General features: G+C 51.0%; 93 protein-coding genes, 1 tRNA gene, 1 other RNA gene and 1 pseudogene (1 of these 96 only partly in view). 41 read left to right on the top strand and 55 right to left on the bottom strand.

Annotation, left to right across the window (positions count from 1 at the left end; genetic code table 11):
• Positions 1-31 precede the first annotated feature (31 nt).
• The 6 genes from O0S10_RS00720 to O0S10_RS00695 all read right to left on the bottom strand — a co-directional run bounded on the left by O0S10_RS00720 (position 32) and on the right by O0S10_RS00695 (position 8,055).
• Positions 32-466: a hypothetical protein gene (locus O0S10_RS00720; RefSeq protein ID WP_268923966.1), complete on the bottom strand. Its 435-nt coding sequence runs from the start codon at positions 464-466 to the stop codon at positions 32-34.
• A gap of 396 nt (positions 467-862) precedes the next feature.
• Complete coding sequence (locus tag O0S10_RS00715; RefSeq protein ID WP_268923965.1) at positions 863-1,075, bottom strand: hypothetical protein; 213 nt, start codon at positions 1,073-1,075, stop codon at positions 863-865.
• 699 nt (positions 1,076-1,774) lie between these two features.
• Positions 1,775-4,723 carry a type III restriction-modification system endonuclease gene (locus tag O0S10_RS00710; protein WP_268923964.1) on the bottom strand — a complete coding sequence of 983 codons (2,949 nt, stop codon included), beginning with the start codon at positions 4,721-4,723 and terminating at the stop codon, positions 1,775-1,777.
• The gene (locus O0S10_RS00705; RefSeq protein WP_268923963.1) at positions 4,720-5,568 is read right to left on the bottom strand and encodes a KilA-N domain-containing protein; all 849 of its coding nucleotides are present in this window, start codon (positions 5,566-5,568) and stop codon (positions 4,720-4,722) included. The genes O0S10_RS00710 and O0S10_RS00705 overlap by 4 nt, the downstream gene beginning before the upstream one ends.
• Positions 5,565-6,470, bottom strand: a complete 906-nt coding sequence (locus tag O0S10_RS00700; RefSeq protein ID WP_268923962.1) for a hypothetical protein — start codon at positions 6,468-6,470, stop codon at positions 5,565-5,567. The genes O0S10_RS00705 and O0S10_RS00700 overlap by 4 nt, the downstream gene beginning before the upstream one ends.
• A 13-nt stretch (positions 6,471-6,483) precedes the next feature.
• Positions 6,484-8,055, bottom strand: coding sequence for a site-specific DNA-methyltransferase (locus O0S10_RS00695; protein ID WP_268923967.1), 1,572 nt, complete (start codon positions 8,053-8,055; stop codon positions 6,484-6,486).
• Positions 8,056-8,067: 12 nt separating this feature from the next.
• Here O0S10_RS00695 and O0S10_RS00690 point away from each other — a divergent pair, with 12 nt between their 5' ends.
• Positions 8,068-8,418 (top strand): hypothetical protein, encoded by a 351-nt coding sequence (locus O0S10_RS00690; protein ID WP_268923968.1) that lies wholly within the window; start codon positions 8,068-8,070, stop codon positions 8,416-8,418.
• Between the two features lie 48 nt (positions 8,419-8,466).
• Here the strand turns inward: O0S10_RS00690 and O0S10_RS00685 are convergent, their stop codons facing one another.
• Both O0S10_RS00685 and O0S10_RS00680 read right to left on the bottom strand, forming a co-directional pair.
• Complete coding sequence (locus O0S10_RS00685) at positions 8,467-9,858, bottom strand: KAP family P-loop NTPase fold protein (RefSeq protein WP_268923961.1); 1,392 nt, start codon at positions 9,856-9,858, stop codon at positions 8,467-8,469.
• A gap of 99 nt (positions 9,859-9,957) precedes the next feature.
• Positions 9,958-10,713 carry a hypothetical protein gene (locus tag O0S10_RS00680; RefSeq protein ID WP_268923960.1) on the bottom strand — a complete coding sequence of 252 codons (756 nt, stop codon included), beginning with the start codon at positions 10,711-10,713 and terminating at the stop codon, positions 9,958-9,960.
• 34 nt (positions 10,714-10,747) lie between these two features.
• On the opposite strand from O0S10_RS00680, the gene O0S10_RS00675 reads away from it, so the two are divergent.
• Complete coding sequence (locus O0S10_RS00675) at positions 10,748-10,933, top strand: hypothetical protein (RefSeq protein ID WP_268923959.1); 186 nt, start codon at positions 10,748-10,750, stop codon at positions 10,931-10,933.
• Between the two features lie 4 nt (positions 10,934-10,937).
• Here the strand turns inward: O0S10_RS00675 and O0S10_RS00670 are convergent, their stop codons facing one another.
• The 3 genes from O0S10_RS00670 to O0S10_RS00660 are packed head-to-tail and all read right to left on the bottom strand — an operon-like array spanning position 10,938 to position 15,890.
• Positions 10,938-12,200 (bottom strand): hypothetical protein, encoded by a 1,263-nt coding sequence (locus tag O0S10_RS00670; protein WP_268923958.1) that lies wholly within the window; start codon positions 12,198-12,200, stop codon positions 10,938-10,940.
• On the bottom strand, positions 12,193-12,921 hold the full coding sequence (locus O0S10_RS00665; RefSeq protein ID WP_268923957.1) for a DUF4391 domain-containing protein: 729 nt from the start codon (positions 12,919-12,921) through the stop codon (positions 12,193-12,195). The genes O0S10_RS00670 and O0S10_RS00665 overlap by 8 nt, the downstream gene beginning before the upstream one ends.
• Entirely contained in the window at positions 12,918-15,890 is a 2,973-nt protein-coding gene (locus O0S10_RS00660) for a helicase-related protein (RefSeq protein ID WP_268923956.1), read from the bottom strand. Before O0S10_RS00660 ends, O0S10_RS00665 begins: the two co-directional genes overlap by 4 nt.
• A gap of 546 nt (positions 15,891-16,436) precedes the next feature.
• Here O0S10_RS00660 and O0S10_RS00655 point away from each other — a divergent pair.
• The 3 genes from O0S10_RS00655 to O0S10_RS00645 all read left to right on the top strand — a co-directional run bounded on the left by O0S10_RS00655 (position 16,437) and on the right by O0S10_RS00645 (position 18,506).
• The gene (locus O0S10_RS00655) at positions 16,437-17,330 is read left to right on the top strand and encodes a DUF5655 domain-containing protein (protein WP_268923955.1); all 894 of its coding nucleotides are present in this window, start codon (positions 16,437-16,439) and stop codon (positions 17,328-17,330) included.
• Between the two features lie 294 nt (positions 17,331-17,624).
• Positions 17,625-18,140: a hypothetical protein gene (locus tag O0S10_RS00650; RefSeq protein WP_268923954.1), complete on the top strand. Its 516-nt coding sequence runs from the start codon at positions 17,625-17,627 to the stop codon at positions 18,138-18,140.
• Positions 18,141-18,356: 216 nt separating this feature from the next.
• Positions 18,357-18,506, top strand: a complete 150-nt coding sequence (locus O0S10_RS00645; protein WP_268923953.1) for a hypothetical protein — start codon at positions 18,357-18,359, stop codon at positions 18,504-18,506.
• A 104-nt stretch (positions 18,507-18,610) separates the two neighbouring features.
• Here O0S10_RS00645 and O0S10_RS00640 read toward each other — a convergent pair whose 3' ends face one another.
• The gene (locus O0S10_RS00640; RefSeq protein WP_268923952.1) at positions 18,611-19,627 is read right to left on the bottom strand and encodes a DUF3089 domain-containing protein; all 1,017 of its coding nucleotides are present in this window, start codon (positions 19,625-19,627) and stop codon (positions 18,611-18,613) included.
• A gap of 406 nt (positions 19,628-20,033) precedes the next feature.
• Between O0S10_RS00640 and O0S10_RS00635 the strand changes: the two genes are divergently transcribed.
• Entirely contained in the window at positions 20,034-21,074 is a 1,041-nt protein-coding gene (locus tag O0S10_RS00635) for a virulence RhuM family protein (RefSeq protein WP_268923951.1), read from the top strand.
• Positions 21,075-21,234: 160 nt separating this feature from the next.
• Here O0S10_RS00635 and msrA read toward each other — a convergent pair whose 3' ends face one another.
• Positions 21,235-22,215, bottom strand: a complete 981-nt coding sequence (gene msrA / locus O0S10_RS00630; RefSeq protein WP_268923950.1) for a peptide-methionine (S)-S-oxide reductase MsrA — start codon at positions 22,213-22,215, stop codon at positions 21,235-21,237.
• A gap of 160 nt (positions 22,216-22,375) precedes the next feature.
• On the opposite strand from msrA, the gene O0S10_RS00625 reads away from it, so the two are divergent.
• Genes O0S10_RS00625 through O0S10_RS00610 form a run of 4 tightly spaced genes read left to right on the top strand, consistent with a single transcriptional unit; the run spans position 22,376 to position 26,822 of the window.
• Entirely contained in the window at positions 22,376-22,711 is a 336-nt protein-coding gene (locus tag O0S10_RS00625) for an ABC transporter permease (protein ID WP_268923949.1), read from the top strand.
• The gene (hisS, locus tag O0S10_RS00620; RefSeq protein ID WP_268923948.1) at positions 22,711-23,943 is read left to right on the top strand and encodes a histidine--tRNA ligase; all 1,233 of its coding nucleotides are present in this window, start codon (positions 22,711-22,713) and stop codon (positions 23,941-23,943) included. Before O0S10_RS00625 ends, hisS begins: the two co-directional genes overlap by 1 nt.
• Complete coding sequence (locus O0S10_RS00615; RefSeq protein ID WP_268923947.1) at positions 23,930-25,732, top strand: DNA topoisomerase VI subunit B; 1,803 nt, start codon at positions 23,930-23,932, stop codon at positions 25,730-25,732. The genes hisS and O0S10_RS00615 overlap by 14 nt, the downstream gene beginning before the upstream one ends.
• Positions 25,725-26,822, top strand: a complete 1,098-nt coding sequence (locus O0S10_RS00610; RefSeq protein WP_268923946.1) for a DNA topoisomerase IV subunit A — start codon at positions 25,725-25,727, stop codon at positions 26,820-26,822. Before O0S10_RS00615 ends, O0S10_RS00610 begins: the two co-directional genes overlap by 8 nt.
• Before the next feature lie 32 nt (positions 26,823-26,854).
• On the opposite strand, the gene O0S10_RS00605 is transcribed toward O0S10_RS00610, so the two are convergent.
• A complete protein-coding gene (locus O0S10_RS00605; RefSeq protein ID WP_268923945.1) occupies positions 26,855-27,472 on the bottom strand; it encodes a hypothetical protein in 618 nt (205 codons plus the stop codon).
• A gap of 124 nt (positions 27,473-27,596) precedes the next feature.
• On the opposite strand from O0S10_RS00605, the gene O0S10_RS00600 reads away from it, so the two are divergent.
• Both O0S10_RS00600 and O0S10_RS00595 read left to right on the top strand, forming a co-directional pair.
• Entirely contained in the window at positions 27,597-28,496 is a 900-nt protein-coding gene (locus O0S10_RS00600; RefSeq protein ID WP_268923944.1) for a beta/alpha barrel domain-containing protein, read from the top strand.
• A 20-nt stretch (positions 28,497-28,516) separates the two neighbouring features.
• A complete protein-coding gene (locus O0S10_RS00595) occupies positions 28,517-28,639 on the top strand; it encodes a hypothetical protein (RefSeq protein ID WP_268923943.1) in 123 nt (40 codons plus the stop codon).
• Positions 28,640-28,748: 109 nt separating this feature from the next.
• On the opposite strand, the gene O0S10_RS00590 is transcribed toward O0S10_RS00595, so the two are convergent.
• The 7 genes from O0S10_RS00590 to rnpB all read right to left on the bottom strand — a co-directional run bounded on the left by O0S10_RS00590 (position 28,749) and on the right by rnpB (position 33,914).
• Positions 28,749-29,006, bottom strand: coding sequence for a hypothetical protein (locus O0S10_RS00590; RefSeq protein ID WP_268923942.1), 258 nt, complete (start codon positions 29,004-29,006; stop codon positions 28,749-28,751).
• Positions 28,993-29,475, bottom strand: a complete 483-nt coding sequence (locus tag O0S10_RS00585) for a YkgJ family cysteine cluster protein (RefSeq protein ID WP_268923941.1) — start codon at positions 29,473-29,475, stop codon at positions 28,993-28,995. The genes O0S10_RS00590 and O0S10_RS00585 overlap by 14 nt, the downstream gene beginning before the upstream one ends.
• Before the next feature lie 371 nt (positions 29,476-29,846).
• On the bottom strand, positions 29,847-31,025 hold the full coding sequence (locus tag O0S10_RS00580) for a hypothetical protein (RefSeq protein ID WP_268923940.1): 1,179 nt from the start codon (positions 31,023-31,025) through the stop codon (positions 29,847-29,849).
• Between the two features lie 263 nt (positions 31,026-31,288).
• Entirely contained in the window at positions 31,289-31,945 is a 657-nt protein-coding gene (locus O0S10_RS00575) for a hypothetical protein (RefSeq protein WP_268923939.1), read from the bottom strand.
• A 141-nt stretch (positions 31,946-32,086) separates the two neighbouring features.
• Complete coding sequence (locus O0S10_RS00570) at positions 32,087-32,659, bottom strand: hypothetical protein (protein WP_268923938.1); 573 nt, start codon at positions 32,657-32,659, stop codon at positions 32,087-32,089.
• 203 nt (positions 32,660-32,862) lie between these two features.
• Positions 32,863-33,555 (bottom strand): hypothetical protein, encoded by a 693-nt coding sequence (locus tag O0S10_RS00565; RefSeq protein ID WP_268923937.1) that lies wholly within the window; start codon positions 33,553-33,555, stop codon positions 32,863-32,865.
• 45 nt (positions 33,556-33,600) lie between these two features.
• An RNA gene (gene rnpB / locus O0S10_RS00560) (RNase P RNA component) lies at positions 33,601-33,914 on the bottom strand.
• 92 nt (positions 33,915-34,006) lie between these two features.
• On the opposite strand from rnpB, the gene O0S10_RS00555 reads away from it, so the two are divergent.
• From O0S10_RS00555 to O0S10_RS10535, 4 genes are all read left to right on the top strand, one after another.
• On the top strand, positions 34,007-35,566 hold the full coding sequence (locus O0S10_RS00555) for a bifunctional metallophosphatase/5'-nucleotidase (protein WP_268923936.1): 1,560 nt from the start codon (positions 34,007-34,009) through the stop codon (positions 35,564-35,566).
• A 25-nt stretch (positions 35,567-35,591) separates the two neighbouring features.
• Positions 35,592-36,158 (top strand): TIGR00296 family protein, encoded by a 567-nt coding sequence (locus O0S10_RS00550; protein ID WP_268923935.1) that lies wholly within the window; start codon positions 35,592-35,594, stop codon positions 36,156-36,158.
• 163 nt (positions 36,159-36,321) lie between these two features.
• Entirely contained in the window at positions 36,322-36,648 is a 327-nt protein-coding gene (locus O0S10_RS00545) for a nucleotidyltransferase family protein (RefSeq protein ID WP_268923934.1), read from the top strand.
• A gap of 6 nt (positions 36,649-36,654) precedes the next feature.
• Positions 36,655-36,759: a HepT-like ribonuclease domain-containing protein gene (locus O0S10_RS10535; protein ID WP_425438298.1), complete on the top strand. Its 105-nt coding sequence runs from the start codon at positions 36,655-36,657 to the stop codon at positions 36,757-36,759.
• Between the two features lie 68 nt (positions 36,760-36,827).
• Here O0S10_RS10535 and O0S10_RS00540 read toward each other — a convergent pair whose 3' ends face one another.
• A complete protein-coding gene (locus O0S10_RS00540) occupies positions 36,828-41,564 on the bottom strand; it encodes a DEAD/DEAH box helicase (RefSeq protein ID WP_268923933.1) in 4,737 nt (1,578 codons plus the stop codon).
• 230 nt (positions 41,565-41,794) lie between these two features.
• Between O0S10_RS00540 and O0S10_RS00535 the strand changes: the two genes are divergently transcribed.
• The 4 genes from O0S10_RS00535 to O0S10_RS00520 all read left to right on the top strand — a co-directional run bounded on the left by O0S10_RS00535 (position 41,795) and on the right by O0S10_RS00520 (position 47,168).
• Entirely contained in the window at positions 41,795-42,094 is a 300-nt protein-coding gene (locus O0S10_RS00535) for a YlcI/YnfO family protein (protein ID WP_268923932.1), read from the top strand.
• Between the two features lie 125 nt (positions 42,095-42,219).
• Positions 42,220-43,665 (top strand): tRNA guanosine(15) transglycosylase TgtA, encoded by a 1,446-nt coding sequence (tgtA, locus tag O0S10_RS00530; RefSeq protein WP_268923931.1) that lies wholly within the window; start codon positions 42,220-42,222, stop codon positions 43,663-43,665.
• Positions 43,662-45,290 (top strand): archaeosine synthase subunit alpha, encoded by a 1,629-nt coding sequence (gene arcS / locus O0S10_RS00525; RefSeq protein WP_268923930.1) that lies wholly within the window; start codon positions 43,662-43,664, stop codon positions 45,288-45,290. Before tgtA ends, arcS begins: the two co-directional genes overlap by 4 nt.
• Before the next feature lie 828 nt (positions 45,291-46,118).
• Positions 46,119-47,168 (top strand): permease, encoded by a 1,050-nt coding sequence (locus O0S10_RS00520; protein WP_268923929.1) that lies wholly within the window; start codon positions 46,119-46,121, stop codon positions 47,166-47,168.
• Positions 47,169-47,211: 43 nt separating this feature from the next.
• Here the strand turns inward: O0S10_RS00520 and O0S10_RS00515 are convergent, their stop codons facing one another.
• On the bottom strand, positions 47,212-49,227 hold the full coding sequence (locus tag O0S10_RS00515) for a GLUG motif-containing protein (RefSeq protein WP_268923928.1): 2,016 nt from the start codon (positions 49,225-49,227) through the stop codon (positions 47,212-47,214).
• 427 nt (positions 49,228-49,654) lie between these two features.
• On the opposite strand from O0S10_RS00515, the gene O0S10_RS00510 reads away from it, so the two are divergent.
• From O0S10_RS00510 to O0S10_RS10530, 3 genes are all read left to right on the top strand, one after another.
• A complete protein-coding gene (locus tag O0S10_RS00510; RefSeq protein WP_268923927.1) occupies positions 49,655-51,664 on the top strand; it encodes an ATP-dependent DNA helicase in 2,010 nt (669 codons plus the stop codon).
• Between the two features lie 5 nt (positions 51,665-51,669).
• A complete protein-coding gene (locus tag O0S10_RS00505) occupies positions 51,670-52,119 on the top strand; it encodes a methylated-DNA--[protein]-cysteine S-methyltransferase (RefSeq protein ID WP_268923926.1) in 450 nt (149 codons plus the stop codon).
• Between the two features lie 239 nt (positions 52,120-52,358).
• Positions 52,359-52,412, top strand: a complete 54-nt coding sequence (locus O0S10_RS10530) for a hypothetical protein (RefSeq protein ID WP_425438297.1) — start codon at positions 52,359-52,361, stop codon at positions 52,410-52,412.
• Between the two features lie 134 nt (positions 52,413-52,546).
• Here the strand turns inward: O0S10_RS10530 and O0S10_RS10525 are convergent.
• Positions 52,547-52,939 (bottom strand): annotated as a pseudogene (locus O0S10_RS10525) (InlB B-repeat-containing protein); the annotation flags it as partial.
• 1,683 nt (positions 52,940-54,622) lie between these two features.
• Between O0S10_RS10525 and O0S10_RS00495 the strand changes: the two are divergent.
• From O0S10_RS00495 to O0S10_RS00485, 3 genes are all read left to right on the top strand, one after another.
• Positions 54,623-56,038 (top strand): coiled-coil domain-containing protein, encoded by a 1,416-nt coding sequence (locus O0S10_RS00495; protein WP_268923924.1) that lies wholly within the window; start codon positions 54,623-54,625, stop codon positions 56,036-56,038.
• A gap of 82 nt (positions 56,039-56,120) precedes the next feature.
• Positions 56,121-57,614 carry a coiled-coil domain-containing protein gene (locus O0S10_RS00490; RefSeq protein ID WP_268923923.1) on the top strand — a complete coding sequence of 498 codons (1,494 nt, stop codon included), beginning with the start codon at positions 56,121-56,123 and terminating at the stop codon, positions 57,612-57,614.
• A 168-nt stretch (positions 57,615-57,782) separates the two neighbouring features.
• On the top strand, positions 57,783-58,244 hold the full coding sequence (locus O0S10_RS00485) for a hypothetical protein (protein WP_268923922.1): 462 nt from the start codon (positions 57,783-57,785) through the stop codon (positions 58,242-58,244).
• Between the two features lie 187 nt (positions 58,245-58,431).
• Here the strand turns inward: O0S10_RS00485 and O0S10_RS00480 are convergent, their stop codons facing one another.
• The 8 genes from O0S10_RS00480 to O0S10_RS00445 form a co-directional block, all read right to left on the bottom strand.
• Positions 58,432-59,073 carry a hypothetical protein gene (locus O0S10_RS00480; protein WP_268923921.1) on the bottom strand — a complete coding sequence of 214 codons (642 nt, stop codon included), beginning with the start codon at positions 59,071-59,073 and terminating at the stop codon, positions 58,432-58,434.
• Positions 59,074-59,115: 42 nt separating this feature from the next.
• On the bottom strand, positions 59,116-59,700 hold the full coding sequence (locus O0S10_RS00475) for a hypothetical protein (RefSeq protein ID WP_268923920.1): 585 nt from the start codon (positions 59,698-59,700) through the stop codon (positions 59,116-59,118).
• A gap of 208 nt (positions 59,701-59,908) precedes the next feature.
• On the bottom strand, positions 59,909-60,445 hold the full coding sequence (locus O0S10_RS00470; protein ID WP_268923919.1) for a hypothetical protein: 537 nt from the start codon (positions 60,443-60,445) through the stop codon (positions 59,909-59,911).
• A gap of 163 nt (positions 60,446-60,608) precedes the next feature.
• Entirely contained in the window at positions 60,609-61,061 is a 453-nt protein-coding gene (locus O0S10_RS00465) for a hypothetical protein (protein WP_268923918.1), read from the bottom strand.
• Positions 61,062-61,526: 465 nt separating this feature from the next.
• A complete protein-coding gene (locus O0S10_RS00460; protein WP_268923917.1) occupies positions 61,527-62,093 on the bottom strand; it encodes a hypothetical protein in 567 nt (188 codons plus the stop codon).
• A gap of 163 nt (positions 62,094-62,256) precedes the next feature.
• Positions 62,257-62,781 (bottom strand): hypothetical protein, encoded by a 525-nt coding sequence (locus tag O0S10_RS00455; RefSeq protein ID WP_268923916.1) that lies wholly within the window; start codon positions 62,779-62,781, stop codon positions 62,257-62,259.
• 281 nt (positions 62,782-63,062) lie between these two features.
• The gene (locus tag O0S10_RS00450) at positions 63,063-63,596 is read right to left on the bottom strand and encodes a hypothetical protein (protein WP_268923915.1); all 534 of its coding nucleotides are present in this window, start codon (positions 63,594-63,596) and stop codon (positions 63,063-63,065) included.
• Positions 63,597-63,931: 335 nt separating this feature from the next.
• Positions 63,932-64,525 carry a hypothetical protein gene (locus O0S10_RS00445; RefSeq protein WP_268923914.1) on the bottom strand — a complete coding sequence of 198 codons (594 nt, stop codon included), beginning with the start codon at positions 64,523-64,525 and terminating at the stop codon, positions 63,932-63,934.
• 219 nt (positions 64,526-64,744) lie between these two features.
• On the opposite strand from O0S10_RS00445, the gene O0S10_RS00440 reads away from it, so the two are divergent.
• Positions 64,745-66,283, top strand: coding sequence for a DUF4097 family beta strand repeat-containing protein (locus O0S10_RS00440; protein WP_268923913.1), 1,539 nt, complete (start codon positions 64,745-64,747; stop codon positions 66,281-66,283).
• 258 nt (positions 66,284-66,541) lie between these two features.
• Here O0S10_RS00440 and O0S10_RS00435 read toward each other — a convergent pair whose 3' ends face one another.
• Together O0S10_RS00435 and O0S10_RS00430 are read right to left on the bottom strand one after the other, a co-directional pair.
• The gene (locus O0S10_RS00435; RefSeq protein ID WP_268923912.1) at positions 66,542-67,126 is read right to left on the bottom strand and encodes a hypothetical protein; all 585 of its coding nucleotides are present in this window, start codon (positions 67,124-67,126) and stop codon (positions 66,542-66,544) included.
• Between the two features lie 77 nt (positions 67,127-67,203).
• Positions 67,204-68,493: a hypothetical protein gene (locus tag O0S10_RS00430; RefSeq protein ID WP_268923911.1), complete on the bottom strand. Its 1,290-nt coding sequence runs from the start codon at positions 68,491-68,493 to the stop codon at positions 67,204-67,206.
• 258 nt (positions 68,494-68,751) lie between these two features.
• Between O0S10_RS00430 and O0S10_RS00425 the strand changes: the two genes are divergently transcribed.
• Both O0S10_RS00425 and O0S10_RS00420 read left to right on the top strand, forming a co-directional pair.
• Positions 68,752-69,201, top strand: coding sequence for a hypothetical protein (locus tag O0S10_RS00425; RefSeq protein ID WP_268923910.1), 450 nt, complete (start codon positions 68,752-68,754; stop codon positions 69,199-69,201).
• A gap of 2 nt (positions 69,202-69,203) precedes the next feature.
• Positions 69,204-69,929 carry a winged helix-turn-helix transcriptional regulator gene (locus O0S10_RS00420; RefSeq protein ID WP_268923909.1) on the top strand — a complete coding sequence of 242 codons (726 nt, stop codon included), beginning with the start codon at positions 69,204-69,206 and terminating at the stop codon, positions 69,927-69,929.
• A gap of 201 nt (positions 69,930-70,130) precedes the next feature.
• On the opposite strand, the gene O0S10_RS00415 is transcribed toward O0S10_RS00420, so the two are convergent.
• Positions 70,131-70,331, bottom strand: a complete 201-nt coding sequence (locus O0S10_RS00415; protein WP_268923908.1) for a hypothetical protein — start codon at positions 70,329-70,331, stop codon at positions 70,131-70,133.
• A gap of 83 nt (positions 70,332-70,414) precedes the next feature.
• On the opposite strand from O0S10_RS00415, the gene O0S10_RS00410 reads away from it, so the two are divergent.
• Entirely contained in the window at positions 70,415-72,757 is a 2,343-nt protein-coding gene (locus O0S10_RS00410) for a pentapeptide repeat-containing protein (RefSeq protein WP_268923907.1), read from the top strand.
• A gap of 67 nt (positions 72,758-72,824) precedes the next feature.
• Positions 72,825-73,883: a hypothetical protein gene (locus O0S10_RS00405; RefSeq protein ID WP_268923906.1), complete on the top strand. Its 1,059-nt coding sequence runs from the start codon at positions 72,825-72,827 to the stop codon at positions 73,881-73,883.
• Positions 73,884-73,909: 26 nt separating this feature from the next.
• Here the strand turns inward: O0S10_RS00405 and O0S10_RS00400 are convergent, their stop codons facing one another.
• Positions 73,910-74,254, bottom strand: a complete 345-nt coding sequence (locus tag O0S10_RS00400) for a TIGR04076 family protein (protein ID WP_268923905.1) — start codon at positions 74,252-74,254, stop codon at positions 73,910-73,912.
• Between the two features lie 8 nt (positions 74,255-74,262).
• Complete coding sequence (locus O0S10_RS00395) at positions 74,263-74,553, bottom strand: hypothetical protein (RefSeq protein WP_268923904.1); 291 nt, start codon at positions 74,551-74,553, stop codon at positions 74,263-74,265.
• 209 nt (positions 74,554-74,762) lie between these two features.
• Between O0S10_RS00395 and O0S10_RS00390 the strand changes: the two genes are divergently transcribed.
• The 3 genes from O0S10_RS00390 (at position 74,763) to O0S10_RS00380 (ending at position 77,277) form a co-directional block, all read left to right on the top strand.
• On the top strand, positions 74,763-75,962 hold the full coding sequence (locus O0S10_RS00390) for an ammonium transporter (RefSeq protein WP_268923903.1): 1,200 nt from the start codon (positions 74,763-74,765) through the stop codon (positions 75,960-75,962).
• A gap of 382 nt (positions 75,963-76,344) precedes the next feature.
• Positions 76,345-76,587: a hypothetical protein gene (locus tag O0S10_RS00385; RefSeq protein WP_268923902.1), complete on the top strand. Its 243-nt coding sequence runs from the start codon at positions 76,345-76,347 to the stop codon at positions 76,585-76,587.
• 66 nt (positions 76,588-76,653) lie between these two features.
• On the top strand, positions 76,654-77,277 hold the full coding sequence (locus O0S10_RS00380) for a hypothetical protein (protein WP_268923901.1): 624 nt from the start codon (positions 76,654-76,656) through the stop codon (positions 77,275-77,277).
• A gap of 213 nt (positions 77,278-77,490) precedes the next feature.
• On the opposite strand, the gene O0S10_RS00375 is transcribed toward O0S10_RS00380, so the two are convergent.
• Entirely contained in the window at positions 77,491-78,663 is a 1,173-nt protein-coding gene (locus tag O0S10_RS00375) for a cofactor-independent phosphoglycerate mutase (RefSeq protein WP_268923900.1), read from the bottom strand.
• Positions 78,664-78,838: 175 nt separating this feature from the next.
• On the opposite strand from O0S10_RS00375, the gene O0S10_RS00370 reads away from it, so the two are divergent.
• Positions 78,839-79,699 carry a DUF368 domain-containing protein gene (locus tag O0S10_RS00370; protein ID WP_268923899.1) on the top strand — a complete coding sequence of 287 codons (861 nt, stop codon included), beginning with the start codon at positions 78,839-78,841 and terminating at the stop codon, positions 79,697-79,699.
• Positions 79,700-79,723: 24 nt separating this feature from the next.
• Here O0S10_RS00370 and O0S10_RS00365 read toward each other — a convergent pair whose 3' ends face one another.
• The 6 genes from O0S10_RS00365 to xerA all read right to left on the bottom strand — a co-directional run bounded on the left by O0S10_RS00365 (position 79,724) and on the right by xerA (position 87,267).
• Positions 79,724-80,653 carry an NAD-dependent epimerase/dehydratase family protein gene (locus tag O0S10_RS00365; protein ID WP_268923898.1) on the bottom strand — a complete coding sequence of 310 codons (930 nt, stop codon included), beginning with the start codon at positions 80,651-80,653 and terminating at the stop codon, positions 79,724-79,726.
• Positions 80,654-80,679: 26 nt separating this feature from the next.
• On the bottom strand, positions 80,680-81,009 hold the full coding sequence (locus O0S10_RS00360; protein WP_268923897.1) for a hypothetical protein: 330 nt from the start codon (positions 81,007-81,009) through the stop codon (positions 80,680-80,682).
• Positions 81,010-81,014: 5 nt separating this feature from the next.
• On the bottom strand, positions 81,015-82,097 hold the full coding sequence (locus O0S10_RS00355) for a GHMP family kinase ATP-binding protein (protein ID WP_268923896.1): 1,083 nt from the start codon (positions 82,095-82,097) through the stop codon (positions 81,015-81,017).
• A 185-nt stretch (positions 82,098-82,282) separates the two neighbouring features.
• Positions 82,283-85,108, bottom strand: coding sequence for an InlB B-repeat-containing protein (locus O0S10_RS00350; protein WP_268923895.1), 2,826 nt, complete (start codon positions 85,106-85,108; stop codon positions 82,283-82,285).
• Between the two features lie 584 nt (positions 85,109-85,692).
• The gene (locus tag O0S10_RS00345; RefSeq protein ID WP_268923894.1) at positions 85,693-86,232 is read right to left on the bottom strand and encodes a ferredoxin domain-containing protein; all 540 of its coding nucleotides are present in this window, start codon (positions 86,230-86,232) and stop codon (positions 85,693-85,695) included.
• Between the two features lie 117 nt (positions 86,233-86,349).
• A complete protein-coding gene (gene xerA, locus O0S10_RS00340) occupies positions 86,350-87,267 on the bottom strand; it encodes a site-specific tyrosine recombinase/integron integrase (RefSeq protein WP_268923893.1) in 918 nt (305 codons plus the stop codon).
• Positions 87,268-87,655: 388 nt separating this feature from the next.
• On the opposite strand from xerA, the gene O0S10_RS00335 reads away from it, so the two are divergent.
• The 4 genes from O0S10_RS00335 (at position 87,656) to O0S10_RS00320 (ending at position 91,725) form a co-directional block, all read left to right on the top strand.
• Positions 87,656-88,411: a GNAT family N-acetyltransferase gene (locus O0S10_RS00335; RefSeq protein WP_268923892.1), complete on the top strand. Its 756-nt coding sequence runs from the start codon at positions 87,656-87,658 to the stop codon at positions 88,409-88,411.
• 434 nt (positions 88,412-88,845) lie between these two features.
• Positions 88,846-89,424, top strand: coding sequence for a DUF5806 family protein (locus O0S10_RS00330; RefSeq protein ID WP_268923891.1), 579 nt, complete (start codon positions 88,846-88,848; stop codon positions 89,422-89,424).
• Between the two features lie 69 nt (positions 89,425-89,493).
• Positions 89,494-90,870: a phosphoglucosamine mutase gene (glmM, locus tag O0S10_RS00325; protein WP_268923890.1), complete on the top strand. Its 1,377-nt coding sequence runs from the start codon at positions 89,494-89,496 to the stop codon at positions 90,868-90,870.
• Between the two features lie 51 nt (positions 90,871-90,921).
• Positions 90,922-91,725 (top strand): FkbM family methyltransferase, encoded by an 804-nt coding sequence (locus O0S10_RS00320; protein WP_268923889.1) that lies wholly within the window; start codon positions 90,922-90,924, stop codon positions 91,723-91,725.
• A gap of 88 nt (positions 91,726-91,813) precedes the next feature.
• On the opposite strand, the gene O0S10_RS00315 is transcribed toward O0S10_RS00320, so the two are convergent.
• Positions 91,814-91,993, bottom strand: a tRNA-Trp gene (locus tag O0S10_RS00315).
• 223 nt (positions 91,994-92,216) lie between these two features.
• Here O0S10_RS00315 and O0S10_RS00310 point away from each other — a divergent pair.
• Together O0S10_RS00310 and O0S10_RS00305 are read left to right on the top strand one after the other, a co-directional pair.
• Positions 92,217-92,939, top strand: coding sequence for a sugar phosphate isomerase/epimerase family protein (locus tag O0S10_RS00310; protein ID WP_268923888.1), 723 nt, complete (start codon positions 92,217-92,219; stop codon positions 92,937-92,939).
• Positions 92,940-92,941: 2 nt separating this feature from the next.
• Positions 92,942-93,691: a hypothetical protein gene (locus O0S10_RS00305; RefSeq protein ID WP_268923887.1), complete on the top strand. Its 750-nt coding sequence runs from the start codon at positions 92,942-92,944 to the stop codon at positions 93,689-93,691.
• Between the two features lie 8 nt (positions 93,692-93,699).
• Here O0S10_RS00305 and O0S10_RS00300 read toward each other — a convergent pair whose 3' ends face one another.
• From O0S10_RS00300 to O0S10_RS00255, 10 genes are all read right to left on the bottom strand, one after another.
• Positions 93,700-94,692 carry a replication factor C small subunit gene (locus O0S10_RS00300; RefSeq protein ID WP_268923886.1) on the bottom strand — a complete coding sequence of 331 codons (993 nt, stop codon included), beginning with the start codon at positions 94,690-94,692 and terminating at the stop codon, positions 93,700-93,702.
• Positions 94,679-95,419, bottom strand: coding sequence for a 4-phosphopantoate--beta-alanine ligase (locus tag O0S10_RS00295; protein WP_268923885.1), 741 nt, complete (start codon positions 95,417-95,419; stop codon positions 94,679-94,681). Before O0S10_RS00295 ends, O0S10_RS00300 begins: the two co-directional genes overlap by 14 nt.
• A gap of 1 nt (position 95,420) precedes the next feature.
• Entirely contained in the window at positions 95,421-96,272 is an 852-nt protein-coding gene (locus tag O0S10_RS00290; protein ID WP_268923884.1) for a GHMP family kinase ATP-binding protein, read from the bottom strand.
• Entirely contained in the window at positions 96,254-97,399 is a 1,146-nt protein-coding gene (gene coaBC, locus O0S10_RS00285) for a bifunctional phosphopantothenoylcysteine decarboxylase/phosphopantothenate--cysteine ligase CoaBC (RefSeq protein ID WP_268923883.1), read from the bottom strand. The genes O0S10_RS00290 and coaBC overlap by 19 nt, the downstream gene beginning before the upstream one ends.
• Positions 97,396-98,265 carry a class I SAM-dependent methyltransferase gene (locus O0S10_RS00280; RefSeq protein WP_268923882.1) on the bottom strand — a complete coding sequence of 290 codons (870 nt, stop codon included), beginning with the start codon at positions 98,263-98,265 and terminating at the stop codon, positions 97,396-97,398. Before O0S10_RS00280 ends, coaBC begins: the two co-directional genes overlap by 4 nt.
• A complete protein-coding gene (locus tag O0S10_RS00275) occupies positions 98,216-99,310 on the bottom strand; it encodes a 60S ribosomal export protein NMD3 (RefSeq protein WP_268923881.1) in 1,095 nt (364 codons plus the stop codon). Before O0S10_RS00275 ends, O0S10_RS00280 begins: the two co-directional genes overlap by 50 nt.
• A 2-nt stretch (positions 99,311-99,312) precedes the next feature.
• Entirely contained in the window at positions 99,313-99,606 is a 294-nt protein-coding gene (locus O0S10_RS00270; RefSeq protein ID WP_268923880.1) for a DUF424 domain-containing protein, read from the bottom strand.
• 379 nt (positions 99,607-99,985) lie between these two features.
• Positions 99,986-100,510: a hypothetical protein gene (locus O0S10_RS00265; RefSeq protein WP_268923879.1), complete on the bottom strand. Its 525-nt coding sequence runs from the start codon at positions 100,508-100,510 to the stop codon at positions 99,986-99,988.
• A gap of 278 nt (positions 100,511-100,788) precedes the next feature.
• A complete protein-coding gene (gene ilvA, locus O0S10_RS00260) occupies positions 100,789-101,982 on the bottom strand; it encodes a threonine ammonia-lyase (protein ID WP_268923878.1) in 1,194 nt (397 codons plus the stop codon).
• A 109-nt stretch (positions 101,983-102,091) separates the two neighbouring features.
• Positions 102,092-103,265: the 3' portion of a DUF373 family protein gene (locus O0S10_RS00255; protein ID WP_268923877.1), read on the bottom strand. The gene runs 8 nt beyond the window's last position; the window shows 1,174 of its 1,182 coding nt (coding positions 9-1,182); its start codon lies off the right edge, out of view; its stop codon occupies positions 102,092-102,094.

Genomic DNA, 103,265 nt, shown 5'->3' with positions numbered 1-103,265 from the left:
GGTTTAGGGGTGGGGAGGGGGGCGGTGAGGGTCATTCTTTTTCCTCGAGGTAGCGGCGGGTTTCGGTCTGCTGGCGGTATGCGGTGAGTTCGGGGAGGAAGAGGGTTTCGTAGAGGCGGGCGAGGTGCTGCATTTCGGCGGGGGTGGGGACGGTGCCGGTCCGGGCGTACATTTCGTCGCGGAGTTCGTCACGGAGGATGTTGATGGCGGTTGCGGCGTTTTTCATGGCGATGACGGGGAAGGCGAGTTCGGTGAGGAGGGCGAAGAAGGTTTCTTCCCGGCGGGTTTTTGCGGTGCTGAGCTGCCGGATTTTTTGGATGCGGCTGCTGATGTCGATGCCGTAGATGGTGGTTTTTGCGAGGGCGGTGAAGTAGTCGGTGCGGCTGGGGTAGCCTGCGCTGCGGATGAGTTGTTCGAGTGTTTGGTTTTCGGGTTCGGTGAGGTTGATATAGATGTGTTTTCTCATGATTTTTCCTCGTTTTTGGGTGGGAGGGGTTTCTCACTTCTCTGGTTCATCCCTGATGACAGGAAAAGGGATGAGCGGGTATTTTTTCCGGACAGTCCATTCCTTTATATACTATCAATGACAGATAAGTACATGAGAGTACTTTACGGAGCACTGTTGTTCTGTTTTGAGAGTGTGCGGGATTTTTTCCGGGGTGGTGGTGTTTTTTTCGGATTCTCTGGTGAGAAGTGAGAGGTGAGAACCGGACTTTTTCGGTTTCTGGGGGTTGTTTCAAAAAAGAGGGGATAATTTTTTGCCGGGTTGTTCCGATAATTGATTATCCGGTGATGACGTATATAGTAGTGTCTGTTCTGTTTCCTGAGTTGAGCCGGGGAATGGTTCAGACATTTTTCTGCGTCATGGTTCTTTTTTGATCTGGTCGAGTCCTTTTTTGAGGATGTGGCGGATTGCGTCGCTGCGTGCCATGCCGGTTGTGCGGATGGTGTTGACGATGTCGGTTGCCATTTCTTCGGTTGCGAGGACGTGGATGCCTACGGTGTAGTTCTGGCGGGAGGTTTCCTGCATGAGCTGTCCGAGGTTTTTTCGGATTCTTGGGCGTTGTTGTGTCATGGGTGGTCTATGTTTTTGCGGGTTTGGTGTGGGGTTTTCCGCTTCCCCATTTCTTTGTTGGCGGTGCAGGGGTTTAATGGGTTGTTTTTCTGACACGTTTTGTGTGTTTTTGTGTTCTTTTGTGTGTTTTTTGGTGGTTTTGTGGGGGAGTGTGTGGTGGTGTGCGGCATTTCCGCAGGGTGTGCGGGGGTATGCGGTACTGTGGGGTGTTCTGATGTCTGTGCGGGCTTGCGGGAGAGCGTTCGCTCTCTGCGGTGGCCTGTTTTTTTGTGTTGTTGATGTTCGGGCGTGGGTGTGCCCGTGTCCCTGAATGCGCCGGGCACTGGTTTGTGGTGCGGCCGGCTGTCTTCTGCGGGAGTCCATTGACATCCGGGCTCAGAGGTTCGGGGGGTGTGAACGTGAGGCTTGTTCGTGACTATCGGTAGGTTGCACGACCGGAGCGTGATGGGATCTCTGTTTCGCAGAGGCGGTTCTTGGCAGGGTGTCTGGTCCTGCGGGGAACCGGTTGGTACTGGATAGTTGGTTGCGGGAGTATTTGAAGGGGTGACCATGCGGTGTGAAAGTGCCCTTGGGGAGGAGGGGGTTTCGGTTGCAGTTTTTTGATGCGGGAAGGATTGCGGATGGTTCGGTGTTGTCGATAGGTTTTCCGAATTTTGAGGGGGAGGTAAGGAGGGTCTAAAGTGGTCGAATTCGACCACTTTAGATATTTTCGATAAAATCTTCGAAACTGCTTACCGGTTCAAAGGTTATTCCTGTGTTCAGTGCTTCGAAATGCTTTCTGCCGCAGGTGATTTTACCGGATTCTGACGGCCGGAGCTGTGATGTTTCAAGGCTTGCTTTCGTTTCCAGTACGAAGTACAGTTTCTCAATCCCGTTCTTTTCGATGAGTACTGCCCAGTCAGGGTTGTAGGATCCTAACGGTGTGGGGATTTTGAACTCATCCGGAAGTTTTGCATAGAGCTTTATATCCGCGTTTTGTTCAAACTTTTCTGCAAATCCGCATTCATTTTGGCTGTCACAGAGGACATAATCATAGGGTGATTTTTTACTATCCACAATGTTGTCTTTGAGGTAACCGGTGAGTACCTGATCCGGGAAGATCAGTTCCATGGTGTAGTAATCTTCGCTGCCAAGGCGCGTGTATTTGATTCCGTCAATCAAGAGCTGTCGCATTTCAGAAAGGATGATCTTTCCGACTTCATCCATGTATTTTTGCGGATTTCTCAGGAACTTATCGAGAGTGTTGCTTTGGGTGAGGAGTAGTGTGAGTGTTTTGCGGGTCAGACCGGTTCTGTTCTGGAGGTACATGATGAGATCCGGAAGGGGGCCTGAGGCAGTTTCAAGAGAGTCGGTTTGACGGACGTTTTCTGTTGCGTCAACTCCTCCTTCGGCAATGTTGAGTTCTGCTTTGGTGTAGATGAGTTTTGGTCTGCTGATGATGAGATTCTGCATCCGGTCAATGCAGTTTTGTATGAGTTTGGTGCTGTCAAATTCAACTGCATAGGTGGTTTTGTATTTGATTTTATCCCAGAGTGTTTTGAAGTCTTCACTGAGAAGTATCTGTTTGTTGCGTTTGATGAGTTTTTTGGCGTCCGCAGAGCGGATATTGAGGCTGCCTGCGGCTTTTTTGCAGATCGCAGCAATGGAATCTTTGAGAGGAGTGAACGCTTCTGGTACCTGAAGGGAGTCCTCTTTGAGTGCCTGTCTGAGTGTATCCAAAATGTTTCCTTTTTGATCGATGTAGCCGGTTTCAAGGAATTTTTGGTAGAGTTCTGCAGATTTGTCTGCGCCCAGGGGAGTCGTTTCTGTTCCGGTCTGGGTCTGGATGTTGGCGAAGCTGTGTGTTTCGAGTATGCCAAAGCGGATGCCTCCATCTCGTTCGTATTCTGTCTGAAGTTCTGCGGCAAATTCTTCGTAGCTTTCGTTTGCCATGACGGTCAGTATGTTGATTGTACGGTCATGCTGGCGTTCTCCAGTCTGGTCGACACAAAGACGGAGGCCCCGCCCGATTTCCTGACGTTTTTTGGTTTCACTGGTGGTTTCATTGAGGGTGCATATCTGGAAAACGTTGGGGTTGTCCCATCCTTCTCTGAGGGCGGAGTGGGAGAAGATGAACCGTATGGGGCAGTCGAAGGAGAGGAGTTTTTCTTTTTCTTTCATGATGAGGTTGTATGCGTCGTTGTCCGCGTCGGATTCTCCTTTGGTGTCTTTGGCTTTTTTCTGTTTGTCGCGGGAGAAGTAGCCGTCGTGAACTGTGTCGACTGGAACTTCTGCGTGCCGGAGGTGTTTGTATTTTTCCTGGGAGATGATTTTTTTGTACTCGCGTTCAAAGATTTTGGCATATGGGCCGGTTCCTTTTTTGTTGTCGTCTCCGTAGTAGTTTGCAACTTTGTCGAGGAAGAAGAGGCTGAGTACTTTGATGCCTTTGGGGTTGAGGCGGAGTTCTTTGTCAAGGTGTTCCTGAATTGTTCTGCTGATCTGGTGTTCTTTGATGATGAGCGGGTCGATCTCTCCATAGATTTCTCCTTTGTGAAGGGTTCCGGGATCGCGGGAGAGGGTGATGTGTTCGTTTCCCGGTTCGCAGGATATGTCGTTGATGAGGAGGTTGTCATAGACATCCCGGCCTTTGGATTTTTCGTAGAGGTCATCACCGGCTTTGACGGATACTGTTTTTCGTTTGATGCTGCCTTTTTCGAGGATGTCCATTTCAAGTTTTGCGGTGATGCTGCCGTTTTTGTTTTGGGCTGATTTGAGGCAGAGGTAGGGGGTGTTGTGGTTGTCTTTGGTGGTGAATCCTGCTACTTCTATCTGTTTGACGAGGCCGAGGTCGTAGCTGTCGACAGCGTCGAGTTTGTAGAGGAGGTTGTGTTTTTCGACATGGGTTGCGGAGTATCGAAGGATGCAGAGGGGGTTGAGGGAGCGGATTGCTTCTTTTGCTTTTGGGGTGGTGTCGACGCTCTGGGGTTCGTCGATGATGAGGATGGGGTTGGTTTCTGCGATGAGGTCGATGGGCCGCATGCCGTTGAGTTTGTCGTTTGGGCGGTGGATGATGTTAGATTTGGTTTCTTTTGCGGGATCATCGAAGCTTTTGCGGAATGCATCGATGTTGATGATCATGATTTTTACGGTGTCGGCGGTTGCGAAGTCCCGGATCTGTTCGAGTTTTTGGCTGTCGTAGATGAAGTTGTCGTAGGTGAGGTTGCGGTATTGTGCGTTGAAGTGGTCTTTTGTGATTTCGAGTGATTTTGCGACTCCTTCTTTGATGGCGATGTTGGGGACGACGATGATGAATTTGGCGAAGCCGTAGGTTTTGTTGAGTTCGAGGATGGTTTTGGTGTAGACGTAGGTTTTACCGGTTCCGGTTTCCATTTCTATGTCGAAGTCGTAGTTGCCGTTGAGCTGCTGAGTTTGTTGGGGGAGTCCGTTTTCGAGCTGGATCTGCCGAAGGTTTTGGGTGATTTCGTCGTCGCTGATATTGAGTTTGTTGCCGATACCAATGCCGTTGGGACTTTCGCCGAGTCCGATCTGACCGTTGTAGGCGGAGATGGTGAAGCTGGAGTGGGCGGTTGTCTGTCCGCTGAAGAGTCGGACGGCGGAGGTGACTGCGGTGTCCTGGTAGGGGAGGTTGGCGTCGAATCTGAGTTTCATGGTTTCAGCTCCTGAGGGTTTGTACGGATTTTTTCTGCTTCAGTGAGTACTTTGGTTTGGTACCGGGCGATTTCTGTGAGGGTGGTGAATCGTTGTTCTTTGCTGATGTTTTGTTTGATGAGTTCGGCGTTGTGGGTCTGGAGGTTGGAGAGGATGGCGAGTTCGTTGATGGTGGCGTAGTCGCGGATGTTGGCGGTTTTGGCAAGTTCGGGGTTTGCGTCACGCCACTGTTTTGCGGTGCAGCCGAAGAGGGCGACGTTGATGAGGTCGGCTTCGTCGGCGTAGGCGAGCCATTCGGTTGTTTTGGTGTAGTTGGTCTGGGGGATGATGTAGTTTTTGACGGCGTCAGTTTGTATGAGGTAGTTCGTTTTGGTGAGGAAGCGTTTGGCGTTCCATTCGAGCTGCTGGGGGTCGTTGTCCTGTTCTTTGAGCCGTTGGTATTCTTTGATGAGGTAGAGTTTGAAGGTGGGACTGATGGCGGAACCGAATTCGAAGGCTATGTCTTTGTGGGCGTAAGTACCTCCGTATCGTCCGCGTTCGACGGTCAGGCCGATTGCGTTGGTTTTTTCGATCCATTCTCCGATGCTGAGGGTGAAGGTGGGGAGGCCGGCCTGCATTCTAAGGTGGTCGAATTCGACCACTTTAAAATCCGGGTTGTAGAGAAGTTCCCAGGTGCCGAGGAATTCCAGGGTTGCTCTGTTGCGGATCCAGTTTTTGATGATGTCGGCTGCTCTGCTGTCGTCGTTTCTGGCTTTTGCCATGTCGGTTATGCAGATGTAGTCATTGTTGTTTTTGGCGGTGATGGTTATGGGAGTGTTCTGGACGGTTATTTTTGCCGGAGTCATCTGGGGTTCACCACTGCTTTGAGGGCTGTGATTTTTGCCTGTTGTTTTTTGTCGTTGGCGTAGTCATGGAGAAGGACAGCGGTGAGATAGAGCCGGTAGGTGGTGTCATACCATTCCAGTAGGTCTTTTTCCGGCATGTTCTGTATTGCAGGGACAGCTTTCTTTCCTTCGGTGTTGTTGTGGCGGATGTTGAGTTTGTTGAAGAGAAAACCAAGGTCAGAGGCCAGATTTTTCCCTTCGCTGGTTTTTTCAAGTTCATTCCGTCTTGGTTCGAAGTCGTGTGCAAGGATTTGCAGTATCTTCCATTTTTCAGAGAGGTTGTTACGGTTGGTAATGTGATTGTATTCAAGGATGGCGAGTTTGACGTCAGGTTTTTCTACGATCTCAACGGCTTCGGTGACAACTGGGCTTTCAGGGACAAGGATGGTGATTCCCCGCTCTTTTTGTACGGTTGTTAGGTTGAGTTGGGATAAGAGGAGTGAAAGGTTATCTATCAATGCCTGATAAACTGGCGTTTGAATTGAAACTGACTGAGACTTAAGCAAATGTCTTTCTCTTTCAAACAGCTGTATCATATTGAGCAGATATTCCAGATAGAGGGTAGTTTGTAATTCATTTGGGACTTTATTTTTAATATCTGCGATTTCCATGTCTCGTTTTAGTTCATTTGGGGTGAGATAGGATCCTCTTCCGTTCCATCCAAGAAATAAACCGGCAACCCATTGTTCTAATGAAATATCAGTACCAATGGAATATTTGTGACGAACCCGAACAATATCTTTTCTTTCAAACAGATCTGCGAGTTTATATATCTCTTTTGTGACGTTCATCTCCCCAGATAAAAAATCATAAATGGATTTCTTTTCAGTAACTTCGGTATTCCTCTTCTGATCTGGCAGCATTTCCTGTTCTCCTTCAGATCGTCCTGAATGCGTCTTCTGCAAGACCCGCCGCTTTGAGAATTTCCCGTGCATTGAGTTTGTCGCTGTCGGAGGCAAAGCCGTTGTCTTTGAAGATGACACGCCAGGCATCCAGGTTTTCTTCGGGTTTGTGGTTTACCATTTCCCGGACGAGGGCGGCGGTGATGTGATCGTCGAGGCAGATCTGGAGAAGGCCGCAGCCGATGGAGTAGATGTTCTTTCCGGCGATAGTTCTCTCTTCGATCTGTTCGGTGAGGGAGAGGCCTTCTTTGATCATGAGTTCATAGACAAGATCAAGTTCTGAGCGGTTCGGGTCAAGGTTGTCTACGTAGTCAGTAAGGGTCTGGTTGAGGTTGCTGGTGTCGGGCTGCCAGGCGAGGATGTTCGAGGTGTCGAGTTTGAAGACTTTGAAGCCTATGTCCAGATCGTCGGGGTTCATGGATGTGCCGGAGCCGTCAAGGGTGGTCTGGCCTCCGGATTTCTCGCGGAGTTCTGTTTTGATCTTTTCTCCAGCACGGCGGATGCGTTCTTTGCCGATATCGCAGATGGTTTTGTATCCCGCTTTGTACGCTTCGGAGCCTTCTTTGCAGGGTTCCGGAAGCTGGACCATGATGAATCTGCGGTGTCCTCCGTCCTCGGCGTTGAGCTGCATGACGGCGTGGGCGGTGGTGGCAGAGCCGGAGAAGAAGTCGAGGATTATGGCATCACTTTTTGTGTACAAGGACAACATACGATGAATTAATGGAACACCTTTGGGATAATCGAAGATAGCGTGTCCACCAAATAATTGATTCAATTTTTTCTTTGCATCTTGCGTATGCCCGACTTCTGTAAACTTCCATACAGTCATTGGAGTTATACCTTCTTTACGCAAGTTGGACAAAAATCTCTTTATTCGTGGAACACCATTACCATCTTCCCCAAACCAAATTTGGTTATCTTGGAGTCTCTCCAAAAACGCGTTTTTGGAGAGCCTCCAGCTGCGCCCAGCTGGAGGCTCTACAATACGACCTGATGGTGTTGTAATCGGGTAAATATTTGCTTGTACGGCAGGTCCAACTGACATATCACTTGAACTCCAAACACCGCGAGGATCATTATCGGGATTTTGATAACGGTCGTCTGCTTCACTTGTTCGTAATAATCCGTAACAAACGAGATCATCCACATTCTTTGCATAAACCAAAATGTAATCGTGACTTGTAGAAAACTGTTTCATAAGATTGACAGGGGCAAAAGCTCGTTCCCAAATAATTTGTGCAACAAAATTAGTTTCCCCAAAAATTTCATCACAAATTTTCCGCAGATTACTCGCCTCATTGTCATCAATACTGATGAATATTGCCCCATCATCTCGTAAAAGATTCCTCGCCAGCCGCAGGCGAGGATACATCATATTCAGCCAGTCGGAATGATAGCGACCATTATTTTCAGTATTTGATGAATATGCTTTCCCCGCATCATCAACCTGCCCAGTCATCCTCAGATAATTCCCCAAATTATCCGCGTAATCATCCGGATACACAAAATCATTTCCCGTATTATACGGAGGATCGATGTAGATCATCTTCACTTTGCCGTGATAGCTCTTCTGCAGAAGCTTCAGCACCTCCAAATTGTCCCCTTCGATGTAGAGGTTTTCCGTCGTGTCCCAGTCTTTGCTCTCCTCCGGACAGGGCCGCAGTGTTCCCCGCGTTGGCTGTTGAGAAAGGCGGAGTGCTCTTCCTTTCCCGTTCCAGGTAAAGCTGTACCGTTCCTTTTCGTCCTCTACGTACTCACCGAGAAGCTGTCGGAATTTCTCGAAGTCGATGTGATCCTCGCAGCAGATCTCCGGGAAGAGCTGGCGGAGAGCGGCGATGTTTTCTTCGGCGATATCAGGGGTATATCCGGTAAGTTTGGTGTCGATCATGGGTGTTTTCCTCGGAGGTAGCAGTAAGATAGATGATGTTTTTTCTGTTCGCAGAGGTTATATGGGTTGTTATTTTTTTGGGTTCAGTTTGGAAGATATGGGAAGAAACATACAGCCGTACTCAACGTTGTTGTAGATCACAGTGGATAACGGAATGTTCAGATCTGTAGTAGTTGCATACGTCTCTATGTCAGCATCTGGGTGGACGAAATGTTCAATTACATGTGAATAAAACTGACGATCCGCACTATCTGGGGATAATATCACTGAGAGAGTGGTTTTGGCAACTGCTTCGGTATAACAACTCTGATACTCCTTTATTGTGGAATCACGGCATCCGAATATTTCAATCCATAGTACATCATCCTGATTCTCAATACTTGTTCCATTTTGCAGAAGGGAAAGATACTCAAATGGCCGAGCATACTTCAGGGCAAAAAGCGTAAGATAGATTTTTCGATATTCTTTACGAGTGCCCAGTTTGGTAATACCCTCTTTTTTTCGATAAAAACGCAGATACTCCTCACAAATAACATTGAGCGTTCGTAATGATATAGAGAAGCGTTTCGCTAGTTTTCCCAGTAATTCAGCCTCTACAGAAAGTAGATGCTTGCCATCAAGCGTAAGCCTCTCCTGCAGAAATAGCTCAAGATCCGGTTCCGGCAGAGATATCTGATAATCAAAGAATCTCTGAAGATACCCAATCGAATCAATATCTCCATAAATTGTTTTTATTGAATGCTGGAGTTGCTTCATATCCAGTGAAAACACAAAGATCACGTTCTCCAGATCGAAGAAATGCTTTACCACTTCCAGCGTCTCAATGGCAAAGGTCGGTCGGCAGCGATCCAGCTCATCGATGCAGATAAGGAGATAGTTATGCCCGTCACGTACTCCGTCTGCAAATTTTTTGAAAAGCTCCTTGTTTTTTTGTCGATCCATATACGTTTCAAAAATTCTGTTTGGATATTTGTCATTCTTGTATCTATGATAGGCTCTTTCACCCGCTGTCACCAGGTTTACTCCAACAAAACATTGAGACGCCATTCCTATTGCCTCTGAACCGAAAGTAGTAATGATCTTTCGAAGGTCTTTCGCCTGTTGTTTTCCCTTGTCAGTACTCTCATCAATCAGCTGCTGAAAACTGCAGATAATCGGCATCAATGCATCCGGAGAATCATCATTTTCCCAGGCATTATACTTCAGGCAGGCAAAAGAGGACGTGTCAGCATCCTCCAGTTTCTTCATCCACATGTTCACAAAGGACGTCTTTCCGGTTCCCCATCCGGAATCCAGTGCAATAACCCGTGAATGCTCGTTTGTGGTGGGCTGTGATGCCGTGATAAAATGCGTCAGATAATCTGCAAGCGGCTCGCGGGATAATCTGTCCTGAGAAAAATCCGAAAGGGAAGCGGGTGACATATGATGTAATTGGATGTGGTGGGAAATATATTCATTCATTACATTGATTAATTAGTATTGAGTATGGACATCATTGCCTGCAGAATTATTTCTTTTCGAACGTTATGAGCTGATGGAACCATAGAGAAATTTTGTCCCTTAGTTTCTTTTCAGGACAATATGCGTTACAATCTCGTGGATATCCCGCATAAGAATGTATGACATGATGAGATAATACCCAAATATAATGACGAAAATGAAGAACAGGATTGTTATGGGGGAGAATTGGGCATACATAATCACTCCAAAACAACAGATTAGTAAAGCAATAAAATAGCAGAGATCACCCCATTTAAACCTGCCTTGGTTCTGAATATTTTCCTGCTTCAGCCATCGAATTCGCAGATACATCCGGAAGTTCTGAAAGTGCTGTAGTTCCGTCACTTTCAGAGAATTTTTTTGCAAAAGATACGGAGCATTCTCATTTACTGGATAACGTTCTGAGTAATCCATTGAGGTCAGGGTATAAAATATGCGAATATAACAAAATGCAGCACAAGCCAATGCTATACAGACCAAAGAAAACCATATTTGCTCAATAAAAGTCTTGGAACCAAACGAAGTCAGCGAATCGGAGAGGACAGTCAGGAGGATGGTTAACGATACACCAATGATACCAAGGAAAAACATTGTCCGGTTTTTCATAGAGTCAGCAATTCTCCGCTCATCAGCATATCGCTGATTCAGTAAAAACTGAACATACTCCATCTTATCCGAATCCTCATCCGGCTCACTGAGCCAAAACTCATCAGGCAGATCGTACTTCAGATAGGTTTTTTGTAACCGGACTTCTCTGGGGTTTTTAAATATCATAATTCGGTAGCGAATCTTTGGGATACGATTCTCTTTGGACAAACAAATTCATATCATGCAACGACAATGATATGATATGAGTAAGGGGATAGGGGCTATTTTTGCTTCCATTGCTACACTGATTGTTCTCCTCTATGTGGTAATAAATGTACCCGCCTGGATAGAACCAACAGGTCTCACCATTGAACCATTCTGGATTGTCCTCATCAGCATTGTCATTCTTGTTGCGATATTGGCAGGAATTGTCAGTCTATTTCGTTAAGTTCCTAATAAACCCGTATTTGTTCTCCCGTAATGAGGTCATCAGGAATCTTTATCGCGTGGTTGGATGGATGATTGGCGAATAAAAGACGAATGTTTCGTACTGCTGAATAAATATCCACTATCATCCTATCTTGCTTCGTGTAAAGATCCAGATCATACTTGTTTACGTATGTTTCATGAGCAGGAATCTGCCGTTCTTTCCTAAGCCACTTCAATGGTTGTATAATCTCCTCTTTCCATGAATCATCCTCGCTTTTAAAACGGACATTACGTTCCAGCCATGCCTCAAATATCTGAAGTGTTTTGGGGTTCGTCTCCTTCGGTTCAGCAGGAATCGGAATAAAACCAACTCCGGCTTTTCGGAATACCTTTACATTCAGATTTTGCACCACAATCTTCTCCAGTGCCGTAACAAAACTGTAATACTCATCTAACGTAGGCAGCAGTATATTCCGATATGTCGGGGAAGAACACCACTGTTCCTCTGGGGAGGGAGGATGAAGAAATAATGCAGGTAATCCCATGTTCTCGCACATCTGATTAATAATCTGAATCTCCTCCAATAGAGCAGTAAATATCCAGATATCCTCAATCCATTCTCCCTGTATCTGATTTTTATAGCAGGTTGGATGGATAAAATACAGATCCTGATCCCTCAAAAGAAAGCCATAGAATAAATATTGCGTAGCAGGACTTAAATCTGCTAAATCCCGCAATAATAACCCGACATATCGTTCTTTCTTTTTTGCCTCTTTTCGATAAGCAAGACCATAATCTCGTATAGAATTTAGCATATCCGCATCGTCCATCTCATCAGAATCTGAATGCAGAGAAATGTCGCCCATACATCCCATATCCAAAATTGAATATTTCGGGTTTTTAAAATATTGTAAGAGAACATCTGGTTTAAAATAGAGAAATTTCAGCTGCGACTCGCCTTTCGCCAGCATTTTTGTAAATGGCTTCTCCTCAAAAATCTGTAATGATTGCAAATACGCAGCAGTAGGATAGGCTACAAACCATCTGTCTCCATCATGAATATAACCAATCTGAGTCTCAACAGGCACCTGAAAATCAAATCCACGGATATGGGGGTTCGTACATTCATTCTCTGTAAGTATCTGTACGTTACCCTCATTCACCAACTCGACCAAGGCTGCTTTATCATATCCATCTATCTGATAGGAGGGAAGACCATTGAAATCACGGGAACCATGCAGATAATAGTCCGTAATCTCAGCCAATATCCGCTCTTTTTCAGTCATCTGCATCCCCCGTCAAAACCCTCTCGCGTCTCTTCTTCAGCTCCATCATCTGCACATGCAGCTCCATCCTCCGGTTAAACTGATCTTCCCGCCTCATCTCCGCCCGCAGCCGGGAAATCTCCGCATCAATCTCCCCCGCCTCCCGCAACATCTCCCGGGCAGCCTCCCCCGACGAACAAACTCCCCCCTCACACCCCACACAATACACCGACAACGCATCCACCACATCAGAATACAGCGTAAAATAATTCGTAAACCGCATTTTTCGCATGTCCATCCTCGCAAACAACGAATCCCCCGACAAAACCCATCCCGAATGCACAATCTCCTCCAGTGTATTCCGTGACCGGTCCTGCAGATTCACCCGCTGATGCGCAACCCAGAACTGCCAGCACTCCCCCATCCGGAACACCAAAATCATCGGATACGGAATTGCCCGCATCATTATCTCCGCAATCCGGGAAATCCCTTTCTCCACTCCAACCCGGACCTCCAGAATCTCAACTTCCGGATACTCATACACCTCGCTCACAAACCCCGCCACCCGGATTGTATCAGGCCGCAAACAGAACCGCCACACAACCTTCTCCACAACATCGGAAAACAACCGTTTATCCGCCGCAGTCGCCAACCCGAAACCATCCAGAATATCCTTCTTAAAGACCGTCTTATCAACCACACAACTCTCCGGAAGCTGCAAAAACCCATACTCCTCACTCATTTCATCACCAGAAAACTCACCAGCTCAAAATCCTCCACACCATCATAGAACGTCTTCTGCAGCGTCGTCCCCCCTTTACTGAAAAGACTCGCAACACCCACCTCCTGCTTCGTCCCGATAAGATGAAAGATAGCCTTCTCCAGAAGATCCGAATACCGCCGCATCTCATACCCGTCCCGTGTCTCCGCATTAAACACCCCAACCACATCCTCCTGAACCTCGGCAGACTCTGCACACAACCGTGAATAATAATCTAAAATCTGCTTCGCATGCAGATACGACAACTCCACACATCCCTCCTCCGAAACATACATCACATAATACGGGAACAAAGGATTCTGCTCCTTACTCTGCCGGATACCCTGAATCTGCCGCAAAACAAAAATCACTCCCGGCTTCACCACATCCCGCATATCCTCAGGAATCCGCACAACCGCATACATCCCAGTCGGCGCCTCCTCCAACTCACGGCAATGATCCTTCATAAAATCCATCAGTTCAATCTTCGCATCATTAAACGTCAGATCCGTAATCGAAATACCGCCCGAAATATCCTCAAGATCCACCACCTTACTCTGCAACTGATGCAGCTGCTTGCGGCGATACTCCAGATCCCGCATCTCTCCATCTCCCGGCTCAATCAGATTCTCCTCACCCGTCGCGGAAACATCCAGCAGCACCATCCTCCCCTTCACCCGCCTCTGCAGATTAATATACTCATCCAAATCCTTCATCGGCCAGAAGTTCACCAGCTGCACCACCTCATTCATCGAACCAATACGATCAATCCTCCCAAACCTCTGCACAATCCTCAAAGGATTCCAGTGAATATCATAATTCACCAGAAAATCACAATCTTGCAGATTCTGACCCTCCGAAACACAATCTGTTGCAAACAAAACATCAATCCTCTCAGAAATATTCGGATACACCACCTTGCACTCCTTTGACCGTGGAGAAAACAGCGTCAACACCGCATTCAGATCAGAAGAAAAACCCCGCACTGTTTTCGGAAGATTCGACGAATTCCCTCCAGCACCCGTAACAAGTCCTGAATATACCCCGCACTCTTCGAAAACATCTCTCAGATTCTCATACAAATACCGTGCAGTATCCGCAAACGCCGTGAACACCACCACCTTTCGGTTATCTCCATTCAGAGGATGCGAAAGCTTCTGCACAATAACCTCCCGCAACTCCGCAAGCTTCGCATCCCGGCTTGGCGTAACCTTCCTCGCCCCCTCCAAAATACTCGCCAGCATCTCTCTATCCGCAATCAGATCCTGCCGCCACTTCACCAAATCCATATCCTGCAGCAGAACCTTCACCTTCCGGCCAAACACCATCCCCGAATACTCCTCTTCATCCGGATCAATATTCAGAATATTCAGATCAGCATCATACGACTCATCCGATAACGAATCAACCCGGGCAATCGTAGCAGACACATCAGCCAGCATCTTCTCAACCGTCATAGTAAACGAATACACCGAACTCTCCAAACGTTTGAGAAGAACTATCCGCATCAGACCCGTCAGACTACTCTCACGATCACTCTGCTTAAACACCGTATGACTCTCCCCCACCTCAAAATCATACTTCTCTGCATACTCCGCCTTCTTCCCCGGAAGAACATAATGCGTCGGCAAATACAAACACAACGTCATACGATGAATCTGCCTGCTCACCTCAGAGATTGAAGGAAACTCACCCAGCAAATCAATCTCAGGGTAATGATTCTCCGGCAGCAATCTCCGTGGGAACCTTCCTATCTCACCCTGAGGGTAATACTTCTCAATATGCTTCCGGGAACGGGCAATCGTAATCGTATCAAGAAGCTTAAAATAATCAATATCCATCATCCGGACAAACATCTCCGTAGTCCGTTCCTCATCCGGAAGATTCGTCCACTTTGAAAAAACAGCCTGGGCACGCTGTAAAACCATCTCAATATCTGCAACCCCGCCTGAAGCCAAAGCCTTCGGATTCTCCTCCGTAATAATCGCAATCTGATTTTTCAAATCCGCCATCCGGTTATTTACCGGAGTTGCCGAAAGCATCAGAACCTTTGTCTTTACGCCTGATTTAATAACATTCTGCATCAGCTTATGATATCTGCTCATCCGGTCCTTATGGGGTGGCGCATTCCGAAAGTTATGACTCTCATCAATCACCAGAAGATCATAATTTGCCCAATTCACCGTCGCGAGGTTAATATCTCCTGACTTCCCTCTTACCCGATCCAAATCAGTATGATTCAGAACATCGTAATTAAACCGATCCGTCGCAAAAATATTTCTGGAATCATTCTGCGTATAAATCGTCCAGTTCTCCCGCAAACGTTTTGGCACAAGAACCAACACCCGATCATTGCGTAGTTCATAGTACTTGATAACCGCAAGAGCAGTAAACGTTTTTCCCAGACCAACACTATCTGCAAGAATACACCCATTATACTTCTCAATCTTATCAATTGCCCCTTTAACCCCATCCTTCTGAAATTTATAGAGCTTGTTCCATATCAGCGTATCCTCAAACCCGGTCTTAGCCTTCACAATATTCGTATCGGTCAACTCACCCAGATAACTGCTGAAAATATGATACAAAGAAACAAAATAGATAAACTGCGGTGTATTTTCCTTATACATCACCAGCATCTGTTCCAAAACACGATTTTTCACATCCTCAACCTGCTCATTATCCTCCCACAACTCATTAAACTGCTGCAAAAACATCTGAGTGAACTGCGTCCCATACATACACGTGTTGGAATCATTTCGTGTTGAAGGAGTGATCCCCAGCCCATCCGTAGTGAAATCCACCGTTCCATTTATTGAAACGGTTTCCCCGTCAGGATTTTCCAGATGAATTAACCGAAACTGGGCTGGATTCGGGTGTTTCAGTGATTTTATTTCAACTTTTTTCCGAATCCAGTCAGCACACTCCTTCGCAATAGCTGCCTGCTTCATTTCGTTACGAAGTTTAATTTCAAATTCATTTCCTTGGAGCTTCCTCTCAGGAGAATGATCAATATAATACTCCCGGATAAGTTCGTTATCATTCGCGACAAAAGTCGGTTCTGTAAAAATAAACCGCATATTATCTATTTTTGACAACTCTTTTTTCAACTCAGCATAAGCGTAGATGGTAAAGTATGCGGATATAATTGATAAGCGGGAACCTGTTTTGAGACTCTCCATAAGCTCTCCCGACACAGTCCCATTTCTCTTATTATCAATAATTTTTGGAAATTTTGTATGTATCATATCATTGTTCTCCCTAGATGATCCAACACAATCACCATTAAAACTATGAATATATATCCACACTGCACCATAATTTTCTTTTCTCTCATCAACAGATTTCAAAGAGCAGATCGCCCCCTAACTCATTTTTCATCATCTCCACCGTTTTCAGCTTGTGGATAAACAGTCCGCTCAAAACGCCTTCATGACCAGCTTTTCTCCCCGTAACTTTTATTACATCCCAACCCCCAACAATTCACGAACCAATCCATGCCAAAGATCGCCCTCTACCAAACCGCCCCCACCGTCAAAGAACTCCCTGCCCGCCAGACCGACATCGAAAAACGCCTCCAGATCCTCATCGAAGAAAACATGGAAACCTTCTTCGGCGTCCGGTTCCTTGCCTCCGAGTACACCACCAGAAACGGCGGAAGAATCGACAGCCTCGGCCTCGACGAAAACAACCTCCCCGTAATCTTTGAATACAAACGCTTCATCAGTGAAAACGTCATCAACCAGGGCCTCTTCTACCTCGACTGGCTCCTTGACCACAAAGCCGACTTCCGCGAACTCGTCCGAAACAAACTCGGAGCGGAAGCGGTCAAAGAGATCGATGCAACCTCAACGAGACTCATCTGCATTGCCTCCGACTTCACCAAATACGACATCCATGCCGTCAACCAGATTGACCGCAGCATTGACCTCATCCGCTACCAGCTCTACGACAACGACCTCATCCTCTTTGAACAGGCATACACCAAAGCCGCAAAACCTGCAAACATCGCAGAAACTCCCAAACCCAACACCGGGAAAGACAAAACCTTTGCCGACCGAAAAACAACCCTCGCCCCCGAAACCCGCCAGCTCCTCGACGCAACCACCGACTACCTCCAGAGCCTCGGCGACGACATCACCGAACAGGAAAACAAACTCTATCTCGCCTTCAAAAAGATCAAAAACTTCGCTTGCGTCCAGATAACCAACAAAGCAATCACCCTCTACCTCCACCTCAACCCCGACGACTACACCCTTGAGCCCGGCTTCACCCGCGACGTTCGCAGCATCGGTCACTGGGGAACCGGCGACCTTGAAGTCACCATCACCGATTGGGACTCCCTCGAAAAAGCCAAACCCCTCATCCAGGAAAGCTACCGCAGAGGATAACCCATCCCGAACAAAACCCCTTCCTCGTTACCCCCCATTGGACAAAACATATATTAATAACCTCTCAACACCATATAAATAATCAGAGGTTGTTCGCAAAGCCGGACAACGCAGAACCACACGCCCCGCAGACGAACCTGCCCCAAATCTCCGGTAAAATCACCCCCGACAAAACCCACACCACAACCACCCAAAAAAAACCGGAACACAACCTCCCGCACCCGGCAGAGCAGAACAACCCCGAACCCAACAACAAAAAAACCACACAACCACAAAAAAGGAGACCTCAACCCCATGCCAATCGACTTCACCCCCACCGCAATTGTAAAATCCGCCAAACGCACCTTCACCGCCCCGATCACCGCTGCCGCAACCTTCGACGAAACCATCGCCGCCCTCAAAGCAGACGACAATCCCCTTGGCGCAACCGCCTACCAGACCGCAGGCGAAACCATCGACGGCGTCACCACCACAAACGAATACTACAAAGCCACCATCGAATACCTCGACCCCCGCGGAAAAACCCGCGGAACCATCACCATCGACGCACCAACCCGCACCGCCTACGACGACATCATCGCAGAAATCCTCTCTGCAACAGCGATCACCCAGGCCTACGGTGCGGACACAACCGCAACCCGCAACACCGCAAAAGACAGCTGGAACGTCCGCCTCAGACTCCACGACCCCACCGGCGAACTCTACTACCTCAACTTCACCAGAAAGGATCTCAAAATCAGCTCCTACGAGGCAGACGCCATCCTCACCAAAGTAGACACCTGGGCAGACAGCGTAACCGCACTCAACTAACCGACCCACCCATTTTCTCATGTGGGGGTTTGCATCCGCCCCGAATGGGGCGGGGCAACCCCCACAAAAAATGACCGGCGACCTACGAAGTGGGGAGTAAAGCACGGCGAAACGACGTGCGACTGCGCAGTCCACTCGCAGGCTTCACCCGCTCGGACGCAGCGGTTGAACAGAAGAATTTCAAAAAGAAAACACCAAAAAAAGAGCAACATCACCATGGACACCATCACCCTCATCCTCATCATCGGACTCACCGCAAACGGTCTCGCCTTCGCCGCACTCATCCTCGCCCCGCCCCTCTACGCATGGGCCGACCGGTGGCTTGACCGCACCCACCACAGCACCGCACACGAAAACCGGGACTAACCCGCTCCCAAACCCTTTTTACCCGCAGACCGGACCAGCCGGAACCGGCACTCCCCCCTCATCCGGCAGCCGCAGCACCCTTCCTCCAAAACAAACAAAAAAAATCACCGGCTTTCCAGCCAATGACTCGCACGAAGCTCCGCATTCTCACGAAGACTCACAAAATAAAAACCATAATCATACCCGTGATAACTCTCCGGACCAAACACATCCACCGCAGGAATTGCATACACCGCAGGATCCACCGACGTACAGATCACACTTCCCCGCGTCAGATTCACCCGGGCATCCGCAATACCCGCACCAATGGATAATCCGCCGTCGGCATCCTCAACAAGCGAACCGGGATTCTCGGAAACACCCGCATACATCTCATCCGTCCTCCAGTTCAACGGATTAATCGAAACCGCATTCTTATCCACAACCAAACTCTCCGCATACAAATTTCCCGGCCCCTCCGTATTCCAGGAAACCACCACACCCAGATCATCCGCTCCCGCAGCCGCCCGCACATGCGGATTCTCCATCAGAAAATCAGTCGTCAGGGAACACCCGATCTGGTACGCCGCAATCATCCGTTCATAATACTCAGGATGCAGCTCCATATACTCATCCAGAACAATATTAATCATATTCGACCCCTGCGAATGTCCCGCAAGAATATACGGCCTGCCCGAATTATAATGAACAAAATAATAATCCAGAGCCGCATACACATCCGTCCGCGGCTCATTCCAGCCGCCCGCAAGAATATCCGCATTCGTCATAGTAGAAAACAGCGCCCCGTTCAGCTGACGATAATACGGGGCAAACAGATTCCCGGTCGTCTCAAACGCCGTAGCCTGCCCAAGATATATCTCCCGGGCAGCCGTCCGCATACCCGCATCAGTAATCTCAGAAACACGCGTACCGTTCGCATCCGAATATGCCGTCGGATACAAATAAATCACATCAACCGGATAGACAACTGCATCCGGCAGATGCATCCAGTTATCAGAATTTCCGTAATCCGAAGGAGTTCCAACAACATTCGGATACTCTGCGACCGGACCTCCCGCAGAACTCTGCGGGAAAGTAATACAGCCCGCCCCAAAAACAAGCAGGACTGCACATATAACCATAGAAAAAAACAGAACAACCCTCATCAGCTATCATGGGATTCCAGAAAACATAAGTATTTGGACCAGCCAGGTTTTACCCCAAACAGATGCGTAATTGCAGGATCAAAAATTATCTGAATAAAAAATATGGTGACTCTGGTTTTCCCGGGCAAAACAACCCACACAAAAAGGCCGGAAGTAACCCGCTTTCACACCAAATCCATCAGATCCCCGTATCCCGCCTCCGCCATCTCCCCATACGGCACAAACCGCAGCGCCGACCCGTTCACACAAAACCTTATTACCCGGCCTCACCATACTTCGTTATCATACGGGCAGTGGAAAGGAAAAGCGAACCGGCAAAGAAAAATGTTCAATACACTCCCACCGGACACAAAAAAACGATCCTCCAAAGGAAAACAAAAACATGACAGACCCCAAAACCCCTGCCAAAAGTTCAGCCGCAGAATACCTCACCTACATCGCCTCCATCGGCGGACAAAACGCAAACCTCGAAATCCGCTACGAAGACGAAAACATCTGGCTTACCCAGAAAATGCTTGCCGTACTCTATGACGTTGACACCCGTACCATAAACTACCACATCAAAAAAATATACAAAGACCATGAACTGGAAGCTGACGCAACTATCCGAAAATACTGGATAGTTCAAACAGAAGGAGAAAGGCAGGTAAACCGTGAAGTTACCCACTACAACCTTCAGATGATCATAGCCGTCGGCTTCAAAGTAAACTCAGAACGTGCGGTGGCATTCCGCAAATGGGTAAACCACATCGCCAAAGAATATACCATCAAAGGATGGGTAATGGACGACACCCGTCTCAAAGAAGGCTCACCCCTCACCGATAAATACTTCGAAGAACAGCTCGAACGCATCCGCGAAATCCGGGCAAGCGAACGGAAATTCTACCAGAAAATCACCGACCTCTACGCAACCGCAATCGACTACGATAAAAACTCTCCTGCAACCAAACGCTTCTATGCAAATATCCAGAACAAAGTCCACTACGCAATACACGGACACACCGCAGCAGAACTCATCGTAGAGCGTGCAAACAGCACCAAAACACACATGGGGCTGACCACCTGGCAGGATGCACCCGACGGAAAAATCAAAAAATCAGACGTCATAATCGCCAAAAACTACCTCTCCGAAACCGAACTTACCCAACTGAACCGCCTCGTATCCTCCTACCTTGACTTCGCCGAAACCATGGCACAGCGCAGAATCCCGCTCACTATGCAGGACTGGGAAACACGACTCAACGGCTTCATCGAAATGTTCGAATACGGACTTTTACAGGACACGGGAAACGTAACCGCAGAAATTGCAAAACTTCATGCACAAACTGAATTTGAGAAATACCGAATTCTCCAGGATAAAATCTACGTATCAGACTTCGACCGTTATCTGGCAGAACTCGAAGAGAAAACAAAAACGCCATGAGGCAAAACAAGCAGCTTCGACAAAAACCCAACAACAAAATCGGAACACAAAACCTGTAAACAACCAAGAATATCACCCGACCCCGACCAACAGACAAAAAAGAAGAATCACCACCATCAGGCTTTGGTGTGCAGCAATTCCGGTACAACCGCACCCGCTTTCACACCAAATCCATCAGATCCCCGTATCCCGCCTCCGCCATCTCCCCATACGGCACAAACCGCAGCGCCGACCCGTTCACACAAAACCGCACCCCCGACGGCGACTCCCGATCCCCCGAAAACACATGGCCCAGATGGGAATCCCCCGCCCGGCTCCGAACCTCCGTCCGCCGCATCCCGTATGACCTATCCTCCCGGAACACAACCACCTGCGGATCCAGCGTCTCCGAAAACGCCGGCCATCCGCAGGAACTCGCATACTTCGCCGCCGATGAAAACAACGGCTCGCCCGTAACCGCATCCACATAAATTCCCCGCCGCATCTCCTCCGCATACGGATGCATCCAGGGAATATCCGTCTCTCCCTCCTGCGTCACCGAAAACACCTCCGGCGCCAGCATCCGGGAAAGCTCCGCATCACTCGGCCGTTCATACCGTCCCGGATCCACCCGCAGACTCCGGGCTTCGGCAAACAACCCGGGCCGGATATGACAGTAGCCGCCCGGATGCCGCTCCAGATACCGCTGATGCCCCTCCTCCGCCGGGAAAAAATTCCGCAGCGGAAGAACCTCCACACCAAATACCTCCGAACGGCGGCGTTCCACCTCCGCAACACCCCGCACAACAGCCGCCGACTCCTCATCCGTAAAATAGATCCCCGGCCGGTACTGCGTCCCCCGATCATTCCCCTGCCCGTTTGCATCAGTGGGATCAATCGCCCGGAAAAACAAAAACACCAGCGCCGCAAGACTCACCCGGGCAGGATCATACACCACCCGTACCGTCTCCGCAAACCCCGTCCGCCCCGAACACACCTCTGCATACGACGGTGCCGCAGCAGAAAATCCGTTCGCATACCCTGCCGTCGCGGAAACAACGCCCGGAACAGACCGCATCAGCTCCTCAACCCCCCAGAAACACCCGCCCGCAACATAGATCTCCCGCATCTTCCCTCCACTACCATTCGCATTCTGCTGCATAGAACATTCTCTGTCGGCACAATGAATAAATGGTCAGATAGAGACAAACAAAGTTGCGGCTGCCCGGGGATAAGGTATCCCCGGGCAGCCTGAACACGGCATGCGCAAAGTCCATTAAACCCCCATCCTTAAAGCCCTCTGCACCAAATAATAATCATTCATGTACGTTGATCCGATAACCTACGTCGTCGCCTTCGGTGCGGTCGTCGTCTCCTTCCTCTGGCTGCGGGACACCCGCATCTACGCCAGAACCGGCCTTGAAGGATACCGCAAAGCCGCCTACCAGGGAGTCCTCTTCACCGCCCTCGGATGGTTTGCCGCCGCAGTCGCCGGCCTTGCCGACACCACGCTTCTCTACCTCGGCTGCGGACTTGTCCTCCTTGCAATGTACCTCCAGTCGAGAATTGTCCGGGGAGACGTATGGAAAGGAAACGAAACTGCCTGGCAGCGACTGATCGGATCAGCCCCCATTCCCGAAAACCGGAGGAACCACTAATGCTCCAGAAACCACGCGGAACGCGGGACTTCCTTCCCGCAGAAATGGCACAGCGAAGATACATCGAACGCCGCATGAGAGACGTCGCCCGGTCCTTTGGCTACGGCGAAGTCCAGACCCCCATGTTCGAAGAGCAGGAACTCTTCACCCTCAAATCCGGCGAAGGAATTATCGGCGAAATGTACGCCTTCGAAGACAAAGGCGGCAGAAAAATCGCACTCCGTCCCGAACTCACCGCCGCCGTCGTCCGGGCCTACGTCAACGAAGCCCAGGTCGCCCCCAAACCCCTCCGCTGGTTCTACTTCGCCGAATGCTTCCGGTACGAACGCCCCCAGAAAGGACGATACCGGCAGTTCTGGCAGTTCGGCTGCGAACTGATCGGTGCAGACTCGCCCGCCGCCGACGCCGAAGTCATCGCCCTCGCCTACGAACTCCTCAAATCATCCGGCGTCCGGTTCGTCCTCAAGATCGGCCACCTCGCCCCGATGAAACACCTGCTCGCCGGCCTTGACGCAACCGGACAGAAGAAGGTCATGGCAGCACTTGACAAACGCGACACGGACCTTCTCCATACCACCCTTGCCGCAATCGGCCACGCTGACCTCTACGAACCCCTCATCCGGCTCATCACCGCCGCAACCCTCGACGAAGTCTGGGCGGTTACCGGCGACATCCCGGAAAAAGAACGCATCGAAGAGACCTTCCGGTACCTCACCGCCCAGAACATTCCCTTCGTTCAGAACTTCGGTATCGCCCGGGGACTCGACTACTATACCGGCATGGTCTTTGAAGGATTCGCCGACAACCTCGGCGCCGAAAACCAGATCCTCGGCGGCGGCGTCTATCGCCTGGCACACCTGTTCGGCGGAAAGGATGTTCCGAGCTGCGGATTTGCAATCGGGTTTGACCGCGTCATGGTCTCGCTCGGCGAAATCGTCCCGGAAACCGCACCGGTCGTTGCGGTTGTCGCAACGCCCCAGACGCGGACTGCGGCGTACGCCGCAGCCGCCGCGTTCCGGGCGGCGGGCATCACGGTCGTCATGGACGTCATGGACCGGAGTTTCGGGGCACAGCTCTCCTCAGCCCTGAAATCGGGCGCATCCTACGCGGTCCTCATCGGAGAAAAAGAGGCAGCGGCAGGAACAGTCACCCTGAAAAATCTGGCAGAAGCAGCACAGACGGAGATGAGTCTTGCAGATGCCGTAGATGAGGTAGCGAATGGTTCTTGCTGACGAACTCGCCAAGAAACAGCGAAGCATCAGTGTAGCAGAATTTTTTGAAAAGAATAAGCATATGCTCGGCTTTGATTCCCCCACGCGGGGAATCATCACCACCATCAAAGAAGCCATCGACAACTCGCTGGACGCCTGTGAAGAGGCCGAAGTCCTGCCCGATATTTTAGTTTCCGTCCGCAAACTCGGCGGCGACGTGTTCCGCGTCGTCGTCGAGGATAACGGACCCGGCATCATTCCCGAAAAGATGCCGGCGGTGTTTGCCAAACTTCTCTACGGTTCACGATTCCATCAGGTCCGCCAGACCCGCGGTCAGCAGGGTATCGGTATCTCGGCGGCGGTCCTCTACGCCCAACTGACAACCGGCAAACCGACGACCGTTATCTCCCGCACGGGTGCAAAGACGAAAGCCCACAAGATGACGCTCGTCATAAAGACCGAGACGAACGAGCCGGAGGTGCTGTCGCACGAGGAGATCGACTGGGTGCTTCCGCACGGAACCCGTATCGAGCTTGAGTTCAAGAGTACGATGCAGGCGAAGAAGAAACTGCTGGAGTACCTGAAGTACACCTCGGTCGTCAACCCGCATGCCCGGTTCCGGGTGGAGATCGATGACGAGTCGTTCACCTTTGACCGTGTGTCAAACGATGTGCCGCCCTGCCCGGTTGCCATCAAGCCGCATCCGTACGGTATTGAGCTGGGTGTTCTCAAACGCATGACGGCGGCGTCCGATCTCCCGCTCAAAGAGTTTCTGATCGAGAGCTTTTCCAAGGTCGGGGAGAAGACGGCGCTGGAGATCTGTTCGGTGGCAAAGCTGGACGCGAAGGTTCGCGTGAATACGATTCAGCTGGAACAGCTGAACCCGCTGCTTGACGCGATGCAGACGGTGAAGATTCCCGCCCCGCCTGCGTCGCAGTGTCTATCGCCGATCACGGAGGATCTGATCGTGAAGGGGATGGAGAAGGAGTTCCAGCTGGATTTCATTAAAGCCCGGACCCGTCCCGGCAATGTGTTTGGGGGAAATTCATTCATCGTGGAGGCGGCGATCGGCTACGGCGGGAAGCTGCCGTCCGAAGGCAGCGCGATGATTCTCCGGTTCGCCAACCGTGTGCCGCTGCTGTATCAGCAGGGGGCGTGTGCGATTACGTCCGCGATTGCGAACGTGAACTGGAAGAACTACGGGGTGTCGCAGCAGGGCCTGCCGATGGGACCGATTCTGATTCTGGTTCATGTGGCGGCAACGAATGTGCCGTTCACGAGCGAGTCCAAGGATGCGGTGGCGTCTGTTCCGGAGGTGGAACGCGAGATTACGCTTGCGTTGCAGGAGCTGGGACGGGATCTGAAGCTGTTTTTGTCGCGTCGCGACAAGAACAAGCTTCAGGACGACCGTGCCCGGGCGATTTGTGCGGTGATTCCGTTAATCGCCCGGAAAGTCGGGGAGATTGTGGAGCTTCCGCCGCCGGATACTTCACTGATTGAAGGGAGAATCATGCGGCGGGTTGTCCTGAAGAAGGGGTCGGCAAACGGCAGAATTACGATCCGGATTGATAATTATACGACGAAGGATCAACTGGTGTCGCTGTATGACATATCGGGCGATTCGGCGGCTGACGCCACCGTTCCGCCCGATTTCGTGACGGAGATGGAGGGTGAGTATACGAAGGTGTGGAAGCGGACGCTTTCTGCCGGGGCGAACTTTGAGGTGTCCTATACGGGCACCGGAGGAGGTATTGTGGATATGCAGGGTGTTGCAGAAAATCTGAAAGTGGTGGTGGATGTAGATGTCTGATCCCCGTGAACGTGATATGGCGACGAAGCAGCGTCTGATGGAGATTGCGAAGGTCTGGTATGATCAGATGGACGCAGGAGATGTGCCGTCTATTACGCTGCCGACACGGACAAAGTATAATCTGGAGTTCGATGATGATTCGGAGGTCTGGACGTACGGTTCAAAGGAGAGTACGCGGAATGCGGGGACGGCGAAGTCGGCGATTCATATGCTGAAGATGGCGTATGTGATCGGGTTTATTAAGATGCAGCTGGCGGAGAACCGGTCGTCGACGTTAAGGGAGATGTATTATATCTCGGAGGGCTGGAAGCAGGCGAAGTTCCATGCGCAGAATGAAAGTAATTATCTGGTGGAGGATCTGGAGATTATTACGAGTTTGCAGCGGGAGTTTTTCCATATGCGGCCTGAGGAGGACGGGGCGTCGATTTTCGGTCCGCTGCGGGTGCGGGAGAATACGCGGCGGGGGATGAAGGAGATTCATTGTCAGGATGATGTGGGGGAGGCGGGGTATAATATTCCGAATAATGTGGAGAATGTGGAGCTGGTGGATCATGATGCGAGTTGTGTGATTGCTCTTGAGACGGGTGGTATGTTTTCGCGTCTGCAGGAGAACGGGTTTGATGAGGAGTATAATACGATTCTTCTGCATCTGAAGGGGCAGCCGACGCGGGCAACGCGGCGGATGCTGAAGCGGATGAATGAGGAGCTGAAGATTCCGGTGGTTGTTTTTACGGACGGGGATCCCTGGTCGTACCGGATTTATGCGTCGGTTGCGTATGGTTCGATTAAGGCGGCGCATATGTCGGAGTTTCTGGCAACGCCTTCGGCGCAGTTTATCGGGGTGAAGCCTTCAGACATCCGGGATTATAATCTGCCGGCGGATAAGCTGACGGAGCAGGATGTGAATGCTTTGAAGGCGGAGTTGTCGGATCCCCGGTTCGGGTCGGAGTTCTGGAAGAAGGAGATTAATTTGCAGCTGGAGATGGGGCTGAAGTCGGAACAGCAGGCGTTTGCGAGCCATGGTCTGGATTTCGTGACGAAGGAGTATCTGCCAACGATGTTGTCGGAGATCGGGGTTTTGAAGCGGTAATGTTGTGTCCTGTGCTGCGGTTTGCTACCAAATCAGTCTGCCGATTGAGCATTTGCTCTGATGCGGGCTGATTCACAGGCTTCGTCCAGCAGTACTGACGTTTCGTAGATCCGGCACCAGCCGTGTGCCTGAATTTCCATGCCCGGTTCAGTGGGCAGAGAATCGCAGTAGTAACAGGTTTTGCACCTGTGTTTTTCTTTTTCCACCCGGACAAAGGCAACGAGGTACCCCCACAACCGGGAATAGGTACTGCCCCGGGCGTAGACTGCCCAGTCTACGCCGTGAAATCCTTCTTCCGCATCAGGAGCTGCCGTGATAGTGGCGGTTATGTGGGTACCGTTTGTTGTACAGGTTGTGGTAATCTGGGTGTTCACGAATCGTGGCGATGCATAGTAATAGTATGCTCTGTCAAAGGTGCCTTCTCCGTCGTAAAAAAATGAATAGCTTTCCCCCGGACGGAGCGTGATCTCAATTCGTTTGTAGAGGTGTTCGCAGTTCTGGCGGCAGTAGAGGGCTGTTTGGCCTGTGTCCGTGAATTTCGCGGGTACATGCGGCTGCTGGAAGTTGTACATTTTCGCATCAATCCTCTTGGTGGGAAGTCCAATAAGAGTGTTGAACGCAGACTGACATGCCGAATTAACAGGGAACAAGGCTTTATCCGCAGTTCGCAGGCAAGCCGTGTCACCTCACACATGGGAGTTCCCGATAAACGAATTTCAGTGCCGTGCCATAAAACTCGCAACCTTAACAATCTCAGAGGGCAACTAATACACAATGACTGATGTGAAGGTACCGCTTGACGTTCCCGAGTGTATGCGGGAACAGTACACAGAAAACTACAACCTGATCACTGCAGGTTCCGGCCGCCTCATGCTGTTCGCCGGCGACCAGAAGATTGAGCACCTCAACGACGACTTCTGCGGTGCAGGTATCCCCGAAGACGATGCAGATCCGGAACACCTCTTCCGTATCGCATCCAAAGCCAAGATCGGCGTACTTGCCGCCCAGCTCGGCCTCATCACCCGCTACGCCATGGACTACCCGGATGTTCCCTATCTCGTCAAGATGAACTCCAAAACCCACCTCGTCGGCGTCTCCCAGAAAGACCCCGTCAGCCCGCAGCTGTGGACGGTCGATCAGATCGCCGACCTCGCCGACCGGGGCATCAAAATTGCCGGAATCGGCTACACCATCTACCTCGGCAGCGAGGAAGAAGCGGACATGCTGGCCGAAGCCGCCCAGCTGATCAACGCGGCGCATCAGTACGGCATGGTCTCCGTACTCTGGATTTACCCCCGCGGTAAAGCCGTCAAAGACGAAAAAGACCCGCACTTAATCGCAGGAGCAGCAGGCGTCGCCGCATGTCTCGGCAGTGATTTCGTTAAGGTCAACGCCCCAAAGAAGGAAGGGGCAGCCTCCGCAGAACTCCTTAAAGAAGCAGTCAAAGCAGCAGGCAGAACAAAACTCGTCTGTGCGGGAGGCTCATCCGTCTCCGAGGAAAAGTTCCTCGCCGAACTCTACGATCAGATCCATATCGGCGGTGCGTCCGGCAATGCGACCGGCAGAAACATTCACCAGAAACCTCTTGATGAGGCCGTGAAGTTCTGCAACGCAATTTACGCGATAACCGTTGAGAACAAGAGCGTCGCTGAAGCGGTCGCTCTGCTGAAATAATGTATTTGGATATCAGAACCATGAAAAAACAGTCCATACTCATCGACGGAGAACTCGAAAACTTCTTCTCATCTGAAGGAATCCTTGCCATTTTTGTCATGATGATTCTCATGAGTATTTTCGTTGGTGTGTTTCTCCAGTGAGTTCTGCGTACGACTGCAGGACAACGGACAAGAGATACTTCCGGAGCGGAGGAAAACCCTCCGGAAGATTTTTTTAGAAAAACGGAATGCCGAGAGGTCTCCTCCCGATTTACGACAGGATATTGCCCACACTCGCATACCCGTCGCCGCGGGTCTCCGCACAGCCGACGGCCGTTGCCCGGGAAAACGCAACCTCTTTGCACACGCGTTCCCGCAGACAGAATGCAAGAGCGGGCGACCGTTCCGCAACACCATCGATCACAAAATAACGGGAATGCATACAGAACCGGCATTTTTCCGGCGTCACCCTCCGCCCGTCCGTACATCGCAGATGTCCGTCCGTAACCGGAAGTTCATTCTCCGTCATAGAACAGAACCGAGTATCCCTGACCGCGGAGGAGGGCGGTAATTTCTTCACGGGACATTGCCGGTTGTTTTTGCACGCCTTCCCGCCAGATCTCTTTGAGCGTCTCATCACTGGTCACCAGAGAGAGCTTTCCTTTCACGCGGCCCACCTCCTCGCCGTTTTTGCTGATGCGTGCCGCACAGCAGTGATAGTCCTTGCAGATGAACAGCCGCCCGGGATGAATGGTACAGACATATTTGCCGTCAGGCCGTTTGCGGACGAAGAAGCAGGCAGAGGTATGTTCTTCCTGAATGGAGTGGTCGGTGTCGAAGAGGTCGCGGTACTCGGGCGTGATAAGAACCGCTTTTGTCTCGCCCACCACTTCGTTCTTTACGTAAAACCCGTACTTCGAGATCTGGCGATCCATCCGCACTATCTCGCCGATCCCAAGACAGCACAGACCGCACTGCGTACACTCAAATGTGCTCATGATTCCTACTACCATCTACTCTGGGGAGTTATTAAGGTATCAGTCGGGAGGGCGTTGAGTAAATGTCCAGACGTGTTCATACCATATGATCGGATTCAAATTGCGTTGCTCGAGAGTCTTTGATTTTTTGTTGCATGCTGGACGTAGCAATACTGAAGTTTTCCAGTGTTGTTTCTACAGGAATGACCCAAGAGGATCCTGCCCACGCCGGCAGCCGCAGCGCAGGCTGTTGATGGCATCCTGTTGTTAGGAGGGCACATTCACAGCCGGGGCAGAGGGGCGTGGTGTCGATAAGGCCGGCGACTGCGGGACGGTTGAAGAGAACTCCGCGAAAAGCCCGTGAGATTGCTGGTGTGGTGGTTGCATGGGTATTACACCCACACGCTAGCATCAGTTCCGTCTGGAACGGTAAATCCGTGTTCTTTAACCATCTTTTTCATCTCTTCAATATCTTTGATCTCCTCCTTATGTTTCTCGATGGTGTTTACTAACCCGTAAATCGCACCTGCGAGAGCAGCACACGCGATTGCAATAAGTACCAGTACAATAACTAGTGCCAGCTGCACCTCATATTTTGTAAGACGGGTAACTTCGCCGAAGCTCTTTCCCAGTATATCGTATTCAAACTTGCCCACAAATGTGGTTCTCGGGCTGAATATAATCCATCCGACAGTATAAAAAAGAATATTTGCAGCGATGACTATTGTTGCCATCTCAAATGATAAGTCCTGAACATACTCCGTGTGAGCTCGCTCGATCTTGTACTGTAACTCAGTGTATCTTTCAGTTTCATCTTTCGTCCATACCTCTTTAGATGTGTTGTAAGTAACAACCTCGGATCTCTCGGTAAATGGGTTATACACGGTTTTAAGGCGCTGGTTGAGAGGAACTCCCAATTTTTCCTCCGCGGGGTAGTTATTGCGAGACGGTTCAAATCGTGTCAACGCCAATCCCTCACTAATAGATAAGCTGTTGGCTACGTTTTTGAGATCAGTGCCGAGCATCTGGTAGTCATCCGTGTTACAGTGAGATCCGAATACCGCACAAGCATCATTTAACTTTCTTGCTGCATCATAAGATTGAGACAACTCCATCTCATAAATTGTAGTAAGTTCCGGGTCTTTCACGAACAATTCGTTAGAAAGAGCCATATACGAGGAAATGTTTTCTTTTACAATCGATTGGTAGGCCTCTGGGTTCTTGGAATATAAGATATCCAGTGAGACAATCTTGTCTCGAATAGAGTACACAACTCTTTCTTTATCTGCCATATATTCCATATATCCCATTCTTCCTTCTACAGTGTTCATATCATAATGGTTACCCACATATTGCACGAGATGATGCCACGCAACCATAAACTCAGCCCGCAGTATGCCAGGGTTTTTGAGATGACCGTCATCTCCAAACACATTGGCACACCTCAGCAGCTCCTTCTCAACATCGGCCTTTTCGATATTGTCGTTGACGCCGTTGGAAGCTGCAACTGGACACACAGCAACATATGACAAAAATAAGATCAAGACGACACTGCAAAGAATATGGTTCATTTCTTCTTCATCTCCGAAAAACAAATACTACCAGATCTATTCTGTTGTATAATACTAATCTCATTAAACAATGTTAAAGTCATTGAACACAAACTGACACCCAATTGGAAAACACCGGAAACAGCGTTGTGTACATCCCTGTTTCACTCGTCACATGATGACGCAGAACCATCACGAACAGAGGCGAACATGAGGAATGCGAGAGGCAAGTTACTCCTTGGAGAGGGACGGTGTAATCAGAGTGATTGTCAGACGTTGAAACGTTACGTTGGTGCCATCGTGAAATTATCTAACGAATACGCAGTACTGGGTGTCATGTTGTTCTGTGTGACAACACAGGCAAGCTGATTGGTATTGTACACACTTGCCGCAACAGAAAACGTATCATTCTGATGGATAACAACCGATGAGTTTAATTGCGCAACAAGTGTTTTACCGGCATATCTGCCAGTTTTTGCGATGCCGTACCCGTATACGGTAAGGGATCTATTGGACAGGATATCCTCTTTTAGGATGCGTTCGTTTACCAGCGAGTATACACGTCCTACTCCGGAATCGCCCGGCCAAAACCTGAACATTGGATTTTTCTGGCGATCGGGATTGTTTGTTGGTACAAAGTAGTATCCCTGCAGACTAAAATCATTGCTCGGCACGTACTGAAACTCTGTAGTGCCATTGAGGACTTTTATCCATACTGCATTATCTGCTGCTGCTGGTGGAATTGCGATCAACATCACAATCAACGCGAGGAGTGTGGTTACTTGCGATAGTTTTTTCATTTTCGTGTCACCTCTTTTGTTTAATATTCCAGTTAATTCCAAAAAAACCGAAACTCTTTCGTTTGGAGTTAATCTCTTCATAATTTTTCCTGAAATGCCATTTTCCGTTTTTTTGCAAATGGGTGATTGGCCTGCAATCATGCAGATAACGTGTAGTGTTTTTCGGACAAAAAATAATCAACGTGTTGAACACAGACTGACACTATTCCGAAAAACAGAGATTCCCAACAGATAAATGCAGGACAAAACCGGTTGGGAGACAAAAAAAGAGATCATCCGGATTCAGACGCGGTGCATCTCAACCGGAATATCCATATCCAGCATCGCATTCAGCCCGAGTTTTTTCGGATTGATCGTCATCGTAAGTGTATCTCCCGCAAGCGTAAACCCCATCGACTCGGTTCCGATACTGCCCGTGTAGCTGCCGCCGTCGTTGTTCGTCCAGACGAACCCGCTCGCAAACGTCTCGTCCATGCCTGCACCGTGCACCGCGCCGGAGAGATCACCGGTAAAATCGTCGCGGAAGGTCACGGTTCCCTGCCCGTTCGCCGAGACGAAGAACAGTGAGACGGACTTCGTGCCCGTCCAGGTGCCGAGAATGGGATCGTCCGCCGCAGGAGCAGACAGGGGTGGTGCGGCAGGTGTCGTTCGATCTGAACCGGTTGCGATCGCCGTGGCAGTTACCGGAACTTCGGGCGTTGAAACCAACGTGGGGACAACGGCTGGGGTATCCGGTTTTCCGCTACTTACTGCTGTAACCGTCCCGCATCCCACGATGAGAATTAGAAATACCAGCCCAATACAGAAAAGCGGTTTCAAAACCGAAACTCTTTCATTTGGAATTAATCTCTTCATAATTTTTCCTGAAATGCCATTTTCCGTTTTTTTTTGCAAATGGGTGATTGGCCTGCAATCATGCAGATAACGTGTAGTGTTTTTCGGACAAAAAATAATCAACGTGTTGAACACAGACTGACACTATTCCGAAAAACAGAGATTCCCAACAGATAAATGCAGGACAAAACCGGTTGGGAGACAAAAAAAGAGATCATCCGGATTCAGACGCGGTGCATCTCAACCGGAATATCCATATCCAGCATCGCATTCAGCCCGAGTTTTTTCGGATTGATCGTCATCGTAAGTGTATCTCCCGCAAGCGTAAACCCCATCGACTCGGTTCCGATACTGCCCGTGTAGCTGCCGCCGTCGTTGTTCGTCCAGACGAACCCGCTCGCAAACGTCTCGTCCATGCCTGCACCGTGCACCGCGCCGGAGAGATCACCGGTAAAATCGTCGCGGAAGGTCACGGTTCCCTGCCCGTTCGCCGAGACGAAGAACAGTGAGACGGACTTCGTGCCCGTCCAGGTGCCGAGAATGGGATCGTCCGCCGCAGGAGCAGACAGGGGTGGTGCGGCAGTTGCGGCAGGAGTGGATACAGGAGTGGTCACAACCGGAGAAGAAACGGTCGTTGCCGCAGGGGATGCAGGTGTTGTCGCCGGAGAAACCGGCGTGCTGACGGTTGCAGCAGTTGTTGAGGCAGGTGTTGTTCGATCTGAACCGGTTGCGGTTGCAGTGGCAGTCGCCGGAACTTCGGGCGTTGAAACCGACGTGGGGACAACAGCTGGGGTATCCGGTTCTGCAATACTCTGATAGTTCTGCCACGCAGAAATTCCTGACGAGACAACAAGCAGTACTCCCACACAGATCACTGCAAGAATAAGAATTGTTCCAAGTTTTGAGGTATCTGCCATCTATATATCACCACCACATCCATGAAAAACATCAGCGAAAAACGTGAGTCGGAGTAGTAAGCCTCCTCCTGTTCGTTGCGGCATTCGGCTTAGCGTCGTACCCGGATCATGGCGTTCAGGCGCCGCACGCAGATCCTGTTTCGACTTGCACCCGCAGGGATTCGCCGTTCCATCGATCCCCCCGGATCAGCGCTCGACGGGTTAGGTTCCGTCTCATTGCTCCCCGGAGGACGTGTCGTTTCTGTTCCAGAGCCGTGACTCTCGCCACCCGTGCTTGCACACGGCTGCGTTACCTGAATGGTGGGAGGACTTTCCTCAGCGATCCCGTAATGATCACCGTCGGCCGCATGCTCCCTCTCACGTACCTGTTATATTAGTGTCAGGGGGTTATCAAGATGATGACAGAACAGTATATCTCCTCTCCCGTACAGAGAAAACAATGAGAATATCAATGAACCAGAAATACCGGACGTATCTCGCAGTTGTTCTTGCAGCCGTACTCCTTCTTGCAGGTTTCCTCGTCATAACTCTGGGAACTGCCGGGGACGCGGAGGTAACGATCACCATCTACCACACAAACGACATGCACGGTCATCTCGAAGACCTTGCCTATACCATTCCGCTCCGCGACGCCACACCCAACGCTCTGCTGGTGAGTGCGGGCGATGCCACCCAGGGAACGCTTCTTGCCACCGCCACAAACGGCACGGCAATCATGACCCTGATGAACGCTGCGGAGTATGATGTGATGACGCTGGGAAACCATGAGTTCGATAAAGGGGCAGGCCATGCCAGAGAACTCGCCGGGCTTGCGGAGTTCCCGGTTCTTTCGGCGAACACGATCTATCCGAACGGCACGGCACTGCTTGGAAACGACGGAAATCTCATCATCGAGACCGGCGGGAAGCGGATCGGTTTCTTTGGTATTACGACGACCGAGACAAGCGGCCCGTACTCGCAGTTTATCTGTACGGATGAGATAAGCGCTGCAAAGAACCAGACCGCTCGTCTTGCGGAGAAGGATGCGGATCTGATTGTGGCTCTGGTGCATATCGGTAACGACCCTTCTTCGTCGCCGACTTCGTATGATCTTGCGGCGGCGGTGCCGGAGATTGATCTGATCATCGACGGTCACAGTCATACGGTGATTCAGGATACGGTAGGAAATACGACGATTGTGCAGACCGGCGCATTTTTCCAGAATCTCGGACGGATCAATATTACGTTTACCGCGGACGGCCATTCGATTGAGACGTCGCTGATTCCTGTGGCGGATCTCCGGAACGGGACTGCGGATCCGGCATACGCGGCACTGTATGCGAATCTGTCGGATATGTCCGGGGAAGGGTATGAGCGGGTTATCGGCAACTCGGCAACGCCGCTTGCGGCGAATGCCGAGAACGGGACGCGGCTTGTCCGGATGCAGGAGATGCCGCTCGGCGATCTGGTCGCAGATTCGATGCGGTGGTATGCGAAAAAGACACTTGCGGGAACTGAGCGGGACGGACTGCCGATTGTTGCAGCAGTGAATGGCGGCGGGGTGCGGGAGAATCTTCCGGCGGGAGATCTGACGCTGGGCGATGCGTATACGGTGCTGCCGTTCGGGAATATGGTGACGCTGCTTGGCATTACGCCGGCAGAGTTGTATGCGGCTCTGGAGAACGGGGTTTCCGGTCTGCCGGGTGCGGACGGGAGGTTTTTGCAGGTCGCGGGGATACGGATGACGATTGATGCGGAGGCCGTGCCGCAAAACCGGGTTGTTTCGGTGGAGCTTGCGGATGGCGGGGGCGTACTTGACCGCAATGATACCACGACTGAACTGGTGTTTGCGACGAACAGTTATGTTGCTTCGGGTGCGGAGGGGTATGAGGTGTTTGCCGGGAAACATCCGATCGAGGAGACGACAGTGGACGCGGTGGTGTTTGCGGAGTATCTGACGGTTCTGACGGAGGCGGGCGGGGGAAGTTTCACCTATGCGGTTCCGGCGAGGATTGTGGAAGAAGAGATTTGATACGTTGTCCCGCCAATAGAGTATCATGATTCTGCTGACGGATGCGGACGGGGCGTTTGCGGTTGCCCGGGCGAGAGAGCTGGTGGAGGCGGTGGTGCGGCGTAAGCCGGTTGCGGAGATCGTGTATCCTCCGGCGTTTGCACATCCCCGCGGGGTGTTTGTGACGCTGACGGAGTTCGGGGAGTTGCGGGGCTGTATCGGGATTCCGTATCCGGTGATGCCGCTTTCGGAGGCTCTGGAGGATGCGGCGGTTTCTGCGGCGGTCCGGGATCCGCGTTTTCGGCCGGTTGAGTCTGGGGAGCTTGCGGATATTTTGCTGGAGGTGACGGTTCTTACGCCGCCCGAGGCGCTGATCTGTCCTCCTGCGGAACGCTGGCAGCATGTGGAGGTGGGTCGTCACGGGCTGATTGTGAAGGCCGGGAGCCGCAGCGGGCTTTTGCTGCCGCAGGTGGCAACGGAATACGGGTGGACGCCGTCAGAGTTCCTCAGTCAGACGTGTATTAAGGCGGGTCTTCCGCCGTCTGCGTGGCGGGAGAGTTCGTGCAGTGTGTTTGTGTTTGAGGGGCAGGTGTTCCGGGAGCAGGAGGTCTGAGAATAGTTCAGTACGGAGTGAAAAAAATTTGATGTTCCCCCTTTTGTTCACTTTGTACTGAGCTTTTTTTGGCAGATGATTTTTCAGATGTGTCAACTTCTGTTCCTGTTTTTTCCCCTCCCAAAAATAGATAATCAAAAAAACCCTATTATATCATAGTGACATGCCGCACGAATACATCTCTATAAAAGAGGACGTCCTCAAAAAACTCTCGCGAAATCTTCCGGAGCTTGAGAAACGTTTCTCCGTTGAGACAATCGGCGTATTCGGTTCGGTCAGCCGTGGGGAAGATACCGCAGAAAGCGACATTGACATATTCTACGCATTCCGGGAAGGAAGCGGGGCAGGGATGTTTACCTGCATGGAACTTGTTTCCTATCTGGAAGATCTTTTCGGGCGAAAGGTTGACCTGGTTTCCCTCAACGGTATGAAACCGTACTTCCGTATCCTGATTGAACCGGAGATGATACCGGCAGAGGCTGTCGTATGAACCGGGATACACGGTTATACAGCTATTGATGCCGTTATTCTCTGGAATACCGTTTCACACGACATTCCGCCGCTGCTGGAACAGGTGCAGAAGATATTACGCGAACGTTGATACTGCTTTTCGGTTTGCGTGCTGCGGTCTTTCTGTTTAGAAAGGTCTGAGAAAAAATGGGTATATGGTTATTCTCCAAACGCTACCTTCGGCAGCTGATCCACAATTTCCATCGTCCGAAGACTCACGGTGATCAGGCTCAGCAATAAATCCAGAATGTATCGCGGATTGCCGACTTCGTCCGCCCAGTCGTTGGGGTCATTTTTGATGCCGCTATCTTTGTCAATGGTGATTGCATAGCGTTCCATGATCCATTCAATCGCACTTTTTCCGTTGACGATGTACTCATATGCTTTTTCCGGAATACCGGAGATGACAATAGATTCATTATACTGAATGCGGCTCTTGTCGCCTTTAGTAATGAACTTCATCTTGGTTACGCGGAGGTTTTCAAATTCCACACCACTGACATCAGCAGGATACGGCTCTACGGTTTCGTAGTGAAGATGTAAGTCTGCCAGGGCACGTCCCGCCCTGCTGAATGCAAGGAAGTCTTCTTTGTTCGCAACGAGCGGGATACGGGCAAGCATTTTTTTGAGGTCGTTTGCAAAGGTCTGTCGGTATTCTTTGGAGTGGAGGAATCCGTAGACATAGTAGAAGATGTCCTCTTTGGTGATGCTGTCATCCGCGTACTGACTGTGTGCTTTGTGATAGATGAAGTCGCTGATGCCGTCCTTTCTCGTGTAATAGGGCTGTTCTTCCTCGGCAACGGCGGCAAAGAGGGAGGTCTGGGTTGCGTCGAGAACTTTTCCGGGGGCGGCTTTGGTTGAGGGCTCGTAGTAGTAGAGGGGGAAGCACTGGGATTTTCCCACCAGTTCCAAGTCAGGGGTGAGATCTGTTATGAGGGCAGTAAATTCTTTGGTGACTCCAATTCCTGATATGCAGATAACTAGATTTTTCGTATTTTTGGTCGGGAATAATTTGGGAATCTGAAGTACTCTTTCATTTAATTCTCGATTGAAATATACCTGTTGTTTGAAATATGGTCGATACATACCAATTCTCACAGAGGATGCAACGAAGGAATACTTTTTGAGTCGTTCTAAATCTGTTTTTCCCCCATCACTCCAACTGAATCTTGTCGAATCGTAGGTTATGACATCTTTAGCGTCTATTTTTGGATTAGTTATTTTCTCCGTTGCATACTTATCTACCTGAGAATTATAGAAATCAATGGAATCCTGAATATTTTTCATCAGGTTTTCCTTTGAGAAGTTATAACACCATGAATCCCGTGAAGTACCTAAACCTCCAGAATAATACGGCACGAAAAAAGCCTTATCTTCCATCTCTCCTTTCTTATCCCCAAGAGGGGTATACATATCAAAGATCGGACTCCTCAGATTAATCCAGTCACCTGCTTCATTCGGTGTCAGAATCTGCAAAGACATTGTGAGATTTACGATACTGCTGAACCCTTTGATAATTTTCAGTTTCTCCTCCCGCGAAAGATAATCCCCAATATCATGGTAATAAATCGTTGCCTTCTCCTTTGAGGAACTCTGCCGTTTTACCAACAGAGTAATTGTTACAGACGTCCGGGAACCCGAACCGAAGATTTTCCCACCCTCTTTTCGACTCAGCTCACCACTCGTCCGCTGATTTCCCCGCAAGTTAAATACATAAATACTTGAGAAATCTCTCTCCAGATGTTTTCTGAACCCATTCATCGCATTTCCGTCAAGCCAGCTCCCGTTTGAAACAAAACAAATCACACCCTCATTCAGACGATCTGTAGCCCATCGGAATGCCTTGATATACGAATCATACAATGATCTTTTCTGAGTAACGTTCGTGGCCCGTACATACGTCTCCTCAATCCGCTTCTCCAGCCGAGGATACTTCACATTCTGTGCATTGTCATTTGCTGATTTTTGTCCCATTGAATACGGAGGATTACTCATAATCACCGTAATCGGCGTCTTCTTCTGCACATTCACCCGTTCCGAGTTCTTCGGGAAGAACTCTGAGGCAATCTGTTCCCCTTCCCGGTACTCATACATCTGGAACGTATCCGTCAGACAAATCCCCGGAAACGCCTGATAACTCATTCCCTCCGGCATCAGCGAATGAAACGCGTTCTCAATATTCACTGCCGCAATATAGTAGGCAAGAAGAACAATCTCATTCGCATGAATCTCCTCCCGGTACTTTCGCTCCAAGTCCCCGGAATCAATCAACCCGCTTTGTAACAACCGCGTCACAAACGTCCCTGTTCCCGTAAACGGATCTAAAATATGCACATTCTCGTCCGTCAGTCCCCGCCCGAACTCCTTTCGCAAAACATCATCCACAGAATGCACAATAAAATCCACCACCTCAACCGGAGTATACACAATACCCAGCTGCTCCACCATCTTCGGAAACGCCGTCCGGAAGAAATTATCATACAACTTCACAATAACTGACTGCCGTGCCTCCGCATTATCCAGCCCTTTTGCCGTCTCCCGAACCGAAGTATAGAACTTCTCCAGAGACTCCGTATCCTTCTCAAATGCATTCTCCTCCAAAACCCGGATCATATCCTGCATCGACTTCGAAACCGGATTATGTTCCGCAAACGAATAATTCTCAAACAATGCCTCAAACACAGGCCGTGTAATCATATGCTGAGACAACATCTCAATCGCCTGCTCCTCATCAATAGTCGGATTAATATTCTCCCGCAAACTCTCCACAAACTCTGCAAACACCTCCATCACGTCAGTATTCTGCACAAGACGCCGAATCCGGGCAATCTGCTTCTCCGCAATATCTGCAACCTGCTTCGCCCACACCTCCCAGTACTGCCGCTCCCCAACCTTCACCACCATCCTTGCATAAATCGTATCCTGCAACTCCGTAAACTGCAACTGAAGCCGTGTCTGAATGGTCTTATCACCCGCAGACCACCCGCTTCCCTCCTCCTCATCATCATGCGGAACACCGCCAATCAGGATATTCAGCGGCCTCTTCTTATTCAATTCAATCTTATTAACCGTCGCATTAAACCGATCATCATGCGCCCGCAGAGCATTCAAAACCGTCCAAACAACCTTAAACCGCTCATTATCATCCAAAACCTTCTCCGGCGGCATATCACTGGGAACCACCACAGGAATAATAATGTACCCGTACTTCTTATTCGGTGCCCGCCTCATAACTCTCCCTACAGACTGAACAACATCCACCTGCGAGTTCCGGGCAGACAAAAACATCACCGCATCAAGTGACGGCACATCCACTCCCTCTGAAAGACAACGGACATTCGTCAAAACCCGACATCCATAACTCTCCTCCTTCAACCACGACAACAACGCATCACGCTTCGCCGCATTCATCGAACCATCAATATGTTTTGCAGAAACATTCACAATCTGGGCCTGTCTCTCCGGCGACAGATCAGAAATATACCTCTCAGGAATCTCATTTAGATACCCGGCAATCTCCTTACTCGCAGAAATCTTCGGACAAAACGCAACTGCCCGCCTCATAGGTAACGGGTCCGTCTCCCGGATAATCCCCTCGTCCCCCACAATCTGCTTCGACAACGCATTCACACACCCAATCAACTTCGACGCATCATCCATCGAAATAGAATTATCTTCCCCAGAAACCCACCGCTGCACCGAAGGTGTGATATCTCTGTCAGAAAGGGTCAACACCAAAACCTTGTAATCCGTTAAAAGCCCCTCATTCACCGCCTGTCCAAACCCAAGACGATATACCTCCTTCCCATATACCGCCTCATCATCCATTGAACAAAGAACCGCATCATGCAACTCCGCCTTTTTCTTACTACTATCACTATACAAACGCGGCGTGGCCGTCATATACAAACGTCGATCAGCTGCAAGAAACGCATTATCATGTACCTTCACAAATGAGGACTCATCCTCCCCCGCCAACGTAACCCCCGTCGTCCGATGCGCCTCATCACACACAATCAGATCAAACTTCCAGTCAAACCTCTTCTGTACCTGAGAAACAACATCAATACTCTGATACGTGGAAAAAATAACGACCATCCTCGTATTCTGATTTCGAAGAAAACGAACAATCTGCCGCTCAATATTACCTACATCCGTACTTGCAGGCAGAGGAAGATCCATTACACTTCCACCAGTCAAATCCTCATTCGATCTCTTCTTGGAAACGGTCGCGTCAGAACAGATACAGATAGCCGATATGGATCGTTCAGCATTTGCCACCCACTCCCGCAGTGTCTGACCCATCAATGCAATTGAAGGAACAAGTACAAGAACCAGACCACGTTCCTTCGTTTCCTTCTCAGCAATCTTTAATGCAGTAAAAGTTTTTCCAGTACCACAAGCCATTATCAGTTTCCCACGATCTGCCGTCAGGAAATGCTCATGTACTGCCTCCACTGCTTTTTCCTGATGCAGGCGCAGCTTTTTCTTCTCAACACGCGCCGCAGTACCAAAAATCCCCTCATCCAACTTATTCCAATCGACCCCCGACGTTTCCAGATCAGAAACACTCAGACGGGAAACCGGAGGATCCTGCCTGTCCAGAACCTCCTCAGCATTCTTTCCCCATCTATTTGAGGTAGATATCCACAAACGGCGGGAAAAAGCAACCTCCCCCTCATCAGTACCGAATTTTCTGCTGGAAGTTGATAAAAATGAGTCAACTGCCTTCTTATCAATAACCGTATCTTCCCGGTAACATTTGCACTGAACTGCCCAGTACTCCGAATCTTTTGTGACGGCCACAAGATCAATTCCTGTATCATGCCCCCCAAACTGCCCCCGATACGGGAATTCATTCCATAACCAAACAGAGGAAAAGAGATCGACATACATTGGGTCCGTACGCAAAAATCCCTGTATAAGCTGTTCAAAACGGTTTCCCTTGTCAGTTTTAGAGGTGGAAAGATTACGATGTTTCTCTAAGACGGATGCAAATGACATAAGCCCTCAGTTTCAAATATTTTCATATTGTATATCATTGCATAACAAATGATCTATTTTGCAGACTACAAGAAATCAATGCTTGACTTAATCTAATTGAGATGGTTTTCGAATATCTATGTATGACAAAGTCAGAGATGGTTGGGCTACGGGTTCCTACAGATTTATTGGAAAAAATAGATGCTCAGCGAGGCAAGGAGTCCATAGATAGAAGTACCTTCATTATTCGGGCTTTACGCTACTGGACAGCTGTCGAAGGAAATATTACAACTGATCATGAGTTTATGAAACGTTTGGAAGATATTGAAAACAATGTTAACAAAATAACCGAGGACGTTAACACAATAAAGCAGCTATACGAACTCTCGTCCGATCAGCAAAAAGCCATTAACGCTTTGGTGAAGTTGCTCCCTAAAAGATAACGACCAGATAAAAAAATTGTCATCCGATAAAATACAATCCCGTTCCAATCACTCCGGACAATCCCCATATTTAATACAGCCCCCGCCAAACATGTACCATCTTTTCCAAACGGAGACAACCGGGCATGGGCATATATTTTGAAGTAATCCACAAAGACATCGCAGGGCGCGTCGGCAAACTCAAAGTCGGCGACAAAACCATCAGAACCCCGGCACTGCTGCCGGTCGTCAACCCGCATCTGCAGATCATCCCCCCCGCCGAGATGAAGAAGATGGGCGTGGAAGGCATCATCACCAACGCCTACATCTTCTCCAAAAGTGAGGAATTCCGGCATCAGGCACTCGAACGCGGACTGCACGACGTCCTCGACTTCGACGGGCTGATCATGACCGACTCCGGCTCATTCCAGATGTCCGTCTATGGAAGTGTGGACATCACCAACGAGGAGACCATCTCCTTCCAGCGGGACATTGGTTCCGACATCTGGGTTCCTTTAGACATCCCGACGCACCCCGACACGCCCCGCGAGGACGTCATCGCCCAGATGGAGATCACCGTTGCCAGAATGCGGGAGGCAAAAGAGATCTTCGGCCCCGACGCCCCGCTCTCCGGCCCGGTACAGGGAGCTGTCTTCGAAGACCTGCGGGAGACCGCAGGTCGTACCGTCTCCGAGATGGGATTTGCCTACTGCCCGGTAGGCGCAGTCGTTCCCCTCATGGAAGCCTACCGCTACCGCGAACTCGTCGATGTCATCATCGCCGCAAAGAAGGGGCTCAATCCGGGAGCCTGTGTGCATCTGTTCGGAGCCGGTCATCCGTCCATGTTCGCCCTCGCGGTAGCGCTCGGCTGCGATGTCTTCGACTCCGCAGCCTATGCTCTCTACGCCAAAGAGGGCCGTTACATCACTCCGTCCGGTACGCTGAAGCTCGACGAGATGAGTGAGCTGCCCTGCGCCTGCCCCGTTTGCCGGTCGCACACCGCAGATGAACTCCGCAAATCGCCTGACCGTCAGAAACTGCTCGCCTACCACAACCTCGCCGTCACTATGGCCGAGATCTCCCGTGTCCGTGCGGCGGTGCAGGAAGGAACGCTCTGGGAACTGGTGGACGAACGCTGCCGGGCACACCCGCGGCTGCTGGACGGCTACCGCCGTCTGCTGGAGCGTTCCGGCGAGCTGGAACACCTCGACCGGGCAACCAAACGCCGGTTCTTCTATCGCGGTGCTGAGTCCTGCGACCGTACCGAGGTCAGAAAATATCATGAGATGATCCCCCGCGTGAAACTTTCTGACGTTTCGCTGATCGATGCGGGCGGGCCGGTTCCCTCGCGGTTCGCCGAGGTTGTCGGGTTTAAGCCGCCGTTCGGCCCGGTTCCGTATGAACTCGCCGAGACCTTCCCGGTCGGCCCCTGCGAGATTCCGTCCTGGGACGAGACGATGGTGTCGTATGGTATCAGGGGTCTTGCGGCGCTTCTCGCCGCAAACCCTGATACGAAGGTGACTATCTCTACCACGGAGAAGTGGGCTGCCCGGTTCCGGGATGCGTTTCCGGACTGTGAGGTTATTACATGAGTACGTTCGATGTGAAAATCCGTGACGGTCTCGCCCGTACCGGCATGCTCCGCATCGGTGATGTGGAGATTCACACGCCCGCAGTCGTTGAGGCACGGGAGCTGTTTCCTTCGCTTGCCGACCGGCCGTTTACGAATCTTCCGCTCTCCGCCCCGCAGTCGGACGCGGACATCTATTATGTGCCGGGTACGGATCCGGTTTCTTTTCATCCGCTGGCGGTCTGTCCTGCGGTTTCCGGCGATGTGGTGATGATTCCGGGATGGCGGCCGGTGCTCGGCGATGCGAGGCGGTATGTGGAGTACCTTGCGGCGATCTTTGCCGGAACGCCGCCGGACGCCGCCCGCTATGCTCCGGCCTGTGCTCTTCCGTCGAACGCTGCCATGCTGATTGCAACCGGGTTTGATCTCTTCGATTACACCGCGGTCGATCTGGCGTCGATTCAGGGAAAGTTCTGTATGCCGGAAGGGGAGTTCGATGCTTCGTATCTGGAGAAGGGTGTCTGTGGCTGCGAAGGATGCCGGACGCATGATCTTTTCCTGCATAACCGGCTGGCGCTGGAGCGTGAGGTTGCGGTCGTGAAGACCTGGATTGCGGCGGGACAGATGCGGGAGCTGATGGAGCAGAGATGCCGGCTTCATGCAGAGCAGGTGGCGCTTCTCCGCAGGCTCGACCGTTCGCCGCTTTCTGCGGCGGCGCTTCCTGCGGTGCGGTCGTCCCGGTTCCTGGCAAACTCGGCCGAGTCGATGACGCGGGCCGAGATTGCATTTTTTGCGGAGCGGGTGATCAACCGTTTTGTTCCGTCACGGAGTGATGTCTGCGTTCTTCTGCCGTGTGCGGCACGGAAACCCTACTCAATGTCGAAGACACATCAGAAGTTTCAGAAGGTTATCGAGGGCCGGGCACATGAGGTGATTATTACGTCGCCGCTCGGCGTTGTGCCCCGCGAACTGGAACTTGTCTATCCTGCGGGACATTATGATGTGCCGGTGACGGGATATTGGGATCGGGAGGAGTCGGCGATTTTGACCGGGTATGTTGCCGCGTATCTGGCGAAGCACCGGTATGAGCGGGTTATCTGCCATCTGGAAGGCGGGGCAAAAGCGGTTGCAATCGCGGCAGCTGAGGCGGCAGGCGTTGAGTTGGAGGTTACGTGTACGGATGACCGGCCTTCTTCGCCCGATTCACTGCGGGCGCTGAATGCGGCGCTGAAGGATTGCCGGAAACGCCGCAATGATCCCGTTCGCGGTACGCTTGCCTGGCAGTTCGGCGAGCTGGTTGATACTAAAGGCTGGATGATAAAAGGCCGGTATCCGAATCAGAAGATCTATGAGAAGAAGACCCAGATGTTTTCCATTGATGCGTCAACCGGGCTTCTCCGGCCCACGATGGAGGGCTGGAAGTTCCTTTCCGGCTACCGGGTTCGGATCAGCGACGGGTTTGTGCCGCAGGGTGATATTCTTGCACCGGGAGTGGCTTCAGCCGATCCGGTTATTCGCGAAGGGGATGAGGTGCTGGTGGAAGGGCCGGGATATCTTGCAACCGGGAAGGCGGCGATGGGTGCGGAGGAGATGATCCGATCTTCCCGCGGGGTCGCCGTCCGCGTGCGGAAGACGAAAAAGAGCTGAGTTTTTGTTCACATCTGAAAATTCAAATACTTTTTTCGCATTTTTTTGCGGAATGTTTTTGGTACTATCTGCATTCCTTTATAGGATCGTGACCTATGGTAGTAGCAACGAGTGCTGTGTTCCGGCATACGAAGGACATGTCAGAATTCAACACTCGTTACAGATGCACACTTTCCGGTTTAGCGGACGGGTTTTACCCCTTAATAAAATCTGCCCGCGGATTCGCGAAAGTACCCGGATCTGTTGAAACCACCACAGCTACAGACCCTGCACTGATTTTTATCAGTGCGGGTGTCGTACACACATTCATACCACACACACATACTCTCCCAAGAACACATGACTTCCGGTTCTCCACAAATCGGAACAGATGCGGCACACAAAAAAATCAGATTTGCCGGTGTGCCGCATCACCCATCCCTTTTCCTGTTGTTTATTTCCGTGCGGTCAATTCGTTGTTATGAGAGGATTCGGTCTGATTTTTGCGGGAACAGTACCCGGGTGATGACATATGCGTTACACATTATGTAAAAGATTATATACATTCACTTCCTATGTGTATATGGTTGTGAGCGTCGGGAAATTCCGGCATCTCACAACAGCGTGCTTCGATCCATCCCCGGTTCGGCAGCACGGGTGTTCCGCGGCACAGCAGGTCTGCGGGGCACAGAGCAGAAAACAACATCACACACAGCAACCACCACACACAAGCATTCATTCATAGTCGTTTGACGGGCATCCGGACCCCCACACACCCGGATGCTTCAATATTCTTTTTGGTTCTATCCGTTCCTTTATGGACTTTTCCCGCAAACGTGACTGGTACAGATGGATTTTGGTGCAGCAATCGCTTCGGGTCTGTTTCATCTTGGCAGTTATGCGGCAGCGAATGCGCTGACAAGTCTGGTGCCGATTTTTCTCCTTGCAGGGGCGATTGTGGTGTTTCCCCGCAGTTCCGGTATCTTTCATTACTTTACTGATGCGGTTCCCCGCCGCGTTTCGTATCCGGTTGCGCTTTTGTCCGGCGCATTTCTCTGTGTTTTTAGTCTTGTTATTATTCCGATGTTTGCCGCCCTGCACCGGAGAGGGTCGGCGGTCGGTCCGCAGATTGTATTTTTGTATGCGGGTTCGGCGCTGAATGTTGTTGCGGTTGCGGGTCTGGCCTCGGTGTTCGGTGCGGGAACGGCGATCGTTTTTGTTGTGTGTGCGGGTGGGGTTGCGGTTCTTGCGGCCTGGATTATGTCTTTTCTGTTTCAGGCGCATACAACACCGCTGACGTTTCTCCGGCAAAGTACGCCGGGGTCTGCGGAAGAGACGGTGTGGTGTGTTCCGGTGCTGTTTCTTCTGCTGATTCTGATGCTGTTTGCCGGAACGCTTCCGGTTCCGTTTGCAGGAAAGATTGCGGCGGTTCTTCTTGCGGGTATGGTCGTTGTGCTGTATGCCCGCCGGTTTCTCTCTTCCGGCGGTATCCGCGAGTGGATGCATTCTGCAGGGCATATCGCAGTGCGGGCGGTTCCTTTTCTTCTGCTCGGCCACTTTCTGCTGGGGGTGTTCACTTCCCTGATTCCTCCGGAGATGCTGGTGCCGTATCTTTCGGACAATGGTTTTCTCTCGTGTGTTGCGGGTTCCCTTTCCGGGATCATTCTTCATGTGCCGGCAGCACTGGATGTGCCGGTTCTGGAAAGTACGTTCGGGTATCGGGCGGGGGATATCGCCGCAGGACCTATGGTTTCCCTGCTGCTTTCGGGTTCGGGCATCTGTCTGCCGCTTCTGATGGTGGTGCATATTGTGATAGGTACGCGGCGGACGGTGGTGTACGGTGCGGTCATTTTAGTTCTTGCGGCTTTGTTCGGGTTTTTGTACGGGCTGGCCGGATAGTATCCTTTTGGATCGGAGGGCCGGATGAAAAAAAGAGGAAGGGTTATGCTCTTCTTCTGAGGAGAACTCCCGCGATAAGAAGTCCGAAGAGTGCGCCGAAGACCGGGGCAGGTGCCTGGGTCAGGGTCGGGGAGACGCCGGCGGCAGTTGTAGTGACCGGTGCTGCGGTGGTGGCTGCTGCCGTTTGGGACTGCGTAGCTGCCGGTGCGGTGGTGGCTGCTGCCGTTTGGGACTGCGTGGCTGCCGGTGCGGTGGTGGCTTTGGCGGTCGGCTGGGTGGTTGCCGCTGCGGTTGCTTCAGTGCCGGAGGACGACGATGTCCATTTTGCATACAGGGTCATGTCTCCCGGAATGCTGTCGCTGAAGCTCCATCCTTGCGTGCATGCTGCGTCTGTGTACCAGCCTGCGAAGGTGCAGCCGTCCTTGACGGGGTCGGCGGGTTTTGCCACGCGGTCGCCGTAGGAGAGGTCGGTTGCAGGACTGATGAAGCCGCCGCCGTTGGTCTCGAAGAGGACACGGAAGGCGTTGTTCATGTTGCCGTCACTGGAGGAAACTGGCTGAGGTACTGGAGGTGCAGGTGGCTCTTCGGGTTTCAGATAACTTCCATCCCCAGAAACAGGAGTAATCTGCCAGACGAGAACCGGTAGCTGATAGTTGTCATTCCCGGAGTTCATCTTCCAGACACGCTCGAACGTCCACCCGAGAGTGTTAGAGAAAAAGTTCTGTTTACCCCAGAATACTGCGCTGGAAACTCCGGTTGCGTTGTAGGATTTTCCTTGGGAAATAGTAGAATCGTCAGTATATCCAAGTTTATCCCACGCATATGCCTTCGTGACGGGGTGACTATCTTCCTTTACATACCCAATGAATCGGCTAACATTACCTGCCGATGTTGCCGAAATCGAATTCACCAGCGCAACGCAACTATTCATCGTTGTCATAGTGTTTTCGTCAGCGCGGATCTGTCCAAGGAATCCTCCCACATTCGTATTAGGAGTTCCAGTTACGGTAATTGTACCTACTGCATAACAGTTTTCCAGATTGGATCCTTTTGTAGTACCAACAAATCCCCCAATGTTGACGTCTCCAGAACTCCCGAGAGCTTCGGGAACGTCAATCTGTATCTGAACATTACTGTAACAATCCGTAATTTTGCTATTCACACGTTCCTGACCCACGAATCCGCCAACATCTATTCCTACACCAGTGATAGTTCCGGTAACGGTACTGTTGTCGATCGTCCCTTCACAGTATCCTGCAAAACCACCAAGTCCGTTTAGCTCATGCTGAGAGGCGATAGTTGCGTCCAGAGCAGAACATCGGGTAACATGAGCATCTTTTCCCATCCAGCCCACAAACCCTCCGGCGGACTGTACTCTCTGGTCATTCGTCACAACATTTATGGTGATCGTTACTCCGGAGGAGGTACAGTTCTCGATGGTGCTTGCTCCATTAAGGGTTCCGACCGTTCCCCCGCATATTGACCAGGCCTGAATAGTTTCTATCTTACCACCAGATACGCGACTATTTTTAATGGTGGTTCCCACGGCCTTTCCTACCAGACCACCCGCACTTTGTGATGTACTAGTCCCATCTATACATATCGTGACATTTGACACAGTGACATTCTGAATTGTGGCTCCATTTGTATAGCCAAACAAGCCCTTATCATATTCAGCAGGCATTACGAGGTTTGTAATGGTATGATACTGCCCATCAAAGGTTCCGTTGAACGAGTTACTCTCAGTTCCAATTGCCGTCCAATTGTGTCCTTCCAGATTAATGTCTGACATCAGCTTAACGGTTTTTTCGGAAAAGTCAAATTTAGAACTGTTTTTCGAGACTTTTTCGGAAAACGCGGCAAGGCTTCCAGCATCATAGATGAGGAACTCATTGCCTGATGAATAGGTTTCATACCACGATGCGTTGAAGTTGCCTGAATCTGTCCATGTATCAGCACTGACTGCTCCCGCCATCAGCACACACGCAAGCAGAGCTGCGAGCAACAGCACGCCTGCCTTTCGTAAGGGACATTTTATCCCGTAATTTCGTAAACTCATGAAATTCCTCCTTAGGAGCCGATGGAAATGCAGACAGAAGACACAGCTCTGCATACATGGGGAGACCATTACATCCTAAGTTAATAGGATATAATCCGGCATATTCCCTGAATACACAATTTGCCGGATGAATTTCGTTTGTGCGGGAAATGAAACAATTTCCGTATGCAAAAAATGTCATCAATGGTGTTGGGTATAAAAATCTATTGAGCACAAATTAGGTTTTCCAATGCATACAATTCCGTGTGCATTGAACGATCTTTCCGTTTCAAAGAATAATTGAAGATAGTTTAATATCGTGTCAGGTGTTATATCCTATTAACTGAGGATAGCACCCTTCCAAAAAAAGGAAAGAGCATTCCCTTCACCCCCTGCATCCCGCAAAGCACAACTCCATTATCCCCCAACGCCCAATACTACTCCATCAATGTCATCCATCGCCGACTACTTCCCCTACCAGTCCTACCGGAACAACCAGAAAGAAATGCTGGAAACGGTAGCAAAAACCGCACGGGAAGGCGGCATCCTCATGATCGACGCCCCGACCGGCAGCGGCAAATCCAGCGTCATCGCCCCGCTTCTTGCCGAAGCAAACGGCAAAAAAATCTTCGTCGCCGTTCGCACCATCTCCCAGCTCCAGATCTTCATCCGCGAACTTGAACTCATCCGGCAGAAGAAAAAAAAGGACCTCAAATTCGTCTACCTCATCGGCAAAGGAAACATGTGTCCCTTAGGCGGTTACGGCGACGTCTACCGCAGATGTGAAGGTGTCAAAGCCTTCTCCACCGCACTCATGCAGGAACGCGCCGATCGCGGCTCCATGGTCCCCGCCAAAGACAAAATGATTCAGGAACAGATCCGCAAACAGGACCGCGACCACCCGATGATCTGCCCCTACTTCATCAACAGCCGCGTCTTCGTCCAGGGCGAAGACGGCGGACGCCGCATGATCCCCTCGCCCGAAATGCGCACCAAAACCGAACGGGCGCAGAAAGGCGTCGTCATGCCCGCCGACCTCCACGACTTCGCCGGAAACATCTGTCCGTATGACCTCATGCTCTCCGCCGCCCGCGGCGCAGACGTCGTCATCCTCAACTATCACCACCTCTTCAACGACGACATCCGCGAACAGCTCTATGTCACCCTCCAGTGCGAACCCGCTGACGTCATGATGCTCCTCGACGAAGCCCACAACCTCGGCGACGTCGTCCAGAGCATCCAAAGCATCCGCCTCAGCGAAAACGACATCGAAAGCGCCTCCCACGAACTCGCCTCCATTCGCGGAAAAGTCCGGGGAGCCGACGCAGTCCGGCACGTCCTCCCCCGCATCGCCGAGTTCATGAACGGCCTCAAACGATCCAACGAAGTGGAAGACTGGTTCGATCCGGCAATCTTCAACCGCCTCCTCATCAAAGGATCACTCTATCCCAAACTCGACGACATCTTAGACGACCTGCTCTCGATCAAAGAAACACTCCGCGAAGCAAGCATCCAGAAAGCCGAATACCGTGAAACCGCAATCGAACGGCTGTGCGAATTCCTGTTCCGGATTTACCGTTCCTCCTCCGACCCGGCATACCTGACCGTCTACGTCAAAGACGGCGAATCCGTAACCCTGGAAGTACGCAACATCGACCCTGCCGGACGGCTGCAGGAGCTGGTCTCCATGCATGCCGCAACCGTTCTCATCAGCGGAACCCTTGCACCGGTTGAATCCTACCGCCGCTACTACTTTGGGGAAATGCCGGTTGCAACCCTCTCCCTGCCCAACGCATTCCCCAAAGAAAACCGGCTGGTACTCGCAAGCCGCGACATCACCACCGCATTTTCACGGCGGCAGAACAAAGAAAACACCGACGCGATTGTTACAAGCATCCTCAGCTTCGCAAAACTTCCCGGCAATGTTGCGATCTACTTCCCCTCATATCAGCTCCAGAGCCAGTACGCAAAACTCTGCGACGGCAAAATCCGCACCAAACAGGTGTTCATCGAACCCCGCGAAACCGAAGAGGCCAACGCCGCACTCAAGGAGTTTGTGACACTGCCCGCCCGGCGGAAGTCGGGAATCATGTTTGCCGTCTGTGGCGGCAAATGGAGCGAAGGACTGGACTACCGCGGCGACCAGCTGACCGCCGCAATGGTGGTCGGCCTGCCGCTCGCCCCGTTCACCCAGGTGCGGAGAATGGTGAACAGCTACTTCCGCCGCAAGTTCGGCGCCGAAGGAGAGTTCATCGCCTACACCCTTCCGGCGATGAACAAAGCAATGCAGGCACTGGGCCGCGTACTCCGCACCGAAACCGATCGGGGCGTCCTGCTGCTCGGCGAAGAGCGGTTTCTGGATCCCGAAATCTTCGCCGGCCTCCCCCCCTGGATGCGTGCGGAGATGAAAGAGTGCGACGCAGACACCCTGCCGGCAATTCTTGCAAAGTGGAAGTGAACAGAATGCAGACAGGTTCCTGTAAATTCGGCCTCTGGAAGGTGATTGTCTCCTGGAACGGAAACATCGTTCATCAGGTGCAGTTTGTTAAAACCGCACCGGAAGGTGCGGTTCCGGTGCAGTTCACGAAGTTTCTTGCGGGACGGAGCGACTCGTTTGCACCGCTCATCTCCTCCGCCGTCTCCGGAGAAACAGTGTATGCCCGCATCTACCGGGCGGTCGCGGAAATTCCCTATGGTGAAACACGGACGTACCGGGAGATTGCCCTTGCCGCCGACACGCATCCGCGGGTCGTCGGCAATGCCATGGCAAAAAACCCGACCGCATTACTCGTTCCCTGTCACCGTGTTCTCGCGGCTGACGGAACGCTTGGCGGGTTTACGCCGGATTTGCAGATCAAAAAAGATCTGCTGAAGATGGAGGCAGCCAAAAGGCATACCATCGGCAAATCCTGACTTCGGACAAAAACGAACATTTCACAGCACCCAACAGGTCTGCAATATGCCAAAAAGAGGAGGGGAGTTTTGAATATTTTTTTACCACCGTGAATCTGGACAATTATTCCTCGGCAGGTGGACGACAACATTGAACTCTGAACTGAATCCGACAGTCCGGGTGACATCCATCTTCCGGTTTTGTGCGTTATTTGTTTCTCCGCGGCGGTCGTCTGCCGAAAAGTATTCCCGCTGCAAGCATGCCCGTCAGTATCCCGAATACGGGTGCAGGAGCCTGGGTTAGGGTCGGCTGAGGTGTTACTACCGTACTGACCGTGACGGTTGGACTGGTCCGGATTTGTTCTGCCGTGCTATTTTCCTGAAATGTTGTTTGTTTTGTCGGCTGTTCGGTTGGAGATGATGATTCACCGAGCCATTTGGCATACAGTGTCATGTCGCCGTCAATTCCCGAAGAGAAGTTCCATGCCTTTGTACAGGCCTCATCCGTGTACCAGCCGCCGAAGCTGCAGCTGTCTTTTGTCGGGTCATCGGGTCTGCTTATTTTGTCACCGTACGAGAGATCTGTTACGGGGATGACCTTACTGCCGCCGTTGGAGTTAAAAATTACACGGAGGGCAAATTCCAGGTTGCTGCTACTCGGTCGAGGAGCCACAACAAGGGAATTTCCTTTTACCACGAGGACCTTGTCAGGAATGCCAAAACCCAGACGGAAGAAGTTCTTCACTACCGATGCATCCTCGGAAAAGGAGGTCAAGACCACTCTACGATTATCCTCCAGATTCTCCGGGATGATGTTTCTCGCACCGCCAGGGGATGCCATCTTTCCGGTAACGTTGATATACGTATCCCCCGCGAGATAGAGTTCATCCTGGATTGTCGCTGTACCGGACATTTTGAGCGTACCTTTGCCGAAAACACACACGCCGTCGCCGTTGTATCCCGCGTTGCAGTTTGTTATGTTTCCGCCCTCCATCCAGAACTTTTCGCTGCAGACCCACACGCCGCCGCCGCTGCCTCCCGCGCTGCAGTTTGTTATGTTTCCGCCCGACATTCGGAACGCGGAGTCGGAGAAGACCTCCACACAGCCGCCGCTGCCTCCCGCGCTGCAGTTTGTTATGTGTCCGCCCGACATTGTGAACGTACCACCGAAGGAGACCTCCACACAGCCGCCGCCGCTCTCCGCGCTGCAGTTTGTTATGTTTCCACCCGACATTCGGAACGTGCCGCCGAAGACATTCGCACAGCCGCCGGCGCCGACCACCCTGCAGTTTGTTATGTTTCCGCCCGACATTGTGAACGTGCCGTCGCCGTAGATACACACACAGCCGCCGGCGGCAGTGCCGCTGCTCGCGCTGCAGTTTGTTATGTTTCCGCCCGACATTGTGAACGTGCCGTCGCCGTAGATACACACACAGCCGCCGGCGTAGCCGCTGCTCTCCGCACTGCAGTTTGTTATGTTTCCGCCCGACATTGTGAACGTACCGCCGGAGGAGAGCCACACACAGCCGCCGGCGTAGCCGTCGCCTTTCGCCCTGCAGTTTGTTATGTTTCCGCCCGACATTGTGAACGTGCCGCCGGAGGAGACATACACACAGCCGCCGGCGTAGCCGGCGCCTATCGCGCTGTAGTTTGTTATGTTTCCGCCCGACATTGTGAACGTACCGTCAGAGGAGATATACACAAGCGGAGGCCCATAGTCCTCGTCATTACAACAACCATCTAACGTGAGACTGCCTGTATTCATTGGATTGTTCCTAACCACAAGATGGCCGTCACTCTGAACTATGAAGAGCCCGGACAGTTTTGGATTCAAAGGTTTGGTCTGAGAAATACAGCGATTATTGCCATCCGATTGAAGGGTAATGTTCCCAGTGACACTGATGGAACCTTTCTCCGGAACAGCGATATCAGCCGTAACCGTGACAATGCTCACACCAGGCGATTCAAGTGCGTTTTTGAGTGCAGTCCAGTTGCTCACCTGTACTGTTGCAGAAGACGATGCAGTAACCGGGACGGTGAGAATGCTGCATACAAGGAGCAACAGGAGAGCACCGATTACCAGTCGTTTCAGAGAAGAATCGCCAGGAAAGGGAACGGCAACCGTAGAGTAACGTTGTTTTGTTGGAATCATCGTAATTACCTTTGATATACAGTTGAGATATCTCGATGAGGAAACAGGACAAAACCAATCGATTCTTCTCAGTACCAGGTACAATTGTTCTCAGTACCAGGTACAATTGTACGAGAAGAAATTTTAACCGCAATCATGATTAACGTGTTGGTGGATTCTGTCTCCACGGTCACACAACATCTCTGGCAGTCATCATGTTTCGGAAATAATGATCATTACAAACGTCATACCGGACACGAACGTCATCACCCCCGATGAGCGCTGTTACCGGTATGGCACCTCTGCACATCCAGAACTTACTATCTTCCGTAAGAAAAACGAACATTTATCTTCATATCTGATGATGATATAAATATAGTAGGTATCAGAGGCATGGTCGACAATAATAGTGCAGGAGGTTCAAACCGATACCGCAAGCTTTCCGGTGTCGGCGTCTCGGAACGACTGTTTTCCTGGGGAAAAGTCCAGTCCGAGATCGTATCCGCGGAAAATGAATATCTGGAGATCGCCGGATCGCTTTCTGCTGCAAATAAAAATATCGAGCAGCTCAAACGCGAAATTGCCGAGCTTACCGCAAAATATAATCAGGCAACCGCAGAATCCGCACGGTTATCAGAAAAGCTTGCCGAGGAAACCACCGCGCATGAACTCCTGAAAGACAGCTACGAAGCCAATACCAAAAGCTGGGCTGAGGATGGAGAGTGCAAAGAGACCACGATTCGCAGACAGGAAGAAGCCCTCGCCGCCCAGAAAGATCAGATATCCCGGCTTGAGGCTGACCTTGCGGCGGCGGTCGAACGATCTGCGGAACTGGAAACATCTCTTGCTCAAAAAGAGGCAGAACTCTCGGAGAAAACCGAACGTTACGCTACGCTGACAACCGAGTACACCGCCCTCCTGCATGAAAAGAACGATGCACTTGACCGGCTTGCCGCGTCCGAAGAGACCATCACCCGCCTCAACTATACTCACGCAAAGGAGATCGATGACCTCAACGCAGACTTCGAGGAAAAAAGCCGCCTGTATGTTCCAACCATCCACGAACTTACCCGGACGGTTGACTCCTGGAAGTACCAGCGTGAATGCGATTTAACAGAGATTCACCGCCTGAAGACCACGCTTGACTCCCGCGATGCAGAAATTACGGAGCTGAAACGGGAACTGAACGCCCTGAAAGATGTCAAAAAGCAGATGCTGACCGAGATCAACCGTATGGGTTTTGCAACTGTTCAGGCCGACTCAGAGTTCCGGCAGAAACAGGATCAGTTAAAAGAGGAACAGGCAAAACTTGCAAAAGAGATCGATCAGCTCGAACAGACCAAACAGTCCCTGCAGTCCGATCTCTCCGCAAAACAGCAGACACTTTCCACCTACTCGGCCATCACCGACGAGATCCTTGAGGAATGGAAAAAACACAGTGACAAGACACTGGCCTGCATCACTGAAGCGGCAGGAACTGTTCCTGCGGTGGAGAAGTACGGATTCCTCGCACAGATCAGCGGCCATCATGTGCTGTTTTCAGCCTTTGCCCCGACATCGTACGAGGAGCTGCGGGGGGCTGACGGACTGGTCCGCGAGGTTGCCAAGAAGCTGGCAAACACGGTTGACTCCGTCAACTGCCGCAAGGAGGCGTTTGTGGTTGTTCCGGACGAGTGCATGATGTATCTGACGAAGTGTCTGTATGCGTCGCCTCTCTGTTCGGTGCAGGTGATCACGCCTTCGCAGGTGATTGCCGCAGTCCGGACGGTGGCCCGGTTTGTGGTCTATGAAAAGACCCAGGTCCAGTAACCCTTTTTTCTGTTTGATTTTCCTATTGGAGAATGCGAATGTATTATCTGATAGAAAACACATATATTTCCCTGATTAGATTATGAGCGATTCGGATAATCTTGGTGCGTTCTTCGGAAAGGTACGCGGGGCAGGTGCCGGGGCACGCCTTTTTTCCTGGAAGAAGATCTGTGATGCAGCAACAGTTGCGGAAGAGGAGTATAAGGTTCTGGTTGAAAATCTCGCCCAGACGCAGCAGAAGCTGACCGAAACGGAAGGTCTTGCTGCGTCACGGGAGACCGAGATCGGCAGTCTGACCTCCCGTCTGACCGAGGCAAAGTCCCTGAACGAAAATCTCCACGGCGATATAGACAGCCTTTCGGAGGAGCAGGAGATTTTAGAGGAGAAACTCGCCGAGATGACAAAGACCGCATCCGCGAATGCAAGTTCTGCCGAGCAGTGGAAGGCTGCGGAAGGTGCCCGTCAGGCAGAGCTTGCCGCGTTACATGATCAGTACAAGGAACTATCCGCCGCTCATACCGCTCTTTCCGCCGACCGTGATGCCCTGTCTGCGGATCTGGCGGCAGAACGCACTGCGCATCTGGCGGACAACGATCAGGCAAGAACGTTCCGTGAGCAGTATCTCTGCCGCGAGGCAGAGATTGACGGTCTCCGGAAGGAACTGGATGCTGCTGTAAAGGAGACCGCCGCACGGCAGGCGGAGATTGACGGCTATGTGGATGAGCGCGACGCAAAGTATGCGGCGCTTGCGGTTGAAGCAGAGCGCCTGAATACACTTGCGGCAAAGCTGGAAGAGGAGAGAAAGGCGGCTGAGCTTGCAGCACGGCAGAGTATGGTGGAGATCTTCGAGGGTCATCATGCACGTGTCGGGGAAATTCTGGAGAAGGTCTGTTCGGATCTGCATCTGGATCTGAAGACGGAGGCAACGTACCGGGGCACGGCACACCCGGACTTTGCGGTGCTGGTGAACAGCAGTTATGTCTTCTTCAATACGGTCTCCCCCGCATCACCGGACGAGGTCGGTTCGTTTGCCGGACGGGTTGCGGCGGAGGCCGAGGAGCTGTTTGAGGCGGCGAAGGAGGAGGGTGTCCGCGGTGAGGCATATCTTGTGGTGCCGAATGCGGTTGCCGCACAGCTTACGGAGTTTGTGTTTGCGTCCGATCGCTGTACGGTCTTTGTGGTGACGCCCGAAGCTCTTGAGGCAGTTGTCCGTACGCTTCAGAGAATTGAGGAGTATGAGTTCGCCCGCCAGATTACGCCGTTTGAGCTGGATCAGATCTGCCGGTTTATCGGCGAGCTGTCGCACATGACAAAGAGAAAGATTGTGCTGGATACGTACTTCAGCAATGAGATGCTGGAAATTTTGCAGAAGGCCGAGAATCTACCGACGGATGTCGCGGCGGATGTTGCGGGATATGAGAATGCGGCACGGCTGAACCCGCCGGTGGAACGCGATGCGGCGGTGCTTACGGTTCCGTCACTCTCAGCAAAGGTGCAGAAGCTGGAGAAGGCTATGCTTGCCCGTGCAGCTGCGGAGTCCGAGGACGATTCGCCGGAAGAGTCCTTGGAAGAATAATTTTTTTGTGATCTCTCATAATCACTTTTTTTACCGGATTCCGATCTTTTGTGGATTTTTTGATACATCGCAATAGTGCGGATCCGTGTTGTTATTACGAATGGCTGATCCATCCTATGTAGAGAACGGAGATAGGGTATGGGAGCACATGAGCCGCCGACAAAAGAAATGATTGAGGAGTGGAAAAGGACGTGGCAGTACTACAAAGACAGACTGCAGCCAAACCGGAAATCCGGCAGAGAGTTACTTGAGTATCTCCACAGCAGATATGTTCTGACCGAGACAGAGGATAAAAGAGCGGCCGCTGTTGTGTATGATACGGTGATAATGAATAAACCATTTGCCGCAAAACTTCCTTCCGGAAAATATCCGGTACCCAAAACATTTTTTCTCGAAAATACCGGACCGGGTAAATGTTTGTATGCTGCCGAAAAGAGAGAGACCGATCTCAGAATTTTTGTCGGAGTGGATTTGACAACAGGTTTTTTTCTCGTGGAAGGAAGCACGATGCTTTGGGAGGAACTTTGCGCATTCCAAGGTTTGGATGAGAGAGATCTGCAAAATTATGTATGTGTTGCAAACTATGTCAACAGTTTGAAGCGGGTTGGACGATTGGACGGAGCGCTCTAATGCTGCCGGTATAACATATCCCCCAAAGGTACAGAAGCTGAAATTTTCTGCGGTAGTTTTTTCGGAGAAAGGGTACGGATCGGTTTCGGTGATGCCGGAAAAAGATGTCGCTGGTTTTTTTGGTGAACTGATACTGATATGGCATCAGGAGTGAAGAGATAGGGAGAAAAATATGAGTGAGTATCCCTCAGTTCAGAAAGGTAACCAGAAACTCTGTCCATGGCGGGACCGGGTCTTCTCCGATCAGTTTCAGAATTTCGTTCGCCTTTTCAATCGGCAGAAGAATGGTATGGTCCATCTCGCCGTCGCGAACGGGAGATACATAGTAATACAGCTGATTGCGCTCATCCGGCAGGTCCGGGATGGTCACGTAAATCCGGTCAATCAGAACGGTGGTATTTCGTATACGAAGATCGTAGTAATCCGGACAGATAAGTTCCCGCGTGGGGTTGTAATGGATCTCAAGTGCAACGCCCCGTTGGGCTGCCTCCCGTACCTGTATATAGCCCATGGCAGACCAGTCATCATAATTCTCCTGAACGAACTGTTCTATCAGTTCGATTACTGCGGTATCATTTTCTGCGGTGATTTCCATTCCGTGAGAGACGATTGCAAGGCCGTCTTTTTCCGGAATTCCCAGACGCGACAAGGAGGGGTCAGGGACGGTACTTCGGTCGTGTATGTCCCAGACTACACAAGAAACCACGAGGCAGATGATTGCGATGAGGACCACAAAGAATGCGATGAGTTTGAGGGTTTCACGGTGAGGCATGGGTTCGGTTCCTTTCTGGTATTTTTTCCCGCGAGAGACGAGGAAGAGATTGGTCAAAGTCTCGCTTTGAAAAAAGAGAGACGATATCTACTGCATTCATCACAGCGTTGTCTCAACAGGCACCAGCCCTATTAGTTCCAACAACTCGTTTGCCTGATGTATTGGAAGTCCAAGGACTTTTATTTCCGGATTACCTGAACCATAGAGAAGTACACGGTACTCCAGGTTTCTGGGACCAAACTGACGTTCATTACGATCCGGTATTGTGATAATAATTTTTTGGACGTCAATCGTATGGCTTATCGGTTCGTACCCCCCCTGATCAATCCAGATGAGGTCTATGGGAGTGGTATACTGCATGAGTGCAACCGTTCCATATTTTTTACAGTCTTTGATGTTGCCTGTGTCGATGGTTGCAAGAAGATTCTGAAGATTATCCTCTGCCAGCTGTTCCATTTTTTTCACGACGAGAGTGCCATTTTCAGGAATGATCTCTTCCCTATGTGAAATTATGAGCAGACCGGGAGTTCTTTGAACAGACGAATTTGGTGTTAACTGAGGAGTATTCTCATCAGGAATATTGATACTATTCCCGTACTGGATGAGACAGATGGCCATGAGAACACCAATGAGGACAACAATCACAAAGAATGCGATTGTTTTGATTGTGTCACTGCGGTACATTTTGTATCAGTTTTTTAGATTATAACTTCCACTGCCTGGGGATGAGAGATACTATGCCAGTATTCATTAATAAATTCATTGACCAAAGTATCATCACCCCCCAATTTTCCGCATCATGCGATGAACAAAAGAGAACATCACGAGGGGATGATGATACTTTGGCCAAAGTCTCGTCAGGGAAAAAGAGAAGATGTCCCACAGAATACGTTCATTTCTGTGTGGTCTTAACCGGCTTTTTTCCGATCAGTTCCAGTAGTTCGTCTGCCTGCTCGCGAGGGATTTCCAGTGGATACTGGTAATCAGCATCTGAATAGACGATGAGCCAATCGTCGGGATAAGATTCGCGATCATAGGAGAGTGCAGCAGTGATCTGCCTGACATTGATATGATGAATCTCCGTGTTCATTCCCTCTATGTTCCAGTCAAGAACCCAGGTAAGGTTCACGGGTGTCTGGTACTTCATGGTTATGAGGGCTCCTGTGTCCCGATACTTTTGAAAATTAACCCAGGTGGCAACGTAACACATTGGATCCTCTTCGGCGAACTGCTCCAGCTTTTCGATGAGTGCGGTTTCGTTCGGTACAGAAATTTCTTCTCCGAGGGATCTGACAGAGAGCCCCATGGGTTCTGTGTACTTCACCTCAGGTTTTAAAACGGGCGGTGATGCAAGACCGGTAGAGAGAATGGTGGCACCGTATCCAATCAGTACAAGAATTACAATGATGACAAGTGCATTTCGTGACATTTTCTTTGAAATAGTACTTCGTTAGAGGTTCAGGTGTGTATAGTGCTTGCTATAGAATGCAATGAGTTTGGTTGTTGGGTTCGGAGTTCCTTTCTGATATTCTTCCGCAGAGATGATAAAAAGATTGGTCAAAGTCTCATCAGGAAAAATATTATTGGATAGTTCAGGCCGTTGCTTTGTGCTCGGGATCGAGAACATCTTTATAGATCCCGTCTGGGCTCGGCTGGTTGTGATAGGCGTATGTCTTTTGGGAAGTGGTAGCAGGTATATACCGGCGGATTTCGTCATCGGTCAAATCATATGCCCGTCCTATGGAGAGATGGAATGCATTCCAGTTGATCTCATACCATCCGCTTTTGTTGTTGTAGGCATTTTCGTACTGTTTTGCAACTGTTTCAGCCCGAGAGGTTATCTCGTTTTCCGGAAAGTTGACATCAAGCTGGTGTGCTTCGGCTACCGCGTAGGAGGTGATGTTTTTTACCTGAATGGTTCCTTGATCCGTGAACTCCATGAGAAGGAGAGCATCACCCGGTCTGTCTAATTGGATACAACCAGCAGCGGAGAGGGAAAGAATAATTCCTACTACGAGGAGGAGATAATGGATTTTCTTATTCATAGATTCATCTCACGAACTATTATTTCTTGCCAGAACTATATAATTTCATTGATCAAAGTGCCATACCCCCACTACAGAGCAATGAACTTTGATGTGTAAGGCTAATTTACTCATCATAAACCAACGTAATGATAGCAAAAAATCACATAAGGCAATTTATATCGAGAAAATAGAGGGCCTACTGAAAAAAAGAGTTCCCCCCATCCGATGAAATTCTTCGTTGATGTACTCATTGAATATGTGTCATACATCTTACCGCACAGAATACTGTTGTGTGGTAAGGGTATTCCTCATGATTCATATTATCATACAAAAACACACAGGCATAGCTAAGACCAAAGAGTGCGGCGGCGAAGCAGAGCGTGGTGATGATTGCGGCAAGGGTACTGCGGGAGATGGCTGTTTTACCTTACTATGCTATTTTCCGTTTGAGAAATGATACAGAGAAATGAAATGAACCGGGATTTATGTTCCCGGTATTTTCTCAATTCCCAGAAGGGTCAGGATTTTGTTCGCGTGTTCAGCCGGCAGGAGAATCGCATGACAGAACCGTTCATCCTCACCATAGACCACCACAAAGTTGGCCAGTTCTTTATCCCAATCGGGTTCATCAGGAATTGTTACTACGATCTTGTGGACCTGAATTGGTGTAGTTACCAGATAACCCCGCCCATAGTCTGCCCAGAGAAATTCATGGGGATTGGGATACTGTATTGCCAGTGCAACCCCGTGGAGGGTGGCATCTCGTGTGTTTATCGAGGTAAGAGCATAATAATTGCCATAATTCTCTTCAATAAAGTGTTCGATAAGGTCGATTACCGCAGTGTCATTTTCCGCGGTTATTTCCACGCCGTGCGAGACGATAGTGAGACCGTCCTTTGCCGGAATCCAGGTCAGAGGTGACTGCGAGGAAGTATTGTTTGCAGGGGGCAAAGTATTCCCGTACTGGATGAGGCAAATAGCCAGCAGGCATCCAATGAGGAGGACAACTGCGAAGAATGCAATGAGTTTGATTGTTTCTCGGCTGGGCATGGGATCTGTTCCTTTCTGCTATGTTTTCCCGCGAGAGACGATAAAGAGATTGACCAAAGTCTCGTCAGAAAAAAACGCATATGTTCCAGTGCATTCGTTCTCTATCGTGAGATAGGAAGAAAAGAATTGAATGATTATTCTCTTCCTATCGTGCCGGATTCACTCAGTCATCAGATGACACGATGGGAAGTCCCGCAAGCTTCAGCAGTTCGTTTGCCTGCTCGCGAGAGATCACAAAGATGTAACGATCCGGATTGTAGCGTTCGGGATCTAAGGAGGGACGGTACACAATAAGGCGAAAGTCTCCATTTGGATCGTCGGGAATTACTGCGGTGATTTTATCCACGACAACCGGAATACTTTTTGGAGAGATTTCTGCTATTCCGAGATCCTCTATCCATGTGATTCCGATTGGCTCTCTATACTTTATCGTTATGACAGTCCCGAATAATTTATTCTCGTTCACGCCAGTTCGATCGGTATTTATCCAGTATCGATAGCTCTCCTCAGCGAGCTGTTCCATCTTCTCGATGAGTGCCGATTCATTATCCGGGGAAACATGGATTCCATGAGATACAATACTAAGTTCGTCCACATCCGTGTACACTGAGGCAACCCAAAGAGAGACAAAAGCCACACTAACTACGATGAGTATGAGAATTACAATTTTCATTGACTTATCTAGCATTGTTTGATCATCTCCATAAAAAATAGTCTATTTTTTTATTTATGACAACTTCCATCCTGTGTTTCCATAGATGACAATATAGGCACCATTACCATCCGTATGACCATGAATGGTTTTTGCGGTATCTAATACTATTGGTCAAAGTCTCATCAGGGAAAAATATTGCCGGATTTTTTAGGCTGCTCTTTTTGTACTGTAGGTTTCCTTGTACGTGTCGGCATATGTTGCTGCAACGTGAACAGCACATCTCTGCATCAATGCCGGATATCCCGAAGTACCGGTCACGATGACTCCGGAATTGGATTCACTCCAATCATGTCCAGCAGTTCGTTTGCCTGCTCGCGAGGGATTTCCAGTGGATACTGAAAAGGAGTTTTCTGATCCGGATAGACGAGGAGCCAGTTTGCGGAGTAAGATTCGCGATCATGGGAGAGTGCAGCGGTGATCTGCTTGACATTGATATGATGAATCTCCGGGCTCAGTCCCTCTATAGTAATAACCCAAGTAATGTTCACGGGTGTCTGGTACTTCATGGTTATGACGGCTCCTGTGTCCCAATACTTTTGATAATTAACTGATGTGGCAACGAAGTACTGGTAGTCCTCTTCGGCAAACTGCTCCAGCTTTTCGATAAGTGCGGTTTCGTTCGGTACAGAAATTTCTTCTCCGAGGGATCTGATGGAAAGCCCCATAGGTTCTGTGTACTTCGCCTCCGGTTTTAAAACGGGCGGTGGTGCGGGACCGATATAGAGGATGGTGGCACCGTATCCAATCAGTACAAGAATCAAAATGATGATGAGGGTATTTCGGGACATACAACTCCTTGTTGATTTAACTTTCTTGCGGGTACCTAAATAATATTGGTCGGCATTCCTCTTGTTTCTCAGTATAGCAGAAAAAGGGTGGGTGGCACCTTTGGGACAGTACTTCGTGCCACAGGAATGGAAAAAGTAATACACGGTCCTTTCCATAATCCATCTGTCTGGTGTTTTTCTTATGCAGAGCGCTGCAGGACATGGATGTTTTACCTCACTGATATCTTTTTCCGCGAGAGATGATAAAGAGATTGACCAAAGTGTGACAGATGCATTTTTACCAACTACCGACAGGTTTTACAAAAAAAATGGATACCGGATGTCCCGAAGTCCCATCACGGTGACTCGGGAATTGGATCCAGCCCGATAAGTTCCAGAAGTTCGTTCGCCTGTTTGACAGTCACTTGAAGTACGTAAACATTCGAGAGGTACTTTTCAGACCAACGCGGGGAATACACGACAATGAAATATGACAGAGTCGTCTCCCAATTTGGATTATCAGGAATAGTTACCATGAGCTTCTCTACCGTGACGTTAGTCTCAGAACCAATAATCATACTTCCATAGTAGTCCACCCATGTGATTTCTGTAGGAGGGTTGTATTGTGCTGTTATCACTACACCCTGCTTCCTACAATCTGCCACATTGACTGTCCGGATAGCAAGCCAGTATTGGAAGTTTTCTTCTGCGATCTGCTTCATTTTTGTGACAACAGCCGTGCCTTTTTCCGGGATTATCTCTTCACCGTGGGATACTACAAGCAGACCAGGAGTTCTTTGAACAGACGAATTTGGTGTTAACTGAGGAGTATTCTCATCAGAAATATTGATACTATTCCCGTACTGGATGAGACAGATGGCCATGAGAACACCAATGAGGACAACAATCACAAAGAATGCGATTGTTTTGATTGTGTCACTGCGGTACATTTTGTATCAGTTTTTTAGATTATAACTTCCACTGCCTGGGGATGAGAGATACTATGCCAGTATTCATTAATAAATTCATTGACCAAAGTATCATCACCCCTCAATTTTCCGCATCATGCGATGAACAAAAGAGAACAACATGGGGGGGTGATGATACTTTGGTCAGTGTTCATATATACTCGCACATCCATATTCTCCCCTACGGAAAAGATACAGGAAATGTCTGAAAAAACTATATTTCTCCTCTTTGGAATTGCTGCATGTCTCCTAATTGTCGGGTGTCTCCCCGTCACTGCGGCGGATGCCGGGTATTTTTCCGGCGGGATGGGGACAGCAGAGGATCCGTATCTGATTGCAACTCCTGCTGATCTGATGAATCTGAGTTGGGCGGTAAACAACTGGGCTGAGTACGGGAGGTACGCCGGCCTCGCCTACGTGGTGACGGCACCAATTGATATGTCAGGGATTTCTGAGTGGGAACCAATTGGTGTCCGGGATTATACATTTCCAACAAACAACTACAGTATTTTTGATTTCCATGGTGTGTTCAATGGAAATTATCAGCCGATCACTGGTCTTTCGGGAACAGCCGGGGAGGGTTCCGGATTATTTTACCAAACATCAGGTTCAGTACTGAAAAATATTCGTCTGGAAAATATCAGCGCAGAAAAAGTGGGACTGATATCGTATGCGTCACAGACACAGATAGAGAACTGTTCCTTTTCAGGATCGCTTTTGGGGAATTCCGTCGGCGGACTGATGAACAGCGGAAATTTTTGTACAATCGTGAACTGTTCGGTAACCGGTTCTGTAACTGGAAATTATGCTGCAGGAGGGATTGCCTTGACATTGAGGGATACAACGGTGAAGAACTGTATTGTATCAGCCGCCATAGAGAGTGATCGACCGATGCCCGATGACGGGCGATTGCGAGATGCAGTAGAAGGTACCGGAGGACTCTTTGGTCATACAATGGCATGTACCGTGGAGGATTCGTTCTTTGCAGGAACTGTGAGAAGTGAGGGAGCACATGTCGGGGGTCTTGTCGGTATGAGCATTGATGATTCGTATCTTCGCTGTGGTTCAGCTGGTGATGGAGAGGGCGAGCGTTGCGTCGGCGGACTTGCAGGATATGCAGATAAGACGACGTTTTCCGACTGTTTTTTTGCAGGAAATGTGCATGCAGCGGAAAGTGTGAGCGGAGGGTTTGTCGGGAAAGCGGATCCTCTGGTATCTCTGATACGCTGTTATACGGCAGGGGGGCAGGTCAGTGGTCAGTGTTCGGTTGGCGGGATTGCCGGGTGGATGGAGGAAGGGACGGTTGAGGACTGCCTGATTTTGCATCAGCATATCGCAGGTTCGGTAAATGTGTCGGCGGTGATCGGAAGAGAGGATACGCGGTGGCCGGTTGTAGTGAGAAATACCGGGGTCTGGGGAGATATGGTGGTAGCGGGAAGAGATGGTGTGCTGAATTATTCCCATGGTGTTGTACCTGTTTCCTCTGCGGATGTCTGGAATGTTCCTCCCGAAACAGGCGGGTGGGCGGAGTTTTCTTCAGAAATATGGAAGCAGACGAATACTGATAGCTACAGACTTTTGGTACCGGATGCATCGCCGGAAATGGTGATGCCTGATGTGCGGTATCTGAATTCCTCTGCGGTTCCTTTTCAAAAAACTGAGAGTTCATTTCCCCTGACGGGACTATGTACCGGGTTCTGTTTACTGGGATTTTTGATCTGGCGGAGAGATCGGAGATGAGTATTTTTTGCGGAAAAAATATTTTTTGCGGTGAAATTCAACACAATATTTTGACGATAACAGAAATACAACTTATTTTCTGTGTCATACTCTTTGGACCATAAACGTACCTGCCGCAGCATAACTCTTTTTGGGATCGGATCCCCGCTGATCGTACAGCCCCTTCGGGTTGGCATTCCGGTCTCCCGGACCCTCATCCTCACCTTCCCGGAGAATCCCCGGGACGGGGAAGGGAGAAAAAACGTGAGTGGATATCCCTCAGTTCAGGAAGGTAACCAGAAACTCTATCCATGGTGGTACGGGTTCCTCTCCGACCAGCTCCAGAATTTCATTCGCCTTCTCAATCGGCAGAGGAATGGTATGATCTAAATCACCCTCTCTCCGAGGAGAAACATAGTAATACAGATTATTTCGCTCATCCGGCAGGTCCGGAATTGTCACGAAAATTTCATCAATCCGAACGGTGGCGTTCGCCCGAAATGTTTCATCGAATGGAGGACAGATGAGTTCGCGAGAGGGAGTGTAATGGATCTCAAGTGCAACCCCGTGAAGGGCGGCATCCCGTTTATTTATATAACCCATGGCATACCAATTATCATAATTCTCCTGAACGAACTGTTCTATCAGCTCGATCACCGCAGTTTCATTCTTTGCGGTGATTTCCACTCCGTGAGATACGATAGAAAGACCATCCTTTTCCGGAATTCCCAGAGGCGACAATGAGGGGTCAGGGTGTATGCTTCGTGTATTCATATCCTGGATGAGGCAAAAAATCACGAGGCACACGATAACGATGAGAACTGCATAGAACACGATGAGTTTGAGGGTTTCATTACGGGACATCTTGATTCATTTACTCCCTGTTAGCTGATTTTCCATTATTACAATAAAATAAATTGGAATGTATAAATTAATTATGATTAGAGTGTCCAACCTCCATTGCCATGTACTACAATGTATTCTCCATTCGGCCCTGTATTTCCCTCACTGCTTTTTGCAGCATTTACTGATGATTGCAGAGAGTTTCCATTAACAAGGTTTCGAATGATATCTCTACACATACCTGTTTCATATTGGTACCAAACTTTCTTGACATATCCTGTAACTGCACCCGCACCTGATGCAATAAATTTGGATGCAAGTGTATTATCGGCAAACAAACCGTTTCCAAATCCCTGGCACATACCCAAGTGCACATATGCGCCACCAAGTTTATTGCCGCTATAATAATACTCAAAGAAACTTGGTAAAAGCGCAAATGTATCAGATTCATCAGATTGATAGACGACTCCTACACGATTTTGTAACAAATCACTGGAGTATAAATCAAACTTTACATCTGTTGTTGTTTCACGAAGAACAACACTTGGAAAGTGGGTAAAAAGGTTAAGAGAGTAAACACCTCCGTGAGACATAATTACAATTACACGATAACCGCCTGACCCCAATGTTCCTGACAACAACGTTCTGTATTGAGGGACCGTTGGATTTTGTTCAACAGTACTTGAAATTGAGGGATTGTTTCCTGAAAGGTAATATCTTAAAGAATCAAAACTGGCGATATGTTCCCCTGTCGTATCCCAATCATAAATCAATAAAGCTTTATCTCCTGATACTGCCCGCATCAGTGATTCGCCTGAACTTTGTTCACCAGACAATAGGACTCCCTGCATGTCAGTGAGTGGATTTTCCTCATTTACCTCACTAAAACAGTCGTCCTCAACCAGTTTTACCATCGCAAGAACGCCATTACTATATTGAAAGGTAAACGTCTTCGCATCCGCATCATAATAGATCGACTCGCGATCAATAAGCGGTTCGGAGTACGTCGAAAGATCATACTGCTGCAAAATACTGTTGGTCTGCGTCTGATACTGAACCTGAGCCTGCGGGTTCACATTCGCGGACGACAATCCGGGAACACTGCTCATCATCACAGCTGCACTGCCTGAAGGCCCGGACAAACTTCCAAGCACCGTTGCCATGTAGTCTGCTTTGGCATTGTCATCAAGGGAATTGTACAGGGTATCCTCAAACACATCAGAGAAAACCGAACCTGCGGTCATCATTCCCTGAATTTCCTGCTGAGTGAACACGGCGGAACTGTTCTCGGCAGCAGCCGGAACAATCACCACACATGCAAGAAGTACGGCAAGAAGCAGCAGTGCTGCGGTCTTACCAGTACGCCAGACTTTTTTGGTTTCTTTCATAGTATAAATCTCCTCATGCCGGCAGACCGTTGAAACGGATACTCTGCTCTTTCGTCTGCGGCATGATTTGCTGATACCGTATCAGACCATCCCGGGGATGAGAGATACTATGCCAATATTCATTAATAAATTCATTGACCAAAGTATCATCACCCCCCAATTTTCCGCATCATGCGATGAACAAAAGAGAACATCACGAAGGGGGTGATGATACTTTGGTCAATGAATTCATAACAGATGCGACAAATACATTAGTTCATGGATCATCTGAAAAAGATACTTATTGCAGCAATAATTCTGCTTGCCCTTGCCGGCTCGACGAATGCTGCCGGTACTGACCAGCAGGTATCATTTGAGATTCTTACGCAGGATCAGATCACAGGCCCGTCACGTGCTCCTCCGATAACCGATACTGTTTCCCAGGGGGAAACAAATCATCATACCTACACTCCGGTAACCGGACAGAAACTTGAAGTCTCACTTACCTGGAACAGGGCATCATCCGGAAATGATCTGGACTTACGTATCTGTCCCCCGGGAACTGACTCAATAGTATTGCAGGATGAAATTGATGGAAGAACGGATGGGAACATTTTCATCCGAACATCTCTCACCACAAATACTCTGAATAAACCATGGGGATTTGAGGTGATTGGCGCTCGTGTATCAGGAACACAGTCATATACTTTGACCATCAATAGCTACTAAGTATGGAAAAAGAACTGCTGCGGGAGATCGGCATTGTCATACTCGCGATACTTGTTCTGTTCAGCGCAGCAGTTGTACTCTTTTTTGCAGAAGGGGGAGAGATTTATGGATTTAATCATGATCCAAGTAACCCTGTCGTTAGTCTGGAACATCCAGAACTAACATTTGAAGTAGTGGTTGATGAAGAGATTGTGCCCATCTATGACGGCACAGAGATCAAAACCGTAGAATTATGGCAATTAGCACCAAAAGAAATTCTCCGGCAGCTGATTATCTCCCCAATGGCGTACATCCCGCCCGTCACCGCACACCTCATCACCCTCTTCATCTCCGCTCTCGGCCTCGCCTTCATTGTTCTCTGCCGCCGCAAAGACAGCCGGGAACATCTGCAGGAGAACGGCAGACCAGAACAGATACGCACCCTCCTCACAGAAAACCCCGGAAGCTCCCTTCAGCAGATCGCAGACAGCCTTGGCATTTCCCACAGCACAGCACGCCATTATCTCAGGAAACTGAAGAAGGATGAGCAGATATCTCAGTTCGACTACCACGGACATCTGCATTACTTCGCCGTCGGCAAACCCTACACTGACATCGAAAAACTGATGTACATCATTCTCTCACGGGAAAAAGAAGAACGGGTGATTACCATCATCCGGGAACATCCCGGCATCACCAAACGGGAACTCGCCGGACAGCTCCGGCTCAGCCTCGCCACCGGCAACTGACATCTCCAGCGACTCCTTGACGACGGGCTGCTCATGATCATATTTGACGGCATGCACAACAAGTACCGGCTGACCAGAGAAGCAGCTGACGCCATCGAAACGATCGCCGCCGAACGAAGAAACGCCACGAACTCCCGAACATAAGCAGACCGAAGAACCTGGCACGGCTTTACCCTGCGGAAGTATCCGCAGGAGAAAATCTCACCTTCCCTGATAATACCGCAGAATCCACAGCGGCGGAACAGATACCAGTACCGCCATGACAATGATGAAAACATCAAGCGGTGTCGTATCGCCCGTCCCGGCAACCGCCCCGCTCAGAAGAAAATATCCGAGGATAGTCATCATAATCAGAAAGCCTTCCGTAACGGCTGCGGTCTCCACATTCGGAAATAACTGCATATCTCTGAACTATCTTTCCGGCAAACCAGATAAAGACAACACGTTACCCTTATCGTATCTCAGGAGAGAAATATCGGTATCTTATGGGCGAGGAAGACGCAGTACCGGGCGGCAACGGAACATTCGATCAGGAACAGTACAACAGATTACTCCGCTGCGTACAGGCAGGCGATCTCAGTGAATGGAACAAACCGTATCTTGCAATCGTAGAAGAAATCAAAGCAATCTCCGGCTCCGACATCTGGATGGAACGTGCCGGAATCCATGACGTCCCCGCAAAAACCCGCGACACCACAGGAGCCAACCTTGCCGGAGCGGGCCTTGCCGAACTGAACCTGAAAGGCATTGAACTGCGGGACGCAACCCTTGAACGTGCCAACCTCTACAAAGCAGACCTCAGCAAAGCCTCCCTTGCGCGTGCCAAACTCGCCAAAGCCTCCCTCTTCCGGGCAAACCTGGAATCCGCCGATCTGCGGGACGCCGACCTCACCGACGCTGACCTCCGCGAAGCAGACCTTACCGAAGCAGACCTCCGGGGAACCATTCTCGCAGATGCCGATCTCCGGGAAGCAAATCTGGAATCAGCCGACCTCTTCAAAGCAAACCTCGCCGGGGCAAAACTCAGCATCGCCAAAATGGAAGGAGCAGACCTCCGCGAAGCAGATCTCTCCGGTGCTGACCTCAGAGAAGCAAACCTCTCCTCAGCCGACCTCCGCGAAGCTGACCTTTCCGGAGCAGACCTCAGAGAAGCCAACCTCTGCGGTGCCGACCTCTTCAAGGCAAACCTCGAAGGAGCAAAACTCGGCAGTGCCCGGATGAAGGATGCAAAACTCGGACTTGCCGTCCTGCGGGATGCCGACCTCTCCTGTGCCGTACTGCAGTCCGCAAACCTCTACGAAGCAAATCTTTCCGGCGCACTACTCACCGAAACAGACCTCTCCTCAGCCGATCTCCGGCAGGCAAACGCTACCGAAGCCGATTTGCAGAAAGCAAATCTGGTACGGGCAAAACTTGCCAGAACAAACCTTTCGGATGTAAAACTCCAGGAAGCAAACCTGCTGGGAGCAGACCTCCATGACACCGAACTGATGAGGGCAGATCTGAAACTGGCAAACCTCACGGATGCCGACATGATCGGATCCCACCTCACCTCGGCAACCCTGCGGGAAACGGTACTTGTCCGTGCCAAACTATCCGGCGCAGACTTCGGTGACGCAGACCTTACCGGGGCAAATCTGGAAAACGCAACACTTGACGGCGCAAAAATGGAAGGAGCACTTCTTACCGGCGCAGTACTGCGGGGAAGCTCACTGCGGCATGCGGACCTGCGGCGGGCCGTCCTCTCCGAAGCGGATCTGACCAGCGCAGACCTCAAAGGAGTAAACCTGCTGCGATCAGAACTCATCAGAACAAAACTGCCGCGAACCGATCTCCGGCGGGCCGTACTGGAAGAAGCACGCATGGAAGGAGCAGACCTGACCAGATCCGACCTCCGCGAAACGGATATGCAGAACGCGGTACTCTGGCGGGTACGGATGACCGAAGCAAACCTCCGGGAAGCAGATTTAAAGGAAGCAGACCTTTCCGGCGCCGATCTGACCGGCGCCGACCTCTCCGAAGCATATCTGGAAGGAGCAAAGTTCCGCAACGCCACACTGTTCGGGACAACCTGCTACCTGGCAAGTGTGGACGGCCGTACGGTGATTGCAAACTGTGCGATTGACAGCAATACAGACTTTACCGGTGTCGGGCTGTCCGGATCGCGGGTGGACCCGAAACTGCACTCGCGGCTTCTGCGCAACATCCGCAAAATACGGTGGGAGGAATGGTATGCAGAGAAAAAAATTCTCCGGTTCTTTGAACGGATGGCCGGAGTTCCGGAAGAACCCGAACCTCCGCGGATACGCCAGCCGTATGTTGCGGAGAGTGCATCTGTCGTACAAAAAATACAGGCAGTATCGGCGACCGCCGCAACAGGAATTACCGCATGGAAGAACCGCATCGCCGAGCATCCGGGAAAGGCGGTACTGGAAAGTATCGTGCAGATTTTTGAATCGGTGTTCGTGAATCTGCCGGTCAGACTGTTCTGGATGATCTCCGACTACGGCAGCAAGACCTGGCCGATTGTCGGAGCGTTTATCCTGCTGAATGTGATCTTTACGTTTGTCTATCTGTATCTCATACCGGTTCTGCCGATGATAACCCCGACAGGGATGGAACCGACACCACTGCTGGCAAATACTACCGGGCCGGTAATGGGCGTGATGCAGACAACTATGATTCTCTTCAGCATCACAGACATTGCGACGAAAAACATTAGCTACTACACGATGTTTTTCGCGCTGGTACATGTGATTCTCGGTTATTTCATCCTCGCCGCCCTGGTAACAAGGTTTGCGGTGATGTTTCAGAATCAGAGTCCCTGATTTTTTTCACGTACCTTTTTTTCTCCCATCCCGAACCATTATCCCGTCCGCCGTCGAAAGATACCGTATGCGAAAACTCTTCCTGCTATCCTTCCTGCTGCTGGTGATTGCGGCAACCGTTCTTGCGGCAGGATGCATTCAGTATCTGCCGGGAACGGACACAACACCGACACCCGTCCCGACACCTGCGGAAACCCATGAAACAACACCGCAGACAACCGTGGCAACTCCCGCGGCAACCGCAACACCGAAACCCGAACGAACCCAAACACCCATGCACCAGATTGACGGTTCCGGAACAATGGAGTCCTGGGAGATCTGGCTGGACAAAGGAGTGTCCATCGTAACCGGAAAGAACTACGGCACCGGCAACTTTGTAGTGTGGCTTTCCCAGAACGGCAAACATCAGGACATGCTGTTCAACGAACTCAATGAGTATGAAGGAAAGACCGCCTTCGAAATTACGGAATCAGGCTACTACACCTTTGACGTCATCGCCTCCGGAACCTGGGCACTCATCGTGGACGGTCCGTATGACGTAAGCCTTGCCTCGTTCAACGATTACCGGTCGAACGGGATTATGTTCATCAGCGGGTCAAACTCGATGATGTCCGCACCGTTCACCCTGGAAAAAGGTGTAGCAGTGTTTAACGGCTACTATCTTGGATCGGATCAGTTTTCGGCAACGCTGTATGCAAACGGACTTGCTGCCGGAACACTCGACTCGGATACCGGTCCCGCCAAAACGCAGATAGTTTATCCCGTGGACGTTGCCGGTTCCTATACCCTGAACGTCCAGACCGCAGGGTCCTGGGGCTTTGAGGTCACCCAGCCGCTTCCGATGAACCCTGCGCCGTTCACCTCCATCTCCGGAACGGGCGATGAAGTGACGCCGTATTATGCAATTACCGGCGATCAGATGCTGACGATGTCCAACTCCGGAACGAGTCCCGCAACCGTGGTGTTCTATCAGGCAGACGGAACGGTTGCAGGCGATGTAGTGATTCCGGCAGGAGTGAGCGGTTTTAGCTATCTGCTGAAAAATCCGAAGGCCGGAGGAACGGTGGTCTGTCTTGCAGCGGTCACTGCGGACGGGGCATGGTCGGTGTCAGGAACACATTCCTGAAAAATATTTTTTTTTGGAAAAACCGTTTAGCGAACCGGCACGTACTCGATCTGCGACTCCTCCCCGGTTGCCTCAAGTTTGAAGATGACGGGACGAAGTCCGTCATTACAACTACAGATAGCAACACCGGGCGTTCGTATCCAGTCGCCGTAGTAGAAGAGATCCTTTCCCGCACCGTGAGCAAGAGCAAAAACATACTGGTAGATCGCCTTCCAGGCCTCGTCACAGAACCCGGCAGGTTTTGCATAGTCGGCGTAAAAGATCTGTCCTGCTTCCAGCATGGGACAGGCAGAAAGACCGGGAACGCCGTACTCTTCGGCAAGCTCTTTGTCGAGCGTTGTTTTCAGCACAGTTATCTTCACTTTTTTCATCAGAACATTCACTCGGTTTTTATTTTGTAGAATTTTCCGTCCGCAGCGTACTTGGCAAGAGTTCCGTCCTCCATCTGATAAACCTGACCGACCACAAACTCCGGCGGTTTTTCCTCGGCGAAGACCTCACGGGCACGCTCGCCTGCATTTTCCAGAATGATCTCCTGACGGGGACTGACAAGCCGTTTGTTGTATTTTGCTTCGATGCGGGAGATGATCGCAATCAGGAGGAGACAGCCGATAATAACAATGCCGAAAAGGATCCAGCTGTCCATCCCCACTTCTGTTCCCTCATACATAGGTACCTTTCTATGGGGCATGATGCCGGATAAAAGTAATCCGCCGCACCACTGCATGTCAACATGTGCCATGCTAAACAGTGTTTTATTTTTTATACTTGGAGTACATATGATGATACTGCATTATCTGTGGTTCGGGCAGGCGGGGATTTGAAAGCTTGAACTTCAGATTCTCCGTCCGGACCGCGCTGAATTAGGCAGGTTTGATCATGATTGATACCGGTTCTGTTGCGTGGGTTTTGGCATCCACTGCGCTTGTACTGCTGATGACTCCGGCTCTCGGTCTGTTCTACGGGGGCATGGTGCGGAAGAAGAATTTTTTGTCGGTACTGATGCTGGTGTTTGCGTCGCTGATGCTGGTGATTCTTCAGTGGTTTCTGGTCGGCTACTCGCTGGCGTTCGGCACAACACAGCTCGGCATTATCGGCGGGCTGGAACATATCGGTCTTGCAGGTGTCGGATTTGACACACAACTGGGTCTGGAGATTCCGGACCTGCTGTTCGCAGCGTTTCAGATGACGTTCGCAGGACTGACGCTGGCAATTATTGTGTCAGGTGTTGCGGAACGTATCCGGTTTGGTGCGTTTTTGATCTTCGGCATCTTATGGACGACGTTTGTCTATGATCCGCTCGCCCACTGGTTGTGGGGCGGCGGCTGGCTGGCACAGCTGGGTGCTCTGGATTATGCGGGCGGAACGGTTGTCCATATCAGTGCCGGATTTGGTGCGCTGGCTCTTGCAATTTATATCGGGAAGCGGTCGGGTTTTGGGATGCACAACTTAAATCCGCAGAATATTCCGATGACCTTTTTTGCGGGCGGACTTCTGCTGTTCGGCTGGATGGGATTCAATGGCGGCAGTGCGCTTGCGGTGAATGAGACGGCGATTCATGCGATAATGGTGACGCTGATTTCTGCGGCGGCCGGTACGATCTCCTGGATGATTGTGAACTGGCGGCACGGGAAACCGAGTTCGCTCGGGTTTGTCTCCGGAACGATTGCGGGTCTGGGAGCGATCACGCCTGCTGCCGGGTTTGTGGATATGTGGGCGGCTCTTCTGATCGGTGTTGTTGCGGGTGTTCTCTGTTACTACGCACTTCTCTGGCGGGTGAAGCATACGTTTGATGAGAGTCTGGATGCCTGGGCAGTGCACGGGGTCGGCGGGTTCTGGGGAACAATCGCCTGCGGTATTTTCGCAGCGGCTTCGGTCGGTGGTATTTCCGGACTGCTGGAAGGAAATGCGTATCTGTTCGGTGTCCAGATTCTGGATGCGGTGGTGACCGCGGCGTTTGCGTTTGCGGCAACGTACGTTCTTGCCTGGGTGGTGGATAAAACGATCGGTCTGCGGGTGACGGAGGATGAGGAGTACATCGGTCTGGACCTGACGCAGCACGGCGAGATGGTTACCTGAAATATTTTGAATTTTTTCTTCTTTATTTTTATCAGCAACATTTTTAGAAAATCCCAGTGTTTGACTGTAATCCTTGTTTTTCAGTTTAAAGCAGAATATGCGGCGTCATGTTAGTCTACGTTCAACAGGATGATAACATCCGATTACACACTAAGATTATGTATGTCCGTATAAAAGGTTCAGTAATGTGTGTCTTGCAACGGGTTATCTGAGATCGATCCGGAATGTATCTGTTTCAGGTTCTATAGGGATATCAAAGGAAATTATGGTGTTTATCTATGGGAGAGAAATTTCTGATTGTTGTGATAATACAACCCACTCACCGTACGTTACCTACATCCTTTCGAAAAAATCAAATGAATGAAACCAAGGAGGGACCCGCATGAAAAATTATTTTGAAAATTTCCTGTGTGTACTGCTCGCCATGATGTTACTTCCGCCAATGGCTTTGCCAGTAATGGCTGATGAAAATATACCCGCAGTTTCTGATATCGAAAATGAAACAAAGCTCCCAAATCCTGCGGAAGTAGTTCCGGAACCAGCGATAGAGTTTACATTTGAGGAAGTGGGAGTCAATGTCGCATCTATCATTGTCGGACCCTGGCCCCGGAAGGATGTTACATGAGAGAACGGTTATACTAGCTGAAAACCTGAGAACAAAATATACTCCGCACATCCTCTATGGTGATGCTTGGAAATTACCGGTGTCAAGATGACAAAAAATATATTTGATATAGGCGAGGATCTGATTAGACAGTACCCCGATATCCGTATCTCTATCAATGATATCATCTTTGAGATGCGAGGACTTCAGGTAATTCCTATACCTGGTTATACATGGGTAATTGAGGGATATCCAAAGATAGTCAGTCCAATACGAGAACATGAAAAAAGTATGAATAATTCAGAAGTACAATGGGAAATTCATCATGAAGATCCCGACAACATACAGACCGTGGAGGAGTTGTATCGATCGGTGGATTGGAAACACCCAGTAGTATTTAATCTCTGCGGATGGGAAGACATAAGACGCGGCGGCAACCCACCGAAACAGCTGAAAATTTGTGACGAAGTCTGGGAAGTCGGGCAGCCGCATCTAACTATTCACCCTGTGGGAGGATGGTATACCTACAAAGCGGTTCTCAGCAACCTTACTCCGGATAAACAGTTGCAGTCCGGTGAAGTGTGCTGGTCTGTTGATCTGATCACTGAACCTCTCCCTGATGTAAGAGACCCGCCGAAAAAAAATGATGAGTACTATCCTTACACCTACTGGGAACTCCCGCTAGACATTTATTTAAAATACAAAAAATGATCATTTCCATTTTTGTAGTGCAAGCAGGGTATTATCTAAGTGGTGCAGATTCGGGATATGGTGTTTGCAGCGACGTTACGTTTTTGCCTGGGTGGTGGATAAGACGATCGGTCTGCGGAGGACGAGGAGTACATCGGTCTGGACCTGACGCAGCACGGCGAGATGGTTACCTAATTTTTTTACAAAATATTTTTTCTCAAAAAGAGAGAAAAATTAATTCTCCGAGAAGATCATCTTCAGCAGGTCCACCGATCGGACCATGCCGTACGATCCTTTCGCGGCAACCTCTTTTTCCGTGTACACCGAAACCGCATCCTTTTCACCAAGACCGAGGACCGCAAACGGCACGGGATCGCGGGTGTGGGTCTTCTTTGCGATCGGGGTCGGGTGGTCCGGCATCAGCATGACACAGCCGTCAAAGTGATCCAGAATGTAGCCGACCGACTCGTCCAGCCGCTCAATTGCCTTTACCTTCTCCTCAACCGAGCCGAGATGTCCCGCCTCGTCGGTTGCTTCGACATGCATGTACACAAAGTCCGCGTCACCCTTCAGGGTCTCGACCGCGGCCTTCGCCTTGCCCAGATAATCGGTGTCCAGATAGCCGGTTGCGCCCGGAACCTTCACGACTTCCATGCCTGCACAGCGGGCGATACCGAAGAGAAGATCTACCGCTGAGATGACCGCACCGTTTTTGCCGAACATCTCGGAAAACGCGGGCATTGCCGGTTTTGCCCCGCCGCTCCACGGCCAGATCATGTTCGCCGGGTTTTTCCCTGCGGCGATCCGTGCTTTGTTGACCGGATGGTTCGCAAACACATCGTAGGAGAGAACCATGTAGCGGTGCAGTTCGGCGGCGTCTTCGCCGGTCGGCAGATACGGATCGATCAGCTCGCCCACAATGTCATGCGGGGCTTTGGTCACGGATCCTTTGCCGTTCGGGAGCATGAGGACGTTGCGATAGGAGACGCCCGGATACAGTTTCACGCCGAAGTCTTTGAGGCGTTCCTGTAACGAGGCAAACAACTGTTTTCCTTCTTCGCTGGAGATGTGGCCTGCGGCAAAGTCTTTCATTTTGCCGTTTTCGATGGTGACAAAGTTGCAGCGGTAGGCCAGATCTGCCGGGCCGAAGGGAACACCCATGCTGACCGCTTCCAGAGCGCCGCGGCTGGTATAGTATTTGTCCGGGTCGTAGCCGAGAATCGACATGTTGGCCACATCCGACCCGGGTTCCTGGGAGTCGGGAACCGTCCGCATCATCCCGCATCGCCCTTCACGGGCGATGCGGTCCATGTTCGGTTTTTTTGCAACCTCCAGCGGAGTTTTGCCTCCGAGTTCCGCAATCGGTTCGTCCGCCATACCGTCTCCAAGAATCAGAAGATATTTCATATTTGCTGTAGTAGTATGGGAGGGTAGATGAGATAAAGGGATTTATCAGAGACCGGCATGAGCGGGTTTTTCCTCATCCTTAATTACCTCTGCCGCCCGATTACTATAGACAGAAACAGGAACTTCCATGCACAAAATAGTACAACACATAACCGATATCCTCCGCGGGATATCCATGGCGGTCGCCGACAGTGTGCCGGGAGTTTCCGGTGGAACGATTGCGTTTCTTCTCGGCTTTTATGAAAAGTTCATCAGTTCGGTGCACTGTTTCCTGCTCGGGACGAATGCCGAACGCAAAGCCGCATTTCCGTTCCTGTTCAAACTCGGTCTCGGATGGGTGGGCGGGTTTATTGTCTGTGTTCTTATCCTCTCAACCCTGTTCCATACCTATGTGTATGAGATAAGTTCCGTTTTTATTGGTCTGACGCTTGCTGCGGTGCCGATTGTGATTCTTGAAGAGAAGGAGTACCTCAAAGGGCATTACCTGCATCTCATCTTTACGGCAGTCGGTATTGCGGTGGTGCCGGTTCTGATGTCTCTGAGTCCTGTGGTCGGCGGCGGAAGCGGTATTGATCTGACGGATGGGTCGATCGGTCTTGCGGTGTTCCTCTTCGTTGCGGCAATCATCGCGGTCTCGGCTCTGGTGCTTCCCGGAATTTCCGGCTCGACGCTTCTCTTAATCATGGGCCTGTACGTTCCGCTGATCTCGGCGGTCTCGGCGGTGCTGCACCGGGAGTTTGCGTATCTTCCTATGCTGTTTGTGTTCGGTCTCGGGATGATCGCAGGTCTTGCCATCAGTGCAAAAGTGATCCGCCACTGCTTTGCCCGTTACCGGTCGCAGACGATCTATCTCTGTGTCGGTCTTTTGATAGGTTCGCTGTACGCAATTGTGCTGGGAGCAACGACGTTGTCCGATCCTCTGCCGGCGATGAGCTGGGAGACATTCCACCTTGGTTTCTGTATTTTCGGCGCAGCAATCCTTGCGGTGCTGCAGATAATGAAGAGGCGGACGGAGAGAGACGTTTCTGCGGAATAATTTTAAAAAAAATATTTTTGTATTTTATTCTTCCAGTGTTGCACGGATTGCCCGCCGCACACTTTCTTCGGAGGTGATGCCCGGTTCCCATCCGGTTGCTTTCAGTTTCTCCACTGAAAGCCGCATCATGGGCACATCGCCCACCCAGCCGCGGTCGCCGCCGGTGAAGTGGAAGGAGACGTTTTTCAGATCCATTTCTTCAACGATGAGTTCGGCAATCCGTTTTACACTCACCCAGTCCTCAGACCCGATATTAAACACGTTGAACGTTCCGTCCGACACGGTCGGGGCATACACCATGGCTGCGACGCAGTTTTCTACTGCGAGATACGATTTGCTCTGGCGGCCGTCACCGAGAATTTCCAGCTGTGCCGGATCGTTCTGCAGTTTGCGGACGAAATCGTAGATCACGCCGTGCGTGCTGCGGGAGCCGATGATGTTGGCAAACCGGTAGACCCAGGCTTTCATGCCGTAGGTTGCTGCATATGCGGAGATCATTGCTTCGCAGGCAAGTTTGCTTGCACCATACACGGAGATGGGGATCATGGGCGCGTAGGTTTCCGGCGTCGGGATGACATCCGCCTCGCCGTAAACGGTGGAGGTGGAGGTGAATACGATTTCCGGAACGCCGTGTTCTTTCATGGCTTCCAGGACACGGACGGTGGCGGTTACGTTGTTGTTGTAGACTTCATAGGATTTTCGGGCGGAGCCGCGGACGTCCGGGTCGGCGGCGATGTGGTAAACACGGTCTGCTCCGGCAAAGAGGTCCTGCCAGCCGTCGTCAAGGAGATCGGCGTGTCTGAACGCGGTCAGGGAGCCGAGGTTGTGTTCGAGGTTCATCATCCGGCCGGCAACCATGGAGTCGATGACGGTAACCGAGTCGCCGCGGGAGAGAAGGAGGTCCACCAGATGCGAGCCGATAAATCCGGCGCCGCCGGTAACAATGCAGTGCATACTGGTATGTTGGTGTTTTGAAATGATTAATGCCGCGATTGTCTGATAAGCCATCCGACACCGTTGCCCACGAATGTGATGAACAGAAAGGCGAGTGCGTAGGCGAGAGCGGTAGTATTGTAGTAGAGATAGACGGTCGGGAGATAGAGCAGGGTGATGAGGAGCGGAAGTGCCGGGTGAAATCCGGAGATGAAGCCGTAGAGCATTCCTGCGGCGAGGCAGAGCAGCGGGAGGATGATGAGAAGGAGTACAATGAAGTAGCCGGTGTCTTCCCCGAGGAGGGGAAGACCGTAAAAGGCGGCTCCGCAGACGGCAAGATACGGGAGCATCTGTTTGCATGCGGTGAGGAACGCCATGGAAATCAGGTTCGGGTGACAACGATTCCGGTGTTGTCTACTTTTGTTTCGACGGCGATTTCAAGGCCGAGCGGGGCGAGAACCGGCTGCAGTTCGGCAGCCGGTTTTTCGGTGACGATGCAGATGGAGGGACCGACGGAGCTCATGGCGACGAATTCCAGGCCTGCATGCCGCAGGGCGTTCATGTGGCTGTAGAGGATGAAGGTGTGATGCTGGACTTCGGCACGTTTTGAGCCGCGGAATTCGATCTCCCACATGGTGTCGCCCATTTTTTTGAGGTTGCCCCGGGCGAGGGAGGGGATCATGTCCATCATGAGGAGGTAGGCTTTGAGTTCACGGTCGCGGTAGTCGAGGGTTCGTGCCCGGTTCATGAGGAGGGTGAACTCTTCGAGGCCGGCGTTGTCGTTTTCGGCGTGAATTCTGGGGATGACGATGAAGACGTTTTTGCCTTCGGCGAAGGGGTGGCTGTAGATGCGGGTGAGCCGGTCGCCGACGAAGGTCATGCCGCCGTAGGTGCTGGCGGCGGAGCCGACGCCTGTTTCAAAGCCGAAGGCGACTTTGCCTTCTTCGTCGGTTTCTTCGACGTAGTTGTGGCCGATGACCATTCGGACGTCTTCGGGGCTTAAGGGGCAGCCGGTTGCTTCGTTCATGGCGGTGACGACGGCGGTTGCGATGGTGCAGGTTGAGCCGAGGCCGACGTGTTCGCGGCCGTGGTCTTCGGCTTTGATGGTGAAGCCGCCGGTGTAGCCGGTGACTGCTTTGAAGGCTGCGACGAGGTGTTCGATGAGAAGTCTGCGGGGCGAGTCGATGATGACATCACGGTCTGTGCAGGAGACGGCTGCTTCGCAGTAGATCTGGATGGCGAAGCCGAGTCCGCCGCCGCCGGGGGTGCCGGGGCTGAACCGGTTCATGTCAAGTACGGAGAGGTGGATGCGTGCGGGAGCACGGGCTATTATGGTGTCTCCTGTCGGGCAGGGTTCATGGGCGAGGGTGATGTCTGCGGTGTGCAGGCATTCACCGGGATAAAATGCGCTGAACTCATACTCGACGAGATCGAGATCTCCACCCCGAATCTTCATGATGGTCATAGGTTATACCGGGGTTTAGGTGATGTCTGAGGAGATATAAGAGTTTGGGTTGTCCGGGTGGTGTTCGGATATGTTCGTGTGGTCTGATCGAATGCGGGTTGCATTATTCGGAATTTTTTGATGTTGGTTTTGTCCGGGTTGTTGACGGAAAAAGCGGAGTGGCGGGAAAAAAGCGGAAGAGAGGGTTACTCTCTTCTTCTGAGCAGGATGCCCGCGGCGAGGAGTCCGAGGAGTCCGCCAAGTACCGGGGCGGGTGCCTGCGTTAAGGTGGGCTGTGCGCCTGCGGCGGTGGTGGACACCGGTGCTGCGGTGGCGGCGGATGTGCCGCTCTGCGCCTGCGTGGCTGCCGGGGTCGCTTTGGCGGTCGTCTGGGCGGTTGCCGAGGCGGTTGCTTCGGTGCCGGACGTTGAGGTCCACTTGGCGTAGAGGGTCATGTCGCCCGGGATGCTGTCGCTGAAGCTCCAGCTTTGGGTGCATGCTGCGTCTTTGTACCAGCCGCCGAAGGTGTAGCCGTCTTTGACGGGGTTGGCGGGTTCTGCTACGCGGTCGCCGTAGGAGAGGCCGGTGGCGGGGCTGACGTAACTGCCGCCCTGGGTGTCGAAGAGGACACGGAAGGCGTTGTTCATGTTGCCGTCACCGGAGGAAGAGGTGGAGGGGACGACGGGTTTTGGCGGGTTCGGGTCTTCCCCCTTCTCGTAGTTGTTGGCTTTCACGTCAAGTCCATCCATTGTTACTGCGAAGGAGAATGAACCCTCATCAGGTTCTTTTGTATGGATGTTTGCACCCGTGATCGGGTGATAGTCGTTTCCGTCGATCGTTCCTTTCACGGTGTATCCGGCCGTCCGTGCGCCGTTGTCGTCATCAAGGTAGAGGAAGTTGGTTCCGCTTTCGACTATGTTTCCTTTTACGTTCAGAGTGATTTCAATACTGTCTGCACCCGGGTTGATGTAGAGGGCATTCCCGAAACCGCCGACATCTCCTTTCTTTCCTTCTTCGCGAAGGACGCGAGTATTGGAAAGCGTGAACTTGTTGTTGTTTGCGGTAACGGTGACTGCATTTGTCACGCCGTCAATGGAGATACCGTTGTTCATCGAAGCATCCCCTTGCGTGGAGATAAAGGTGTTACCGCTAATTACTACATTATTTGCTCCGCCATTCAGCCGGACACCTACACTTCCTGAGGATACTGCTTCAGAAGACTCCGTTCCCTTATACTGAGCGGAATTTCCGGGTATCAGCGTGTTTCCAGTGATTTGTATGTCCGCACCGATAACTACAATACACTGACTGCTGCTGTAGCCCTCTTTGGCGTTTCCTGCCTTGATCGTGGTACCGGATACTTCTGCATTCGTACCCTGAGCAACAACAGTCATGAACGATGTCCTACTTGGAATCGATGTTGTTTTTGCATTGGAGAGATCGAGGATACTGTTGGTCAATTTACTTTTTTCCCCAGCCAAATGCACAATTTTACCCTGATGGAGTGTGAAATCTGTGTTTTCACTGGCAGTGATGTTGATGTTGGTAAGTGTTGTGTTCTTATTATCGAGATTGATAAGACCGTAGTCACTGCCAGTTGTGGGGACAGTGTCAACAACGGTGATGACTACACCAGCGTCTGCACTTCCGTCAATGGTCGTGTCTTCTGCGTTTACAACCATTTTAGCAAGGGAAAAACTCTGCATGATCTTGTAGATGCCACTCTTTGAGATCGTCAGATTATAGCTACCGTCGCTGTTCTTGCTCCATGTCACGCCTTCCGCAGATGTTTCCGGAATCAGGAGAGTATACGCATCTGAAGATGAATCAGTCGTGACCGTTCCAATACCGGCGGTCTTCATGTATCCTGTATCAACAAGTTTCTGCAACTCATCGGCGGAGATCTCATAGGTTGTGTCTTTGACGTTTTCGCCCAGGGTGGTAAGATCATCCTGTTTGTTGTAATCACTACCACTCCGTGTAGCTCCGATTAATCCGATGGAAACGGTAGCTTCATCTAGCTCATCTGGGAGAGATATGATGCCGCTTGCAGTAGAGTCTTCAATCTTGGTTATTTGTTTACTACCGTCTTTATTCACATATATCGGATGAACATCCCCAAATAATGCACCTGCTGATAATGTATTACCAGGATCATATCCAGGAACATATAGCAGTTCTACAGTTCCCTCGGCAGTACAACCAGTGACGGTGTTTCCATACTGAAGATGTCCAATGAGACCACCCACTTTCCGGGTGCCGGACACAGAGATAGCAGCAGAGCAGTTGAATGTCGTAATATCTCCTTCTGCACGGTAACCAATCAGGCCACCTACGGCATCGCCTTCTAAATTATTTCCTGTGTAAACACCTTTTACAAAACTTCCCGTATCTCCTTTAACACTGCAATTGCTAATTTTTGCATAGGAATATCCACCGAGTCCGCCGACCTGATAGTTACCGGTTACCTGAATGAACCCGGAAACATGACAATTTTCAACCGTACCGGTATATGGAGATCCTGCCAGTGCACCAACTTGTGATTGCCCAACCACAATGGCATTCTGGATCTTGATATTTTTCAGAACTGCCGGACTAGCACTATACCCAAACAGGCCCTGATTCTCTGTATCCGGAGCATAGACCGTCACGTTACTGATGATGTGGTTGCCTCCGTCGAAGGTTCCTTTGAACGAGTGGTCTTCTGTGCCGATTGCCGTCCAGTTGTGTGCGGCCAGATCAATATCTGCCATCAGCTTGACAGTTTTTGTATTAAAATCCGTTCCATCATCGGTAACATTCTTCGCAAACGCGGCAAAACTTGCATTGTCGTAGATGTAGTAGTCGGTTGCATCACCGCTGTGACTACTATACCACGTAGAATTAATGTGATCTTTCCAATCGGTTGCACTGACAGCTCCCACCATCAGCGTACACACCAGCAGCAGAGCCGCGAGCAGCACCACACCGCGCCGCAGCAGCTTCGCTGCATCATCTTTGGGACAGAACGTCCCGTACTTACGTAAACTCATGAAACTCCTCCTCAGGACAAAACAGATACGCAGCGGAAAACCACAACGTGGGGAGCCCGTTACATCCTAAGCAGATAGGATATAATACAGCATCAATAATAAAAGTATCTCATCCCACTGAAGATAGTCGGAACTGAACATACTCTGCAAAAAAGTGCTATAACAGTATCAAATCGGAAAGACAACCACGCGCATCAAATTCACAAAGATCAACCGGTACCTCTCGGACATACGCAAAATACCTGCAAGAGATCCAAAACCACCACCTCACCACATGATATCCTATCTGCTCAGGATTCAATCTCCTGTAACCGGCATACCGGTTACAAAAATCTCAAGAAAAATACCGGAAATCAAAAACAAACAAAAATCCAAAGACATCCGCAAACCTGTAACCGCTGTAACCGCAAAAATCGTACTGTGTACAAGAATCTGACAAAAACTCACAGTACAGTACCAAACCACCGGTTACAAAAATAAAAAAATTCCAAAAACACTTTTGAATCAAAAACAAACCAAAGAAAAAGGACGAATTTGTAACCGCACCCATCGGTTACAAAATTACAAACCCGCCGATCCCAACATCACCGGTCAAAGAACGGACTCTTCCCCGTCACCGACAACGGAATCCCGAACGCCATCGACGAACCCGGCAGAAGCCCGAGCGCTATCGCCGCAGTCCCGGCGGAAAACATAACCCGGCTGTCCACATTCAGCATCGACGCCGTCTTCACCGCAGACCCGACCGCAATACCCAGATCAGTTGACCGCAGAGCACAGACCGGACCTTTATACAGAGAATCCGCAGGAGCAATATCCACCGAAGCCTTCATCTCCGCACACGTAGCATGACCGCACGCCCCGCAGTTCAGACCGAGCGTAGACAACCCATCCACACCGATCAACAGACACGCACCGCTCTGCCGGACATTCCCCGCATCACGGAGAAAAAATTTCATCCCGGTTACAGAAGAAATTTCCTCCATCTCCACGGCAAGCGGTTCAAGCTGATCAGGACCGAGAACTCTGATCTCAATGACATCCGAACCTTTGGACTTGGGAGCAGTCCGGGCAGACACCGCCATAAGCTCTGCCGCAGTAAGAAGTACTGAAGAGAATTCCATGCTGTTGTGTATTGCAGTATCCGGTTATCTTTCTTCTGATTAGGATCAAATTTCGCATATAGCATCATTTGGTTTATTCCATATGCGAACGAAGTTGTTCGATTGAAAAAAAGGAGATCACTCCCCGCCGGCTGCCAGCGGGAAGTACTCCTGATACGCCTTTCTGCGTTCATCAAGATCCGTATGGATGTAAATCTCCGTCGTCTGAATGGAATTATGGCCAAGATTCTCCTGCACCACCCGGAGATTATGCGAACGCTTGTAGAGTTCACTCGCATAACTGTGCCGGATTTTATGCGGCGTAATACCCGGCGGCGCATAGAGATGAAAAATATGCTGCACCGTCCGGGGCGAAATGGCGTGACCGCGGTTCCCCAAAAAGACCGGACCTTCAGCCCGGCCGTCGAGATGCTGCCGGATCATGGAAAGCGTATCCGGATCGCAGAACACAATCCGGATTTTCCCCCCCTTTCCCCGCACGCGGATCGTCTGCTCCTCAAAACTGATATGCTCGGCACGCAGACCGCAAAGCTCCGAAACACGCATACCGGTTGCGTAAATCGTTCGAATTAAGAGAGCATCCCGGGGATTCGTAAGAGAAGCAATGAACGCCATAACCTCTTTGTGCCGGAGATACTTCAGTTCGCGGTCTTTAATCTTCGGCCGCTCAACGCGGCTCATCGGATTAGCATCAACAACATTCTGCGCAATTAAATGCCGGTAAAAGGAACTGAGGGCGGAATCGTACTGATGCAGACTTGCCGGTTTGAGATGGCGCTCATTGCGGATCATCGTGAAAAAATCACTGATCTCATACGCATCCGCATCCACATCCGCACCCATGCCGAGATTTGCGAGAACCCCGGTATTCTCCGGCGTATCTCCGTCATGCTCGGCGAGATAGGTTTTGTAGCGGGCAAAAAGTCTGAGGACCCGCCCGTAGGCTTCGATGGTGTTCTCCGAATAATTTTTTGTTTCAATACTGCTGAGGTAGCGGGGTATCCAGATCTGGAAGGTTCGTTTCGGCGGGGCCATGCGCACTCACTTGATCAGGTTGTTCGCGGTCAGGAGGGATAAGGTTTGCGCATAATAGACATTATGCGCAATATTTTGGGGGTCTGGGATCACAACAGAAAAGGAAGAATAACGCGTAAAATAAGAAAACAGCTACAAATTATGACTTTTAAAAATTTAAAGTCCCCAACCCCGGAAGGGAAGATCAGTCGGGAAAATTTTTTCGGAAAGGAGAAGAGGTCATAACAAAATCAGGGATTTGCGGGATTGCGATCCCGGGGAGGATGAATCACCCGGACCCCGGGGAGAAGTCCGCTCAAACGCCGTCTATGCGGATCGATTTTCCGGGATGTCCCGACCGGGCCCGACAGAGTTATGCGGCGTGATACCAATAGATTAGGTGGAAAAGATGGATCTTCTGAGACTGACAAAAGACAACCTGGCAGCTGAACACATCTGCTGCGCAATCTCACACAACAACGACTGTCAGGTTGCAGCAAAGAAGAACTGGCTTGGTGACCGGCTGGATGAAGGACTGGTATTTCTGAAGGGAAACGTCCGCGGGAAATGTTTTATTGAGTATATTCCGGCGGAAGCTGCGTGGGCGCCGGTTACCGCAGACGGCTATATGTACATCAACTGTCTGTGGGTTGCCGGGCAGTACGCAGGCCACGGCTACGCAACCCGGCTGCTGGAGGCGTGTATTGCGGACAGCAAAGAAAAGGGAAAGCACGGACTGGTGATGCTCGCAGGCGATAAAAAACGGCCATTCCTCGCGGATCCGAAATTTCTCCGTCATAAAGGATTCACTGCGGCAGATACTGCCGCACCATATTACGAGCTGTATTATCTGCCGTTCGACTCATCCGCACCAAAACCACAGTTCACCACATCGGCAAAACAGCCGCATATTGATGAACAGGGTTTCGTTCTGTACTACAGCCACCAGTGTCCGTTCACGGCAAAATATGTGCCGCTGATTGAGAGGACAGCGCAGGAACGGGGTGTTTCGTTCCGAACCGTTCAGTTCACATCAGCCGCCGAGGCACAGAACGCTCCGGCACCGTTCACATCCTACAGCCTGTTTTACGACGGGGAATTTGTTACGAATGAAATTTTGTCGGAGAAAAAATTTGCAAAGATTCTGTCGGAACACGGGCTGTAACTTTTTTCCGGAAAAAGGAAGCGGGGGCTTTGCTCCAAAAATCGAAACCTGTTCAGAATCTCTGATGGGATTTTGATTGGGTACTTCGAAATTCTTTCACGGGTTTTACGTAGAGTAACTCCAAGAAAAACCAAAGTCAAAGTATTTTTATTCAGATACGGTAAGTGAACCGCATTGAAGGCATGTGCATTCTGATACCGTGAAAAGGTTTCGGTGTTTTTTCAGGAGGATTTTTTTCAGAGAAAGGCGATTCGCGGAAACAGTGATCACATATACAGAAGTTCACGAAAAAAAAAAAATCACACCTATCCCCAATCATGCAATCGAAGCCCCGCATCCGCACAAGAAATAAACCACATAATGCTATACAAAAAATTCCTGCAAAAACCACTCCCCCAAACCCTCAATACCGATAAACTCCCAATACAAACACAATGGACTCTGACCCGTACCCGCTGACTCCTGACGAAGACGACCGGACAGAAGAGATCAACAAATATCAGAAATTCAAAAAAGTTGACGGCGCAACCTACCGCAAGGTCAACGTATTCCTGCGCAAACGTACCTACATCACCGCCCGCGAATGGGCAATAGCCCGGCTCTGCTCCGACTTCAAAACCCCGTACGGTGCAGAAATGACCTTCATCGGCCAGCACCTCCCCGAACTCGTCCCCTTCATGGAAGAACCCTACAGCCCGCAGGCCGTCAACCAGGCGCGGAACGCCTTCAAACGCAAAGTCAGAAAATCCGGCGCCACCTTCTTCTACGGCGCCATGTGCGGATTCTTCACCCTTGACGAACTCGACGACATCCTCTTTGAATCCAGCGAGATCGCCCGCTTCCTCTTAGAGATCGAAGGCACCTCCCTCGCCATCGACGACGAACTCGACATCGAAGACAAAATCACCGAAATCATGCGAAAGCTCGGCGAGTCCGCAAACGTCCTCCTCAACACCCGCAAAGGAACCGGCACCGAAGACGACGATGCGGATGATGACGACGACGACGAATAAACCCCATCCTCTTTTATCGACATTTATAATCTACCGTCCCGCCAATACTACTTCACGGAAATATTGGTTATGGAACTTGCAAAACTTCAAAAACAGTACTTCGGCACCAACGGCGTCCGCGGCGTAACCGGCATCGACATGACGCCCCGGCTCGCCTTAGAGATCGCAGAAGCATTCGGCACCATGCTCGGCCCCGGAAAAACCATCGGCCTCGGCCGTGACACCCGCACTTCCGGACCCGCCCTCGCCGCCGCCGTCCGGGCCGGTCTCCTCTCCTGCGGCTGCAACGTCATCGACTTTGATATCGTCCCGACTCCCTGCCTCCAGTACCTCGTACTCGACCATCACCTCGACGGCGGTGTCATGATAACCGCATCCCACAACCCGCCCGAGTACAACGGCATCAAAATTATCGAAGCAGACGGAACCGAAATGGGTGACGAGCGAACCATTCAGCTCGAGCAGACCATGATTCACCAAAAGTTCGTCGCCGCACCCTGGAACCAACTCGGCAGCGCAACATCCGAACCGGAAGCCCGTGAACTCTATATCAGTGCAATCGTCGCACAGTTCCCCAAAGACTGCGGTCGCGGCCTCACCGTCGTCGTCGATCCCGGAAACGGCCCGGCAGCCGCAACAACCCCGGAAATTCTCCGGCGGCTCGGTGCAACCGTTCACGTCATCAACGAACCCTTCGACGGAACCTTCCCCGGACGCCTGCCCGAACCAACCGCAGAAGGACTCGCGCCACTCTCCGCAAAAGTCATCGAAACCGGCGCCGCATTCGGTGTCGCCCATGACGGCGACGCAGACCGCGCCATCTTCGTTGACGAACACGGAACATTCATGGACGGCAACATCACGCTCGGTCTTGTCACCTCCTACTTCTGCCGCAAACATCCCGGAGGCGTCGTCGTAACTCCGGTCAGCACCTCAGGCCTGGTGGAAGCGGTCGCCGACAGTCACGGATGTACCACCAGCTATACCGTCGTCGGCAGCATCTACGCAGCCCGCACCATGCGCAAACTCATCGAAGCCGGACAGCCGGTCATCATCGGCGGAGAAGGAAACGGCGGCATTATCTATCCGGCTCACCAGTTCTGCCGTGACGGCGGCATGAGTGCCGCAACCATGCTCAGCCTTGTCGCCGAACGAAAACAGCCGCTCTCCGCCCTCATCGCAGAACTTCCGGTCTTCACCATGTATCAGGAAAAACGCAAGACCCGCCGTGCCGCAGAGATCACCTCTCACATGAAAGAATACTTCAAAGAATGCCCCATCGATGCCCGTGACGGCATCCGTATCACCCGCGGCAGCGCATGGGCACTCATCCGGCCCTCCGGAACCGAACCGCTCGTCCGTGTTTATACCGAGTCCAAAGACCCTGCTGAAGCAAAACAGCTCATGGACGAAATACTCGGAGAAATCTCCGGGTATCTCGAATAATTTTTTTCCGCAACAACAATTACAAATACCTCAACATCAAGAAACATAAACATGAATATCATGGGGTTTTCGGGTAAAACTCTCCGGCTCACCGCAGTGCTTGCCCTTATCTGCATTGCAGCAACACTTTCCGCCGGATGTATCGGCGTCGCCAACCCGACGCCGAACCAAGCCATGGTCCGGGAAAATCTGATATTTCTGGACCCGGACTACGTGGACGCAAACTTCATCTGGATTCTGCTCCTCGATCCGAACAGTTTTGACCGTGAACTGGTAAACGCCGTGAACGGCTGGCTGACTCCCGCCAATCCGGTAATTGAACTGGGTGCGGGAGTGGGAATGCTTTCCACCTACATCAATGACCGGCTTGCCATCCCCGCCCAGCAGGTCTCGGTAGAGCCGAATCCGTATCTCCTGCCGTCACTGGAAAAAACAAAATCCTACAACCTTGCAGGGTACACCATTGTGCCAAAAGCGGTGGCATATGGAACACAGAACGTCACCATATCAACCAGTTCCGACATTATGGATAACCGCATCACCCAAAGCTCGGCATTTGTGGAGACCACAACCGTCCCCGCAACAACCGTCCGGCAGATCGCCTCCAATGCAAACTTTGCCGGAAATATTACGCTTGTGATGAACATCATCGGCAGCGAGTTTGATGTGGTGTTAAACGAGGCGGAATTTTTGAAAAATAACGTCTCCACTATCATCTCAGCCGTATACACCTCCGGAAAGAATACACCCGACAGTTTTGCGGAACGTCTGGGATGGCTCGGGTTTACGGAAATGAGCCGGGTAGAGGATATTGACGGCGGATATACCGTAATGGTCTTTGAAAAGACCGCATAAACCACCCCATACTTTTTTGGAAACCACAAAGACGGATGATACCCATCCGGAAAAAAACACTACAAACAAAAACGAATCTTTCAAAACGTGGGGTCGGTGAGATTTGAACTCACGATCGACGGGTCTCTCCGACAAGCGAACATGGTGGAGAACAGATACCTGCATCAGCGCTCCAACGGGTCATCATCTATCAATCAGTAGACCCGATAGTTCATCATACGCTAAGACCGCTGGAGCCCGTCGCCATTCCGGACTAGGCCACGACCCCGCATGTTTTGCGTAAGTAATGTTTGTTTCCATTCATTTAAGGATTGTGTTTTCCGGGCGTTGCTCGAAAAGTCTGGATAGACCCTGACGTTCGAAACAGGAATTATTTTTTGTTCAGAAAAAATTCATGCTGAAGACGCATGTCAGGCACTGAGAACAAAACCGGAAACGTCCAAAATCCCGCAATCCTTATTTCTGCCCAAAACAACACAAACTATTAGAGTATGTACGCAATATCCACCCACTGTCTCCACGCCGAACCGCTCGCCTCAGCCCTCGACAAGCTCGCTCCCCATACAGAACACGTCGAGATCATGAGCGACGGGCCGCATCTGTTAACCGATACCAAACTCCTCGAATCCTACAGTTTCACGTACAGCATCCATGCTCCTTCCCGCGGCGTCAACATCGCATCAGTCTTAGAACCCATCCGCCGCGCTTCCGTGGAGGTTATCGCCGACACCTTCGCCCTCGCCGCCGAAGTTAACGCCCCCGTCGTCGTGCACCCGGGATACTTTGCCTGGGAGTACGAATATGATCTTGCCGAACAGCACCTTCGTGCCTCTCTTGCCCAGATTCGTGCGGAATCCATACAGTACGGCGTTACCTACTACATCGAAAACATGGGCAACTGGGGATACTTCTTCCTCAAAGAACCGAACGACCTCCCGCTGTTGGACGGTGCACTCTTCTGCCTTGATGTCGGGCACGCAAACGAGTGCGGCAATCTCGACGCATTCCTGCCCGCACCCTTCGCCCATGTTCACCTGCACGACAACAACGGCAAACACGACAGCCACGAGGCGATCGGGAAAGGGAACATTGACTTCGACAAAGTGATGAGGCGTGTCCGCGAAAACAATATCAAAACGCCCGTAATCGAGGTCGAGTCCTTTGATGGCGCAATAGAAACGCTCGATATCCTCACGAAACGGTACGGAGCATAAACGTGAAACGCCTGACATGGGAACAGCGGCTCATCATCGCCCTGATCTGTGCCTCGGTTGTCATTTACGCGATTAAATTTCTCGTGTTCGGCGACAACGGGGAAAGTAACACGCTTTCCTATATCTTCAACAGTCTCGGTTTTCTGCCGATAAACATTCTGATTGTCACCCTCATCATCAACCGGCTGCTTGCCATGCGGGCAAAACGGGAACAGCAGGAAAAGATGAAGATGGTCGTCGGCCTTTTCTTTTCCGAGATGGGCGCGCGTCTGATGCGGCTCATCGTCGCGTCCGACCCGGATGCAGCGGAGATCCGAACCATTCTCACGGTGCACAAAACCTGGACGAAAGCGGAGTTCGCCAAAGCACAGGAACAGCTTTCGGCTTGCAGATTTATTGCATCCCCATCCGCAGAGGATCTCGCCAAAATGCATGAACTGCTTGAGAGGCACCATGAGTTCCTGCTCAGGCTTATCGAAAATCCGGTACTGATGGATCAGAACTCCATCTCAAAACTTTTGCAGGACCTCTTTCATCTCGGTGAAGAACTGGCCAGCCGCAAGGATATTGCGACACTCCCCGCAACCGATATTGCCCATCTGGGAGGAGATGTGAACCGCGTGTACCGCCAGATTACTCTGGTCTGGCTGGATCATATGCAGTACCTGGCGGAAAACTATCCGTATCTGTTGTCGCTGTCGATTCGCAAGAGTCCGTTCAATGCCCACTGCGACGTGGTGGTGCGGGAGTAACAAAAAAATCAGGAACGCGTCAACTCTTCGCAAAGCCGGGAAACAAACGCGTTCATCTGTAAATATTCACTGGAACCGGCACGAATCGCGAGATCGGCATCCGAAAACAGCAGCGCTGCATCAGGCGTCAGATCAGAACGAAGCTCCTCGCGGAGAAGACCAAGGACAGCGGGGCCGGAAAGTCCGTACTCGATCATCAGGTTTTCTGCTATCTTTCGTGCTCCCTCCTCATCCCCGCGCCGACATGCGGCAACCGCAGCACAGGCCAGAGCGCCGGTCTCCGTCTCGGACAGCCCGGCAAGATCGGTGACACCGTGCAGTGCCATCAGTTCCAGCCAGACCAGGGCGCGGCGGAGGTCGCCGTCCGCGCCGAGGATCAGCATCTCCAGATTTTCCTCGGAGACTGCACCCGGCACACCTTCGAGGGCCAGAATCTCCAGCAGTTGTTTGCGCATCAGGTCGCGGTCGATGGGGAGGAAATAGAGCGGAACACAGCGGGATCGGATCGGATCGATGATGGAACTCATGGAATTTGCCACAAAGATGAACCGGCAGGTGCGGCTGTACTGTTCCATGATCCGGCGCAGAGCCGCCTGGGCATCCTTCGGAAGATCGCCCGCACCGTCAAAGATGATCAGCCGGAACTCGGAGGACAGGGGTTTGAGCGAGGCATGCCATTTTACGATGTACTTAAAGTTCGCAAGAACCGATTTGTCCTTCTGATACAGAGCGGCAAAGCGATCGTTTTCGGCAAAGTAGGCGTGTCCCTGGGAAAACATGACCGAAACCGGAAGAACCGTGGTGTTCTCTGCAGCGGATTCGGGGTAAAATTCCCGTGAGAATGCTTCAAGGCTTGCGGATTTTCCGCAGCCGGATCTGCCGATGACCATGAGGTGCGGGAGGTTAGCGCTTTTTGCGTAGGACCTCAGCTGGCGGACGGACGGTTCCTGCCCGAGGACTTCGTCAAAGGTTTTCGGACGGTATTTTTCAATCCAGAGCATGGGTCAGAGTCTCCGAAATGGCGTCAACTGCTCCTTTAAGGAAGTACTTTCCATCAAAGGATGCAGGCATCTCCGGTTTTTCTCCCGCAGCTCTGAGTCTTCTGCACTCTGCGGCGATATTCGGGAGAGCACGGGTGACTTCGTCGATGATCGGGATAGTGGCGGTCTTGGAGGTGCGGTCAAGGGGATTGAGATCAACGGTGATGACGATCTTTCCCATACCGACCAGCGCTTCGCAGCGGTCGCCGTCCTCCAGAGGAACGAGGACGACATCAGCCGAGCCGATGCCGTCCGGGCGGCAGAGACCGCGGTCGTGCGGGAGCGGGACGCATCGTTCGACCGGGCCGGTCGAGACGGTGACGCCTGCTTCTGCGAGGACGGCGGTTACTTTTTCGATACGTTCTTCAGTGCGGTGGAAAAGGTTGACTTCGACTTCGCAGTCTGCGGCGTTCTGGAGATCGGCGATCTCCGCTGCGGCAAGGGCTGCGGTGTTACCGTTGATGGAAAGCACCGGATGGTTTGCGGCAAGGAGAACACGGGCTGCAAGTTTTTCTGCTTCAAGTGCTGCTGCGGGAGTTTTCTCTCCGATCAGGTAGTCGAAGGCTTCGCCGCGACCGTGGGAGGTGAGACCTTCCATGGAGACAACGCCTGCAAGGGCGTAGTCTGCAAGCTGTTTCCGGGTGACAAGCGATTTGTATCTTGGATGACTTTTGGGAATATCTGACATGTTACATCTCCATGAGGGTCGGGCCGTGCGGGCAGAGCTTCAGGGGTATGGCTCGCCCGAATCCGGCGAGGATTTCATGGGCGTCTCTGCCTGTGGCAAAGACGCCGCAGCCGAGCATGGTCATACTCGCGGGGATTCCTGCGTCGTCACAGGCAGCGAGGACGGGGCGGATTTCCCGCGGGATAAGACCGCTTGCTTCGGCAAATTCCCGGGAGTTCTGCATAAACTCGGTGAGGTTTGCGGGGGTACGATCCGGGAACGCAGCAGAGACTTTCCTCATCTGTTCGGGAGAACTGATGATATCGGGAGTGAATATGGAACCGAAGGTAACGGTACAAAGGTCAGCGTCCGGGAACATGCGCGTTGCAACGCCGGTGATGCCGGGGGCGGTACGGACGGCGAGTCCGCCGCCCGCAGCCGCAGCAACGTCGCCGAGACCGGTGTTATGAGAGACCTCAAGCATATGGGCGCGTTCGGCGATGCCGCACTCGGTGAGGCCGAGGTCAAAAACGGCGTTTGCGGCAGTGAGGGTGGCGAGAATTGCAGCGGCACTCATACCGAATCCTGCACCGATGGGGAGATCCGCAACCGTTTCGACAGCGGCAGAGATGCCGAAAGAACCGAGGAGTTCCTCAATAAGACCGGATCCGTAGCGAATCAGGGGATCGCCGGTGGGCAGGTGGTCGGTGATAACAACCGAGATGCGATCCGCGGGCCGGACGGTGGCGGTGACGCCGCGGTTGATGACCAGACCAGCGCCGCAGCTTCCGGTGGTGCGGGGAGTGTCACCGTCAATTCTCTGGAAGTATCCGGAGATGTGACCCGGGGCAAATGCTACAGCAGTTCGTTCCATAGTTCTCGTGCGATTTCGGATTTTGTTCCTGATATGGTTCTACTGCCGGATTTTTTCATGAGCAGGTAAACACCCGCGTCCGCGCCCATGACAGCCGGACGGTTTGCGGCGACAAGGACGATGTCATCTTCCTGAAGAAGTTTTTCTGCCTCGGTTTCGGCGTTTTCGCCGAGTTTGAATGCGACGATTTTGATTCCTTTGCCGAAGAGGCGGGTGATGAGTTTCGGCAGAGGATGGAGGGAGATGGTGCAGGGACTGCCGCTTGGAATTTTTCCGGACGTTCGTTCGGGTGCGAAGTCGGAGATTGCAGCGGCGCTGAGGTAGATGTCGGGCGCATGTTCTTCCACTTCCCGCAGGACGGTATCGTGCATATCAGCGGAGGAACTGATGCTGATGTTTCGGACGCACGGAACTGCTCCGTGCACAGCGGTGTTGGAAACGACAGTGACGTCTGCGCCGAGCCGGAACGCTTCCAGAGCAAGTGCCCGTCCCATTGTGCCGCTGGATCGCGTGGTAAGTATTCTGACGTCGTCAAGTTCTTCACGGCAGGAACCGCTGGTAATGAGGACACGACGGCCTGACAGGGGCTGTGCGGAGAGGGCACGTTCGGCGTAGAGGCAGATTTCTTCGATTCCGGCAATCTTTGCTTTCTCTTCCTCCATCCGCGGCGGTACTACGGTAATATTCATGGATCGGAGGGTTTCGAGGTTTTTGATGACCGCCGGGTGGCGGTACATGGATTCATGCATGGCAGGGACAAGGACAACCGGCATTCCCCGACCGATTGCGGTGGTGGCAAAAGTAGTGACGATGGTGTCATCGATGCCGCAGGCGATTTTGCCGATGGTGTTGGCGGTGGCGGGGGCGATGAGAAGGAGATCGGCTCTGCCGCCTTCGCCGCAGTAGAGGACATGTTCGACCATGCCGGTTATTTTCGTGAGGGCGGGTTCTGCGCAGGCGTAGGTGAGGGCATCGGGGTGGATGATGCCGCAGGCTGCCGGAGTGAGGATTCCGGTGACTGCGGCACCGCGGCGCCGCAGCTCATGGGCGAGTTTGATCGTCTCAACGGCGGCGATGCTGCCCGTGACAGCAAGTATGATGCGTTTGTGTTCGAGTGTCCGATTCATCTGAGTTCTATGTCCCATACGCAGTGCCAGGTGCGGCTTGCATATTTCTTTACTTTATGTTCGCTGAGAGAATACCTAAAACCTGCTCCTTGTAAGGTGTCTTCAATGTCTCTGGTGCGGTCGCCGATACCGTGGACATGGAGGACGGTGCCGGGTTCTGCGTGAGCGAGAGCGGCTGTAAGGAAGTCAGGAGAGTCGAAGTGGCCCATGAGGATGCGGTTGTAGGTTCCGGTAAGATGCGTGCGGCAGTCGCCGCACACAATGGCGATTTTGTCCGCAACTCCGTTTATTTCTGAGTTTTTTCGCAGATATGCGCAGGAATCCGGGTTGATTTCCATGGCGTGGACATGTGCGCCGGCAAGTGCTGCAGAGAGGGTGAAGTAGCCGATGCCGGCGAACATGTCGGCGATCTGTTCGCCAGGACGGATCAGGTTTCTGATCCGTTGTTTTTCAAGTCGGTTGCCCTGCGAAAACATGACTTTCGTCGGGTTGAGGGTGTAGGTGATGCCGGTTTCGCGGAAGGTGACGTCGTGGGGAACTCCGTAGAGAACAGTGACGTCAGGCAGACGCATAACGCCGTCATGATGGTTAAGCAAGAGGATGCAGGACGGGTGTTCCCAGTCGATGAGATTTTGGAGCTGGTCATCGGTCGGGGCTGTGCTGTGGAGGAGGAGGGTGTCACCGAGCCGCTGGTAACCGGGGCCGGTGTAGGGTTGTCGTTCGGGGAGATCGAGGTCGTACGGGAAGCCTGTCCGGACGGGGATGTAGGCATACCCGTTGCGGCAATAGGGTCTGCGGGCCGGGTCAACCCAGGATTCAGATATGCATTCCTGCAACTGGTTCTTCGGGATCCTGCGGACTTTCATCGGTTTTGCCTGCGGCGATGAGGGTGTCGTGGTCACGGACGATGAGGATGGTGTCGCCTGCGTCTGCTTCTATCCATGCGTAGTCGGGAATTTCGCGGACTTCCTGGGTTGCGGGGTCGAGGATGCCGAGGATGCCGGCGTCGCGATAGACGATTGCGGCAGGCTCTGCGGTATGGATGTTTGCGATGAAGACATCGCTGTCTTCTTCGCGGAAGTTGCGGGACTGACCGGTTGCGAGGTCATGGACGAAGAGCATGTCTTTGGTCTGGCGGAGAATGCGGAAGTAGCCGCGGCCGTGTCTGATGATGTCGCCGCGGGAGAAGCGGGGGAGACGGATGGAATAGGTAACGCGGTAGAGTTTGATGCCTGCTTTTTCACCGACAAGTTTGGGGTGGGTGGTAAAAGACCCGCCGAGTGCTCCGCAGATATCGTGGGAGATTGCGCTGCCGATGGTCTGGGAACTGAAGATGATGTCGATGCCGTCTTTTTGTTCGTCGATGTCGGAGACAAACGAGAGCCGGTCACCTGCGGTCTGGAGCTGGTCTTCTATCTGGTAGGCGATTTCTGCGGCGCGGCGGAGTTCGAAGGATGTGGGTTTTCTGCCGGTTGCACGTACCTGGATGACTCCTTCGTAGTAGCTGCCGGAGATGCGGCAGCAGCGGTCGCACTGTTCGCGCGCCCAGACGATTTTGACTTTCTGGGTGGTTTCGAGCGGGACGCCGTAGAGGGTACCGGAGACGAAGACGGTTGCAATGGAGCGGTTGACGCTGATGTCAACGATATGGATGTCTTTTTGGATGTTCTGGACGTCTTTGTGGATGGATATTGCGGAGTTGACGAGGGTTTCGGCGAGTTCCTCGCGTTCGATCTGGCAGTCACTCCAGATGCCGGCGGTTTTGGTGGAACCGCAGCTGGGACAGCAGATGCATTCAACGCGGGGCTGTATGGTGATCCAGACGGTGTCTTTGACGCGGCAGTTTCCGCAGAGTTCACCGTTAACGCTTGGAGCGCCGCATTTGGGGCAGAAGCCTGAGGTGAGTGTCATGGTCAGAGTCCGTAAATCTGCGCGTGGGGAATGTCGCCGATCATGATGCAGGATTCTTTGTCGATGAGTCCTGCGGCAATGGCGAGGTCACAGACGCGTTTACCGATGATATTGGCGTTGACTGAGGCGGTGAGGGCAGCAAGGACTTCGGTTTCATTTGCGAGGACGTTGCCGTAGAAGCCGGGGTCAACAATGATGTCGCAGGTGGGGCAGGTGAGGGTGGTATTGAGAAGTTCGCGGTCACAGACGGCGAGGATTTCACCCTGACCGGGGATATTGTGTATTTTAAGATACATTTGCAAGAGTAGTATTGGATGCAGGGGTTTTTACATCTTCTCACAATTCCGGCTTTGTTCCAAAAGTCCGGACAGACTCTGGCATTCGAAGCAGGAGGTATTTCCCGAACAAATACATGATTTCTGTTTTCGGGAATCTTTGGCACGTGGTTGTCCGCGTGAGGCGTCTCATGAGGTCTTCACTTCACGTCAAGCATCTCCGTGTGCGGTTACTCCAAACGAAAGTCCGCGAGATCTTCCACGTTCTGAGACGCCTCACGTGTACAGTACGCGGGCAACCACACGCCCAACTATCCGCAGACAAGAACTATTGAACCAAGTCAGGCATCATAAACATGTTTAGACTTTTAGAGCAAAGTCATGCCGACGAAAAAAAGTATTATTCTTCCGGAGTCTCCTCATCCGTCTCATCGAGAATAATATTCTCCGTCTCAAGCCGGTTGCGGTAGGCGACCAGTGCTGCCGCGTACTCCTCGGACTCGTGGAAACCCTTGAGGAACTCATCGGTTGTCTCACCGGTTGCAACTCCTGCCTCTGCAGCAAGATCGGGGATGATCTCTGCGGCCTGCTCATCCACACTGTTCTGGGAATCGAGGGCAACATCCATAAGGGTATCAATCGCGCTCTGATCCGCGAAGTACTTTCCCATCGACGTACAGTAATTCATCAGAATCTCTGCGGCCTGCTTTTCCTTCTTTAGTTCCTTCAGTGTTTTTTTGGCAGCCTTTGTCTGCTTTGCAAGCTTTTTATGGGAGTCTGCCGCCTTTTTTACGGTTTTTCCCTTCTGTTTATTGTTGCTGCCGTTTGGGCCTTTTCCTTTGGCGGAGGACGCCACAATAACAATTTTTTTCTCGCCGTTTAGTTTAATGACATTATTGTCGCCTTTTGATTTCTCTGAGGCCATGGAAGTACACAACTCCTTGTGTACTACTGCATTGATTTTGTAATGATATTAGTCTTTAGGTGATCTCTGGGCTGATCAAATTTTTTTCAAATAAAATTTGCATATTTTTCACATCATGACGATATTTTTTGTCATTCAATTGATCTTTACCGGCGAAACAGGCTGCCGGTTTTACAATCCGGATGCATTATGCCGGATGTTCTGTCGTCCGGAGACCAAAAAACCGAACCTCGGCAGCCGAGGCGGTTGCACCCGCGCGGGATCCCACGAAAAAAGGATCAGATGAGCTGATAACCGGCATCAGTCAGGGCCGTCTTTATCTCATCAATCTGCTGCTGATCCCGGGTTTCCATACCGATTTTAATGACACAGCTGTTAATGGCCGAGTTTGCCTCCCCGCGATCATGGTGGACGCTGACCACATTGCCGCCCAGGGTTGCGATGATCTCCGAAATATTCTGTAACTGACCCGGCTTATCGATCAGCGGAATCGTCAGGTTCGCAACACGCCCGGACTTCAGAAGACCCCGGGTAATCACCCGGCTCAGAATCGTTACATCAATATTGCCGCCGGAAAGCACGCAGACCACATTCTTTCCTTCCAGCGGCAGTTTATGAAACATAGCAGCAGCAACCGCAACTGCTCCGGCACCCTCTGCGATGAGTTTCTGATGCTCAATAAGTTCAAGAACCGCACTTGCCGCCTCATCATCAGTCACCGTCACAATCTCATCCACATATCTGCTGATGAGATCAAACGTAATATCCCCCGGACATTTCACCGCAATACCATCCGCGAACGTGGAAACCGCAGAAACAGGAATCTTCTGACGCGCATCAAAGGACTGCTTCATAGCGGGAGCACCTTCGGTCTGAACCCCGTACACCTTGCAGTCCGGCCGCAACTGCTTGATGGCAAATGCAATCCCGGCAATCAGCCCGCCGCCGCCAATCGGGACAATCACCGCATCGGTGTTTGGCAGCTGATCCAGAATTTCAAGACCAATCGTTCCCTGACCGGCAATAACATCATCATCATCGAACGGATGGATAAACGTCCGGCCCTCTTTGTGCTGCAGCTCACAGGCACGTGCGTAAGCTTCATCATAGTCACCGTTGACCAGTTCCACCTCAGCACCGTAGGACTTGGTTGCCTCAATCTTTGAGATTGGGGCATTGTCCGGAATACAGATGAGGGAATTAATGCCGTTTTTCGCGGCAGCAAGCGCAACACCCTGCGCATGGTTTCCTGCGGAACATGCAATAACCCCGTGTGCCTTCTCCTCCGGAGAAAGCCGCGAGATCTTATAGTAGGCGCCTCTGACTTTGAACGACCCGGTAACTTGAAGATTTTCCGTTTTCAGGTAAATATATGCATCTTTACTAAGATTTGGTGCATAGATGATATCGGTCTTCCTGATGACAGGTCGGAGAGTATAGGCTGCGTGGTAGATTTTATCAAGGGTGAGCATGTGCAGATATCCCAGTTAGATAGATGTCTCTTTAGAGAAAAGCATTCCTTTTGTACCAGTTACGGCAAACGTGTACAGCCGTTTCTCATTTCAAAAAAAAAAACAAAAATTAATATTTGATCTTCTTATACACCGGAGCACGGCTCTTTTCATCCGTCTCCGCATCCTGCCGCATCTTCCGTTCAATCCAGTCAAGCACATACCGCTGAACCAAAGGCCGGTAATAAATTCCCGTAAACGCTACAATCAGTCCTGCCAGTGTCAGCAGAATAATTGCCACAATTCCCTCAGTTGCATTGAACGGGAACGGCTCAACCGGTGAGATTGACAGGAAATAGATCACCGCGCCGTACATAATCATACCGATTGCCACCACAAAGAACGGCACGACAAACATCCGGGCGAGCGCTTTTCGTTCGTTCTGCACATAATCGGTGATTTTTCCGGCTGCTGCAAGCAGACCTGCGGCCATCATCCAGATGACCGCCCCGTACAGGAACGTCATAATATTGTAGAGCAGTCCCGCATCCCCCGAAACCGGATAATAGGTGATGATACTCATGAGACCGGAAACGACTCCGCAGATGACCAGAATACCGGCAATAATATACGCCACAAACGACATCCGCCCTTTATGGAACGAGTCAACAAAACCGTAATAGATATAGCCGATGTACTCATCGAGATCGAATCCCTTAATCAGCAGATAGACGCCGATGATTCCGATTACTGCCAGCATTGCAGGAATTTCATCGGAAACAAGCGATGCAATCACATACAGAATCATCGCAAGTGCTATCGGCACCAAAACACTGCGGGCAATTTTCGGGTCGTTGAACAGCTTTTTGATGATGTAATATGTTCCTTCAATGTTGGGCAGCTGCTTGATTACCACCCGCACCACGCCTGAAATTTTCAGATGCGACTGGATAATCGGCAGTACAAACTCGTCTTCCGCACCATCCGAGATAAGAATACACTTTTCCACGCCGGTATCAGTCACCACTTTTTCCAAAAGCTCTGCAATCCGGCGATCGCCCTCAAGCATATTCATATGATTACCGCCGATTACTGCGACCTCAACCTCTTCACCTTTTCCAAAGAGGTCGTCATAGGTTTTAATCGCCTGGAAGATTGCATTCGTATCCGAGTCCTCGGGGTCTGCAATGCCGAGCCGTGTTGCTGCGTCCAGACAGGCCTCCCTCCCTACAACAGGACTGATCACTCCTGCTTTATATCCGATATCATCGTCACGATCAACGCTGAGAATCAGAGTCCGTCCG

Origin of the sequence: Methanocorpusculum petauri, from assembly GCF_026891975.1 — an archaeon.
GTDB lineage: Archaea > Halobacteriota > Methanomicrobia > Methanomicrobiales > Methanocorpusculaceae > Methanocorpusculum > Methanocorpusculum petauri.
This window is presented reverse-complemented; position numbering and strand designations above follow the sequence as displayed.

Excerpts from the sequence above, each read along its gene's own strand:
- O0S10_RS00715 (WP_268923965.1), bottom strand. The coding sequence starts at position 1,075 with ATGACACAACAACGCCCAAGAATCCGAAAAAACCTCGGACAGCTCATG.
- O0S10_RS00450 (WP_268923915.1), bottom strand. The coding sequence starts at position 63,596 with ATGTCCCGAAATACCCTCATCATCATTTTGATTCTTGTACTGATTGGA.
- O0S10_RS00375 (WP_268923900.1), bottom strand. The coding sequence starts at position 78,663 with ATGAAATATCTTCTGATTCTTGGAGACGGTATGGCGGACGAACCGATT.
- O0S10_RS00465 (WP_268923918.1), bottom strand. The coding sequence starts at position 61,061 with ATGAATAAGAAAATCCATTATCTCCTCCTCGTAGTAGGAATTATTCTT.
- O0S10_RS00625 (WP_268923949.1), top strand. The coding sequence starts at position 22,376 with ATGTACGTTGATCCGATAACCTACGTCGTCGCCTTCGGTGCGGTCGTC.
- O0S10_RS00470 (WP_268923919.1), bottom strand. The coding sequence starts at position 60,445 with ATGTCACGAAATGCACTTGTCATCATTGTAATTCTTGTACTGATTGGA.
- O0S10_RS00590 (WP_268923942.1), bottom strand. The coding sequence starts at position 29,006 with ATGACGGAGAATGAACTTCCGGTTACGGACGGACATCTGCGATGTACG.
- O0S10_RS00595 (WP_268923943.1), top strand. The coding sequence starts at position 28,517 with ATGAAAAAACAGTCCATACTCATCGACGGAGAACTCGAAAACTTCTTC.
- O0S10_RS00705 (WP_268923963.1), bottom strand. The coding sequence starts at position 5,568 with ATGACTCCGGCAAAAATAACCGTCCAGAACACTCCCATAACCATCACC.
- O0S10_RS00415 (WP_268923908.1), bottom strand. The coding sequence starts at position 70,331 with ATGCAGTTATTTCCGAATGTGGAGACCGCAGCCGTTACGGAAGGCTTT.
- O0S10_RS00700 (WP_268923962.1), bottom strand. The coding sequence starts at position 6,470 with ATGCTGCCAGATCAGAAGAGGAATACCGAAGTTACTGAAAAGAAATCC.
- O0S10_RS00695 (WP_268923967.1), bottom strand. The coding sequence starts at position 8,055 with ATGATCTACATCGATCCTCCGTATAATACGGGAAATGATTTTGTGTAT.
- O0S10_RS00310 (WP_268923888.1), top strand. The coding sequence starts at position 92,217 with ATGTACGCAATATCCACCCACTGTCTCCACGCCGAACCGCTCGCCTCA.
- O0S10_RS00645 (WP_268923953.1), top strand. The coding sequence starts at position 18,357 with ATGGACACCATCACCCTCATCCTCATCATCGGACTCACCGCAAACGGT.
- O0S10_RS00575 (WP_268923939.1), bottom strand. The coding sequence starts at position 31,945 with ATGATTGCAGGCCAATCACCCATTTGCAAAAAAACGGAAAATGGCATT.
- O0S10_RS00520 (WP_268923929.1), top strand. The coding sequence starts at position 46,119 with ATGGATTTTGGTGCAGCAATCGCTTCGGGTCTGTTTCATCTTGGCAGT.
- xerA (WP_268923893.1), bottom strand. The coding sequence starts at position 87,267 with ATGGCCCCGCCGAAACGAACCTTCCAGATCTGGATACCCCGCTACCTC.
- O0S10_RS00405 (WP_268923906.1), top strand. The coding sequence starts at position 72,825 with ATGCGAAAACTCTTCCTGCTATCCTTCCTGCTGCTGGTGATTGCGGCA.
- O0S10_RS00610 (WP_268923946.1), top strand. The coding sequence starts at position 25,725 with ATGTCTGATCCCCGTGAACGTGATATGGCGACGAAGCAGCGTCTGATG.
- arcS (WP_268923930.1), top strand. The coding sequence starts at position 43,662 with ATGAGTACGTTCGATGTGAAAATCCGTGACGGTCTCGCCCGTACCGGC.
- O0S10_RS00490 (WP_268923923.1), top strand. The coding sequence starts at position 56,121 with ATGAGCGATTCGGATAATCTTGGTGCGTTCTTCGGAAAGGTACGCGGG.
- O0S10_RS00320 (WP_268923889.1), top strand. The coding sequence starts at position 90,922 with ATGAATATCATGGGGTTTTCGGGTAAAACTCTCCGGCTCACCGCAGTG.
- O0S10_RS00565 (WP_268923937.1), bottom strand. The coding sequence starts at position 33,555 with ATGGCAGATACCTCAAAACTTGGAACAATTCTTATTCTTGCAGTGATC.
- O0S10_RS00660 (WP_268923956.1), bottom strand. The coding sequence starts at position 15,890 with ATGAAGCAGGCAGCTATTGCGAAGGAGTGTGCTGACTGGATTCGGAAA.
- O0S10_RS00280 (WP_268923882.1), bottom strand. The coding sequence starts at position 98,265 with ATGAAAGTCCGCAGGATCCCGAAGAACCAGTTGCAGGAATGCATATCT.
- O0S10_RS00505 (WP_268923926.1), top strand. The coding sequence starts at position 51,670 with ATGCAGACAGGTTCCTGTAAATTCGGCCTCTGGAAGGTGATTGTCTCC.
- O0S10_RS00390 (WP_268923903.1), top strand. The coding sequence starts at position 74,763 with ATGATTGATACCGGTTCTGTTGCGTGGGTTTTGGCATCCACTGCGCTT.
- O0S10_RS00475 (WP_268923920.1), bottom strand. The coding sequence starts at position 59,700 with ATGTACCGCAGTGACACAATCAAAACAATCGCATTCTTTGTGATTGTT.
- O0S10_RS00420 (WP_268923909.1), top strand. The coding sequence starts at position 69,204 with ATGGAAAAAGAACTGCTGCGGGAGATCGGCATTGTCATACTCGCGATA.
- O0S10_RS00265 (WP_268923879.1), bottom strand. The coding sequence starts at position 100,510 with ATGGCCTCAGAGAAATCAAAAGGCGACAATAATGTCATTAAACTAAAC.
- O0S10_RS00270 (WP_268923880.1), bottom strand. The coding sequence starts at position 99,606 with ATGTATCTTAAAATACACAATATCCCCGGTCAGGGTGAAATCCTCGCC.
- O0S10_RS00330 (WP_268923891.1), top strand. The coding sequence starts at position 88,846 with ATGGACTCTGACCCGTACCCGCTGACTCCTGACGAAGACGACCGGACA.
- O0S10_RS00510 (WP_268923927.1), top strand. The coding sequence starts at position 49,655 with ATGTCATCCATCGCCGACTACTTCCCCTACCAGTCCTACCGGAACAAC.
- O0S10_RS00555 (WP_268923936.1), top strand. The coding sequence starts at position 34,007 with ATGAACCAGAAATACCGGACGTATCTCGCAGTTGTTCTTGCAGCCGTA.
- hisS (WP_268923948.1), top strand. The coding sequence starts at position 22,711 with ATGCTCCAGAAACCACGCGGAACGCGGGACTTCCTTCCCGCAGAAATG.
- O0S10_RS00350 (WP_268923895.1), bottom strand. The coding sequence starts at position 85,108 with ATGAGTTTACGTAAGTACGGGACGTTCTGTCCCAAAGATGATGCAGCG.
- O0S10_RS00460 (WP_268923917.1), bottom strand. The coding sequence starts at position 62,093 with ATGCCCAGCCGAGAAACAATCAAACTCATTGCATTCTTCGCAGTTGTC.
- O0S10_RS00400 (WP_268923905.1), bottom strand. The coding sequence starts at position 74,254 with ATGAAAAAAGTGAAGATAACTGTGCTGAAAACAACGCTCGACAAAGAG.
- O0S10_RS00515 (WP_268923928.1), bottom strand. The coding sequence starts at position 49,227 with ATGAGTTTACGAAATTACGGGATAAAATGTCCCTTACGAAAGGCAGGC.
- O0S10_RS00290 (WP_268923884.1), bottom strand. The coding sequence starts at position 96,272 with ATGGAACGAACTGCTGTAGCATTTGCCCCGGGTCACATCTCCGGATAC.
- O0S10_RS00385 (WP_268923902.1), top strand. The coding sequence starts at position 76,345 with ATGAAAAATTATTTTGAAAATTTCCTGTGTGTACTGCTCGCCATGATG.
- O0S10_RS00370 (WP_268923899.1), top strand. The coding sequence starts at position 78,839 with ATGGCGGTCGCCGACAGTGTGCCGGGAGTTTCCGGTGGAACGATTGCG.
- O0S10_RS00445 (WP_268923914.1), bottom strand. The coding sequence starts at position 64,525 with ATGTACCGCAGTGACACAATCAAAACAATCGCATTCTTTGTGATTGTT.
- ilvA (WP_268923878.1), bottom strand. The coding sequence starts at position 101,982 with ATGCTCACCCTTGATAAAATCTACCACGCAGCCTATACTCTCCGACCT.
- O0S10_RS00455 (WP_268923916.1), bottom strand. The coding sequence starts at position 62,781 with ATGCTAGATAAGTCAATGAAAATTGTAATTCTCATACTCATCGTAGTT.
- tgtA (WP_268923931.1), top strand. The coding sequence starts at position 42,220 with ATGGGCATATATTTTGAAGTAATCCACAAAGACATCGCAGGGCGCGTC.
- O0S10_RS00685 (WP_268923961.1), bottom strand. The coding sequence starts at position 9,858 with ATGAATGAATATATTTCCCACCACATCCAATTACATCATATGTCACCC.
- O0S10_RS00535 (WP_268923932.1), top strand. The coding sequence starts at position 41,795 with ATGACAAAGTCAGAGATGGTTGGGCTACGGGTTCCTACAGATTTATTG.
- O0S10_RS00485 (WP_268923922.1), top strand. The coding sequence starts at position 57,783 with ATGATTGAGGAGTGGAAAAGGACGTGGCAGTACTACAAAGACAGACTG.
- O0S10_RS00275 (WP_268923881.1), bottom strand. The coding sequence starts at position 99,310 with ATGACACTCACCTCAGGCTTCTGCCCCAAATGCGGCGCTCCAAGCGTT.
- O0S10_RS00600 (WP_268923944.1), top strand. The coding sequence starts at position 27,597 with ATGACTGATGTGAAGGTACCGCTTGACGTTCCCGAGTGTATGCGGGAA.
- O0S10_RS00640 (WP_268923952.1), bottom strand. The coding sequence starts at position 19,627 with ATGGTTATATGTGCAGTCCTGCTTGTTTTTGGGGCGGGCTGTATTACT.
- O0S10_RS00720 (WP_268923966.1), bottom strand. The coding sequence starts at position 466 with ATGAGAAAACACATCTATATCAACCTCACCGAACCCGAAAACCAAACA.
- O0S10_RS00550 (WP_268923935.1), top strand. The coding sequence starts at position 35,592 with ATGATTCTGCTGACGGATGCGGACGGGGCGTTTGCGGTTGCCCGGGCG.
- O0S10_RS00670 (WP_268923958.1), bottom strand. The coding sequence starts at position 12,200 with ATGACTGAAAAAGAGCGGATATTGGCTGAGATTACGGACTATTATCTG.
- O0S10_RS00355 (WP_268923896.1), bottom strand. The coding sequence starts at position 82,097 with ATGACCATCATGAAGATTCGGGGTGGAGATCTCGATCTCGTCGAGTAT.
- O0S10_RS00440 (WP_268923913.1), top strand. The coding sequence starts at position 64,745 with ATGTCTGAAAAAACTATATTTCTCCTCTTTGGAATTGCTGCATGTCTC.
- O0S10_RS00545 (WP_268923934.1), top strand. The coding sequence starts at position 36,322 with ATGCCGCACGAATACATCTCTATAAAAGAGGACGTCCTCAAAAAACTC.
- coaBC (WP_268923883.1), bottom strand. The coding sequence starts at position 97,399 with ATGAATCGGACACTCGAACACAAACGCATCATACTTGCTGTCACGGGC.
- O0S10_RS00410 (WP_268923907.1), top strand. The coding sequence starts at position 70,415 with ATGGGCGAGGAAGACGCAGTACCGGGCGGCAACGGAACATTCGATCAG.
- msrA (WP_268923950.1), bottom strand. The coding sequence starts at position 22,215 with ATGCAGCAGAATGCGAATGGTAGTGGAGGGAAGATGCGGGAGATCTAT.
- O0S10_RS00570 (WP_268923938.1), bottom strand. The coding sequence starts at position 32,659 with ATGAAGAGATTAATTCCAAATGAAAGAGTTTCGGTTTTGAAACCGCTT.
- O0S10_RS00540 (WP_268923933.1), bottom strand. The coding sequence starts at position 41,564 with ATGTATGTCGATCTCTTTTCCTCTGTTTGGTTATGGAATGAATTCCCG.
- O0S10_RS00360 (WP_268923897.1), bottom strand. The coding sequence starts at position 81,009 with ATGGCGTTCCTCACCGCATGCAAACAGATGCTCCCGTATCTTGCCGTC.
- O0S10_RS00495 (WP_268923924.1), top strand. The coding sequence starts at position 54,623 with ATGGTCGACAATAATAGTGCAGGAGGTTCAAACCGATACCGCAAGCTT.
- O0S10_RS00425 (WP_268923910.1), top strand. The coding sequence starts at position 68,752 with ATGGATCATCTGAAAAAGATACTTATTGCAGCAATAATTCTGCTTGCC.
- O0S10_RS00710 (WP_268923964.1), bottom strand. The coding sequence starts at position 4,723 with ATGAAACTCAGATTCGACGCCAACCTCCCCTACCAGGACACCGCAGTC.
- O0S10_RS00300 (WP_268923886.1), bottom strand. The coding sequence starts at position 94,692 with ATGCTCTGGATTGAAAAATACCGTCCGAAAACCTTTGACGAAGTCCTC.
- glmM (WP_268923890.1), top strand. The coding sequence starts at position 89,494 with ATGGAACTTGCAAAACTTCAAAAACAGTACTTCGGCACCAACGGCGTC.
- O0S10_RS00295 (WP_268923885.1), bottom strand. The coding sequence starts at position 95,419 with ATGTCAGATATTCCCAAAAGTCATCCAAGATACAAATCGCTTGTCACC.
- O0S10_RS00335 (WP_268923892.1), top strand. The coding sequence starts at position 87,656 with ATGGATCTTCTGAGACTGACAAAAGACAACCTGGCAGCTGAACACATC.
- O0S10_RS00650 (WP_268923954.1), top strand. The coding sequence starts at position 17,625 with ATGCCAATCGACTTCACCCCCACCGCAATTGTAAAATCCGCCAAACGC.
- O0S10_RS00675 (WP_268923959.1), top strand. The coding sequence starts at position 10,748 with ATGAGTAAGGGGATAGGGGCTATTTTTGCTTCCATTGCTACACTGATT.
- O0S10_RS00430 (WP_268923911.1), bottom strand. The coding sequence starts at position 68,493 with ATGAAAGAAACCAAAAAAGTCTGGCGTACTGGTAAGACCGCAGCACTG.
- O0S10_RS00580 (WP_268923940.1), bottom strand. The coding sequence starts at position 31,025 with ATGAACCATATTCTTTGCAGTGTCGTCTTGATCTTATTTTTGTCATAT.
- O0S10_RS00635 (WP_268923951.1), top strand. The coding sequence starts at position 20,034 with ATGACAGACCCCAAAACCCCTGCCAAAAGTTCAGCCGCAGAATACCTC.
- O0S10_RS00395 (WP_268923904.1), bottom strand. The coding sequence starts at position 74,553 with ATGTATGAGGGAACAGAAGTGGGGATGGACAGCTGGATCCTTTTCGGC.
- O0S10_RS00435 (WP_268923912.1), bottom strand. The coding sequence starts at position 67,126 with ATGTCCCGTAATGAAACCCTCAAACTCATCGTGTTCTATGCAGTTCTC.
- O0S10_RS00615 (WP_268923947.1), top strand. The coding sequence starts at position 23,930 with ATGGTTCTTGCTGACGAACTCGCCAAGAAACAGCGAAGCATCAGTGTA.
- O0S10_RS00585 (WP_268923941.1), bottom strand. The coding sequence starts at position 29,475 with ATGAGCACATTTGAGTGTACGCAGTGCGGTCTGTGCTGTCTTGGGATC.
- O0S10_RS00345 (WP_268923894.1), bottom strand. The coding sequence starts at position 86,232 with ATGGAATTCTCTTCAGTACTTCTTACTGCGGCAGAGCTTATGGCGGTG.
- O0S10_RS00665 (WP_268923957.1), bottom strand. The coding sequence starts at position 12,921 with ATGAGTGAGGAGTATGGGTTTTTGCAGCTTCCGGAGAGTTGTGTGGTT.
- O0S10_RS00365 (WP_268923898.1), bottom strand. The coding sequence starts at position 80,653 with ATGCACTGCATTGTTACCGGCGGCGCCGGATTTATCGGCTCGCATCTG.
- O0S10_RS00655 (WP_268923955.1), top strand. The coding sequence starts at position 16,437 with ATGCCAAAGATCGCCCTCTACCAAACCGCCCCCACCGTCAAAGAACTC.